This window comes from [Erwinia] mediterraneensis (assembly GCF_900604315.1).
GTDB lineage: Bacteria > Pseudomonadota > Gammaproteobacteria > Enterobacterales > Enterobacteriaceae > Pantoea > Pantoea mediterraneensis_A.
This window is the reverse complement of sequence record NZ_LR026978.1, coordinates 1,777,615-1,892,957: the sequence shown is the minus strand read 5'-3', so window position 1 is coordinate 1,892,957 and position 115,343 is coordinate 1,777,615. Positions and strand designations below refer to the sequence as shown.

The 115,343-nt window shown below is 55.1% G+C and carries 90 protein-coding genes, 2 rRNA genes and 1 riboswitch (1 of these 93 running past the window's edge); of the genes, 35 read left to right on the top strand and 57 right to left on the bottom strand.

The window, feature by feature from the left end; genetic code table 11:
* The 4 genes in view from E0E17_RS08790 to E0E17_RS08775 are tightly spaced (at most 16 nt apart) and all read right to left on the bottom strand, a layout consistent with a single transcriptional unit that may run on beyond the window.
* A protein-coding gene (locus tag E0E17_RS08790) for an EscV/YscV/HrcV family type III secretion system export apparatus protein (protein WP_130833469.1) crosses the window boundary here: on the bottom strand, positions 1-1,427 show its 5' portion. The gene continues 619 nt to the left of window position 1, outside the view; only the first 1,427 of its 2,046 coding nucleotides appear in the window; the start codon lies at positions 1,425-1,427; the stop codon falls past the left edge of the window.
* A gap of 16 nt (positions 1,428-1,443) precedes the next feature.
* Entirely contained in the window at positions 1,444-2,565 is a 1,122-nt protein-coding gene (gene sctW / locus E0E17_RS08785) for a type III secretion system gatekeeper subunit SctW (protein WP_130833467.1), read from the bottom strand.
* Positions 2,556-4,256, bottom strand: a complete 1,701-nt coding sequence (gene sctC, locus E0E17_RS08780) for a type III secretion system outer membrane ring subunit SctC (RefSeq protein WP_130833465.1) — start codon at positions 4,254-4,256, stop codon at positions 2,556-2,558. The genes sctW and sctC overlap by 10 nt, the downstream gene beginning before the upstream one ends.
* Entirely contained in the window at positions 4,253-5,026 is a 774-nt protein-coding gene (locus E0E17_RS08775; protein ID WP_130833463.1) for a helix-turn-helix domain-containing protein, read from the bottom strand. Before E0E17_RS08775 ends, sctC begins: the two co-directional genes overlap by 4 nt.
* A gap of 410 nt (positions 5,027-5,436) precedes the next feature.
* Between E0E17_RS08775 and E0E17_RS08770 the strand changes: the two genes are divergently transcribed.
* The 3 genes from E0E17_RS08770 to E0E17_RS08760 all read left to right on the top strand — a co-directional run bounded on the left by E0E17_RS08770 (position 5,437) and on the right by E0E17_RS08760 (position 7,154).
* Positions 5,437-5,859, top strand: a complete 423-nt coding sequence (locus E0E17_RS08770) for a transglycosylase SLT domain-containing protein (RefSeq protein WP_130833461.1) — start codon at positions 5,437-5,439, stop codon at positions 5,857-5,859.
* Positions 5,860-5,969: 110 nt separating this feature from the next.
* Entirely contained in the window at positions 5,970-6,836 is an 867-nt protein-coding gene (gene yghU, locus E0E17_RS08765; protein WP_130833459.1) for a glutathione-dependent disulfide-bond oxidoreductase, read from the top strand.
* A 27-nt stretch (positions 6,837-6,863) separates the two neighbouring features.
* Positions 6,864-7,154: a DUF1330 domain-containing protein gene (locus tag E0E17_RS08760; protein ID WP_130833457.1), complete on the top strand. Its 291-nt coding sequence runs from the start codon at positions 6,864-6,866 to the stop codon at positions 7,152-7,154.
* A 35-nt stretch (positions 7,155-7,189) separates the two neighbouring features.
* On the opposite strand, the gene E0E17_RS08755 is transcribed toward E0E17_RS08760, so the two are convergent.
* The 6 genes from E0E17_RS08755 to E0E17_RS08730 form a co-directional block, all read right to left on the bottom strand.
* A complete protein-coding gene (locus tag E0E17_RS08755) occupies positions 7,190-8,290 on the bottom strand; it encodes a YncE family protein (RefSeq protein WP_130833455.1) in 1,101 nt (366 codons plus the stop codon).
* 139 nt (positions 8,291-8,429) lie between these two features.
* On the bottom strand, positions 8,430-9,602 hold the full coding sequence (locus tag E0E17_RS08750; protein WP_130833453.1) for a Gfo/Idh/MocA family protein: 1,173 nt from the start codon (positions 9,600-9,602) through the stop codon (positions 8,430-8,432).
* Between the two features lie 10 nt (positions 9,603-9,612).
* Positions 9,613-10,536, bottom strand: coding sequence for a TIM barrel protein (locus E0E17_RS08745; RefSeq protein WP_130833451.1), 924 nt, complete (start codon positions 10,534-10,536; stop codon positions 9,613-9,615).
* A 198-nt stretch (positions 10,537-10,734) separates the two neighbouring features.
* Positions 10,735-11,748, bottom strand: coding sequence for a LacI family DNA-binding transcriptional regulator (locus E0E17_RS08740; protein WP_130833450.1), 1,014 nt, complete (start codon positions 11,746-11,748; stop codon positions 10,735-10,737).
* An 81-nt stretch (positions 11,749-11,829) separates the two neighbouring features.
* Complete coding sequence (locus E0E17_RS08735; protein ID WP_130833448.1) at positions 11,830-12,705, bottom strand: glucosamine kinase nucleotide-binding domain-containing protein; 876 nt, start codon at positions 12,703-12,705, stop codon at positions 11,830-11,832.
* 27 nt (positions 12,706-12,732) lie between these two features.
* Entirely contained in the window at positions 12,733-14,001 is a 1,269-nt protein-coding gene (locus tag E0E17_RS08730; protein ID WP_130833446.1) for an MFS transporter, read from the bottom strand.
* A gap of 1,239 nt (positions 14,002-15,240) precedes the next feature.
* On the opposite strand from E0E17_RS08730, the gene E0E17_RS08725 reads away from it, so the two are divergent.
* Positions 15,241-17,631: a glucose/quinate/shikimate family membrane-bound PQQ-dependent dehydrogenase gene (locus tag E0E17_RS08725; protein ID WP_130835502.1), complete on the top strand. Its 2,391-nt coding sequence runs from the start codon at positions 15,241-15,243 to the stop codon at positions 17,629-17,631.
* 206 nt (positions 17,632-17,837) lie between these two features.
* On the opposite strand, the gene E0E17_RS08720 is transcribed toward E0E17_RS08725, so the two are convergent.
* Positions 17,838-19,250, bottom strand: coding sequence for an MFS transporter (locus E0E17_RS08720; protein WP_130833444.1), 1,413 nt, complete (start codon positions 19,248-19,250; stop codon positions 17,838-17,840).
* 316 nt (positions 19,251-19,566) lie between these two features.
* On the opposite strand from E0E17_RS08720, the gene yjdN reads away from it, so the two are divergent.
* Positions 19,567-20,007: a VOC family metalloprotein YjdN gene (yjdN, locus tag E0E17_RS08715; protein WP_130833442.1), complete on the top strand. Its 441-nt coding sequence runs from the start codon at positions 19,567-19,569 to the stop codon at positions 20,005-20,007.
* A 55-nt stretch (positions 20,008-20,062) separates the two neighbouring features.
* Here yjdN and E0E17_RS08710 read toward each other — a convergent pair whose 3' ends face one another.
* Positions 20,063-20,926 carry a nucleoside-specific channel-forming protein Tsx gene (locus tag E0E17_RS08710; RefSeq protein ID WP_130833440.1) on the bottom strand — a complete coding sequence of 288 codons (864 nt, stop codon included), beginning with the start codon at positions 20,924-20,926 and terminating at the stop codon, positions 20,063-20,065.
* Positions 20,927-21,559: 633 nt separating this feature from the next.
* Between E0E17_RS08710 and E0E17_RS08705 the strand changes: the two genes are divergently transcribed.
* Both E0E17_RS08705 and E0E17_RS08700 read left to right on the top strand, forming a co-directional pair.
* Complete coding sequence (locus E0E17_RS08705) at positions 21,560-22,342, top strand: ABC transporter substrate-binding protein (RefSeq protein WP_130833438.1); 783 nt, start codon at positions 21,560-21,562, stop codon at positions 22,340-22,342.
* 2 nt (positions 22,343-22,344) lie between these two features.
* Complete coding sequence (locus tag E0E17_RS08700; RefSeq protein WP_439654630.1) at positions 22,345-23,427, top strand: DUF2817 domain-containing protein; 1,083 nt, start codon at positions 22,345-22,347, stop codon at positions 23,425-23,427.
* Here E0E17_RS08700 and E0E17_RS08695 read toward each other — a convergent pair.
* Positions 23,424-24,197, bottom strand: coding sequence for a HalD/BesD family halogenase (locus E0E17_RS08695; protein WP_130833434.1), 774 nt, complete (start codon positions 24,195-24,197; stop codon positions 23,424-23,426). The two genes, E0E17_RS08700 and E0E17_RS08695, sit on opposite strands and share 4 nt — an antisense overlap.
* Before the next feature lie 96 nt (positions 24,198-24,293).
* On the opposite strand from E0E17_RS08695, the gene E0E17_RS08690 reads away from it, so the two are divergent.
* Complete coding sequence (locus E0E17_RS08690) at positions 24,294-25,205, top strand: LysR substrate-binding domain-containing protein (RefSeq protein WP_130833432.1); 912 nt, start codon at positions 24,294-24,296, stop codon at positions 25,203-25,205.
* Between the two features lie 133 nt (positions 25,206-25,338).
* Here E0E17_RS08690 and E0E17_RS08685 read toward each other — a convergent pair whose 3' ends face one another.
* Genes E0E17_RS08685 through E0E17_RS08675 form a run of 3 tightly spaced genes read right to left on the bottom strand, consistent with a single transcriptional unit; the run spans position 25,339 to position 29,200 of the window.
* The gene (locus E0E17_RS08685) at positions 25,339-26,661 is read right to left on the bottom strand and encodes a c-type cytochrome (RefSeq protein ID WP_130833429.1); all 1,323 of its coding nucleotides are present in this window, start codon (positions 26,659-26,661) and stop codon (positions 25,339-25,341) included.
* Positions 26,662-26,672: 11 nt separating this feature from the next.
* Positions 26,673-28,457 carry a GMC family oxidoreductase gene (locus E0E17_RS08680; RefSeq protein WP_130833426.1) on the bottom strand — a complete coding sequence of 595 codons (1,785 nt, stop codon included), beginning with the start codon at positions 28,455-28,457 and terminating at the stop codon, positions 26,673-26,675.
* 2 nt (positions 28,458-28,459) lie between these two features.
* Entirely contained in the window at positions 28,460-29,200 is a 741-nt protein-coding gene (locus E0E17_RS08675; protein WP_130833424.1) for a gluconate 2-dehydrogenase subunit 3 family protein, read from the bottom strand.
* A 300-nt stretch (positions 29,201-29,500) separates the two neighbouring features.
* Between E0E17_RS08675 and sbmA the strand changes: the two genes are divergently transcribed.
* Complete coding sequence (gene sbmA / locus E0E17_RS08670) at positions 29,501-30,736, top strand: peptide antibiotic transporter SbmA (RefSeq protein ID WP_130833422.1); 1,236 nt, start codon at positions 29,501-29,503, stop codon at positions 30,734-30,736.
* A gap of 40 nt (positions 30,737-30,776) precedes the next feature.
* Here sbmA and E0E17_RS08665 read toward each other — a convergent pair whose 3' ends face one another.
* From E0E17_RS08665 to gltP, 5 genes are all read right to left on the bottom strand, one after another.
* A complete protein-coding gene (locus E0E17_RS08665; RefSeq protein WP_130833420.1) occupies positions 30,777-32,420 on the bottom strand; it encodes a dihydroxyacetone kinase subunit DhaK in 1,644 nt (547 codons plus the stop codon).
* Positions 32,421-32,553: 133 nt separating this feature from the next.
* On the bottom strand, positions 32,554-33,606 hold the full coding sequence (gene yncE / locus E0E17_RS08660) for a 7-bladed beta-propeller protein YncE (RefSeq protein ID WP_130833418.1): 1,053 nt from the start codon (positions 33,604-33,606) through the stop codon (positions 32,554-32,556).
* A gap of 240 nt (positions 33,607-33,846) precedes the next feature.
* Complete coding sequence (locus tag E0E17_RS08655; protein WP_130833416.1) at positions 33,847-35,391, bottom strand: methyl-accepting chemotaxis protein; 1,545 nt, start codon at positions 35,389-35,391, stop codon at positions 33,847-33,849.
* 156 nt (positions 35,392-35,547) lie between these two features.
* Complete coding sequence (murQ, locus tag E0E17_RS08650; protein WP_272940791.1) at positions 35,548-36,480, bottom strand: N-acetylmuramic acid 6-phosphate etherase; 933 nt, start codon at positions 36,478-36,480, stop codon at positions 35,548-35,550.
* 129 nt (positions 36,481-36,609) lie between these two features.
* The gene (gltP, locus tag E0E17_RS08645) at positions 36,610-37,911 is read right to left on the bottom strand and encodes a glutamate/aspartate:proton symporter GltP (RefSeq protein WP_130833412.1); all 1,302 of its coding nucleotides are present in this window, start codon (positions 37,909-37,911) and stop codon (positions 36,610-36,612) included.
* A 577-nt stretch (positions 37,912-38,488) separates the two neighbouring features.
* On the opposite strand from gltP, the gene acs reads away from it, so the two are divergent.
* The 3 genes from acs (at position 38,489) to E0E17_RS08630 (ending at position 42,656) form a co-directional block, all read left to right on the top strand.
* Entirely contained in the window at positions 38,489-40,444 is a 1,956-nt protein-coding gene (gene acs / locus E0E17_RS08640; protein WP_130833410.1) for an acetate--CoA ligase, read from the top strand.
* 227 nt (positions 40,445-40,671) lie between these two features.
* Positions 40,672-41,001, top strand: a complete 330-nt coding sequence (locus E0E17_RS08635; protein ID WP_130833408.1) for a DUF485 domain-containing protein — start codon at positions 40,672-40,674, stop codon at positions 40,999-41,001.
* Positions 41,001-42,656 (top strand): cation acetate symporter, encoded by a 1,656-nt coding sequence (locus E0E17_RS08630; RefSeq protein WP_130835501.1) that lies wholly within the window; start codon positions 41,001-41,003, stop codon positions 42,654-42,656. Before E0E17_RS08635 ends, E0E17_RS08630 begins: the two co-directional genes overlap by 1 nt.
* Before the next feature lie 31 nt (positions 42,657-42,687).
* Here E0E17_RS08630 and E0E17_RS08625 read toward each other — a convergent pair whose 3' ends face one another.
* The 4 genes from E0E17_RS08625 to E0E17_RS08610 form a co-directional block, all read right to left on the bottom strand.
* Complete coding sequence (locus tag E0E17_RS08625) at positions 42,688-46,896, bottom strand: SET domain-containing protein-lysine N-methyltransferase (protein ID WP_130833406.1); 4,209 nt, start codon at positions 46,894-46,896, stop codon at positions 42,688-42,690.
* 231 nt (positions 46,897-47,127) lie between these two features.
* Positions 47,128-47,673, bottom strand: coding sequence for a YfaZ family outer membrane protein (locus tag E0E17_RS08620; protein WP_130833404.1), 546 nt, complete (start codon positions 47,671-47,673; stop codon positions 47,128-47,130).
* A 130-nt stretch (positions 47,674-47,803) separates the two neighbouring features.
* Positions 47,804-48,502, bottom strand: coding sequence for an LrgB family protein (locus E0E17_RS08615; RefSeq protein ID WP_130833402.1), 699 nt, complete (start codon positions 48,500-48,502; stop codon positions 47,804-47,806).
* Positions 48,495-48,920, bottom strand: a complete 426-nt coding sequence (locus E0E17_RS08610; RefSeq protein ID WP_130833400.1) for a CidA/LrgA family protein — start codon at positions 48,918-48,920, stop codon at positions 48,495-48,497. The genes E0E17_RS08615 and E0E17_RS08610 overlap by 8 nt, the downstream gene beginning before the upstream one ends.
* A 103-nt stretch (positions 48,921-49,023) precedes the next feature.
* On the opposite strand from E0E17_RS08610, the gene E0E17_RS08605 reads away from it, so the two are divergent.
* Together E0E17_RS08605 and E0E17_RS08600 are read left to right on the top strand one after the other, a co-directional pair.
* Complete coding sequence (locus tag E0E17_RS08605) at positions 49,024-49,926, top strand: LysR family transcriptional regulator (RefSeq protein WP_130833398.1); 903 nt, start codon at positions 49,024-49,026, stop codon at positions 49,924-49,926.
* A gap of 303 nt (positions 49,927-50,229) precedes the next feature.
* The gene (locus tag E0E17_RS08600) at positions 50,230-51,681 is read left to right on the top strand and encodes an alpha/beta hydrolase (RefSeq protein WP_165446217.1); all 1,452 of its coding nucleotides are present in this window, start codon (positions 50,230-50,232) and stop codon (positions 51,679-51,681) included.
* Between the two features lie 37 nt (positions 51,682-51,718).
* On the opposite strand, the gene E0E17_RS08595 is transcribed toward E0E17_RS08600, so the two are convergent.
* The 4 genes from E0E17_RS08595 to soxR form a co-directional block, all read right to left on the bottom strand.
* A complete protein-coding gene (locus E0E17_RS08595; protein WP_130833394.1) occupies positions 51,719-53,368 on the bottom strand; it encodes a Na+/H+ antiporter in 1,650 nt (549 codons plus the stop codon).
* A 216-nt stretch (positions 53,369-53,584) separates the two neighbouring features.
* Complete coding sequence (locus E0E17_RS08590) at positions 53,585-54,934, bottom strand: NCS2 family permease (RefSeq protein WP_130833391.1); 1,350 nt, start codon at positions 54,932-54,934, stop codon at positions 53,585-53,587.
* A gap of 428 nt (positions 54,935-55,362) precedes the next feature.
* On the bottom strand, positions 55,363-56,028 hold the full coding sequence (locus E0E17_RS08585; RefSeq protein ID WP_130833389.1) for a glutathione S-transferase family protein: 666 nt from the start codon (positions 56,026-56,028) through the stop codon (positions 55,363-55,365).
* A gap of 64 nt (positions 56,029-56,092) precedes the next feature.
* The gene (soxR, locus tag E0E17_RS08580; protein ID WP_130833387.1) at positions 56,093-56,578 is read right to left on the bottom strand and encodes a redox-sensitive transcriptional activator SoxR; all 486 of its coding nucleotides are present in this window, start codon (positions 56,576-56,578) and stop codon (positions 56,093-56,095) included.
* A gap of 102 nt (positions 56,579-56,680) precedes the next feature.
* On the opposite strand from soxR, the gene soxS reads away from it, so the two are divergent.
* Positions 56,681-57,106 carry a superoxide response transcriptional regulator SoxS gene (soxS, locus tag E0E17_RS08575; RefSeq protein WP_130833385.1) on the top strand — a complete coding sequence of 142 codons (426 nt, stop codon included), beginning with the start codon at positions 56,681-56,683 and terminating at the stop codon, positions 57,104-57,106.
* Positions 57,107-57,354: 248 nt separating this feature from the next.
* On the top strand, positions 57,355-57,636 hold the full coding sequence (locus E0E17_RS08570) for a YjcB family protein (protein ID WP_130833383.1): 282 nt from the start codon (positions 57,355-57,357) through the stop codon (positions 57,634-57,636).
* 54 nt (positions 57,637-57,690) lie between these two features.
* On the opposite strand, the gene E0E17_RS08565 is transcribed toward E0E17_RS08570, so the two are convergent.
* Together E0E17_RS08565 and E0E17_RS08560 are read right to left on the bottom strand one after the other, a co-directional pair.
* A complete protein-coding gene (locus tag E0E17_RS08565; protein ID WP_130833381.1) occupies positions 57,691-58,641 on the bottom strand; it encodes an ATP-grasp fold amidoligase family protein in 951 nt (316 codons plus the stop codon).
* Between the two features lie 8 nt (positions 58,642-58,649).
* A complete protein-coding gene (locus E0E17_RS08560; RefSeq protein WP_130833379.1) occupies positions 58,650-59,906 on the bottom strand; it encodes an MATE family efflux transporter in 1,257 nt (418 codons plus the stop codon).
* 527 nt (positions 59,907-60,433) lie between these two features.
* On the opposite strand from E0E17_RS08560, the gene E0E17_RS08555 reads away from it, so the two are divergent.
* Positions 60,434-60,829 (top strand): transposase, encoded by a 396-nt coding sequence (locus E0E17_RS08555; RefSeq protein ID WP_130833377.1) that lies wholly within the window; start codon positions 60,434-60,436, stop codon positions 60,827-60,829.
* A gap of 939 nt (positions 60,830-61,768) precedes the next feature.
* Here E0E17_RS08555 and E0E17_RS08550 read toward each other — a convergent pair.
* The 3 genes from E0E17_RS08550 to ssb1 form a co-directional block, all read right to left on the bottom strand.
* Entirely contained in the window at positions 61,769-62,728 is a 960-nt protein-coding gene (locus E0E17_RS08550; protein WP_130833375.1) for a DMT family transporter, read from the bottom strand.
* Positions 62,729-62,757: 29 nt separating this feature from the next.
* Positions 62,758-63,624, bottom strand: coding sequence for an AraC family transcriptional regulator (locus tag E0E17_RS08545; protein WP_130833373.1), 867 nt, complete (start codon positions 63,622-63,624; stop codon positions 62,758-62,760).
* A 239-nt stretch (positions 63,625-63,863) separates the two neighbouring features.
* Positions 63,864-64,406, bottom strand: a complete 543-nt coding sequence (gene ssb1, locus E0E17_RS08540; protein ID WP_130833371.1) for a single-stranded DNA-binding protein SSB1 — start codon at positions 64,404-64,406, stop codon at positions 63,864-63,866.
* 226 nt (positions 64,407-64,632) lie between these two features.
* Here ssb1 and uvrA point away from each other — a divergent pair, with 226 nt between their 5' ends.
* Both uvrA and E0E17_RS08530 read left to right on the top strand, forming a co-directional pair.
* Positions 64,633-67,461 (top strand): excinuclease ABC subunit UvrA, encoded by a 2,829-nt coding sequence (gene uvrA / locus E0E17_RS08535; protein ID WP_130833370.1) that lies wholly within the window; start codon positions 64,633-64,635, stop codon positions 67,459-67,461.
* Between the two features lie 261 nt (positions 67,462-67,722).
* Positions 67,723-68,787: an NAD(P)-dependent alcohol dehydrogenase gene (locus tag E0E17_RS08530; RefSeq protein WP_130833369.1), complete on the top strand. Its 1,065-nt coding sequence runs from the start codon at positions 67,723-67,725 to the stop codon at positions 68,785-68,787.
* Positions 68,788-68,854: 67 nt separating this feature from the next.
* Here E0E17_RS08530 and E0E17_RS08525 read toward each other — a convergent pair whose 3' ends face one another.
* The 4 genes from E0E17_RS08525 to E0E17_RS08510 all read right to left on the bottom strand — a co-directional run bounded on the left by E0E17_RS08525 (position 68,855) and on the right by E0E17_RS08510 (position 71,604).
* The gene (locus E0E17_RS08525) at positions 68,855-69,196 is read right to left on the bottom strand and encodes an MmcQ/YjbR family DNA-binding protein (RefSeq protein WP_130833367.1); all 342 of its coding nucleotides are present in this window, start codon (positions 69,194-69,196) and stop codon (positions 68,855-68,857) included.
* A 2-nt stretch (positions 69,197-69,198) separates the two neighbouring features.
* Complete coding sequence (locus E0E17_RS08520) at positions 69,199-69,615, bottom strand: secondary thiamine-phosphate synthase enzyme YjbQ (RefSeq protein WP_130833365.1); 417 nt, start codon at positions 69,613-69,615, stop codon at positions 69,199-69,201.
* 138 nt (positions 69,616-69,753) lie between these two features.
* Positions 69,754-70,947 (bottom strand): amino acid aminotransferase, encoded by a 1,194-nt coding sequence (locus tag E0E17_RS08515; RefSeq protein WP_130833363.1) that lies wholly within the window; start codon positions 70,945-70,947, stop codon positions 69,754-69,756.
* Between the two features lie 42 nt (positions 70,948-70,989).
* Positions 70,990-71,604: a YitT family protein gene (locus E0E17_RS08510; RefSeq protein ID WP_130833360.1), complete on the bottom strand. Its 615-nt coding sequence runs from the start codon at positions 71,602-71,604 to the stop codon at positions 70,990-70,992.
* A gap of 11 nt (positions 71,605-71,615) precedes the next feature.
* Here E0E17_RS08510 and E0E17_RS20190 point away from each other — a divergent pair, with 11 nt between their 5' ends.
* Entirely contained in the window at positions 71,616-71,771 is a 156-nt protein-coding gene (locus tag E0E17_RS20190; RefSeq protein ID WP_165446216.1) for a hypothetical protein, read from the top strand.
* 73 nt (positions 71,772-71,844) lie between these two features.
* On the opposite strand, the gene E0E17_RS08505 is transcribed toward E0E17_RS20190, so the two are convergent.
* Together E0E17_RS08505 and dnaB are read right to left on the bottom strand one after the other, a co-directional pair.
* Positions 71,845-72,324 (bottom strand): Lrp/AsnC family transcriptional regulator, encoded by a 480-nt coding sequence (locus tag E0E17_RS08505; protein ID WP_130833357.1) that lies wholly within the window; start codon positions 72,322-72,324, stop codon positions 71,845-71,847.
* 144 nt (positions 72,325-72,468) lie between these two features.
* The gene (gene dnaB, locus E0E17_RS08500; RefSeq protein WP_130833355.1) at positions 72,469-73,875 is read right to left on the bottom strand and encodes a replicative DNA helicase; all 1,407 of its coding nucleotides are present in this window, start codon (positions 73,873-73,875) and stop codon (positions 72,469-72,471) included.
* Positions 73,876-73,971: 96 nt separating this feature from the next.
* On the opposite strand from dnaB, the gene E0E17_RS08495 reads away from it, so the two are divergent.
* Positions 73,972-74,955, top strand: coding sequence for a quinone oxidoreductase (locus tag E0E17_RS08495; RefSeq protein WP_130833353.1), 984 nt, complete (start codon positions 73,972-73,974; stop codon positions 74,953-74,955).
* 217 nt (positions 74,956-75,172) lie between these two features.
* Here E0E17_RS08495 and pspG read toward each other — a convergent pair whose 3' ends face one another.
* The 3 genes from pspG to E0E17_RS08480 form a co-directional block, all read right to left on the bottom strand.
* Positions 75,173-75,382 (bottom strand): envelope stress response protein PspG, encoded by a 210-nt coding sequence (gene pspG / locus E0E17_RS08490; RefSeq protein ID WP_337587007.1) that lies wholly within the window; start codon positions 75,380-75,382, stop codon positions 75,173-75,175.
* 215 nt (positions 75,383-75,597) lie between these two features.
* Positions 75,598-76,590 (bottom strand): tRNA dihydrouridine(20/20a) synthase DusA, encoded by a 993-nt coding sequence (gene dusA, locus E0E17_RS08485; protein WP_130833349.1) that lies wholly within the window; start codon positions 76,588-76,590, stop codon positions 75,598-75,600.
* Positions 76,591-76,776: 186 nt separating this feature from the next.
* Positions 76,777-78,027, bottom strand: coding sequence for a conjugal transfer protein TraF (locus tag E0E17_RS08480; protein ID WP_130833347.1), 1,251 nt, complete (start codon positions 78,025-78,027; stop codon positions 76,777-76,779).
* A gap of 456 nt (positions 78,028-78,483) precedes the next feature.
* Between E0E17_RS08480 and zur the strand changes: the two genes are divergently transcribed.
* Complete coding sequence (zur, locus tag E0E17_RS08475; protein WP_130833345.1) at positions 78,484-79,005, top strand: zinc uptake transcriptional repressor Zur; 522 nt, start codon at positions 78,484-78,486, stop codon at positions 79,003-79,005.
* Positions 79,006-79,063: 58 nt separating this feature from the next.
* Here zur and E0E17_RS08470 read toward each other — a convergent pair whose 3' ends face one another.
* From E0E17_RS08470 to E0E17_RS08455, 4 genes are all read right to left on the bottom strand, one after another.
* Complete coding sequence (locus E0E17_RS08470; protein WP_130833343.1) at positions 79,064-79,276, bottom strand: CsbD family protein; 213 nt, start codon at positions 79,274-79,276, stop codon at positions 79,064-79,066.
* A gap of 205 nt (positions 79,277-79,481) precedes the next feature.
* Positions 79,482-80,810, bottom strand: coding sequence for an MATE family efflux transporter DinF (dinF, locus tag E0E17_RS08465; RefSeq protein ID WP_130833341.1), 1,329 nt, complete (start codon positions 80,808-80,810; stop codon positions 79,482-79,484).
* 113 nt (positions 80,811-80,923) lie between these two features.
* Complete coding sequence (gene lexA / locus E0E17_RS08460; RefSeq protein WP_130833339.1) at positions 80,924-81,538, bottom strand: transcriptional repressor LexA; 615 nt, start codon at positions 81,536-81,538, stop codon at positions 80,924-80,926.
* Positions 81,539-81,644: 106 nt separating this feature from the next.
* The gene (locus tag E0E17_RS08455; RefSeq protein ID WP_130833335.1) at positions 81,645-82,013 is read right to left on the bottom strand and encodes a diacylglycerol kinase; all 369 of its coding nucleotides are present in this window, start codon (positions 82,011-82,013) and stop codon (positions 81,645-81,647) included.
* Positions 82,014-82,141: 128 nt separating this feature from the next.
* On the opposite strand from E0E17_RS08455, the gene plsB reads away from it, so the two are divergent.
* On the top strand, positions 82,142-84,565 hold the full coding sequence (plsB, locus tag E0E17_RS08450) for a glycerol-3-phosphate 1-O-acyltransferase PlsB (RefSeq protein ID WP_130835500.1): 2,424 nt from the start codon (positions 82,142-82,144) through the stop codon (positions 84,563-84,565).
* A gap of 55 nt (positions 84,566-84,620) precedes the next feature.
* On the opposite strand, the gene ubiA is transcribed toward plsB, so the two are convergent.
* From ubiA to E0E17_RS08430, 4 genes are all read right to left on the bottom strand, one after another.
* Positions 84,621-85,514: a 4-hydroxybenzoate octaprenyltransferase gene (gene ubiA / locus E0E17_RS08445; protein WP_207302048.1), complete on the bottom strand. Its 894-nt coding sequence runs from the start codon at positions 85,512-85,514 to the stop codon at positions 84,621-84,623.
* A 4-nt stretch (positions 85,515-85,518) separates the two neighbouring features.
* Entirely contained in the window at positions 85,519-86,031 is a 513-nt protein-coding gene (ubiC, locus tag E0E17_RS08440; protein WP_130833331.1) for a chorismate lyase, read from the bottom strand.
* A gap of 92 nt (positions 86,032-86,123) precedes the next feature.
* On the bottom strand, positions 86,124-86,534 hold the full coding sequence (psiE, locus tag E0E17_RS08435) for a phosphate-starvation-inducible protein PsiE (RefSeq protein ID WP_130833329.1): 411 nt from the start codon (positions 86,532-86,534) through the stop codon (positions 86,124-86,126).
* Between the two features lie 69 nt (positions 86,535-86,603).
* The gene (locus E0E17_RS08430) at positions 86,604-87,251 is read right to left on the bottom strand and encodes a UTRA domain-containing protein (protein ID WP_237680824.1); all 648 of its coding nucleotides are present in this window, start codon (positions 87,249-87,251) and stop codon (positions 86,604-86,606) included.
* A 284-nt stretch (positions 87,252-87,535) separates the two neighbouring features.
* Between E0E17_RS08430 and E0E17_RS08425 the strand changes: the two genes are divergently transcribed.
* The 7 genes from E0E17_RS08425 (at position 87,536) to E0E17_RS08395 (ending at position 97,634) form a co-directional block, all read left to right on the top strand.
* Positions 87,536-88,597: an ABC transporter substrate-binding protein gene (locus E0E17_RS08425; protein ID WP_130833323.1), complete on the top strand. Its 1,062-nt coding sequence runs from the start codon at positions 87,536-87,538 to the stop codon at positions 88,595-88,597.
* 10 nt (positions 88,598-88,607) lie between these two features.
* The gene (locus E0E17_RS08420) at positions 88,608-89,420 is read left to right on the top strand and encodes an alkaline phosphatase family protein (RefSeq protein WP_130833321.1); all 813 of its coding nucleotides are present in this window, start codon (positions 88,608-88,610) and stop codon (positions 89,418-89,420) included.
* The gene (locus tag E0E17_RS08415) at positions 89,420-90,265 is read left to right on the top strand and encodes an ABC transporter permease (protein ID WP_130835499.1); all 846 of its coding nucleotides are present in this window, start codon (positions 89,420-89,422) and stop codon (positions 90,263-90,265) included. Before E0E17_RS08420 ends, E0E17_RS08415 begins: the two co-directional genes overlap by 1 nt.
* Before the next feature lie 12 nt (positions 90,266-90,277).
* On the top strand, positions 90,278-91,063 hold the full coding sequence (locus tag E0E17_RS08410) for an ABC transporter permease (RefSeq protein ID WP_130833319.1): 786 nt from the start codon (positions 90,278-90,280) through the stop codon (positions 91,061-91,063).
* Positions 91,064-91,065: 2 nt separating this feature from the next.
* Complete coding sequence (locus tag E0E17_RS08405; protein ID WP_130833317.1) at positions 91,066-92,058, top strand: ABC transporter ATP-binding protein; 993 nt, start codon at positions 91,066-91,068, stop codon at positions 92,056-92,058.
* Positions 92,059-92,203: 145 nt separating this feature from the next.
* On the top strand, positions 92,204-93,829 hold the full coding sequence (locus tag E0E17_RS08400; protein ID WP_130833315.1) for a Na/Pi cotransporter family protein: 1,626 nt from the start codon (positions 92,204-92,206) through the stop codon (positions 93,827-93,829).
* 550 nt (positions 93,830-94,379) lie between these two features.
* Complete coding sequence (locus tag E0E17_RS08395; RefSeq protein ID WP_165446215.1) at positions 94,380-97,634, top strand: autotransporter outer membrane beta-barrel domain-containing protein; 3,255 nt, start codon at positions 94,380-94,382, stop codon at positions 97,632-97,634.
* 39 nt (positions 97,635-97,673) lie between these two features.
* On the opposite strand, the gene panS is transcribed toward E0E17_RS08395, so the two are convergent.
* Positions 97,674-98,600, bottom strand: a complete 927-nt coding sequence (gene panS / locus E0E17_RS08390) for a ketopantoate/pantoate/pantothenate transporter PanS (RefSeq protein WP_130833311.1) — start codon at positions 98,598-98,600, stop codon at positions 97,674-97,676.
* A gap of 305 nt (positions 98,601-98,905) precedes the next feature.
* A complete protein-coding gene (lysC, locus tag E0E17_RS08385; RefSeq protein WP_130833309.1) occupies positions 98,906-100,258 on the bottom strand; it encodes a lysine-sensitive aspartokinase 3 in 1,353 nt (450 codons plus the stop codon).
* 118 nt (positions 100,259-100,376) lie between these two features.
* Positions 100,377-100,570: riboswitch (Lysine riboswitch) on the bottom strand.
* 440 nt (positions 100,571-101,010) lie between these two features.
* Here lysC and pgi point away from each other — a divergent pair.
* The 5 genes from pgi (at position 101,011) to E0E17_RS08360 (ending at position 107,092) form a co-directional block, all read left to right on the top strand.
* Positions 101,011-102,657 (top strand): glucose-6-phosphate isomerase, encoded by a 1,647-nt coding sequence (pgi, locus tag E0E17_RS08380; RefSeq protein ID WP_130833307.1) that lies wholly within the window; start codon positions 101,011-101,013, stop codon positions 102,655-102,657.
* Positions 102,658-103,291: 634 nt separating this feature from the next.
* On the top strand, positions 103,292-103,540 hold the full coding sequence (gene yjbE, locus E0E17_RS08375; protein WP_130833305.1) for an exopolysaccharide production protein YjbE: 249 nt from the start codon (positions 103,292-103,294) through the stop codon (positions 103,538-103,540).
* A gap of 74 nt (positions 103,541-103,614) precedes the next feature.
* Positions 103,615-104,262, top strand: a complete 648-nt coding sequence (locus E0E17_RS08370) for a YjbF family lipoprotein (RefSeq protein WP_130833303.1) — start codon at positions 103,615-103,617, stop codon at positions 104,260-104,262.
* Positions 104,259-105,002 (top strand): capsule biosynthesis GfcC D2 domain-containing protein, encoded by a 744-nt coding sequence (locus tag E0E17_RS08365; RefSeq protein WP_130833301.1) that lies wholly within the window; start codon positions 104,259-104,261, stop codon positions 105,000-105,002. Before E0E17_RS08370 ends, E0E17_RS08365 begins: the two co-directional genes overlap by 4 nt.
* Entirely contained in the window at positions 105,002-107,092 is a 2,091-nt protein-coding gene (locus E0E17_RS08360) for a YjbH domain-containing protein (protein ID WP_130833299.1), read from the top strand. Before E0E17_RS08365 ends, E0E17_RS08360 begins: the two co-directional genes overlap by 1 nt.
* Positions 107,093-107,122: 30 nt before the next feature.
* Here the strand turns inward: E0E17_RS08360 and metH are convergent, their stop codons facing one another.
* The 4 genes from metH to E0E17_RS08340 all read right to left on the bottom strand — a co-directional run bounded on the left by metH (position 107,123) and on the right by E0E17_RS08340 (position 115,300).
* A complete protein-coding gene (gene metH, locus E0E17_RS08355) occupies positions 107,123-110,854 on the bottom strand; it encodes a methionine synthase (protein ID WP_130833298.1) in 3,732 nt (1,243 codons plus the stop codon).
* Positions 110,855-110,901: 47 nt separating this feature from the next.
* Positions 110,902-111,831: a homoserine O-acetyltransferase MetA gene (metA, locus tag E0E17_RS08350; RefSeq protein WP_130833296.1), complete on the bottom strand. Its 930-nt coding sequence runs from the start codon at positions 111,829-111,831 to the stop codon at positions 110,902-110,904.
* Positions 111,832-112,189: 358 nt separating this feature from the next.
* A 5S ribosomal RNA gene (rrf, locus tag E0E17_RS08345) occupies positions 112,190-112,305 on the bottom strand.
* 93 nt (positions 112,306-112,398) lie between these two features.
* Positions 112,399-115,300 (bottom strand): 23S ribosomal RNA (locus tag E0E17_RS08340).
* Between the last annotated feature and the right edge of the window lie 43 nt (positions 115,301-115,343).

Below are 115,343 nucleotides of genomic sequence, written 5' to 3'. Positions count from 1 at the left end.
TCATCAATTGCCGGACGCAGCTGAAATCCCAGTTGCGTTAACGTGGCCGCATTGTCCTTCGCTACCCAGTAACCATTTTCCCGCGAAACTGGCCGGATGCCGATATTATCCAGCTCCTCTGAACTGTTAATGACGCGCAGGGCATCAATAAATAGCGTAAAGCTCCCGGCCTGGATTTCATTAATGAGTAAAATCACTTCCCCGGGCTTGAGATTTGCCTGGGCTTTCAGGACAAATTCAGGCAGTTGCAGACCATAATCAATAAAGAACTGACTACGGTAGCGCTCTGCCGCCTGTGCTTTTTCCAGCGTCGGCAGGATCTTTTCATCCACCAGCAAAATCAGCGGCACCGCCTCTGCTGGCGTGGCATCGAGATTACTGATTAATCCCAGCTCACTTTCTCCCTTATCGCCCGCGCCAGGCGCATGGCTGCCGTCATGCAGCGCTTTCCCCTTTTGTACCGGTGTTGCTTCGCGCCATTTCAGGTAGAACAGAAACGCCAGTACCAGCGCCAGACCCATGAATACCGGTAACGGGAAGCCCGGCAGGCTGCCGATCCCCAGAGCAATAAATGCTGCAACCAGCAGTACCAGGCGGTTATTCAGCAGCTGGCCCATCATGGTTTGTCCCATGTTGTTGCCTTCACCGCTGACACGCGTCACGATAAAACCGGCACTGATGGCAATCAGTAATGAGGGGATCTGTGCCACCAGGCCATCACCAATGGTGAGCATGGTATAGGTGTGCATAGCCGTCGACATATCCATGCCGTGCTGACTTACGCCCACGCTGATACCGCCAATCAGGTTAATAAAAATGACAATGATGCCGGCGATCGCATCACCTTTGATAAACTTCATCGCCCCGTCGAAAGATCCATACAGCTGGCTCTCTTTCTCCAGTACGCTGCGGCGCTGTTTCGCTTCATCGCTGTCGATAGCGCCATTTTTCAGATCCGCATCGATACTCATTTGTTTGCCCGGCATGCCATCAAGGGAGAAACGCGCCGCCACTTCCGCTACACGCTCCGCCCCTTTGGTCACCACCATAAACTGCACGATGGTGACAATGGCAAAAATCACAAAGCCCACAATCAGGTTATCGCCAATAACAAACTCGCCAAAGGTGGCGATAATTTCCCCGGCGTCTGCATTGGTTAAGATCAGACGGGTAGAGCTGATGGATAACGCCAGGCGAAACAGTGTTGTAATCAGCAGTACCGCAGGAAATGAGGAGAAGCTGAGTATGCGGTCAATATAAAAGGATGACAGAAACACCAACGCGGCAATGATAATATTCATCGCGATGAAGAAATCCATCAGGAAAGTAGGGATCGGGATCACCAGCATGGCGATAATGACAATCATTAAAGCCAGAATCCATAGCTCTGGTTGCTTTTTAATATTATTCAGGCTTTTACTAATCATACCGCTATTCATCTTTTTATCCGTCTCGACGCTTACCGTTTCGGTTTTCGTTCTTTTCTGTCAGCTCAAATTTGCGGGCCTGGCCCGCCAGCGCTTTAAACCGTTCCTCCAGCGCATCCCACTCTTTTTCATCATAAAAAATATGGCGCGGCAGTTTTTTACAGGCAAAATAGAGGCAGTTCAGCAACATCGACAACTGCGCTGCAGTCAGGCTTTTCAGTTTTTTTCCCAGAATGTCGCGTAAATATTGCCCCAGCAAGCTGCCGTTCTTCAGCATGCAAAACATAAAGTAAAGCCAGTCATTTTCACTAATCGCCAGGTCACGAGCGATTTGATTATTCATCAGCGTATTAATAAAGATCTGATCGCTGGAACGAATAATTTTAATCATGCCCAGCTTGCCCAGCAAATTGCCAAACTCAATATTTGAGCAGCTGGGATCTGCTGCTTCCATATCGGTCAGTAATGCCCCTTCCATAAACTCCACCACCTGGTGGCGCACTTTCGGGCCATATTGCTCAATCCAGCTCTGATACACATCAATTTCGTGATAGTTATCGGTTAAAAAATCGCGATAACTGTTGCGTAATAACGCCGGAGAAAAATTCAGATGACGCCCGAATAACCGCGCTTTCAGCGCAATATTAATCCCGGCCTTCAGCCGCCGCGGGTCGGCCTGTTTTTCTACCAGCTCCAGCAGCTTTTGCAGCCGTTTTTTAACCACTTCGTCCAGCGCGCGGTTATAGAGCAGTTCGCGCAGCACTAATACCAGATCGCTGTCGTCAGGAAACAGCGAGCGCAACTGCTGCAGCAGCAACTCAATCTCCGCTTCGTGGCTGCCCTGTACCGCCTTGATCAGCATCTGCATCCGGGGCTGGAGTTCTTCCTCCAGCACCCGATCCAGAACGCTCTCGCCGGAGTTGCCGCTTTTCTTTTCCAGCTCCCGCCGGTTACGCAGCGTACCGACAAAGACGGATATCTCATCCAGGGCATCTTCAAAGTGCTCAGCCTGGGAATCAGCCGCCGTGGCTTCAGTATCTGCAGTCTCTGCTGGAGGTTCACTGCTGCTCTCCTGGCTGCGCTGCGCGCTTTTTACCGCTTCGACCGGCGGAATAAAGGGGCGAGCGGTTATCTCCATTTCCGGCTATCCAGGTAGTTTTGCATCCAGTCCTGTAAACCTTCGTCGCTCAGCCGGGTCTTCATGGTTTTAACCAGCTCGCTGGCGTCCGGTTTCAAAGGCTCAACAATTTCCCGCGGCTGAATCAAAAATACCCGCACCATGTTTGATTCATTGGTCTTCTGGTAACGGAAGAGTTTGCCAACCCAGGGAATATCGCCCAGCAACGGAATTTTCGCTTCGCGGCCCGCGCTCTCGTTACGGGTATAGCCGCCAATCAGCAGACTTTTTCCACGGGGTACACGCGCTATGGTGCTGATATTGGTACGTCCCACCTCTGGCAGCTCTTTAACCAACACTTTGTTGTCGCTCAATGTGCTGCCATCTTCCACGGTGAGCATCATTTCAATTTCATCACTGTCCGTGAAGCGCGGTAATACGTTGACGGAGGTGCCATAGGTGACATGCTGTAGTTCAACGCTGCGTTCACCAATCAATTTGGTATAAAAAGTGCGGCTGTTATCAAAGATGGCGGGAATATTCTCCTGGGTCAGGATCATCGGTCGGGCAACAATATTGGCGCGGTTTTTCTGATGCAGCGCCAGTACTGCCGCCATAAAACTGGCCCCATCGACAGTGCTGGAGGCACCGCCATTCAGGGAGACGCCCAGCTGCGACCCCATATTGATATTGCCTTTCCACTCCACCCCCATCTGATTCAGGGCATCTTTCTGCAGATCCACAATCCAGACAGAGAGTTCAATATGACGTTTTTGCACATCCAGACTGCTGACCAGCGTCTGCACATATTCCACCTGTTCGGCGCTGCCCTTCACCAGCAGACTGTTATTGCCCGGATTGGCGATGATTCTCAGCGTACTGACGCCTGGCCGGTTGGCTAGCGCATGACTCAGTGGCGTATCAGGCAAACGAACCGGCGGCGCAGCCTGACTGGCATTAAAATCGGGCATTGCCGCTGGCAGCGTTTTCTCGCCCGCACCGGCGGTTTTCAAATCACGGGTAGAAATAACCTCAACCGGCATATCGCTGGAGCTCAGCAGATCACGAATAATATTTGCTACCCCGGGGATACGGATGGTTTCGCCGCGATAGCTGTATTGCCTGTCCTCAACAAAGGTATTAGACAGCGGGATCATCGTGACTTTTGTCTCTACGCTGTTGATAAAGGTTTTTTTCTCATCCAGATAACGGGCAATATTGGTCACCAGGTCGATATAGACAGGCGGCCCGGAGAAATAAATGGTTCCGCTACCATTATCGGCATGCAGGGCATAACGCTTATCATATAGCTTTGACTTAATCAGATAGTTGTTCAGTACACTGAAAGGAATATTATGCAAAACGATAACCGCATTGCGCATTTCGCTGGCATCGTAAATGTAGATGGCCTGACCATCGTGATACCAGATCAATCCCAGCTGCTCGGAAAGCTTTTCCAGTAACAGCTGCGGCTCGCTGAAATCAAAATCACCACTGACTTTTTTGCGTAATGCCGTTTTGCTTAACAGTACCGGCTTGCCGATTTGTGAAGAGAGCGCATCAAATACGCCCTTAATCGATTCATTACGGGCAACGTAGCCAGCCGGACTGACGGAGGCGTTTTCTGCAAAGGCATTAATTTGTGGTAATGAAAAAATCAATACTGCAACAAAAAGCTGCGCTGTTGTAAATTTATTTAATCTTTTCTTCATTTGATAGCATCGTTATTTATAGAGTTTTTCAATTTCCGTGGCGAAGCACCAAATAAACTTTTTACCTCACCGGAGAAATGAGAAAGTGATGCGTAGCCATATTCGATCGCCGTGTCTGTTAAGCGCTGTTTTTTTTCTGTGCCGATGGAAGCCAGCAACGCTCTGATGACCCGCCAGTTCCTTAATTCAGTTTTCGTATTATTTCCTAATGCATAACGGGTCAGACGCCGGAAATGGGAAGAAGAGAGCCCGTAACGGGCACTGATCTCCCGTAACGGTCTGTTTTTCTCCGATTCATCCAGCAGAAAACGGATCAACCGGTAACTCTCGCTACAGCGGAAAAAATCGGCGATGGCACAGGCTTCCCCCGACTGCTGCAGAGAGTACTCAAGAAACCAGATATCAAGCTTATCGTTCAGTGTCTGAAAAGATAGCCCCTCTTCCAGCGGGACATAACCCCAGGGTGTGGGGCGATCCGGGACAATATTTCTTTTCTGTGAGGCATCAATAAATGCCTGTAATTTACACAGCGAAGCAAAATCCAGTTCGCTATACGTTAAGCTGCCCTGAAGGATATCCAGTTTCAGTGGGCTCAGCGCAATGATGCCGCATTCGCCAGCCGGAATTTTTTTTATCTGCTGTTTTTGTTTCCGCCAGCTGAAAAGCAGTTCAACGCCTTCAACGGGATCCGCTATCAGATAGCCGATATTCTCTTTACGGGTCGTCAGAGACTCGCCTGCCGCCAGTGATAGTTCCTGCTTCGTTTTCATCGTCACCTTCCATTATGCAAATGGCACTTTACGGCAACATGCTGTTATAGCGATGATAAGCGTCATCGACTTGCAAAAAATGATGAAATCAAAACATAAAACCAAACAAAATGATCAATCAGCAATCCTTAAGATGGAAGAACGATGATTTTTACGTCGGAGATAATGTTATTCAATGCGGTGAATTTTTTTCCGGCAGAAACGGTATTTTTAAATAATTAGTCTGTCCTTATAAAAAGATTAATGCATACTTTATTTCATCTCCTGTCATAATCTCCGTTTCGCATTATTTTTGCATCATGTTTACCAGAGCAAAGTCCTGATAATAAGCCGCATTAATCACAGGGATATTAACAATAGCATTGCAGAAAATCATGCAACTTTACAAGTTCAACCGAAAATGCGTCTGGATGGCGTTATTATTTCCGTTGTGGTTTAGTGCTGATCTACAGGCGAACTGCTGGAGCTATGCTTCGCAAAAATTTGGCATTGATAGAAATCTGCTTATTGCTATCGCCCAGGTTGAGTCCGGAATGAATCCGGCTGCGGTAAACAGAAATAATAATGGCAGCTATGATATCGGCCTGATGCAAATCAACAGTAGCCATATGCCCAAATTAAAACAGCTCGGTTTAAGCGAGGAGCATCTGAAACGGGATCCCTGCGCTTCCATTCTGGTAGGCGCATCGATGCTGGCCGATATGATGAAAATTTATGGTTATTCCTGGGAAGCCGTAGGCGCCTATAATGCCGGAACAGGCAAAGGGCGTCATGAAATCAGGATGCGCTACGCCCGGAAAGTCTGGGAACGTTACCGGCAAGCATTACCCTGATGCCGGTCCACCGCCAGCACGGTTAAACTGCTTTCCCCCCGCCTGCTACACTGCTGAGTGTCTACCGATATTGTCGGTCTCTACACACTCACAAACAGGCGAATCCTCCCATGTCAGAAAAACAGTATCAGCCAGCACGCGTCTGGCGCTGGGATCAGGAAGGTACAGGCACCTGGTCTAAAATCAACCGTCCTGCTGCTGGTCCTACTCATGAGAAAGCCCTGCCCGTGGGCAAGCATCCGTTGCAGCTTTACTCGATGGGTACGCCGAACGGCCAGAAAGTGACTATTATGCTGGAAGAACTGCTGGCGCTGGGCGTACAGGAGGCGGAATATGATGCGCACCTGATCCGCATCAGCGAAGGCGATCAATTCTCCAGCGGTTTTGTTGAGGTGAACCCGAACTCCAAAATCCCTGCCCTGCTGGATCGCTCTGTGACGCCGCCGGTGCGGGTGTTTGAATCGGGTGCGATTCTGCTCTATCTGGCGGACAAATATGGCTACTTTTTGCCGCAGGATATCGCCGCGCGTACTGAAGCGCTGAACTGGCTGTTCTGGCTGCAGGGTTCTGCGCCTTATCTGGGTGGCGGCTTTGGTCACTTCTATCACTACGCGCCGGAGAAAATCGAATACGCCATTGACCGCTTTACGATGGAAGCTAAACGGCAGCTGGATGTGCTGGATCGTCAGCTGGCTGACCATCCTTATATTGCGGGCGAAGAGTACACCATTGCCGATATGGCTATCTGGCCATGGTATGGCAATCTGGTGCGTAATAATCAGTACGAAGCGGGGGAATTCCTCGACGTGCAGTCTTACAAGAATGTGCAGCGCTGGGCAGAAGAGATAGAAAACCGTCCGGCGGTGAAACGTGGCCGCATGGTTAACCGTACCTGGGGAGAGCCGTCTGAGCAGCTACACGAACGCCACGACGCCTCTGATTTTGAACTGAATACCGCCGATAAACATCAGTCCTGATGTAGCCGGCTTAACAGGAGAAGCACTTTGACCGCATACGCTATTTTTATTCGTGATAACACGATCGATCAGCAGGAAATGGATACCTACAGCGAAATGGCTGGCAAGGCGCGGGGCGATCATCCGCTGACTGCGCTGGTGGCTTATGGCGATATCGAGGTCCTGGAAGGCCAGGATGCGGAAGGGGTCGTGCTGCTGCAGTTCCCGAATATGGAAGCAGCGCGCGCCTGGTATCACAGCCCGGCCTATCAGGAGGCAAAAACGCATCGCCTGAAAGGGGCCAACTACCGCGTAATGCTGGTAGAAGGCCTCGAATAATGCAAAAGCACCCGACCGGGTGCTTTTTTATAGCCTCAGTTCAGGCTGATGCGTACCACGCTGTCCACCCCTTTGCTGGAATGATCTTTGTTGAAGCCCTGTTTCAGCGTCACAAACAGCGTCTGACTATCCGCAGAGAGCAGCAGGCTGTTGGGATGCGTCGGGAAAGACCAGCTGTTTTTCACGGCATAGCTGGTAGCATCCAGCTGCAGCACTTTGCCTGACTCGCGCTGACTGATATAGATTTCGTTCCGTTTCGCGTTGAACTTAATGCCCAGCGAATCCCCTACCCCGAGACGTTTGATCACTTTGCCGCTGCGCTCATCGATTACCAGCGTAGTTTTGGCCCGGGAGCTGTCGGTCACGAACAGACGACCGCTGGCCGGATCTTCCGCCAGGTTCAGCAGCAGCGCGGGCTGTTCTCCCTCCGGCTTCCAGCGGGCTTCGATCCTGTTGCTGTGCGGATTGATCACCAGGATCTCTCCCCCGCCATTGGCGGCATACAGACGATCGTTAAAGGAAGACCAGAGCAGCCCGGTGACCCATTTACCCGCATTTTTAATGCGCGTCTTCAGCTTCATGGTTTGCGCATCGACCACCCAGATTACTCCGGGTTCGCCCACGCCGCCGATATAGAGCTTGCCGTCATGCCAGATGATTTCACGGGTGCCAAAGGGATAGCCTTGTGCGTTCTTCTCTTTAAACAGCAGGCGCGAAACCACTTTACCGCTCTGTGCATCGACTTTAGAGATGCCACCATCCAGTGAGTTGGTGATATAGAGAAACTCGCCTGCAGGATCGCTGGTCATACCGAAATTTTTCAGGTCGCTATGGATAACACTCCGGGTTTGCAGCGTTGCAGCATCAAGGCGGTAAATCGCGCCGCCAATGTCGCGTTTAAAATCGAGCGCGCTGGCCACCCAGAGCGCCCGGGTTGCCCGGCTGTAGACCATTTCATACAACCCCTCCGCCAGTTCACGCTGCTGAACCTGCTGTTTATCGGGTTGAGAGGCTGCTACAGTGGGCTGCGCAGGAGTCTGAGCCTGTTTGCCGGGGGCCTGGCAGGCACTCAGGCTCAGCGCAGCAACAACTGCCAGTGCGCTCCCTGCTTTACGCAAGCTGAATTGTGATTTCATTCTTTACTCCATTAATGGCTGCCCCTTCCCGTAATGCAAGCGAACCGGCGGGAAGACGATAAAAAGAATGATAATCATACTCATTGGCGTTAATGAAGTAAATGAAACCAGCTATCCATCGCCGGGCGCTGCTGATGGCTCAGTGAAAGTCTACCCAGACCGCTCCCTGATCCGCAGACCGCACACAGTGTTCCACCCATTTGATGCCCGTCAGCCCGGCATGAACATCCGGATACCAGAAGCTTGCCAGCAGCGCGCTGTCACCGCGGTCGGTGGCGTCCATCGCTACGGCAAAGCGACGATAAAGATTTGACCAGGCTTCAAACAGTCCTTCCGGATGACCTGCCCCGATGCGATCCTCCGCCAGCGCCCGGGGAGTCAGGTAGTCCATCCCGCGTTCCAGAATGCGCACCGGCTCGCCCTGGATTTCGTAGCGCAGTTGGTTTGGCTGTTCATCCCACCATTCAAGGCTCGCCTTTTCGCCAGTGATACGCAATTTCTGTCCGTGCATGGAACCGGCATTTACCGCTGAGCACCACATGGAACCCACCGCGCCATTGTCATACTCCATCAGCACAAAGGCGTTATCTTCCAGCGGCGTGCGGGACTTCACAAAACTCTGGCGGGAACACATTAACCGTCGGATGCGCAGATGGGGCACCATGGTTTCAGCGATAAAGAGTGGATGAGTACCGAGATCGCCCAGCACATAGCTGGGGCCAACGAAGCGTGGATCAACGCGCCAGCGGGTGCTGGGATTTTGCGCTTCAATTGCCCGGGAGTGAAAACCATGGGAAAACTGCATATTAATGATACGGATCTCCCCCAGCAGCCCCTGCCGGATCATCTCACGCGCCTGCTGGATCAGTTGATGCCCGGCATAACCATAGGTAACGCCAACAATCTTCTGCTGTTTGTGGCTGAGCTCTTGCAGAATGCGTGCCTCCTCGCTGGTGAAGCAGAGCGGTTTTTCACAGACCACATGCAGACCCGCTTCCAGTGCAGCGCGGCAGATGGCGAAGTGAGTATTGTTGGGGGTGGCGATGGAGACCGCCTCGATGCCGTCGGGGCGCGCCGCCTCTTCACGGAACAGGGTCTGATAGTCGGGATAGCAGCGTCCGGCCGCCACGCCAAGACTGACGCCAAACTCACAGCCACGCGCCGCATCAATATCGAACGCGCCGGCCAGCAGACTGAAAACATTATCTCGCTGCGCCGCAGAACGGTGAATATAACCAATCTGGCTGGTGGCACCGCCGCCAACCATACCCCAGCGCAGTGAACGTGCTAAAGGTTGCGTGCCGTTGATCATCGCTGACTCCTTAAAATCCGACCTGATGCAGATAACGTAAGCTGGCGGTGACGTCGCGCAGGCTGGTCGCCACATGACGCGGATCCCGCTCCTGTTCAATGGTGATCCAGCCCTGATAGCGCCGCTCAGCAAGCAGGGCTCTGATGGCCGAATAATCGATCGCCCCGCTGCCGAGGGGGCACATCACCCCTTCGCCACAGGCGGTAAAAAAATCGAGCCCGCGCGCCAGCACATCGCGGAATACCGGTTCATTGACATCTTTGAAGTGCAGATAGTCGATACGGGTAAAGCACTTATCCAGCCAGGTACAGGGGTCCATCCCGGCATAGTAAAGATGGCCGGTGTCCAGGCAGAGTCCCGCCACCTCATGGGGAATTGCCGCCATCAGCTTTTCCAGCTCATCGGCGAATTCAATGCAGCCACCGGCATGAGGATGAATCACCGGGCGCACCCGGTACTCCTCCCAGGCGATGCGGCTGAGGGTGGTGATATGCTGCATCATGCGCTGCCAGTCCGCTTCCGGCAGGCGGGGGGCCAGCGCGCTCTGACCGGCATAACATGCGCGCGCCGGGTGCCCAAAATCGATGATGACCAGATAAGGTGGCGGAGGGTTGTCGTTATGAAGTTTGCTGGCAGAGGGGGCCGCCGTCAGGTTACGGCACAGTTGATGAGTCAGGGTGATTATCGCCGGAAAGTTGGCCTCACTTACCAGATCGTCAAAGATCGTCGCCGCCACCAGTGAAAGTTGATAGTGATCCAGCAACGCACAGAGAGCTTGCGGATCGGTGGGCAGATAGCCCCAGGGGCCAAGTTCAATACTGCGGTAGCCCGCCTGCGATGCCTCCTGCAACACTTTTTCGCAAGGCGGCAGCCAGGGATTTGCGGGATCGTCTACGCCCCAGCTACAGGGCGCATTAGCAATATGTATCGTCATCTTTCTCTCCGCAGCAAAAGCGTTCACTGATGTCTGCAGGCAGTATCAAACGAATATTTCATTTCCATCAATGATAGAAATTTCATTTATTGATGGTGATCATATTATTTTTGATAGAAATTATGATGGATTTCATATCAAAAAGAGGCAAGCACGCTTCCGCCCTGCTGACGGACAGGGAAGCGTCAGAGAAAAGGATCAATGATTTTCAGGGGTAATAAGGGCAAAAGGGAGAATGACGGGCTGGTAGCCGGGCTGATGCTCGTTGCAGGCGGTGACCAGCGTTGTAAGTATGCGCCCGGCTAACGCCTCCAGAGGGTGTGCCAGCATCAAATCTACGGTGCCATCACGTAATGCCTGGCTGGATTCGGCGAAGGGCCCATGACAGATCAGTCCCACCTCATGCTGCCGCTCGCTGTCCCGCAGCGCCGCTACCACGCCTTCCAGCGCACCACATGGGGCATAAATTACGGCCAAATCGGAATGCTGTTGCAAAAGCTGTTGTGTGACGTCAAAAGCGCACGCGATATTTTCATTGTTCTTTACCGGCTCCAGCACCTGGTGAGCAGTTTGTCGCTCGCGCAGCCAGGAGCGAAAACTGATTTCACAGGTTTCCTGACAGAGAAAGCCATTATCGCCGACGATGATGCCCGTTTTACCGCCGTTCGGAAAAAGGCGTGCTGCCGCCCAGGCCGCAGTCCGCCCTGCCTGACGGTTATCCAGACCAATATAGCCATGCTGACCGCAGGGAGAGAGATCGGAAAGCAGCGTAAAAATTTTCACGCCGCGCTGGCTGGCGCGCTCTACCGCCTGACGAATCAGTGGGTTGTCCAGGGCGATCAGGCCAATCGCATCGACATGTTGAGCCAGCGTTTCAATCACACTGGCGGTTTCTTCTACGGCACCAATAGCGTGGAAATGCAGCATTAGCTGGTGGTCAGGCTGCGCCAGTAGCTTCAGATGCTGTGCCAGCTGCTGATAAAAAGAGTAATTATCCGGCAGCAGAATCAATCCCAGCGTCAGCGCTCGCGACGCCCTGCGCGTATCCGGCATCAGCGTCGCATCCAGCGGATAGCCCAGCTGATACGCGGCCTGCAACACTTTCTGAGCTGTGGCTTCGCGTACCGGCGCACGCCGGTTAACGACCCGATCCACGGTGGCCACCCCGACACCGGCCAGCTGAGCGATATCCTGTAAAGTACTTTTTTTCATCTTATACTCATTGGCTGTCAGCAATGACAGAAACCTATCATAACCCCCGCAACAGTGCGATAAGCGCTGGCGGACCGCGTTTCAGATGCTCTCCGCTTGCTGGCGGGCCAGGCGTAACGCGCCCTCCAGCGCATCGCCCCGCGGCGCTGACAGCATCGCCTGCACATCAGGGGCGAGCCAGGGTTGAATCGGCACGGCCAGCCCGCCCATCAGTGCCAGCCTGCCCGCACTGCGCGCCGTCAGCCGCCGCACCATTAATGCGATATCGTCAGCCGTCTGCTGTACCAGCGTGCGTCCGTGCGCATCGCCTGCGCTGGCGGCCGCGAAGACTTCCGGTACCACGCGCCCCCAGTCAGCAGGCGTCGCCTGTTGTGACCAGAGCAGCATGGTTTCAGGGCTGTGATTAAAGCGCGCCATGATGCTGTGCGTTAATGGGGAATGCAGCACCACCTCTTCATGCGCCAGCAGCGCAAGCCGCAAAGCACGCCGCCCCAGCTCAGCGCCCGATCCTGAATCGGAGAGGGCGAATCCCCAGCCACCCAGCAGCGCAAAGCGCTGTCCATCCCAGGCGGCTCCCTGGCTGCCGGTGCCGATGATAAAAACGGCGCCAGGTTCTCCGCCGTGAGCGCCTGTACAGGCAATTTCCACGTCGGTCAGGACGCTGAGCTGCTGACAGGGAAGTTGCCATTCGGCAAGACGCGCGCTGACCGAAGCCACGTTAGCGCCAGCCAGTCCCGCCACCAGCGATGTTTTTGCCAGCGCCTGCGAAGTCAGCCCCGCCTGCAGCAAGGCTTCGTTTACCAGCTGGCTGACCGTCGCCAGCGCATCATCAAAGCGTGACCAGATATTCGCCGGGCCGCCTGCCACCTCGGCCATCAGCTGTCCCTGCCAGTTCGTTAACCGTGCGCGGCACTGCGTGCCGCCTCCATCAATGCCTAACAGATACTCTGCGCCCATCCTTCTCTCCTGCTGATTAAATCTGTGTTATTCCGCGCTCAGACGCGGCGGGCTCTCTGCGCTTACCGGCTCGTTCTCCAGCTTCTGACGGCGGCGCAGATGGGGAAACAGCACCATCCAGAGGCCGACAACCACCAGCGTGCCGATCCCGCCCAGCACTGCCGCAGGCGCGGCCCCCAGCCAGGCCGCCAGCAATCCCGATTCAAATTCGCCCAGCTGGTTTGAGGTATTAATAAAGATGCCATTGACCGCGTTGACGCGTCCGCGCATATCATCAGGGGTATCCAGCTGCACCAGCGCGCCACGGATCACCATACTGATCATATCGAAGCCGCCCAGCGCGATCAGCGCCAGCAAAGAGAGCCAGAGCTGGGTCGAGAGGGCAAACACCAGCGTCGCCGCCCCGAACCCGGCCACCGACATAAACATGATCATACCGACATGTTTTTCCAGCTTATTGCGGCTCAGCCATATGCCCACCAGCAGAGCTCCCACGGAAGGCGCGCCGCGCAGCAGCCCCAGCCCCCACGGACCGGTGTGCAGAATATCTCTGGCAAAAATCGGCAGCAACGCCGTGGCGCCTCCCAGTAAAACCGCAAACAGGTCGAGAGAGATAACACCCAGCACATCCTTGCGGGCACGAATAAAACTGATGCCGGCGAACAGGTTTGGCAGCGTCATTGGCAGCCGTGGCTGCGCGGGTCGCTCATAGCGCAACAGACCTACCAGCACGATGGCGATCAGATAGAACAACGCCGAGACGCTATACACGACCGCAGGTCCGGCGACATAGAGCAGTCCGCCCAGCGTCGGGCCAACAATCACCGCGGCTTCGCTGCCTGCCGCGTTTGCTGCCGTCGCGCGCGCCAGGATGACTGGCGGCACCAGAGACGGTAACAACGATTGCATTGCCGGCCCTTCCAGCGCTTTGGCAACGGCAAGCATAAAGACCAGCCCCCAGATTGCCGTTTTGTCTGCCCAGTGCGCCAGCGTCAGCGCCACCAGGGCAAGCAGCGCCAGCCATTCAATAAGCTGGCCAGACAGCGCGATGCGCCGTCGATCATACTGATCTGCCAGATGTCCCGCCGGCAGCGCCAGCAATACGGAGGGCAAAAATTGCATCAGGCCGATAATGCCCAGCGCCAGTGCGCTGTTGGTCAGCGCATAAACCTGCCAGCTGACCGCGACGGAGAACATCTGAAAGCCAAAAGAAGAACAGGTGCGCGCCAGCCAGAAAGCGACAAACGCACGGTGTTTCAGCAGCGAGCTGTCTGCCGCCGATGCCAGTAATCCCATATTCTGTTCCATCCCGAAGTCAGTGTGGGCGAGCCTGCCCTGCTGATACGTTGTCAGCCTTAGCGGCAGTCATCTGCGCGTCTGCCGATTCATTTTTTGCGCTGACAGGGTGCGCGATTTTGCCACACCAGGCAACGACGTCGCGTGCTTTAAACGCAACGATTAATTACAGCCATTATCCGCAGGCATGCCGGATATAAGGGTATTTCCTGAGGCGTGCATTTCCCGGGTATTGCGCGGTGACATATCAGCCGCGGTGAATATTTGCGACTTGCAACAGTTCTGCTTACAGACTCCATCAAATGAGATAATTTCATCCGGGGAATAGTTTTCCATTTCCGGTGTGCTTATTAAGCGTAACGTCAGCCATGGGAAAATCACTGGCCGCGACAGATAAGGAATTATTTTGCATGCCGGTCGTGACTACAGGCTTTAATAACGTGCGCGTTGGTGTCGGTTATCTGGCGTACTGAGGCGGTCCCGGCAAAAAGCACACGCCTTATCTCAACGCAGCCCGAAGGAGTTTCCACGCGCAGCGATGTAATTAATAAAAATTTGTAATTCATTGTGCCTCTGCACGGCCAGAAATTACCTGCAGGGAGAATGTCTCCGGCGCGTGCTGGCGCATGTGCCTTGACCACCACCCTAATCTCTATGCTTATTTTTCAATAAATTAACTAATTTTCTTACGCGGCAGTTTTGCTGAATAAATGCTCACGGCACTCACTGGCCCCATCGTTCATCGTTCTCTTTTCAGGACTGCGCTTGACTTAAACATTTTTTTAACAATAGTGATCATATATTCAGCCTGATGCTTTCATAGGCTGTGTTGCAGGAAAAAATTTTCTCCATTATTACGCTTCCTTGTACTTCAATTGCCGGTGAGCTGTTATATCTCTTGTATATCAATAGCTGGCAGCAACAGCCGCTTAATAATGGCGACTTATTCAGCAATTAAGCACAGCGCGAAAATGCTGTCCCGTTGCGTTAATATGAGATTAACCCCAGGCGCAAGCCCTTATCATCCTCATAAAATGTTGTGCTGGATCCCCCCTCAGGTGCATTGCGCTAAAAAAAACAGACTCAATAACGTTTTTTAAGATAAAATTTAACGCAAAGGATATGCCTGCTTAACGGAAGAGCAAAAAAAGAACAACACTTTCCGTCCGTACTTTATAACTGGAAACAACGCAGGCCGTTGTTTCCGTAAATTTTATGGCAAAAAATGAGGTCAATATTATGGGGAAAACTTCCTCATCCTTTGGCGTAATACGTTTCCTGACGGTGCTGTTCGCTGCGCTTGCCGGTGCGTATATGCTAATTGGCGGTATCTGGTTATCCGCCATTGGAGGATCCTGGTACTACATTATCTGCGGTGCAGTCATGCTGATCACCGCTTTTCTTATCTGGCGCCGTAACAGTGCCGCGCTGGTGCTGTATGCCTTGCTGCTGCTGGGCACCATCATCTGGGGCCTGTGGGAAGTCGGTACCGATTTCTGGGCACTGGCGCCGCGTGTTGATGTACTGGTGATCTTCGGTATCTGGCTGCTGTTGCCTTTTGTCTGGCGTGGCTTCCACCACAAAGGCAAAGGCCCGATGGTAGCGATGCTTGTCGCCCTTGCCGTCAACATCCTGGCGCTGGCCTGGTCAGTGTTTAACGATCCGCAGGAAATCAAAGGCACGTTACCTGCCGCCGCTGAAAACGCTGCGCCTGCAACGCCGTTGAGTGATATTCCTGAAGGTGACTGGCCTGCTTATGCCCGCGATCAGCAGGGTACGCGCTACTCGCCGCTGAAGCAGATCAATGAGCAAAACGTAAAAAATCTGCAGGTTGCCTGGAGCTTCCAGACCGGTGATTTGAAAACGGCGAACGATCCGGGTGAAATCACCAATGAAGTGACGCCGATTAAAATTCGCGACACGCTCTATCTCTGTTCAGCTCACCAGATTCTGTTTGCCCTGGATGCAGCCACAGGTAAGCAGAAATGGAAATTTGACCCTGAGCTGAAACAGAACCCGACCTTCCAGCACATCACCTGCCGTGGCGTTTCTTATCATGAAGCGCCTGCCGCCGCTGATGCTGCCAATGGTCAGCCAGCACTGTGTGCACGCCGCATTATCCTGCCGGTGAACGACGGTCGTATGTTTGCGCTGGATGCAGATACCGGCGCCCGTTGCCCGGAATTCGGCAACAATGGCGAACTGGATCTGCAGCATCTGCACCCTGTTACCACCCCAGGTATGTATGAACCGACCTCACCGCCGGTGATTACCAATAACGTGATCATCATGGCTGGTGCCGTGACGGATAACTACTCTACCCGCGAACCTTCTGGTGTGATCCGTGGTTTTGACGTGAACACCGGTAAACTGCTGTGGGTATTCGATCCGGGCGCGAAAGATCCGAACGCGATTCCGGCTGATGAGCATACCTTTACCTTTAACTCGCCTAACTCCTGGGCACCAGCAGCGTATGATCCGAAACTGGATATCGTTTACGTGCCGATGGGCGTTTCTACTCCCGATATCTGGGGCGGCCACCGTACACCAGAACAGGAGCGTTATGCGAACAGCATTCTGGCGCTGAACGCTTCTACCGGTAAGCTGGTATGGGATTATCAGACGGTTCACCACGACCTGTGGGATATGGACCTGCCCTCACAGCCGACCCTGGCGGATATCACCGACAAGAACGGCAATGCCGTACCGGTAATTTATGTTCCGGCGAAAACCGGTAACGTGTTTGTGCTGGATCGCCGTAACGGCGAGCTGGTGGTTCCGGCTCCGGAAACCCCGGTTCCGCAAGGCCCGGCAAAAGGCGATCGCCTGTCACCCACTCAGCCCTACTCTGAGCTGACCTATCGTCCGAAAAAGAATCTGACGGACAAGGATATGTGGGGCGCCACCATGTTCGACCAGCTGGTGTGCCGCGTTATCTTCAAGCGTCTGCGCTATGAAGGTCCGTTCACACCGCCGTCTGAGCAGGGTACGCTGGTATTCCCGGGTAACCTGGGTATGTTCGAATGGGGTGGTATTGCCGTCGATCCAAATCGTCAGATTGCGATTACTAACCCGATGGCGCTGCCGTTCGTCTCTAAACTGATCCCACGTGGTCCGGGTAACCCGATGGAACCCCCTGCTGACAGCAAAGGCGGTTCTGGTACAGAAGTCGGTATTCAGCCTCAGTATGGTGTTCCTTACGGTGTTGAACTGAATCCGTTCCTGTCACCGTTCGGTCTGCCGTGTAAACAGCCGGCCTGGGGTTACATGTCAGCGATTGACCTGAAAACCAACGACATCGTCTGGCAGAAACGTATCGGTACCACCCGCGACAGCGCACCTGTTCCGCTGCCGTTCAAAATGGGTATGCCGATGCTGGGTGGCCCGATCACCACTGCCGGTCACGTTGCCTTTATTGGTGCCACCGCTGATAACTACCTGCGCGCTTTCAGCACCAATACCGGTGAGCAGCTGTGGGAAGGTCGCCTGCCAGCAGGCGGACAGGCAACCCCGATGACCTATGAAGCCAATGGCAAACAGTATGTGGTTATCTCTGCAGGTGGCCACGGTTCCTTTGGTACCAAAATGGGTGATTACATCGTGGCGTACGCCCTGCCCGATGAGAAATAAGTTAGCCCCGCGCTAAAGCATAAGGCGGGCCTGCGGGCCCGCCTTTTTTATTGCCGTTATCGTTATCCCTGACGATAAAAAAACATCCGCGTCTAAAAAAGCTCATCAGTAATACGGGCAAAACGTGCTGTATCTGCCCTGTCTCTGGTTAATATGCGCGCTCATCAACGGAAAAGAGGGCGCTGATCCGGCCATCATGATGACGCTCAGATATTCTCCAGATCGATGCCCCGGGTTTTCGGCCCGTAGATCCCTACCGACAGCATGACCATCAGCATACTTAGCACAATAAAGCTCACCACGCCTGGCGTACCGGCATACTGCAAAATTACGCCGATCAGAATACTGCTGAAGGCTGTCGAGAGGCGGCTAAAGGAGTAACAGAAGCCAACGGCGCGGGCACGGATATGGGTGGGAAAGATCTCGGTTTGATAAGCGTGATAGCTGTAAGTCAGCCACGCATTGGACCAGGTGATTAAAAAGCCACAGGCGATCAACAGCAGCGGCTGGCTCTGGAAGGCGAACAGTGTGCCGAACACCACCGTCATCAGCGAAGAGAGAACGATCTGCCATTTATTCTCCATCTTATCCGCATAGCGACTGCTGATCAGCGAACCGAGCGGATAGGCCAGGGTGATGAAAAAGGCATAAAGCAGGCTGTGGGTGATAGTGGTGCCCTGGCCCGACAGCAGAGCGGGCAGCCAGTTACCGAAGCCGAAAAAGCCGATCGCCTGAAAGAAGTTCATCACCACCAGCATCAGGGTACGCTTGCGGTAAGCGGGTGCCCAAATCTCACGAAAACGTCCTTTGCGCGGCAGCTGTGCAGCAACGTCATCGGACGAAAATGCCGGGCCAGGCGCAGCACCACAGCGTTTCTCCATCGCACTCAGCACCTGATGCGCTTCCTGATGACGCCCCTGCTGCGCCAGCCAGCGCGCCGATTCCGGCAGATTCTTACGGATAAACCAGATCACCAGCGAACAGAGTGCGCCAGCGATCACCACCCAGCGCCAGCCTTCCAGATCGAGAATGGTTTGCGGCACCAGCCACCATGACATTAACGCCACGGTGGGCACGGAAAGAAACTGCACAAAAAACGAGAAGGCGAAGGCTTTACTGCGCAGGCGGGTCGGCACCCATTCAGAAAGATAAGTATCAATGGTCACCAGCTCAACGCCAAGACCGATGCCCACCAGAAAGCGGCAGAGAATGACCCCTTCCGCGCTGTTCTGGAACGCCATCAGCAGCGAGAAAACGCCATACCAGGCCAGGGCGCACATAAAAGTGAAACGACGGCCAAAACGATCGGCGTTCGGAGCCAGCAAGCTGGCACCGACAAACAAGCCAAGAAAAGTGGCGGAGGCAAAGGCTGCCTGATCGGAGATGCCAAATATTCCGGCGCTGCCGCTATGGAAGATATTGGCGGCCAGCAGTCCCGCGCTGATATAGCCGGTTTCAAACAGATCGTAGAGTTCAAAAAATCCGCCCAGCGCCAGCAGCGAGATAAAGCGCCATAAGGCGGCCGATGAGGGCAGCGCATCAATGCGACTGACTAAAGAGGGGGATTGTTCAGGTGTACCGGCCAGCGACGGGCTCCCTGTAGAGCAGGCGATTGTCATTTTATTATCAACCTCGGTGTGACGATGTTTGCAAAACTTACTCACGGGACGTGATTAGAAATTGAAATAAATCACCGTCAGTAAGCGAAGAAAGAGCAGGATAATAGATCCCATTTTCCATGCCGAGAGGCAAAACGGTGAGATTTTAGCAACGTACGTTGCACATTTGAGCAGCATGGTCAGGGCATAACAGAGAGGGAAATTCTGCTGCTGGCTGGCACTGCTATAAATCTGCGTCTGCCCAGCGGCAGCGCACCACAATCGACTACACTTCGAAGGGTGATGAAAATTCAATGCAATCTGCCCGGAGGAAAAGATGCAAGTCAGTCCCTATCTGTTTCTGTATGGCCGCTGTGAAGAGGCGATCGACTTTTACCTGGACGCGACGGACGGTGAGTTGCTGTTTAAAATGACCTTTGGCGATATGCCAGAACAGGGGCCACAAGTAGGTGCCGATCCTGCCGCCTCCTTTCCCCCGGAAAAAATCATGCATGCGCATTTGCGCATCGGTCAGGGCGAGATCATGCTGAGCGATGGCAATACCAATCAGCCAGCGGCTTCGACGCATGCAGGGTATGCGGTGAGCCTGTCCACCATTGATGAGGCGCAGGGGAAAACCTGGTTTGAAAAACTCTCAGCGGGAGGAGAAGTCACGACACCGTGGCAGGAGACCTTCTGGGCGAAGGGATTCGGCATGTTTATTGATAAGTTTGGCGTGCCGTGGCGCATTAACGTGCTGAAACCGCGTCAGGATTAACACCTCTCCCCGGACGGGAGAGGTGTGAGGCGAGAGGCGTTTACGCCTCTCATCATCAGAAGTTGTAACCTGCCACCAGGTAGTAGCCCCAGCCGGTCGATTTCACTTCAAAATTGCCGTTGCCGAAGTTCAGCTCACGGCCATCGGCCCACTGTCCGCCGTTATGGAAGTAACGCGCTACCAGCGAGTAGTGCCAGTGATCGTAACCCAACGAAAGAATGTGGCTGGACGCGATGGAGTTGCTGGTACGTGATGAACCGCCTTTCTCGTTCAGATCAGAGCCCCAGTCAAAGTTGGTGAAGCCCACATAGCCGAGGTTGCCGCCCCACAGGGTAGTGATTGGCACGAAATACTTCACCTTGAAGCGGTAGCCATCCCAGCTGTTTTCGTTCGCTGCGCCGTAGTTTTCCCACTGGTATTTCGCATACACATTCAGTGACAGCCCGATGTCGCTGCCGGTATCAATATCGGTACCCAGCCCCATATACCAGGTGTTCTGACGGTTGGCGCTGTTGCGTCCCATGTCATAGATGTAGTTATTGGCGAAATACCACTCTTTGAACGGGCCAAATGCCAGGCTGGTGCCGGTCAGCTTGTCGATGGAGAAACGCGGTTCAATCTCCATAAACAGCGGCGAGCCGTGATCGAAAATACCGTTAGCATTGCTGTTGCCAGCACCAAAGAAGTTGGTCAGATCGAGGTAGCCATAGAAATCGAACCAGTCTTTATGGGCGAAAGCTTCATACTCAAGATAGACATCGTTATTGAACTGTGGCCCAAACCGGGTGTGGTAGCTGCCCACCACGTTGACGCTCTGATGCCACCAGTCAGACAGGTATTGTGGATCGCTCTCCGCCTGTGCTGCGCCTGTGTAAGACCCTGCCAGTAAGGCACCTGCTATCAATGCTTTATATTTCATTATAAATAACCACATGCTCTCGACCGCATCAGTGAAACATGCAGTCAGGTGAAGTAAATCCCAGTGGATGGGCAGTCATTAACAACCGTGTTAGCGATACCCGGTTTTCAGCCCGCGTAGCGTGCCTGTATCAGCGCGATAGAAAATAGATTTTGATCACGTTTGTCAAAATGTGTTGCATTCCAATTCAACGAATATGTGATATACATCACATAACAACCCTGCTGTCAATGGAACCAGGCAACCGTTTACGTTGTCAGCTTCGTGCAGAAAAGTGCGAGTTCAGCATCCTGCCTGTGTTCCCTGAACAACGATGAAATAGCGTATGCCAGCAGCACAACACCGGCGTCCGTGAAAAATCGTCCCGATGCGCAGAACCGTCGCGCAGAGAAGCGTGACGCGTAACAAAACGCTAAAAAAATCAAAAGCAGATAAATCTGTTAATGTGCGCAAGATAACAGACAAGCACGAATTTTTATGATTTACGCAAAACTTTATATTGTCAGATCGCTCTTTTCTGGCTATCTGTGCCAGCACCTTCCTGCGACTCCTGTTTTACACCTCTCGATCCCTTTTCTCTTCCATGTTATTACGTTTTGTTACTGACCTTTTTAGCCTTTCCGGGAATTTTTCATGAAGAAGATCGTTCTGTCTGCCGTACTGCTGGCCTGCGCTTTCAGCGCCAGCGCGCTGACGCAACCTGAGTTGCGTTTTGGGGTAGATCCCACCTTTCCTCCTTTTGAGTCCAAAGCGGTAGACGGTTCTTTGCAGGGCTTCGATATCGATTTGGGTAATGCCATTTGCGCTCAGGCGAAAGTGAAATGCGTCTGGGTACAGACCGGCTATGACGGGATTATCCCGGCACTTAAGGCGCGTAAATTTGACGCTATTCTCTCCGCGATGTCGATGACCCCGAAACGTCGCGAGCAGGTTGCTTTCAGCGACATGCTGTATAACACGCCAAGCGCGCTGGTAACGAAAAAAGGCAACGCGCTACAGCCTGAAGCCGCTGCGCTGAAAGGAAAGATTGTCGGGGTTGCTCAGGGCACCACCCAGGAAACCTATGCAAAAGAGGTGTGGGCGCGTCAGGGTGTGCAGGTGGTCTCCTACCCGAATCAGGATGAAATCTATCCCGATCTCGCATCCGGTCGTCTGGATGCGACCCTGACCAGCGCCGCCTCGGCGGAAACCGGCTTCCTGAAAAGCCCGCAGGGACAGGACTTCGCCATCAGCGGCGATATGCTTTATGACAAGCAATATTTTGGCGAAGGCATCGGCATCGGTCTGCGTAAAGACGATACAGAGAACCTGACGCTGATTAACAACGCGCTGGCGGAACTGCACAAGAACGGAACTTACGATCAGCTGGCGAAGAAATACTTCAGCTTCAGCGTTTACCATAAGCTGGATCAGTAATCATGTTGCCTGACTATCGCGCCCAACGAGCACGTTTTTTACAGGCGGCGGAACGGGCTGGCGCGCAGTTATCTCACTGGCTGCACCCGCTGACGGGACCGCAGGGAGAAGCGCTCTATACCGATGTCGCCCTGCTCGGTAACCCGGCGGCGGAAAAAATGATGCTGATTGTCTCCGGAGTACACGGAGTAGAAGGCTATTACGGCTCAGATAATCAAATCGCCTGGCTGGAGGCCAGCCAGGGTCAGGAAATGCCGTCAGATTGCGCGCTGCTGCTGGTGCATCTGATCAATCCCTGGGGCACCGCCCACCTGCGCCGCGTCAATGAAAACAATATCGACCTGAACCGTAATTTTATCGATTTTGCCCGCCCTCTCCCCACTACGCCAGCTTATCCGCCAGTGCATGGGTTCTATTGCGGCGATCGTGCCGCAGCGGATACGGCTTATGCCGCGGCGCTGCAGACGCAAGGCTGGCCTGCGATGAAAGCGGTGGTAGAAGCGGGACAATATACACATCCGGACGGTATTTTCTTTGGTGGCGACGCCGCCAGCTGGTCTCGTCTGACCCTTGCGGCAATTACAGAGACGCATCTGCAGCAGGCGAAAACCCTGATCAGTTTTGATCTCCATACCGGCGCGGGCGCTTACGGTCATCCCATGCTGCTGGCGATTGCTGAGCGCCCCTGGCCCGCGCTGCCGCAGGCACGCAATCTGTTTGGTGAATGGCTGACCGTACTGCTGACCGGTGCGGATCGCGACAGCGAAACCGGGGTCACGGCGACGGCGACCGGCTATTTATCGCAGTTTATGCACGATAGTCTGCCGGACTGTACGCTGATGCAGCTGGTGATTGAGTGCGGCACCTTACCCGGAGAAGAGATGCATCGCCGGGTGCGCGACGATCACTGGTTACATCTGACGGGCGATCCTGCCAGCGAGGAAGGCAAACGCATTAAGCAGGCGCTGGTCGCCGGTTTTTATCCGGAAGATGCGGACTGGCGTGCAGTGACGCAGCTGCGCACGCAGCAGATTTTCCGCCGCGCCTGGCAATACCTGACGGGCGGAGCCCGCCAGCAGGGCTAAACGCGACCGTAAAAGGTCATGCGCGCCGTTTCCGAGAGCGAGACGCCCGGTTCAGCGTTATAAGCCAGTACCACCAGCATCCGCGTCACGTCGCCCTCCGTTGGCGTGACGCGGTGCAACGCATTGCGTCCGCGAAACAGCACCAGGTCGCCCGGCATCATTGACAGCCGCTCGGGCTCACGTTTGCCCTCCAGCATCTCTGCCACCCCGGCAAAATTCATCTCTCCGGCATCCGCGTTACGCAACCCTTTGACATACTCAAAGACACCACCGCCCTGAGGCTTCTGGATCAGCAGCGTGATGGCAAATGAGGAGTTATCAAAGTGCCATCCCAGCTCCTGTCCGGTATGGGCATAGTGTATATTGATAGAGGAGAGCCTGTCAGCGTAAGGATAGAGTTGCTGCTCGTTCAACACCTCACACAGAAAATCTTTAAACAGCGTCGCGTTGTAGAGCGTACGCAGCGCTGAATCCGCCGGGATTTCCTCATCAGTAATGCATCCTTTGGAAGAGACCACCGTCCGGTTGCGTGGATGATGATCGTCACAGGACGCATCGGGTTTCAGCAGATAAACGTTATGCTGACTTTGCGCATAGAACGCCTGATGCTGATGGGCTTTCCCCTCCTCCAGCACCGCAGCCAGCGCCTGTGGCGTAAGGAAATTCTCCAGCACCAGTACGCCGTCGCGGTCCAGCTGACGACGGCATTGCTGACGATATTGCGCCTGATGCAGTGGATGTTTAGCAAGTTGAATAATCTGTTCCAGCATGGTCTGATCTCGTGATGGCAACTCACTGACACTGTAGCGCGCCGCGTCGGGTGGCCTGTAGCAATGATTTTTTAACCCCCTCGTAAGGAGATGATAATGTCGCAGACGCAGCCACGGTTACCCAGGCTGAATGCCATTCTGGCATTCAAAACCGCAGCGGAAGCGGGCAGTCTGGCAAAGGCGGCACTGGCGTTGTCATTAACTCCCGCCGCTATCAGTCAGCAGATTCGCCAGCTGGAGTTGCAGCTTTCGACCCAGCTTTTTCTGCGCACGCAGCAGGGGGTGCAGCTCACCGAAGCGGGGAAGGAGTACTTACGCTATGTGAGCGAAGCCTTTGACCTGTTGCAGCTGGCGCAGCAAAGTCTGTATGACGAGGTTACGCCATCCCGCCTGACCATCTGGTCCCTGCCTGCGCTGGCCAGCAAATGGCTGACGCCAGCGATTACCGCCTGGCAGCAGGCACAGCCCGATATTGCGCTGGTGGTGCATGGCACCCACGCCCATATCAATGTTGCCGCCACGCCCGCTGATTTTGTGATCTGTTTTGGCGAGCATCACTATCCGCAACTGGAGAAAGTGGCGCTGTTTCAGGATGAAGTGGTGCCGGTGGCGAGTCCGACACTGGCGGCGCGCTTTCACGATGCGCACGACTTCTGTCAGGCGCCGCTGATCCACCTCGACTGGGGCAACGAGGGGCGTTTTCTGCCCGCCTGGCGTGACTGGTTGCTGGCGCGTGATGTTCCCGCCAGCACCGTGGCGGGCGGTCTGACCTTTAACCTGACCTCGCTGGCCATTGATGCCGCCGTACAGGGCGCGGGATTGCTGTTGGGGCAGCGTCGGTTGATTCAACGGGAACTGGCGCGCGGGGAGCTGGTGGTACTGGACTCGCTCTCGCTGGCGTTGCACAAGCCCTATTTTCTTGCCTGGCCAACGCGCACGCTGCATCAGCCTGGCGCTGACGCTATGCTTCGCTGGCTACAACAACTTGCGCAGCAGCCTCTTTACTGAGGCGGATTTTAAGAGGGGGAGCGGATCTAAGGCGGGTGGGCAGGTTTTCCGCCTGCCCCGTTCAGACGTGCTGGTCATCTTCACGTTGTCGGAAAAGAGAAGCGCCTGCGCGCTTCTCCTGTCGCCAACGCACTTAATGACCTGACGGCAGTTCATTGATACTGGCGCTGCCGAGATTATGCTGCACGGTTTCATCCTTGCGCAGTTCGGCAACCTGCTGCGCCGTCACCGCTTTCGTCGCCTGATTGCCCCAGCTGGTGCGGATAAAGTTCACCACATCCGCCACCTGCTGATCGTTCAGACGCCAGCCAAAGGCAGGCATGGTGATGGGCGTCGGTGCACCTTGTACCCCGGGCAGCGTGCCGCCGGTCAGCACTATATGGATCAGCGACGTCGGATCCTCTTCCAGCACCACCGGGTTACCGCTCAGAGCCGGGAAGAAGCGCTGATAGCCGCTACCGTCCGTTTTATGACAGGCCGCACAGCTGTCCACATAGAGCGAGGCACCGGTTTTGCTGTCATCGCCTTTCCACAGCGCTTTCGCAACGGCATCATCCACGCTGAAAGGCGCCTGGCTGGCATCTTTCGCGCCCAGCGACTTCAGGTAACGGGCGATGGCGGTAATATCTTCATCGCTCAGATACTGCAGGCTGTGCTCTACCACTTCCGTCATGCCGCCAAAGGCTGCCGTATGATCGTTGCGGCCATAGCGCAGGAACTGACTGAGATCGCTTTCGCTCCAGCGTCCAAGGCCGTCACGGTTATCGCCACGCAGATTGCTGGCGGTCCAGCCATCAATGGGCGCGTTGCTGCCAGCGAGGAAATCACTCCCCTCACCGTCGCTCAGCGCTTTTTCCTGCATGGTGATGCTGCGTGGCGTATGGCAGGCGCCGCAGTGGCCCAGTCCCTCAACCAGATAGCGACCGCGCGCCAGCACCGCGTCTTCCTCACTGCCCGGCTGGAAGGCTTTCACATCCGGCGCAAAGAAGGTACGCCAGACCGCCAGCGGCCAGCGCATCGACATCGGCCAGGGAATATCGCTCTCTTTGTTGGCCAGCGCGACCGGCTTAACGCCCTGCATAAAGTAAGCGTAAAGCGCCTTCATATCCTCGTCGCTCACCACCGCATAGGAGGGATAGGGCATCGCCGGATAGAGGGTGTCGCCATTCTTCGCGACCCCATGACGCACCGCTTTCTCAAAGTCGTCATAACTGTAGTCACCAATCCCGGTCGCTTTGTCCGGCGTGATATTGGTGGAGTAAATCGTTCCGATCGGGGTCGCCATCGGCAGGCCGCCAGCAAAAGGTTCGCCCCCTTTGCTGGTGTGGCAGGCGACACAGTCCCCTGCCCGCGCCAGATACTCACCGCGTTGCACCTGATCTGCCGCGCTCTCCTCTGCGGCCAGCGCAGTGAACGTCATCGTGCCCAGCATCAGGGCCAGAATGCCTTTTTTCATTGCCATTATCCTTATGCCTGCACCAGGGGGCCCGGGTTTTTCAGATACTGTTCACGGATCGCTTTGGCTGACCAGTAAGTCAGGGCGGCGACCATGCCGGTGGGGTTATAACCGAGTCCCTGCGGGAACGCCGATGCGCCCGGCACAAAGACGTTCGGCACATCCCAGCTCTGCAGATAGCGGTTCAGGGCGCTGGTGTTGGGATCTTCACCCATAATGGCACCGCCGCTGATATGGGTCGTCTGATAAACGGTGGTGTCGAAATGGCTGTTGGCGTTTTTCGCGGCGCCGGTGATCAGTTTCGGGTTCATCGCTTCGGCGATATTGCGCATCTTGCCGATCATAAACTGCGCCATTTTGATGTCGTTTTCCTGCCAGTCAAAGGTCATACGCAGCAGCGGCTGGCCCCAGGCATCTTTGTAGTTCGGATCGAGGTCGAGATAGTTGCTGCGGTAGGACTGATGCGCACCGTGGGCATCCATCGACAGATGATGGTTGTAGTTATCCGCGACGGCCGCTTTCCACTTGCTGCCCCAGGCAGGCGTACCCGTAGGGGTCGGCAGGCCGGAGATCGGTTTCGTCCCCGCCTGGTTCACCCAGAATGGCGAACCGCCAACGAAGCCGTGAGGTCCATGATCGAAGTTATCGGCGTTGAAATCATCCACACCGACGCCTGCGCCGCCCGCACCAATAAAGGGGTTGGTGGTGGTGTTTTTATCAAAGAACACTTTCAGCGTAGAGAGGTTTTGATAGGCAAAGTTACGGCCCACCACCCCTTCGTTCGTGATCGGGTTGTAAGGCTTGCCGATGCCGGAGAGCAACATCAGATGCACATTGTTGAACTGGAAGGCGGAAAGGATCACCAGATCGGCTGGTTGCACCACTTCGCGTCCCTGCGCATCCACATAGGTCACGCCGGTTGCCCGCTTTTTATCATCGCTCAGATTGACGCGCAGAACATGTGCGTTATTGCGCAGTTCAAACTTCGGCTCCTGACGCAGCGCAGGCAGAATATTCACGTTGGGCGACGCTTTGGAGTACATATAGCAGGCGTAACCGCTGCAGTAGCCGCAAAAGTTGCACGGCCCCATCTGCGCACCGTAGGGGTTGGTGTAAGGCCCGGAGGTGTTAGCTGATGGCAGATCGTAAGGATGATACCCTACCGATTCTGCCGCGCGGGCAAACAGCTGCGCTGAATAGGTACGTTTCTGTGCGGGCAGCGGGAAGTCGCTGGAGCGATCCGGCGCGAACGGGTTACCGCCTTTGTCCTGTCCCACAACCTTGCCTTTGATACTCCAGGCGCTGCCGGAGGTACCAAACACTTTCTCTGCCTTATCGAAGTAGGGTTCCAGCTCGTCATAGGTGACGCCAAAATCCTGAATAGTCATCCCTTCCGGGATAAATTTTTTGCCGTAGCGCTCTTCATAGTGGCTGCGCATACGCAATTCTATGGGATCGACACGGAAATGAACGCCTGACCAGTGCAGCCCGGCACCGCCGGTACCGGTGCCCGGCAGAAAGAACGCCAGCTGACGGTAAGGTACTGCCGTTTGTCCGGCATCGTGACGCACTGTCACCGTGCTTTTCGACAAATCCTGGAACAGTTTCCGGCGGGTGTTGTGCGTCAGTTCATCGATAGACTGCGGATAAGCGCCGTCCGGGTAGGTGTCGCGGTGCGGACCGCGCTCCAGCGCCAGCACATTCAGGCCCGCCTCGGTCAATTCTTTCGCCATGATGGCACCGGCCCAGCCGAAGCCCACAATCACCGCGTCTACTTTTTTCATCTCATTTGCCATGGTTACGCTCTCTCACCGCGAATTGAAACAGGCGGGAACGGATAACGTTCACCACGCTCTACCCAGTCCATAAAGTCAGCACGGGCTCCCGGGAAGCCGATCAGCTTCCAGCCAACCATTCCCTGGTTGCCGCCATGTACCGGGTCGCAGAAGAAACCTTCACGGGTGTTCTGTAACAGAAAGGCAAAAAACACCTTGCTTGACAGCTGGCTGAATTGCGCCTCGCCACTTTCCATCGCCTGCAGCAGCGCGTCCTGCTGCTCGCCGCTCAGCCCGGCAAACACTTTACCGTGCTGCGCTTTGCTCCAGGCATCGGCATCGGCCAGACCCAGACGGTAGACCTGCTGCGGCACCAGCGGCTGCTGATAGCCCAGCTCTTTCGGGACATCAGGATGGAACGGCCCCTGCATATACCAGTTGGCACCGGTGGCGTAAGGGGTGTTCATCTGACGATCGATAAATTCCGGTACGCCCGCTTCCAGCGCGCCCGGGCCGCGTTCGTCACTGGGGATCAAACGCGCCACGGCGGCGGTGATAAAAGCATATTCTTCGCGGGTAAACCAGGTGGGCTGATAATCCCGGGTTTGCGGTGCAGCAGCTGGCGTAGTAGCGTCTGCCGCGTTCGCTGCAGGTGAGAGACTCAGTGCGCCTGTTGCCATACTCCCTGCCGCCACCACCGGTGCCAGGGTGATGGTTTTCAGTAAAAAGTCCCTGCGCGTATGGCCAGTTTTTTGTTGTGACATGACATTGCCTCAGTACCACATACAATGCGGTATGAACGGTTAAACGGTTGCGTTGTAATGATTTTTATTAGCGGTTATAGGGTCACATTGGCGCTGTTACCGGTAACAGCGGCGCGTAGTGTACCACCGTCATCAGCAAAGATTTAGCGTTGCGAAACAAATTCGCACTAATTCCTTAACATTTAACGATCGCTTATTTTGCATACAGGAAAATGTCCGGATGTCATGCCCGGAAACAACCCCATACAGACAGCGCAGCGCTGACGCGTTATAACAGAGGGATATCACTACGGAGAGCTTATGTTTAAGTCTTTTTTCCCCCGGCCAGCCCTGTTTTTCAGTTCGGCGGCCATCTGGAGTCTGCTGGCGATCTTTGCCTGGTTTGGCTTTGCCAGTGATGCGATCCACGCCGTGCCCACGCTGGCTACGGCAGCCAGAGAGCCGCTGCCCGCCACCGCGTTACGCTTTATCGCTGCCAGCCAGCTCTGGTTTTATGCCTATTACTGGCTGACCGTGGCTATTTTCGCCCTGATCTGGCGCGTGATTGATAACCATCCCTGGCAGCGCTGGTCGGTGTGGGGATCGGCGTTGATTATCTTTGTCACCTGGTTTGGGGTGCAGGTAGGCGTGGCGATCAACGCCTGGTATGGCCCGTTTTATGACCTGATTCAAAAGGCGCTGACCAAAGCGGGGTCGGTGCAGATTAGCGAATTTTATTATCAGGTTGGCGCTTTTCTCGGCATTGCGCTGATCGCCGTGGTCATCAGCGTGCTGAACTCGTTCTTTATCAGCCACTGGGTTTTCCGCTGGCGCAGCGCGATGAACAACTACTACATGCATAACTGGCAGCGCCTGCGTAACGTCGAGGGTGCCGCGCAGCGTGTGCAGGAAGATACCATGCGCTTCGCCAGCACGCTGGAGGACTGGGGCGTGAGCTTTATTCAGGCGATTATGACCCTGATCGCCTTCCTGCCGGTACTGGTGGCGCTCTCGCATCATGTCAGGGATATTCCGCTGCTGGGCAATATTCCTTATGCGCTGGTGATCGCCGCCCTGCTCTGGGCGCTGTTTGGCACCGCGCTGCTGGCGCTGGTGGGGATTAAGTTACCGGGACTGGAGTTCCGCAATCAGCGGGTAGAAGCGGCCTACCGTAAGGAACTGGTGTATGGCGAAGATGATCCCAGCCGTGCCAGTCCGCCGACGGTAACCGCATTGTTTAATCAGGTGCGCACTAACTATTTCCGTCTCTACTTTCACTATCTCTACTTCAATATCACGCGCATTCTCTACCTGCAGGTGGATAATGTGTTTGGCCTGTTTTTGCTGTTCCCTTCTATCGTGGCGGGCACCATCACGCTCGGCCTGCTGAACCAGATCACCAACGTGTTTGAGCAGGTGCGATCTTCCTTCCAGTATCTGATCAAATCCTGGTCCACGCTGGTGGAGCTGATGTCGATCTACAAGCGTCTGCGCAGCTTTGAGCAGATTCTGGATGATATTCCCCATCAGGAGATGCTGAAAGAGGCGGCAGAGTAAAGGTGTCGTTCTCCCCCGCAAGCGGGGGAGAACAGTCGTCTTAGCCGGCACTGAGCGCCGCAAAGACCTTTTCAACCGCGTAAGCGCCCGGATCTTTCACCCCGTCCAGACTCTGCTGATTGAGATAAGAGGAGCGCCCCGCACGGGCACTCTGCATCTGCGCGGTGCTCTCCGCGCCACGTTGCGCCTCTGCTGCTGCTGCCTGCAGTGACTGACCTGCCGCCAGCGCCGTCAGCGCGGGTTCCAGCGCATCCACCAGCGTGCGATGGCCCCTCTGCGCGCCGCCATAATGTTTCATACGCTCCAGCCCCTGTACCAGCGCCTGCGCAACGTTGCTGCCCTGCGTCAGCTGCTGACCCGCCGTAGTAAACAGAATCGACATCAGCACGCCACTGGAGCCGCCCATCACCGTGGCCAGTTGCTCTCCCACCCACGCCAGCAGCACCGGCAGTTCCGCCAGCGGCAGCTGCCCCGCCTCCAGCGCCTGTTTAATCTTGCGCGCACCGGCTGCAAAGGTCGATCCGGTATCGCCGTCGCCTACCCGGGCATCCAGCGCATTCAGTTCACTTTCAAGGTCGATCAGCGTCTGGCAGAGGATGCGTACCTGTTGTTCCACCCGGGGATGCGACGAAGGACGCACCTGAAGCTGGCTGGCAACCTTCTGCGCTGCCATCAGTTGCGCCTTGCCAGGGGGCTGGATCGACGGCCAGCCCTGCACTTCCACCGGGGCCTGCAGGGCGGTGATAAATTCCTCGTCCAGCTGCAGGAGCGTCAGCGAAAAGCCTTTCATATCCAGCGCGCTGACCAGCGTCGCCGGGCCTGCCAGATGGCTGATGCGGTCAGCCAGCGGCGTTTTCAGCACTTCGCGCGTCAGCACCGCCAGTTCCAGCATGGAAAAGCCACCGAGATTGTTAATCAGCAGCAGCGCTTTTTTCTCTGCCGGTACGGCTTTTGCCAGCTTTTCTGTCATGATGGCGACAATTTCGCGGCTGTTTTGTGTATCCAGCGTGGTCACGCCCGGCTCGCCATGAATCCCCATGCCCAGCTCGCTTGCTCCCGGCTTCACCCGTTCATCACGCGCCTCGCCCGGCACATGACAGCTGGCAAAGGCGAGCCCGATAGAGGCGGTGGCGTCGATCGCCCGCTGCGCCAGCGCCTGCACCTGCTCCAGCGATGCCCTCTGCTCCGCCGCGTAACCGGCGATTTTATGGATCAGGGGGGTTCCGGCGATGCCCCGCGGCTGGGGATTATCCGGCAGCGCAATATCGTCCTGCACCATCACCAGCGCTACCTTATAGCCCAGGTTTTTCGCTTTCTCGGCGGCCAGCCCAAAGTTAAGCCGGTCGCCGGTATAATTTTTTACGATCAGCAGACAACCAGCGTCACCGGTCACGTTGATAATGGCGCTGAGCACCGCATCCACACTGGGCGAGGCAAAGATATCGCCGCAGACAGCCGCCGTCAGCATCCCCTTCCCTACAAACCCCGCGTGGGCCGGTTCATGGCCAGAGCCGCCGCCTGAGATCAACGCTACTTTGCTTTTATCCCAGTCGTTGCGGACCACCACCCGGATATCGTCGCCGAGATCCAGGCGGCTGAGGTTATGCCAGGGGGTGCTGAGCAGGATGCCCTCCAGCGCCTCATTAACCAGATCGCTTTTTTCATTCATAAAAAACTGGCTCATTCTTTTCTCCCTTGGTGTCCGTGCTGCCTGCCTGCCAGACGGCACGCTATAAAGGTAGTTGATCAGGCGATGAGATTACGAATGACCGGAAAAAAGCGAGCGGCACCGGGCCGCTCGTCAGCAGAGAGGGAAATCAGAGGGCGATACGCATTACGCTGTCAGGCTGTGCAGGCGGATTTTTTGGCGAGCCGGGCTGCTTCACGCTGACAAACAGCGTTTTGCCATCAGCAGAGAGCGTCAGGCTGTTTGGCAGGCCAGGTGCTTTTACCGTGCGTTTCACCTGGTAACTGGCGGCATCGATAATGCTGATCTCTCCCGCTTTACGATGGGTGACATACAGCTCGTTGCGATCGGCATTAAACAGCACCGCCAGCGATTCCGGTACGGCGATGCGCTGAATCACACGCTGATCGCGGCTATCCAGCACCAGCAGCTCTGGTTGTTTGGAGTCGCTGAGGAAAATGCGCTGACCTTTGGTATCCAGCGCGATATTCAGGAAAAAGTGCGCTTTTCCTTCATCGATTTTCTGGCGTTTCTCGATGGCGTTGGTGCGGGTGCTGATGGTGATCAGTTCGCCGTCACTGTTGGTGACATAGAGTTTCTGCGCGGCGGCATCAAGCGCCAGGCCCGTCCCCATTTTACCGGTATTCGGGACAGTGCTGATCAGCTGTAAGGTTTTGCCGTCAACCACCCATACCACGCTCTCTTTGCCGAGACCGGTGATATAAACGCGATCGGTCGTCTCATCCACCACCAGCTCACGCGGCTGCAGCGGACGGCTGCTTTCACTGCGCTTACGGCTATCCAGCACCAGGGTTTTCAGTACTTTGCCGGTATGCGCATCCACGGCAGTTACCGCGCCCTGCACACTGTTACCGAAGTAGAGGGTATTGGTTTGGTTGTTAATGGCGGCACCGAAGGCTTTCAGTTCCGTATCAATGGTCTGCTTCACCGCCAGGTTCTGCGGGTCGAGACGATATACTGTGCCGCCTTTCTCCTGGCTGGTACTTTGCGCACTGGCCAGGAACAGGGCGTTATCCGCACGGCTGTAAGCCATTTCGTAAGCGCCTTTGGAAATGGGCTGATTGAGTTCCTGCGTTTGAGCACTCAGGGTGGCTGAGAACAGCGCAGTGACGAGCAGCAGCGGACGCAGCGCCCACTGACGAGAGGAATTTACCGCTTTCATGACTTCTCCATAGCAAAAACACTGCCCTGTAGCAGTGAAAGAAAAGCCCGACATTGCAACCAGAAGCTAAACAGCCAGCCACGTGAGCTGACTAACCACCTGTCTTTTTTTGAGAATAATAATCATTTATCTCATAAAGCGACAGACTTTTCTGCGCCAGAAACAGAAAGGACGCCCGCAGGCGTCCTCTGTTGTCAGAACAGCGTCGCAGCGCGACGTGCCGGTGACGGGCCAGGCCGATCAGCGAAACACATTGATGGCTTCCACCAGACGGTTCGCCTGGCTCGCCATGCGCCCTGACGCCTCGGCACTTTCCTGCACACGCGCCGCGTTCTGATGGGTAATATCATCCAGATCTTCAACCGCCGTGCTGACCTCGCGCAGAGCAGTGGCCTGCTCTGCGGTGGCGGCGCTGATCTGGGCGATCAGCGCGGTCACATTCTGCACCTGGGACACAATTTCCTGCATGGTACGGCCAGCGGCATCAGCATGATCGCTGCCAGACTGGACGCGCAGCGCGCTGGTTTCCACCAGCGTTTTGATTTCGCTGGCAGCTTTGGCGCTGCGCTGCGCCAGGTTACGCACTTCCCCTGCCACCACGGCGAAGCCTTTGCCCTGCTCACCGGCACGCGCGGCTTCTACCGCTGCGTTCAGCGCCAGGATATTGGTCTGGAAGGCGATGCCGTCAATCACACTGGTAATGCTGGCGATGCGCTTTGAGCTGTCGGCAATTTCCGACATCATGCTGACCATCTCCTGCATCACCTTACCGCCTTTCTGCGCCGCCTCGCTGGTGGTGGCCGACAGAGAATTCACCTCGCCCGCGGTCTCCGTGTTGCTTTGCACCGTGGCGGTCATCTCATTCATGGTCGCCGCGGTCTGCTGCACGTTAGCCGCCGCCTGCTCGGTGCGACGACTGAGCTCATCATTGCTGCGAGCAATAGAGTCGCTGGCGCTCAGCACATTAATCGCCTGACCGCTGACATCGTTGACCAGCCAGCGGAACATCAGGCCCAGTTGCCCGATGGCCCGCAGAGTCATGCCGACTTCATCCATACGATCAATCTCATCCACCTTATAGCTGTTGCCGGTGGCGACGCTCAGCGCCTGACGACAGACATGCTCCAGCGGACGGGAAATCTGCCGTTCCAGCCAGGCGCTGGCCAGCAGCAGCAAAATGGCCATCCCACCGGCAAAGCAGCCCAGCGCGCCCGCGGACATGCCCAGCGCCCAGACGCAGGCGACCGAAAGCGGCAGCAGCGCCATCAGCGTGCTGCGAATGCGCCAGCGCAGGGGCATGGTTTTAAACAGCGAGCCGATTCTGCGCCAGCCGCGCCCAATCAGCAGCCCTTTATGAAAGCGATATTTCTTGCCGTGACCGGCACGGAAATCACTGTAGAGCGCTTCCGCCTGCTTGATCTCTTCTGCGTCGGGACGGGTACGTACCGACATATAGCCCTGCACTTCCCCTCTGCGTACCACCGGGATGGCATTGGCGCGCACCCAGTAATGATCGCCATTTTTACGCCGGTTTTTAACCAGCGCAGACCAGGGTTCGCCCTGTTTTAACGTGGCCCACATATCGGCAAAGGCCTCTACAGGCATATCCGGATGACGCACCATGTTGTGCGGCTGGCCTTTCAACTCTTCCGGCGTAAAGCCGCTGATCTCAATAAAAGTATCGTTGGCGTAGGTGATATTACTGTCGAGATCGGTGGTGGACATCAGCGTGGCATGATCGTCAAAAACGTATTCATGCTGACTGACGGGCTGATTATTACGCATAGCGGAGTCCTTGCTGGGCTACTGCAGGATGCAGAAGGAACGATGGCACTTTGGTATCTTTTCGGCAGACTGGGGCCGGGCTTTAGAGGGAATGGTTAATTTTTGTTTCAAATTAATCCCGTTAGCGACAAAAAATGCCGCTAACCGGGAAAAGTGTCACTCAGCGCCGCTTTGCCCGTTACGCAACGCCTGGCGAATAAAGCCGTGATGCTGCGCCAGTAAAGTACGCGCTTCTTCTGCCGTCAGCCCCGCGAGCACCATCAGAATGGCGGTTTTGCAGTTCCCCTCACTGGCAGCCAGCGCCCGGGTAGCCGTGGCTTCATCACACTCACTGGCCTGCATCACGATATTGATCTGGCGCTGCACCAGTTTCTGATTGGTGGCTTCCACATCCACCATCAGATTCCCGTACACCTTGCCGCTGCGGATCATTGCCCCGGTACTCAACATATTCAGCACCAGCTTTTGCGCCGTGCCCGCTTTCATACGCGACGAGCCGGTAATCACTTCCGGTCCCACCACCGGCGTCAGCGCGATATCCGCCAGCTGCGCCATCGGGCTGTCGGGATTACAGGTCAGGGCGGCGCAGGTGGCCCCCAGTGATTTGGCCCAGGCAAGCGCGCCCAGCACATAAGGCGTACGCCCGCTGGCGGCAATCCCGACCAGCACATCACTGGCGTTGAAACCGATATCGCGCAGGTCCTGCTCGCCCGCGGCGCGGTTATCCTCCGCGTTTTCCACCGCCTGCAGGATCGCTTTGTGACCACCGGCGATCAGCCCGACCACCTGCTCACGCGGTGTGCCAAAGGTTGGCGGGCATTCACTGGCGTCAAGAATGCCCAGCCGGCCGGAGGTACCTGCGCCGCAATAAATCAGACGTCCGCCCTGACGAAAGGCGGCGCTGATGGCATCCACCGCCTGCGCGATCTGCGGCAGAATAGCTTCTACCGCCAGCGCCACCTTTTTATCTTCGTCATTAATGACGCGCAGCATCGCCTCGGTAGAGAGTTCGTCAATATTCTGGCTGGCCTGATTACGGCCCTCGGTAATCATCTGGCTGAGATCGATCTTCATCGCACGCTCCTGCATGAATCATTCACTGGCCTGTATCATAACCAGAGAAAATCTCGCCATGACGATTATTTTTCGCTGTGCTGGCCTCTTTCAGGCAGAAAAAAACCCGCCTGCGGGCGGGTTTGTCAGAAACGACGCCAGCGCTTAACTGGTGGTTTGCGTACGCAGACTCAGCTCATACTGCGCTGCCTGCTGTACATCAAACTGGTTTTCCCAGCGAGCGATAACCAGCACCGCCAGCGCATTGCCAATGACGTTCAGTGCCGTACGCGCCATATCCATAATGCGATCCACACCGGCAATAAACGCCAGCCCTTCCAGCGGAATGCCCACGCTACCCAGCGTAGCCAGTAGTACCACAAAGGAGACGCCCGGTACGCCCGCAATCCCTTTCGAAGTGACCATCAGCGTCAGAACCAGGATAATCTCATCTGTCAGCGAGAGATCGATGCCATACAGCTGGGCGATAAAGATCGCCGCGATGCTCTGATACAGTGTCGAGCCATCGAGGTTGAACGAATAGCCGGTCGGCACAACAAAGCTGGTGATCGCTTTGGGTGCGCCATAAGCCTCCATTTTTTCCATAATCCGCGGCAGCACGGTTTCTGAGCTGGAGGTGGAATAGGCGAGGATTAGCTCATCCTTGAGGATACGCATCAGCGTGGTAATGCGCAGCTTACAGAAGCGCGCCACGCCACCGAGCACCACAAAGGCAAAAAACAGAATCGCCGCATATACCAGCAGCACCAGCTTCGCCAGCGGCCAGAGTGAGGCAAAACCGAAGTTCGCAATGGTGACCGCGATCAGTGCAAACACCCCTACCGGCGCATAGCGCATGATCATATGGGTGACTTTGAACATGGTTTCCGAGACGGAGCGGAATACCGTCACCAGCGGATCGCGATGTTCTGCAGGCAGCGAAGAGAGTCCCAGACCGAACAGCACCGAGAAGAAGATGATCGGCAGCATCTCGCCTTTCACCAGCGAGGCGAAGATGTTCTGCGGGATCAGCGACAGAATGGTGGAGACCAGACTGTGCGCGCCACCCTGCACCTGCTGGGTAGTGGCTTCATACTTAGAGATATCCACCGTTGCCAGCGTTGACATATCAATGCCGCTGCCAGGCTGAAACAGATTGGCCAGGGTAATACCTACCACAATGGCAAGGGTGGTGATCACTTCAAAATAAACGATGGTCTTAACGCCAATGCGTCCCAGCTTTTTCGCATCGCCTACGCCGGCAATACCGACAATCAGCGTAGAAATAACGATAGGCACAACGATCATCTTGATAAGATGAATAAATATGTCGCCCGCCGGGCTTAAAATATTCGTGATTAACCATTCACGTCCTTCCTGCTGATTATGCAGTATGGCACCGACAATGATACCCAGCACCAGAGCAATCAGAATTTGCCAGGCAAGGCTGAACTTAAAACCTTTCATAACGCGTTATTTCCTCAGTCAAACCCCTGGCTATGCACGCAAGGCAGCGGATAAAAGCATCAGGGAAGTGAGCAAAAGCCCGGTAATTTAGAGGGTTATAATAGGCTGCATCCGACACGGACACGTGGTGGCGTTCCATGCCACTGACCTTTGCAACCAGAGTTGATACCTGCTGAACAGGGCGGTGATAAGTACCATTTTCACTACAGTAAATGCAACCCCTGGCGAGTTCGCTTAAAACTTCGCCTACCGAGCAGAATAAAATACTGTTTGGTTATATAAAGCCTAACTTGCTGTTCTAAAAACTAATAATTGTTTGCTGTACGGCATAGTTATGCATTTAGCGCCCAGATCAGGGGTGATTCGTTTGCTGTTTTTTTATCCACTCCCTCTGTCTTTTCCTGCGGTTAGCCTCCCGACGGTTGCGTGTGCCTGCTGCCCAAATGATTCATAAATTCCCCTGTTTCATCTCCGCTTTATTCCCGTGATCCATGGCGCAAAAAGAAACAAAAGCCTCAGCCCACGCTTTAATTAACCTTTCATTGACATATGATTAACAACTTCAAGGAGATCAGCCATGAGCCAAATACATAAGCATCCCGTTCCTGCCCATATTGCGGAAAACACGCTGATTAATGCAGCGCAGTATCAGTCAATGTATCAACAGTCGGTACAGGATCCCGAGGCGTTCTGGGGAGAACAAGGCAAGATCCTTGACTGGATCAAGCCCTTCACCAAAGTAAAAAATACCTCCTTTGCACCGGGTAACATTTCGATTCGCTGGTATGAAGATGGCACGCTGAACCTTGCCGCCAACTGCATCGATCGCCATCTGCATGAGCGTGGCGATCACCCTGCCATTATCTGGGAAGGCGATGATGCCAGTGAAAGCAGGACGCTCACCTTTCGCGATCTGCATCGCGAAGTTTGCCGTTTTGCGAATGTGCTGAAAGATCTTGGCGTAAACAAAGGCGATGTGGTCGCGATCTATATGCCGATGGTGCCTGAAGCGGCGGTGGCGATGCTCGCCTGCGCCCGTATTGGCGCGGTGCATTCCGTGATCTTCGGCGGCTTCTCACCGGAAGCGGTGGCGGGCCGTATTATTGATTCCAGCGCCAGGCTGATTGTCACCGCCGACGAAGGCGTGCGCGCGGGCCGGACGATTCCACTGAAAAAGAACGTGGATGATGCCCTGAAAAACCCTGGCGTGACCAGCGTACAAAACGTGGTGGTGCTGAAACGCACCGGCGGTACCACTGAGTGGCATGAAGGCCGCGATCTCTGGTGGCACGAACTGATGCACAGCGCCAGCGCACACCATCAGCCGGAAGAGATGAATGCGGAAGATCCGCTGTTTATTCTTTATACCTCTGGCTCCACCGGTAAACCCAAGGGAGTGCTGCACACCACCGGCGGTTACCTGGTCTATGCGGCCACCACCTTTAAATATGTCTTCGATTATCATCCCGACGATGTCTACTGGTGTACCGCCGATGTGGGTTGGATCACCGGCCACAGCTATCTGCTGTATGGCCCGCTGGCGTGCGGCGCCACCACGCTGATGTTTGAAGGCGTGCCCAACTGGCCGCAGCCGAGCCGCATGGCGGAAGTGGTAGATAAACATCAGGTGACACTGCTCTATACCGCGCCAACAGCGATTCGCGCCCTGATGGCGGAAGGGGATAAAGCCATTGCCGGGACCCAACGCAGCAGCCTGCGCATTATGGGATCGGTCGGCGAGCCGATTAACCCGGAAGCCTGGGAGTGGTATTACCATAAGATTGGCGACAGCCGCTGTCCGATTGTTGATACCTGGTGGCAAACCGAAACCGGCGGTTTCATGATTACTCCGCTGCCCGGGGCCACCGAACTGAAAGCGGGTTCCGCCACCAAACCCTTCTTCGGCGTCCAGCCCGCGCTGGTTGATAACGAAGGCCAGCCGCAGGAAGGGGCCGCAGAAGGCAACCTGGTGATTGTGGACTCCTGGCCGGGTCAGGCGCGTACCCTGTTCGGCGATCATGCGCGCTTTGAACAGACCTATTTTTCTACCTTCAAAAATATGTATTTCAGCGGTGACGGCGCACGTCGTGATGAAGATGGCGACTACTGGATTACTGGTCGCGTGGATGACGTGCTGAACGTTTCCGGTCATCGTCTCGGCACCGCAGAGATTGAATCGGCGCTGGTTTCGCATCCGAAAATCGCTGAAGCCGCGGTGGTCGGTATCCCGCACAGCATCAAAGGTCAGGCGATTTACGCCTACATTACCCTGAACCATGGCGAAGAGCCGTCACCGGAACTCTATGCCGAGGTTCGTAGCTGGGTACGTAAAGAGATTGGTCCCATCGCCACGCCAGACGTGCTGCACTGGACCGATTCACTGCCCAAAACCCGCTCCGGCAAAATTATGCGGCGTATCCTGCGCAAAATTGCTGCTGGTGATACCGGTAATCTGGGCGATACCTCAACGCTGGCCGATCCGGGCGTTGTGGAGAAACTGCTGGAGGAGAAACAAGCCATCAATATGCCGTAACCGGTTCTTTGTGGGAAGCGTCCGGGCTTGAGCCGTGCCCCGCTTCCCACACCGGCCAGCCAACGCTTTCTGTTTTTCGCTGTCGCTTTAGCTTTTAACCATAACAACACCTTACAGAAGAGGCGTTCTCTCTATGCGTGTTGAAGCACATGCTGCGTACTGCCTGGAGGCAGCGGCGATGGGCTGAGCATACAGAAGCGACCTCAATGTCCTCTGGAGAAACTGTGATGAACAAAGCTCCATCCCAACATGATGCCGCCTGGGCACGCATCGAACAAAATCCGCGCTTTAAGGAACTGGTACACAAGCGTCAGGCTTTCGCCACGCTGTTATCGCTGATTATGCTGGCACTCTACGTCGGCTTTATTCTGCTTATCGCCTTTGCCCCCGGCTGGCTCGGCACGCCGCTTTCTGCCGATACCAACGTGACGCGCGGCATCCCCATCGGCATCGGGCTGATTGTGATCTCCTTTTTACTGACCGGTATCTATGTCTGGCGGGCTAACGGCGAGTTTGATCGTCTGACCAAAGCGATCCTGAAAGAGGTGAAAGTATGATGCGGCGTAACCTGCTGTTGCTGCTGACCATGGCGCTGCCCGGCGTGGCGCTGGCTGCGGATGCCATTACCGGCGCGGTTGAAAAACAGGCGACCAATTATCAGGCGATCATCATGTTCGTGGTGTTTGTCGCCGCGACGCTGGGCATTACCTGGTGGGCGTCAAAACGCACCCGTTCCCGCAGCGATTATTATACGGCGGGCGGCAATATTACCGGCTTTCAGAACGGCCTGGCGATGGCCGGTGACTTTATGTCTGCCGCCTCCTTCCTCGGCATTTCTGCGCTGGTTTACACCTCCGGCTACGATGGCTTGATCTATTCGCTGGGCTTCCTGGTGGGCTGGCCGATGATGCTGTTTCTGATTGCCGAGCGCCTGCGTAACCTGGGTCGCTATACCTTTGCCGATGTCGCCTCTTACCGTCTGGCGCAGAAGCCGATTCGCACCCTCTCCGCCTGCGGCTCGCTGGTGGTGGTGGCGCTCTATCTGATTGCACAGATGGTGGGCGCCGGCAAGCTGATCGAACTGCTGTTCGGGCTCGATTATCATGTTGCCGTGGTGCTGGTGGGGATTCTGATGGTGCTCTACGTGCTGTTTGGCGGCATGCTGGCCACTACCTGGGTACAGATCATCAAAGCGGTACTGCTGCTGTTTGGTGCCTCTTTTATGGCCGTGATGGTCATGAAAGCCGCGGGCTTCAGTTTTAATACCCTGTTTACTGAAGCGATGGCGGTGCACCCGAAAGGCATCGATATTATGCGTCCTGGCGGGCTGGTGCACGATCCGGTTTCCGCGCTGTCGCTCGGCCTGGGACTGATGTTCGGTACTGCCGGGCTTCCTCATATTCTGATGCGTTTCTTTACCGTCTCTGATGCCCGTGAAGCGCGCAAAAGTGTGTTCTGGGCCACCGGCTTTATGGGCTACTTCTACTTCCTGACCTTTATCATCGGCTTTGGTGCCATTCTGCTGGTGGGCGCAAATCCCGCCTTTAAGGACGCCAGCGGTGCCCTGATCGGCGGCTCCAACATGGCGGCGGTTCACCTGGCGAATGCGGTAGGCGGCAGCACTTTCCTCGGCTTTATTTCCGCCGTGGCCTTCGCCACTATCCTCGCAGTGGTGGCTGGCTTAACCCTGGCGGGCGCTTCGGCGGTGTCGCACGATTTGTACGCCAGCGTGATACGTAAAGGCCAGGCGACCGAACGCGAAGAGCTACGCGTCTCCAAAATTACCGTGCTGGTGCTTGGTGTGGTGGCGATTGCGCTGGGGATCCTGTTTGAGAAACAGAACATCGCCTTTATGGTGGGCCTCGCCTTCTCCATTGCAGCCAGCTGTAACTTCCCCATAATCCTGCTGTCGATGTACTGGAAAAAACTCACCACCCGCGGCGCGATGGTGGGCGGCTGGCTGGGTCTGCTGACGGCGGTGATACTGATGATTCTGGGACCGACCATCTGGGTACAGGTACTGGGCAACGCGTCGCCGATCTACCCTTATGAGTATCCGGCGCTCTTCTCAATGCTGGTTGCCTTTATCGGCACCTGGTTCTTCTCGGTGACCGACAACTCTGCTCAGGGTGCGGCGGAGCGGCAGCTTTTCCACGCGCAGTTTGTGCGCTCGCAGACCGGGTTAGGTATTGACCAGGGCCGGGCGCATTAATGCCTCAGGGCGACTTCGGTCGCCCTTTTTATTAATCGGCGCGCTGCGAAGGCCCTGGCTGCGGTGAAAGCGGTTCCTGCTTGATCTCTGTCGCCGCCGGATTGTAGGTCTCGCCATAATCCACCAGCAGCTCCTCACCCGCTTTGATCTCTTCCGCTGCCACATAAAAGGTCAGGCTCTTGCCTGCACGAATCGCCACCACGTTATTGTGCCGCCAGGCTTTACCGCCCGGAAGCTTCGACGTGTTAATCAGACTCAGGATATTTCCCGTGCCGAATCCGCTTACCGTTCTGGCGCCTGCCCGGGTTTCCCATAAATAGGTCAGAACTTTCGCGCGTCCGACGCGCCTCGCCTCCTGATTTAACGACGCCTCGCTCTCATGCAGCTTGCCCGCATAGGGACCGAGCACGGTGAAAGGCGCAATATCCTGGCGGGCAAAGACGCTGAGTCCACGCGCCGGTCCATCATCATCCAGCGGAACCGCGGTGTACATCAGCGCAGTAAACTTGTTGTCCAGATCCCCTTCATGCCTGAGCCAGTCGTGAATCTGCTGATGAATGCTGTTTTTTCTTTCCGCCGTTTCCTTACGCCCCAGCGCCCGGAACAGATGGTGCAAGCTGCTCCAGTGCGTCACTTTCACCGCTTCAGGCGGCCCTTCATGCTGGATCAGCAGACTGATACGCGGATCTTCAGGATCCTGCAGAATCGGCAGATTATTATTGATGCGGTGGACAAATGCGGCATCCTCCATGCTGACTTTCATTTCAGTGATCTCCTGCGACGTCCCCCGCCCTGTGGGCAGGTCAGCCGTCTCGGTCAGTTCAATACGGACGAGATGATGATTGATGCTGACCGTATAATCGGGCGCTGTCTCCAGCTCGTCCCCGACCTCTTTCACGGCTTCCTGCGGCAGGCTTAACCGATCGGCTCGTGCAGCATTGTCGTCCGAAAGCTTTAAAAAAGCTTTGAGTTTCTCGGTTGGGCCGCCATCTACATGAAAGTAGCGGCTAAAGGCATCAGGGGCCAGCGAGTGAGCTGTCGCGTACTGGCGTAGCTTTTCTGGCGTGCGTTCGCCAATATCCTTTGACAGTAATTCCCACAGGGTGGTGCGGTTCACGGAATAAAACATGCGGTTAATCGCCGCTTTCGTTAAACGGCCATTAGCGCGAAAATAACAATGTACCTTTCGGGCATCCAGATTAAAAATAATCGCCAGGCTAATGGCATCCAGCTCGGGACACTGGCGGTTAAGAGTCATTATTCTTCTGGCATCTTCTCTGCTGAATTTATGAAATTCATGGTCGCGCAGCAGCTCCTCCCCCAGTGGTGTTAACTCCCCTCGCTGGCTGATATATTTTTCCAGCCTGGCCCGACTGATGCCATATTGCTCGGCAATCGCGGCGATTTCCCCCGCCGGGAATTTTTTCCTGGACAGCGAAAGCACCTGTGTGATGACACCTGGCGTAATATTGCCAACTTCAGTGACTTTTCGTAATCCCAGCGGCGTTAACTCTCCCTGTTCGTTGATAAACAGCATTAAGCGCTCCGCCGGCACGTGATTCATACGGGCAATTTTATTCAGCCCGCCCGTTAAAGCGATCGCCTGGGGATTATCGCGCAGCAGCATAATCAGAGCCTGAATTTGATTATCCTGCAACTGCAGCAACCAGCGGCTTGCCGCTACCGGGGCGCCTCGTCCGCTCAACCCCTCGGTCAGAAGCAGCTCTATCTTATTCAGGGGCTGCAGGTCACCCTGCCGATCACGCCAGTAGCGGCGTCTGGCCAGATTGCCGCTCTCTGCTTCCTCCAGCACATAAATTTCTCTTCCGTGAAAGGTGGCGACCGGTTTCACTGCTACCGGTGCCTGGTTGTCTGCCAGCCGGCCCGTGAGGAGGGGTGCCGGCGCCCCGGACAACCGGTTTAAGGCCGCCTGTAACGTTTTTGCCAGTTTACTGTCCGCAGGGAGGTCATTTATCTGTTTCAGTACGCTTATCAGGCTACTCAGGGAACGTCTCATTGTCATGCCCAGGGAAATTACCGTTTCAATGCCAGGATCGGCTGCGCGCAATACACTCTTCCCCAGGGATTGCATTTCAGCCACCGTGGGCAGACGGCTGGCAGCGATCACCCGGACCGCCGCTGCGCGCAAGGCCGGACGGGACAATCCTTGCCGTAGCAGCAGGCCGCTGCCCGCCTGCAGTCCGGTTGCCAGCCGCGTTCCAAACTTACCGGCCAGCAACGTGGCCTGTCCGGCTACCGGAATAAAGGCGATAAGATCGAGCAGACAGGCAGGCACCGCCTGAGCAACGTTGTTTTTAACCGTCCCCTCAATGCATTCGTAAAAAGGAATAAAGGCTTTCACCACGCGCCATATTTTTTCCAGCGTCGAGGGATCGTAACCCTGATGATAAAGCGCGTGATACAGATGATCGCGGTGCTGCGCCTGTAAGTAGTCTATGTATTGAATGAGCTGCTGCTGACTGCGCTGCGTTGCAGCGGGAATAGTTTGCGTTTTAATCTCAAGGGTTAAACGCGCCGGGTTAGTGATGAACTCTTTTTCATATTTCTCGTCCATCTCAAAGATGCGATAACGCAGGTACTTTTCCTTTTCCCGGTCGACCCGTATCAGCTGATATCCGCCCTGCGCCTGCGGAGCCAGTAAATAGATCCTTTCTTCGTGGTTGCGGGAAACCAAAAGCAGATCGAGGTTGCGCTGATACCAGCGATCAGTGGGTAACATCTTGCGAAAATTATAGCTGGCTGCCAGAACCGCCTTTACGGGATAAAGGATGGCCTCGTGTGCATGAATAAAAGCGTGTTCTTCCTGCTCCAGGTTTTCCATCGCGCCCTGGATCAGAAGTTTGTCCAGTTCGGCAAAGTGGGCCGCTACCGCATGCGTTTGTTTCTCATATTCAGACGTAATGTCAGGCGCTGTTGCGCAGGGCTTTTCCCAGCCGTTCAGATAGCGTTGTTTTATCCTCTCCTTGTCCGTCGCGTCTGGCGGCGCAGCAGTCAAGGCACTGTTGCCGGATGGCATCTGGTGACAGGCATGAATAAAGGTTTCCGCCAGCTCGCCGCGCGATTGCCAGCTTTGCCTTGCGTCGATGTAGCGCTGCATGCTGGCCCGTAATCGCTCAAGCGTCTCCCAGGCCTGTTGACGCGCCTGCAGACAGACCGTCAGCGCTTCCTCTGTCAACGCGGCGGGTATCTCAGGATGTTGCACGCGTTCCGGCTGGCGCTGCGCCAGGCAGAACAGCGCGGGCAGCGCGAAAAAAGGCAGCAGTGCCGCCTCAACGCCTCCCGCCGCGGTTGCCAGCTCCCACAGTATTTCTCCCAGTTGAGCCACCTCCGCTCTGGTGAGCGTGGTTAGCTCTGTTCCGGCTGCCGCCAGGTAGCGCGCACCGGTGTATAACGCGGCGTATTCCGTGCTGCAGAGTGGCAGCGTCTGTACCTCGGGATGATTGAGCCAGGGCAGTATCTGGTTGAGCGCCTCACGCCAGCAGGGAAAGAGCGACGTCGGCAGCAACGGCCTGAACGCTGCAGGCTGTAGCAGGCGCTGCATATCCGCCACCGTGAGGGTCTGCTCCGCTGTCACGTTGCTGGCCAGCAGACGCGTCAGCGCGATGTCAGGAGAATGACCAAGCAGCGTTGCCACAAGCCAGGGGCCAAGCACTTCATTCTGCATAGCGGCGGTTTCTGCGTAGCGCGCCATGGCAGCGATCAACGTCGCCTTGTCGTCCGGCTCATATTTCTGATGACGCGCCAGAAGGTGCTGCCGTTTGAATTCATGAAACAGCGCCTCGTTGATATCGACTTCAGAAGTGCTGTTGCCCTGTGCGCTGAGCGTGGCGCTGGCAGCTAAGGGCGTAACGAGCCTGACTTCACTACGCCGCAGCTCATCAGCCCGGGGGATTAGCCCATCCGGCCAGCCGGGAACGGTCGTCAGGGTCGATCGTACCTGGCCATCTGCCGCCGCCCCGTTTTGTAGCAGATCAGATACCAACAGGCACCCGGTTACCAGCTTCAGCAGGGTATTGAGCTTCAGCCGGGGAGCTGTCGCCGCGTAAGGCGTTTTTTCCTGGCGGTTAACAATCTCCCTGACCCTTTCTGCATAACAGAGATCAGGATGTGCGCCAGAAGCACCGCGCGCATTATCTGGCCGGAATCCTCCGGTGTTCACTCTGCTGTAGTGATGAAAATGTCCGGTCCTTGCGCGGTAGAGCGCTGCGTCAATTGGCATAATAAATTCCCTTTTATGTGCCCAGAGATGCGGAATTGATACTTTTACGTCACGCCACGATTACAACAAAACCGCCAGTTAAAAACTTCCAGATAACGAAAAACTTAGCCTCACGCAGAAAGGCGCGGCTCAGACGACAAAGGAAGGAAAAGAAGGGCTGGCTTTCGGCTGCGAGGCCGGAAAGCGCATAAAAAAGGCGACTCGCGTCGCCCTGTTTGCACGGGTAGCCGATCAGAAGCGCAGCGATGCGCCCACGTACGGGCCGTCCACCAGCACGTTATCTTTACGGTCACCTTTGTTTTCCAGTTCAATATACTGGTAACCCACACGCAGGTTCAGCAGTGAGATCGGCGTAAAGCTGACCCCGCCTGCGGCTTCCTGATAGCTGTCGAGGTGATCGGAGAAAGATTCTGGTGCATAGTAATACTCACCGTACAGGCTCCACATGGTGTTAAAGTTGTACTGCGCACCGCCACCCACTGCGACGGCAAAACCGTCTTTCCCTGCTTCCGGATGGGTAAACATCGCTTTCGCCGCAGGCGCAATGCGCAGCGAACCAACATCAATGTTATAACCCAGTCCAAGGCCATAAGTGCTGCCATCATGATCGCTGCGCAGCCAGTTACCTTTCAAAAACAGACCCGGCGACGTGGTACCGAGGCCAAGGTTGAGGTTGGTGCTATGCTCACCCACGTCAACACTGCCCTCAATCGCCTGCGCCGCGCCGCTCAGCAGTAGCATTCCTAATGCACTTCCCATTACAGCTTGCTTAAACATAATTCCGCTCCATCAAAAACAATCATTGCGGCGCAAAGGGTAAACAGCCTGCGGCAGCGAAACAACCTGATTCGACAAGCTTTACGTAAAAAGAGATAATATTCACCGCTCTGGCGCCTGCATAGCACGGTCAGGCGACCGCCCACAGCAGATGTCCCATTACCGGAGCCAGTATCACCGTAACTACCCCCGAGAGCATCATGACCAGACTGGCTACCACCCCTTCCTGCGCGCCCAGCTGATAAGCGCGTGCCGTGCCCGCGCCGTGTGAGGCGGCTCCCAGCCCTGCGCCTTTCGCGACTCCCTGCTTAATCGCGAGGCGCAGAAACAGCAGATCCCCGACCGCCATCCCGAATACGCCGGTCACCACCACAAACAACGCCACCAGGTCGGGCTGCCCGTCTATCTGTTTTGCCGCGGCCAGCGCAAAAGGCGTCGTAATGGAGCGTAATGCCAGACTACGCTGGATCGCCTCCGGCAGCGCCAGCAGGCGCGCCAGCCAGACAGAGCTGCAGACCGCCACCAGCGTCGCGGTCACTACGCCGGCACTCAGGGAGAGCCAGTGACGGCGGATAATCACCATGTTTTCATATACCGGCACGGCAAAGGCCAGAGTCGCGGGGCCGAGTAACCAGAGCAGCCAGTGGCTTTCGGCAATGTAATCCTGCCAGGTGACATGGGTAAGCAACAACAACGCCACCAGCACCAGCGGCGTCAGTAGCAGCGGCATCAGCAGCAGCTTACGCCAGCGCCGGTAGAGCTGTTTGTTGAGATAGTAGATCAGCAGCGTAATGGCAAAACAGATCAGGCTGATCGCGAAATCATTCATCCCGCGCCTGCTTACGCGCCGCACGCGCGACTTCGAACTGATACACCCGATCCACCACCAGCGCGGTAGAAGCCAGTACCAGTAACGTACTGATGGCGATCACCAGGCCGATACGCCAGCCTTCCAGACGCAGCAGGTCGCCATAGTTCACCACCGCCACCACCGCCGGGATAAAAAACAGCAGCATTTCTCCCAGCAGCCAGTTTGCGCCGCTACGTACCCATTTCACCGGGACGATACGCGTCATGATTAACAGCAGCAGCAGTACCAGACCCACGATATTGGCAGGCAGCGGTAAATGTAGTTTGCTCACCAGCTGATCTGAAACCAGAAACAGCCCCACGTAAAACAGCAGCTGTAGCGGCAACCAAAGCAGGTGCGACTTGTCTGTGCGCCGTACGCTGAGCGTTAACGCCATTTTCTTTTTCTCCTTCTTAATACAGAGCAGAAGTATAAAACGCAGGCAGAAGGTGAAAGAAATGAATTAAAATTATCTGATTCATGCCATTCAGGAATAGTTTATGGACGTTCGTGCTTTGCGTTATTTTACCGAAGTGGTGCGCCAGCAGAGTTTTACCCGCGCCGCAGAAAAGCTCTACGTTACGCAACCTACCATCAGTAAGATGCTGCGCCAGCTGGAAGAGGAGCTGGGCTGCACCCTGCTGCTGCGTGATGGTCGCAAGCTGCATCTCACCGACAGCGGCGCGGCACTCTACCAGCGCGGCCTTATTATTCTCCAGGAGTTCCATCAGCTCGAAGCGGAGCTGGGCGATATTAATCAGCTGAAAACCGGCGAATTACGGCTGGGGATCCCACCGATGGTGGGCATGCAGATTGCGGGCACCATCTCCGCTTTTCGTCAACGCTATCCCGGCGTCGCCCTGAAAATTGTTGAATCTGGCGGTCTGACGGTGCAACAGGCGGTGCTGGATGGCAGTCTGGATATCGCCTTAACGGCACTGCCGGTCGATCCCGACCTGCCGTTGAATACCCTGCCGCTGATGCAACATCCTCTCTGCGTACTGCTGCCGCGCAGCGCGCCCTGGCTGAACCGGAGCAGCATGACGCTGATGGAGCTGGCAACCCATCCCCTGCTGATTTTCAATGAAGAGTTTTCCCTGAATCGCCAGCTGATCAAGGCATTTCAGCAGTTTAACCTGACACCGGCGATTGCGGTACGCAGCGGCCAGTGGGACTTTCTCGCGGCGATGGTGCAGTCCGGAATGGGGCTGGCGATCCTGCCGGAGCCGATCTGCCAGCGGCTGGATAAACAGTCCTTACTCTGGCTACCGCTGGAGTCGGATCTGATGTGGAATCTGGCTTTAATCTGGCGGGCAGGCAGTTATTTATCACGCAGCGCTCAGGCGTGGATTGCCTGCTGTCGCGAATATTATCCGGGTGAGGTTCCCACACTCAGCCTTTAGCCCGTCGGAAACATGTTAACAACCCGGCAGCAATAATTATCGCCGCCAGAAGGCGCGGTGATAATTTAATAATAATACGGTTATATTTATGGTTACTTCCCGGCATAAGTTAATTAAAAGATAATAATTCGCGCATAAACGGAAATTCTCTTTTTCTGTTTAGTCTGTATAGATTGACAGCACTGGCAGACGCGGAATACTATCCTGCCCGCAAGTGAATGGCTATTTTCATCCTGTAATAACATGACGCTTTTCTGCCTGTTAGCAGAAAAGTGCACTGCTGTTTTTCTGTATCAGGAGATAATGATGAAAAAAAGGGAGTTTATCTCTGCTATCGGCTTACTGTTATTGCTTTCTCCGGCTTATGCAATACCAAACAGAATGAGCAAAATTTATCACTGGAATAGCTGCAGCGCGCCTGAATTCAAGTCACGCTTCAACGACACTCCGGTCAACAGCGCTTTAACCTGTATGCAACTTAAGGTGCCGTTAATTTATGATAACGATAATGTTCGCCCGGCAAAAAATAATAAAGAGAATGTGCATATTTTTGTTTCGCGCCTGCCAGCAACAGAAAAGAAAAAAGGGAGTATTGTTTTTATTGCGGGTGGACCGGGACAGCCGGGCATCAATCCCGCCTACTATACAGAGCGACTGGCGCGTCTGCGCCAGCATTATGACTTAATCTCTTACGATCCGCGCGGCGTGGGCCTTTCTACACCCCGTATTAACTGTCAGCCCGACGAAGCAAACAGCACGGCCACCTTTCTGGAGAATTGCCAGCGGCAGACGGGGGAAAACATTTTGCCCTGGATGGGCACCCATGAAGCGATTAACGATCTGAATCGATTACGTATCGCCCTTGGGGAGGAAAAACTGACCGCCGTCAGTTATTCGTATGGTACAAAAGTCGCCGCCTGGTATGCTGAACGCTTTCCTGAACATGTACGTGCGCTGGTGCTGGACGGGGTTGTTGATACCAGCGAAGATTATTTCAGCCAGCGTATGAAACAAAATCTCAGCTATCAGCAAACATTTGAGCGTTTTGCTGTCTGGTGCGCCATCAATAATACCTGCCCTTTACCGGCGAACCCCCAGAAAGCCACGGCGAAAATGCAAAAGATTTTAGCCGATGTGGATGCCTGGCATTTAACATCATCCAGCGGTGAAATAATCGATGCGGGAAGCCTGATTTCGTTGATGTATGAAAAATTGCTGTGGCCTGAAGAATGGAAAGCGCTGGCAGAAGCCATTACCAAAATAGCCTCACGCACCATCGATAATAGCGTTGAGACACTTTTACGGCCGCAACCTGGTACGGAAGAGGAGGATGCGCTGGTGGCGATAAATTGCCTGGACAGTAATCTGGCGCTGTTCGATGCGCAGAAGTGGCCCTGGCTGTTCTCTTATATGCAGACGCCGGGAAAATTTACGCGTTACCGACCCGGGCTGGACGAGACGGACAGTTGTCAGGGATGGCCGTCCAATGGACTGGATAAAATGCGCCAGCCGCAGGTCAGCGCCGCGCTGCCTCACCTGTTGTTTGTGGCGCAGCGCCACGATCCCACCACACCCTGGCTGAATGCGCTCCGCATGGCGGCGCTGTTTCGCAGCCCGCTGCTTACCCGGGAAGGGGATGGTCATACGCTGGCCTTAGAAGGTGTCGATAGTTGTGTGGATAAAGCGGTGATGGATTATCTGGCCGAGCCTGCCAGTGTGGTCGCGGATATCACCTGTCCGGTGATTGAGGGCTAAAAAAATACCGGTGCCTTGCTGGCACCGGCAGACATTGTTACTCATCTTTTTCAACCAGCAGCGCTTCGAGCAGGTCGAGGTCACGCAGCAACTTCTGCATGGCCTCGTTGGAGATCTGCTGCGTCGCACGCAGATGATAGACCTCAGCACGCTCGGCGCGTAGCGCCGTCAGACGGAAACGACGCTCCAGATTTTCCGCCATCAGCGCCTGTTCCATGTCACTCTTACCGTCCACGCGCCGACGCAGATTACCGATCACGCGAAGGCTGACCTCTTTCAGCAGCTCCGGATCGAGATTTTCTTCGCTGTCTTTCCCCAGCCGTTCTTCCATTTTGTGCAGGCTCTCAATCGCCACGCCCGCCATCGCCGCACGCGCGCTCTGTATCTCACGACGATGGCTGGTTTTATCGATACCATCAATGCCGTGCAACAGGATTGGCAGCAGAATCACCCCCACAAACAGCGAAAAGAGAATAACGCCGGTAGCGAGGAATATCAGTTCATAACGTGCCGGGAAAGGATTGCCATTGGCGAGCAACAGCGGAATCGACAACACACCCGCCAGAGTAATGGCGCCACGCACGCCCGCAAAGGAGGCGATCAGCAGCTCACGCAGCGAGTAGTTGGCAAACTCCAGCGGACGCTTTTTTAAAAAGCGCAGACTGAAGCGCTTCATGATCAGCAACCAGCCAAAACGCACCACCATCAGCGCGCCATAGATCAGCACAACGTCGGTAAACAGCATCCAGAGTTCAACATTGGGATCGGCATTGGCTTCGGCAATCGAGGTTTCCATAATGCCCGGCAGCTGCAGCCCCAGCATCAGGAACACCATGCCGTTAAACACAAACTCCAGCATCTGCCAGACGCTGTTGGCGCGCAGACGCATTGCCAGCGGTGCCTGACGCAGAATACCTGAACGGGTGATGGTCATACCGGCGGCCACCGCAGCCAGAATGCCGGATACGCCAAGGTGTTCCGCGATCAGGTAAGAGGCAAACGGCAGCAGCAACATCAGCACGGTTTGTGTTGCCGGATCGTCGCCGCTCCAGCGGCTGAGCAGACGCAGAGAACGGCCATAGAGCCAGCAGAGGGCGACACCGGCCACCAGACCGCCCAGCGCAACCTTCAGAAACTCTACACTGGCTCCGCCCCAGGTAAAGACCATGGTGCCCAGCGTCACCGCCACGGCAAACTTCAGCGATACCAGACCGGATGCGTCGTTCATCAGCGCTTCGCCCTGAAGGATCGACATGATTTTTTTCGGGATGCGCCCTTCCCCGACGATGCCGGAAAGCGCCACAGCATCGGTGGGTGACAATACCGCCGCCAGTGCAAAGGCCGGCAACAGTGGGATGCCCGGTACCAGCCAGTGGATCAGATATCCAATCCCGACCACGGTGATCAGCACCAGTACCAGCGCCAGCCCGAGGATTTCACGTCCGTGGTGCAGAAACTCACTGATAGGGGTTTTCCAACCGTCCGCAAACAGCAGCGGCGGAATAAACAGCACCAGGAACAACTCCGGATCGAAATCAACATGCAGGCCAAATGTCGGCCAGGCGAGCATGGCCCCGATGGCGATCTGTACCAGGGGAAGCGGGATTTGAAAAGGAAGAATACGTGCAGCGACACCTGAGAGCGACACCACCAGGGTCATTATGAGGATGGTAAAGAAGATTTCCATGCTTTCCTTAGGTGTTTAGGCTATGTCACCTGCAGGTCATGCATACAGCTGGCGGTTCGCGTCAGCATCCTGCCGGGTGACGGGATACAGCCTGGTTATCATTAAGACAAAAATCACAGAGGAAAGTGTAAAGCAAAACGATGAACAGATGCGACCAGATATCGGTCAGGGGGACAAAAAGCAGTTGCCAGGTGAACTGCGCCACCCGGCAAAGGATTAAATGGCCCAGCCACCCGCATAGAAAACGATCAGCGCAATGGCAATCAACACGGTGCCAACGTTCAGCTTGCGCCATTCGCCGGCGAACAGACGGCCAATCACAAGCGCGCCGAAACCCAGCATGATGCCGGTGACGATGTTGCAGGTGAGCACAATAAACACCGCCGTCAACAGCCCCGCCATCGCATCGACAAAGTCGCTGAAGTCGATTTTTGCCACGTTGCTCAGCATCAGCAGCCCCACATACATCAGGGCCGGAGCCGTGGCATAGGCGGGCACCAGATAAGCCAGCGGAGACATAAACAGAATCAGCAGAAACATCAGGCCAACCACGATGGCTGTCAGACCGGTTTTCCCGCCAGCAGCCGTACCCGCCGCTGATTCGATATACACCGCTGCCGGTGCCGCCCCGACCAGACCGGCAAACAGGCTGCTGACAGAGTCGGTGGTTAAAGCGCGCCCGCCATTGATAATCTGATTGTCTTTATCCAACAGATTCGCCTGGCCTGCCACCGCACGGATAGTACCGGTAGCGTCAAACACCGCCGTCATCACCAGCGCCAGCACGCTGGGCAGTACCGCCGGCTTCAGAGCGCCCATAATATCCAGACTGAACAGCTGCGATTGTCCATTGGCATCATGCAGGCTCGGCATAGCAAACAGTCCCTGATAGCGCACCGCAGGGTCAAAAATCAGCCCCAGCACGGAGATAATAATAATGGTCAACAGAATGCCGCCCGGTACGCGTCGTTTTTCCAGGCCAAATATCGCCGCCAGACCCGCCAGCGCCATCATGACCGGAAATGAGGTGAAATCGCCCAGCGCTACCGGCAAGCCCGGCGCCGGATTTTTAACCACCAGATTGATGCCGTCTGCTGCAATCAGCAGTAAAAACAGGCCGATACCGATACCGGTCCCGTGCGCTACGCCCATCGGCAGGTTACGCAGGATCCACGCCCGGATGCCGGTGACGGAAATAAAGGTGAACAGCAGCCCCATCAGGAATACCGCTCCCAGCGCAACCGGCACGCTGATCTGTTGCCCCAGCACCAGGCTGAACGCCGTAAACGCGGTCAGGGAGATGGCGCAACCAATCGCCAGCGGCAGGTTAGCCCACAGTCCCATAATGATGGAGCCAAAGCTGGCCACCAGGCAGGTTGCCACAAACACCGCTGCGGGCGAGAAACCCGCCTTGCTCAGCATGCCGGGCACAACAATCACGGAATAAACCATCGCCAGGAAGGTGGTTAGTCCCGCAATCACTTCCTGGCGCAGGCTGCTGCCGCGTGCCGAGATGTTGAACCAGGCGTCCAGTTTTCCACTGGCCGGGCGAGATTCGTTAGACATAAAAAAGCCTCTGAAAAATTTTTTAGGTTAGTGAGCCACAGGGCGGCTTCAGTCTGCATACGCGTCGGGTGGCGTGCTGTGCGCGCGAAAGTCAGCGCATCCACAGCAGGCAAACGTTTACCTGCGCGCTAAAACGGGCGTATTGTACAGACTCCTCCGGCAAGGCAAACGATTATCTGATTTTCAGCGGCAGATTTTTCGCTGTGGTTTAACGCGCAATCAGGATAAACGCCCCTATCCTGCTGCTCCGTAATGACTTTTCACTGCTGACCACAGCAGGATGCGCGGCACAGCAGGCGGCAGGCGGCAGGCGGCAGGCGGCAGGCGGCAGGCGGCAGGCGGCAGGCGGCAGGCGGCAGGCGGCAGGCGGCAGGCGGCAGGCGGCAGGATAAGTGAAAGAATGCCCTGCGCGCCTTATCTGGGGGACTTTATTCTGCCAGATCGATCGGCCCGCCTTGCGCAATAGCCCGTTGCCAGGCAGCGCGCGCCTGTACTTTTTGTAGCCATTGCTGCGTGGCAGGCATTCTGTCCAGGCCGCCGCGCAGGGTTAATGCCAGCAGCGGGAAACTCATCTGGATATCGGCAATGGAGAAACGCTGCCCGGCAAACCAGGGCTGCGTGGCGAGATGGTTTTCGATCATCTGTTTATGCGGGACCAGTTGCTTGTCGATCCAGGCGCGCTGAATCCCTTTGCCGAGTACTTCCCCTGCAGGCCGCAACAGCCAGGGAACCGGCGATTTGCCCAGGCGGCTGAACACCAGCTTCATCAGCAACAGCGGCATCAGCGAGCCTTCGGCATAGTGCAACCAGTAACGCGACTGCAACCGTGCGACATCATCCGTCAGTTGCAGCCGATGCTGTTCGTCACAGGTCGCTTCCAGATATTCCAGAATCGCCCCCGATTCGGCGATAACGCGATCGCCATCGGTAATAACCGGGGCTTTGCCGAGCGGATGAATACGTTTCAGTGCCTCAGGCGCCATCATGCTCTTTTCCCGCGCGTAACGTTTAATCTGATAGGGCACTTCCAGCTCTTCCAGCAGCCACAGCACCCGGTGTGAGCGGGAGTTTTCAAGATGGTGGACAGTGATCATAGCGGCTCCCTGTGATGGCGCTTACAGCAGTATAGCCAGCACAGCGTCGGCGACTGTGTCTCGCTTAACGATCTTTGTCCGCGGCTTCGTGATGTTCCGGATCCAGCAGTACCGCCCCTGACCCCTGCTGGGCCAGCCGATCGCCGGGGTTGCGTAGCGGGCAATCGCGCATCGACAGACAGCCGCAACCGATGCAACCATCCAGATCGTTGCGCAGCCGCGTCAGGGTCTCAATACGCTTATCCAGTTCTTCACGCCAGTGCTGCGTCAGGGCGTTCCACTCCTGTGCCGACATGCGCTTATTAGCAGGCACATGCATCAGGCTGTCGCTGACTGTGGCCAGCGGGATGCCAATACGCTGGGCGATTTTAATAATGGCAACCCGACGGAGGACATCACGGCTGTAGCGTCGCTGGTTACCGGCATTACGTGTGCTGGAGATCAGGCCTTTCGCTTCATAAAAATGCAGGGCCGATACCGCGACACCGCTACGCTTTGCCACTTCTCCCGGCGTCAGCACCGGTTTCGGGTAGTTGCGATCTTTTTTCATTTGGCTCTTTACCTCAAGTTAACTTGAGGAATTATACTTGCTTCCCATCAAAACCACGAATCCCACCCGACGTAACAGCGTCAATGACAGAAGGATGAGGCTATGATGCACCAGGAAATAATTCATTCTTTAACCCAGTGGATTGACCAGAATCTGGATAAAAGCTTATCGATCGATGAAGTGGCGGCGAAATCGGGTTACTCCAAATGGCACCTGCAACGTATGTTTCGTACCGTGACGAAGCAGACGCTGGGCGGCTACATTCGCGAACGTCGCCTGACGCTGGCTGCCGAAGCGTTACGCCAGACGCAGCGCCCGGTATTCGATATTGCCATGGAGTATGGCTACGATTCACAGCAAACTTTTTCCCGCGTGTTCCGGCGTCAGTACGCGCAAACGCCCACCGCCTGGCGCAATGCCATGCGTCGTCAGGCGATACAGCGTCCGCGCCGGGTCAACTTTGATTGTGGCGAAAACATGACCGGTTTTAGTCCGCGTACCCCGGGCGAGTATTGCCCGGTTCGCTGACCTTCTGCGCGCCCCCCCGGGGCGCTCCCCCTGTTTTCTCCCGCTTTCCCCTTTTCCCCGTCGATAAAAATTTTTCTACCATACCACGATCAAAATTTGTTCAAAGCGCGACGCAGGATGATATAATGTGATCCTTATCACACTATTAATCTGTCAGTTAACACCGTGAAAGGCTTGCTCGCTTTCATGCGTGGGTGACTGCGCCCTGAAAAGTGTCAGGGATGTTTCAGCTTTGAGGTCCGATACCGATGACTACTTTTACTGCCGGTTTTCTCGTTATGCGCTGGGAGTTGCTGAGCGCTGTTATGATGTTTCTCGCCAGTAGCCTGAAAATTAAATGTCGGCAAACTCGCCACCACGTTATGGCTTTCCTGTTCAGCGGCGTGGGTCTGGGAATGTCGTGCTGGTTTGTCACCGGTCTGTTGGGCATCTCGCTGAGCATGGAGCATCTGCATAACTTCATGGAGATAACCAAAAACGTATGTATTGAGGTGCTGAATCAGGCTCCTGCCAGCTGGCCCATGCCCTGATTTTCGGCAATAAAAAACCCCGCATGGCGGGGTTTTTTATATTGCTGTGTATCGTCAAATTTTCTTCAACATAGCCGGAATATTCACATCCTGAACTGTCACACCCGGTCTCTGCGTTCCGCGGCGATCCTGAATCCACATATCTCCCATTAACTGATTAAGCCCGCGATCGAGACCGGTTACCAGGCCCGCGCCAGGGGTAAAGGTCAGTTCGCCGAAATAGATCCGCTCTTCATGGATATACCAGTCAACCCGCACATAGTCGAAGTCGCTGGCCAGCTTTTTGCTGAGCTCCAGCGCGTGCTGCAGTGAGGCCAGCTGCGGAGTGATATCGAGCCCGGTATCACGAATTTTGTGGAAGGCTTCACTCAGGTTATTGACGTAAAAGTTCATCGACAGCGCAGGATTGCTGCGATTGTAGATAACCTGGAGCACGTACTCAAAATTGCCGTCGCGCTTGTTGAACATATGGAACTTGTAGTCCACCGGCGCGCTTTTGCCGTCGCCAATGTACTGCTCCACCAGAATGCGCGGTTTAATATAGCGATAGTGAATTTCCCGCGCTTCGTTAGCGAAATCGGTCTTCAACCAGGTGTAACAGTTGTTGATGATCTGCTGTTTTTTCAGCGCATCCGGCTCTTCCAGCAGAATTTCTACCATGTTGGAGCCGTGATTCGGCTTAATCACCGTATTCTTCCAGGCGGGCAACGTGTTTAACGTCGCGGGATCGGTAGTTTCGTATACCAGCGGGATCAGGTACTCCTCTCCCACTTTGTCCGCAATGTACTCGCGCACCATATATTTGTCGGACAAGCGACCATAGCTCTGGTAATCACCGAACACGAATTTACGATACAGGACTTTTTCATTAAACACTTTCGGCTGACGCAGATTGGGCAGCTTTTTAAACTTGTGAAAGTAGTAGATGCGGTCCTGGTATGACCAGGGCATCTTTTTGATAAAATACTGTACGCTTCTTCTGAGTTCTTCTTTCAACTTAAGCATATCTGACCTCATTTGTAGGTTTTGTAGTTGAGTGAGGAAACCTGAATTTTTTGAATGACGCCGTTTTTGAAGAAGTAGTTCATTACGGTAAGGGATAGCAGCTCTGAGAGAAAAACACTCCATGCAGCACCCATGATGCCGTAGCCCTGGATCAACCACCAGGAGAGCGGCAAACTAATGAGCATCAGGCAAATGATTTTCTTCAGCAGATAGTTAAACCCCCCTTCTTTCACCATGTAGCGATACGCTACGGTACCCATTGCCGAAAAGCAGGTTGCTATCGACAGCAACGTAATGAGACTTCCTGACTGTGTGTACTCCTGGCCGTATAACGCAATGACAAGCTCTTCTCCATAAAACGCAATGAAGAGCAGCATCACTAATGAAACTCCCATGACATAACCATTCAGCCGCGCCGCCAGCTTTATGGCCACTTCGCCACGCTCTCTGAAAATTTCAGTAAAGCAGGAAGTGATGATCGCCACGGGAATAAAAATCCACGAGGCTGCAATAGTATTGGCAGCGGCAAACAGGCCGAGATCGCGCGCTGATCCGACGCCCGCTAAAAACATCTGTGCCGCCTTTACCTGAACCGAGATAAAAATACTGGAGATGGCCAGCGGCAGACCGGCATACATCAGATAACGGAAATAAGCGCTGCGTTTCTCCTGCGGCGGGGCGATATCCTGATTATCACGGTAGAAGTTGTAGCGCTTGATGACATAAGGCACCAGCGTCACGGCCACGATGGAGAGTGTCAGCCACAGCGGATTAAGACGGAACCAGGCGATGGTAAAACTGATCGTAAAACTCAGCACCATGCCGATGGAGTTAGCAATGGTATTCAGACGCGATGCCAGGCGCGCATTGTTGTAAACGCTGAAGGTATCCTGCGTGACGAACACCGAGGCCACAAATGAGGCCAGCGCAAACGCCAGAAAATTTTCCTGCATGTTGAACCAGACCCAGGCCAGCACCGGCGCTGAGGTGAGCAACAGAAGTACCATACGTAAGGTGCGTGCGATCGTCATCAGCCGCAGCCCTTTGGGCGCGTTTTTGCTGATGCGTTTAAACAGAATGGTTTCGGTACCGAAAATCGCAACGGTCTGGACCATTGAGAAGAGTGAGGTGGAAAACGCCATTTGACCAAACACAGTTGGCCCAAAAGATTTCGCCACGTAGGAGGTCACGAAAATGACGCCAAACACTGAGACGATCTTCTCCGACATCATCCAGGCGGCATTGGACATTACGCTAAGTTTCATTGACTCATCCTTTGTATTACTCACTACTACAGCCTGCGGTGCATGTCCCTGTATAGAATTAACAAGTACACAATGGACCTGACGGTAATTAAATACTTCAAACCTGACTGGTCCGAAAAATTGAGAATCAAAGCTGAATTCAGAGATTATTTTCAGGAAAACTCTGATTATATTTGGCGAAAAAAACACCCTCGTGTAAACGATTTTTCTTTTTAAACGAAGCGGCGACGCCTGGCATATCCTGCGAAATTTGCAAGGAGGTTATGCTGAAATCACTATGTGCGTTGAAATTTTCTTCCTTTGGGATGAGACGAATTTATATCAAAAACACCCATTCAGGAAGGTGTGGAAACCGGAAGCGAATAAAATAAGATTTATCCCATGATGATATTTATTCCAAATATCTTAATTTAACCTTCGCAATTCAAATCGCGCACTTTAATACTGTATTAAAACTCCTTTTTGCAGTGCCGGGGATTAATACAGTTATTCTCATCCATTAATTGATTAGAAAGGTAAGAGCATTTATGAGAAAGTCACGATATAGCGAAGAGCAAATCACCAATGCCATTAAAGCTTCTGAATCAGGAGTGAAGGTAAGGGAGATTTGTGAAGAGTTAGGCATCTCTGAAGCGACCTTCTACAGCTGGAAGAAGAAATTCTCCGGGCTATCATCAGAAGAAGGTAGAAGAATCAAAGAGTTGGAGGACAAACTGCAGTTGATGACCCGTGAGCTGCAGATATTAAGCACAGACAAGGAGATGCTACAAAGCGTACTTAAGAACTTCTTCACAACTAACGAAAAGCGTCAGGCGGTGAACTTCCTGCAGAGCACCTTTGATATCGGCACACGCCGCAGCTGCCGCCTGCTGGATATTAGTCGCAGCGTTTATCATTATCCCTCTAACTCTGACAATCGTTAAGGCCCGTAATACCGTTCTTTTTTTGATTAATGGCTCTACCTGGTACTTACCAGAGAAAAGGAAGATCATCCTATAAAGCTTTCAGGGTCTGATTATCCGCACCATTTTTTTTTGATGTTTTCTGCCGAGGAAAAACATCTTTTGTGTGGTAAAAATGATTCACATCAGCAAAAAACTTGCTATTCAATCCAGTTAACAAATGCCCTGCCTCATTTATGCTGAGGCAGGGCATTTGTGCTGCCGTTTTCTTTATTTATAAATCTGGTCCTGTACCAGGACAAATCTCATCAGCACACGTAAACATGACGCTTAATTTTACGTCAGTAATACCTGGATCTAATTGATGGAGTAAAAATATTTATAATCCAACCGGTAGCTGAGCTGGAAAATATTTCCTTCGGAATTATCCCAAAATAAATGTTAATGGTTGCTTAACACTTACCGACTTTCATACCCGTAATCTGTTAAGAGTGTTCATCCATAGTTAGGCAGTGCTAATCATTTGAGGTGACTGACATCTCAGATTATTCGCAACATTTGCATTATCCCCGCAGCAAAATATGGCTTTTCATCACATTTATCGGCGGAAGAAAGGACGCAGAAAAGCGTTACGGCACCCGGGTGCAGCAAAAAAATTGACCAAAAAGCATGTTTCTTGCGCGCTTCGTTGAAAAAGCAAGCTTCACCTCTGTCTGCCCGGCGCTACTTTGCTGCCTTAATAGCAGAGAAAACCCGGGCATTACGGCTGTAAGTCCCTTGCGCAGGTTGCCTTTTTATATCTTAATGGATGAAAAAAAGGGATCAAAAAAAACCTTAGGTTATAAGAAGGCAGTTAAGCATCCCTTCGCCAGCCAAATAAGCAGGGTAAAATACCTGGAGGTAATCTTAAAATAGCTTTCTCTTATCGGGTAATGCGCCTGTTATTCTTTCTCCACCGCGTCAGACTTTCATTTTCTTAATGACTGGCCGGGGCTTAACACGCATTGCATAAAGCACGCCAGCTATCAGGCAAAGAATACCGCCGAGCGTTAACAGTGGCGGCCAGCTTTGGCGCCAGAGAAATGTCCACAACAGGCCAAATAAGGTTTCGAAGACAATCAACGGTCCAATTAAAACCGTGGGAAGCCGCTGACTGGCAGCATTCCAGCACAGCGTTCCCAGCCAGGAGCAAAACAGGCCGATAGCCAGCATTAAGGGAATAAAAATTTCCGGGCGGGGACCGAAAGGCAAGGCAAAGTCAGGCCGCTGCCAGGCGAGTTGCCCGCTGACCAACAGCCAGGCGAGCAGCGCCAGCGGCAGTGTCACTACTCCCTGCGCCGTAGCCCAGGTTGAGGGTTTCACCTCGGGATGCGCACGCAGCCAGCGCGCATTACGCAGCGGATACCAGGTCCAGCACGCAACGGCGCATAATGCCAGCAGGATCCCTGTCAGATAGCCGGGGATATCCGGCGGTGTTTCGGCAGCCTGCCACTCTGCCTGGTTTACACACAGTAATCCCAGCGCGATCAGCATCAGCGCAGGCGACAGACGCCGCCAGGATAGCTTTCCTTCCAGATGTCCGTAACAGAGGTTGGCGGTAACAGAGATAACGACCGGCAGGGTGCCAATAATCATGGTTGAAACCGGTGCGCCGGTACGCTGAATCGCGTTGGCCAGACAGGCGTAGTAGAGCAGATTGCCAATCAGCGACAGTTGCAGGGCTTCTGCCCAGTCGCCTGAGCACAGTTGACGCAGATGATGACGCGCCTGCCAGGCGAGCGGCAGGGCTATCAGGCCAAAGGCGACGTAACGGCCAGCCGACTGTAAGGTGCCGGGATAATCGGGCACGATCAGCGGTCCGACGAAGATCAGCCCCCACATCAGCCCTGCCGCCAGAGCAAAGAGTACGCCTGCAAACATGTTTTTCTTCCTTATAGAATCGGTGCCGCTCAGTTTCCCTGAGTGGGCAGAAAAATTCTTGTAGCAGATTGCGCTGGCATGACCTGTTTCTGGTAACGAACCGGAGTAATACCGTAACGACGAGTGAACGCGCGCGTCAGATGAGCCTGATCGGTCAGGCCCACCATGAAAGCCACCTCTGCCGCCGCACAGCCGCGCGCCAGTAGTTGTTTCGCTTCATAGAGGCGAAACGCCATCAGCATCTGGTGGGGCGTAACGTGATAGTGCTGTTTGAAGGCGCGCAGGAAGTGCCAGGGCGTGAGGGAAACCAGCGCGGCCAGCGTATCAAGCCGGATGGTCTGCGCCAGACTGGCACGCAGATATTCGCGCACGCGGTCAAAGCGATGTGCCTCCTGCTGCTGCGACGGCCGCGCCACGCGGGCAAAAGGTCGCATAAAAGCCAGCAGGTCAACCAGCAAACCCTCCCGTTCGAGCGCGGTTTCCGCCTGCCACAGCGCCGCCAGGGCGTGCGACAACGGCTGGGCTGCGCGGCGATCCACGCGCAGCGCGTCACTGAACCACCATCCCCGCTCACCGGTCAGCATCTCCAGCCTCTCGGGCTGAATATAGACCATGCGATAACGCCAGCCCTCTTCACAAGCGGACTCGCCGGTATGCAGCTCATCCGGATTCATCATCACCAGAGAATGGACAGGCGCTACGTAATGGCTGCCGCGATAGCGAAAGCGCTGAGCGCCTGCAAGGATAGTGCCGATGCCGAACGCCTCATGGGTGTGCGGCTCAAAGGCATAACGCGCAATATGCGCCTGATAGAGTTCCACCCCGGGCAGTTCAGCCAGCTGGCGAAACTGGGCGCGATCTTTTTCACAGGGGAAAACAGCGGGCACTACTGACACAATCTACATCCTCAAGCCATCCGGAAGCCGTCAGCATGCCTCTTTTTCACTGCGAATTGCAAAACAGCCGTTTATGCGATCACCAGAATGCCACAGCCTGACACTTATCCTGCTGACGCAGACGCGCCCTCAGGCGGCCTGTAAAAAAGGCCTGCAGGAAGCGCACAACGCTTTGCAGGCCTTTCAGAGATTAAACGGCGTGATGCATTAAGAGGGCATCATGCCGCCAGGATACGCACTCAGAATGGGATATCGTCGTCAAAATCCATCGGCGGTTCGTTGTTCGCCGGAGCGCTCTGCTGCGGACGCGACTGCGCGCCACCGCTGAACTGATTACCGCCCTGCGGCTGTTGTTGCGGCTGCTGTGGCTGGCCCCAACCGTTGTTGTTGCTCTGACCGCCGCCCATCGGCGCACCTGCACCGGCGCCCTGCTGACGGCCGCCCAGCATCTGCATGGTACCGCCCACGTTGACGACCACTTCCGTGGTGTAACGATCCTGGCCGCCCTGATCCTGCCATTTACGCGTACGCAGCTGGCCTTCAATATAGACCTGCGAACCTTTGCGCAGGTATTCCCCTGCCACTTCAGCCAGCTTGCCAAACAGCACAACGCGGTGCCATTCGGTGATCTCTTTATTCTCGCCGGTCTGTTTATCACGCCAGCTTTCCGACGTGGCCAGTGTAATGTTGGTAACCGCGCCACCATTTGGCATATAGCGGACTTCCGGGTCCTGACCCAGATTCCCGACAAGAATCACTTTGTTAACGCCCCGACTGGCCATGTTGGTGTCTCCCGATAAGTTATTGCATTAAGTCTAAACGGTTAATTCTACCACGTCACAACCTGTGAGTCCTGGTTTCGAGCTGGGTTCCAATTTTGATTCTCCCGTTGCTGCTTTGCAAGAGAGTACTGGATATTTATTCAGGTTATTTTTTATGCCATAATGATGTGTTTCTTCTGGCCGTGTCGGCAAGGCATGGCGAGTGCTGCTAATCCGGGAAATGTGAATGGATAAGATAGAAGTCCGTGGTGCCCGCACCCATAATTTAAAAAACATCAACCTGATCATCCCTCGCGACAAGCTGATCGTGATCACCGGCCTGTCAGGTTCCGGTAAATCTTCGCTGGCGTTTGATACGCTATATGCCGAAGGTCAGCGTCGCTATGTTGAGTCGCTCTCCGCCTATGCCCGCCAGTTTCTTTCCCTGATGGAGAAGCCGGACGTCGATCATATCGAAGGGCTCTCGCCGGCGATTTCAATCGAACAGAAATCGACGTCGCACAACCCGCGTTCCACCGTGGGTACCATTACTGAAATTCACGACTACCTGCGTCTGCTGTTTGCCCGCGTGGGCGAACCGCGCTGCCCGGATCATGATGTGCCGCTGGCGGCGCAAACCGTGAGCCAGATGGTCGATCAGGTGCTGTCACAGCCGGAAGGCCGCCGTCTGATGCTGCTCGCCCCGGTGGTGAAAGATCGTAAAGGCGAACACACCAAAACGCTGGAAAACCTGGCGGCGCAGGGCTATATCCGCGCGCGCATCGATGGCGAAGTGTGTGATCTCTCTGATCCGCCGAAGCTGGAGCTGCAGAAAAAACACACCATTGAAGTGGTGGTCGATCGTTTTAAGGTACGTGAGGATCTGGCGACGCGTCTGGCGGAGTCGTTTGAAACCACGCTGGAGCTCTCCGGCGGCAGCGCCATCGTGGCGGATATGGATGAGGCCGATGCCGAAGAACTGCTGTTCTCGGCCAACTTCGCCTGCCCGATTTGCGGCTACAGCATGCGCGAACTGGAACCGCGCCTGTTCTCCTTTAATAACCCGGCCGGCGCCTGCCCCACCTGTGACGGTCTGGGCGTGCAGCAATATTTCGATCCCGAACGCGTGGTGCAGAACCCTGAACTGTCGCTGGCGGGCGGTGCGATTCGTGGCTGGGATCGCCGTAACTTCTACTATTTCCAGATGCTGCGCTCGCTGGCAGAACATCTCAAGTTTGATGTCGAAGCCCCGTTTAATAGCCTGAGTGACAGAGCGCAACAGGTGATCCTTTACGGCTCTGGCAAAGAGAGCATTGAATTCAAATATATTAACGATCGCGGCGATACCTCGGTGCGTCGTCATCCCTTTGAAGGGGTGCTGCATAATATGGAGCGCCGCTATAAAGAGACTGAATCGACCGCAGTCCGGGAAGAACTGGCGAAATTTATCAGCAACCGCGCCTGTACCACCTGTGACGGCACCCGTCTGCGCCGTGAAGCGCGTCATGTGTTTGTGGAAAACACCAATCTGCCGACCATCTCCGAGATGAGCATCGGTCATGCGATGGATTTTTTCCGTAACCTGAAGCTCAGCGGCCAGCGGGCCAAAATCGCCGAAAAAGTGCTGAAAGAGATTGGCGATCGCCTCAGCTTCCTGGTGAACGTGGGTCTGAACTATCTCTCGATGTCACGATCCGCTGAAACCCTCTCCGGGGGCGAGGCGCAGCGTATCCGCCTGGCCAGCCAGATTGGCGCCGGGCTGGTAGGCGTGATGTATGTGCTGGATGAACCCTCCATTGGCTTACACCAGCGCGATAACGAACGCTTACTCAGCACGCTGGTTCACCTGCGCGATCTCGGCAATACCGTGATTGTGGTTGAGCATGATGAAGATGCCATCCGCGCCGCCGATCACGTGATCGATATCGGCCCGGGCGCCGGCGTTCATGGCGGTCAGATTGTGGCGGAGGGTACCGTTGAGGAGATTATGGCGCGGGAGGAGTCGCTTACCGGCCAGTTCCTCAGCGGGAAACGTGAGATAGCCGTTCCTGCCGAACGCGTCAAAGGCGACCCGACGAAAGTGCTGAAGCTGACGGGAGCGCGCGGCAACAACCTGAAGGATGTGACGCTGACGCTGCCGGTGGGCCTGTTTACCTGTATTACCGGCGTCTCCGGCTCCGGTAAGTCGACCCTGATCAACGATACGCTGTTCCCTATTGCGCAGCGTCAGCTGAACGGCGCCACCAGCGGCGAGATCGCGCCCTATCGTGAGATCAGCGGTCTGGAGCATTTCGACAAGGTGATCGATATCGATCAGAGCCCGATCGGTCGTACACCACGCTCCAACCCGGCGACCTACACCGGCGTCTTTACGCCTGTGCGCGAGCTGTTTGCTGGCGTACCAGAAGCGCGTTCGCGCGGCTACAATCCGGGGCGTTTCAGTTTTAACGTGCGCGGCGGCCGCTGTGAGGCCTGTCAGGGCGACGGCGTGATCAAGGTTGAGATGCACTTTCTGCCCGATATCTATGTCCCCTGCGATCAGTGCAAAGGCAAGCGCTATAACCGCGAAACGCTGGAGATTAAGTACAAAGGCAAAAGCATTCACGAAGTGCTGGAAATGACGATCGAAGAGGCGCGTGATTTCTTCGAGGCGGTGCCTGCGCTGGCGCGTAAGTTGCAGACGCTGATCGACGTGGGGCTCTCTTATATTCGCCTTGGTCAGTCCGCGACCACCCTGTCAGGCGGTGAGGCGCAGCGCGTGAAGCTGGCGCGCGAGCTGTCGAAACGGGGAACCGGTCAGACGCTCTATATCCTTGATGAGCCGACCACCGGTCTGCACTTTGCGGATATTCAACAACTGCTGGCGGTACTGCATCAGCTGCGCGATCAGGGTAATACCATTGTGGTGATTGAGCATAACCTGGACGTGATCAAAACTGCCGACTGGATTGTTGATTTGGGTCCGGAAGGCGGCAGCGGCGGCGGTGAGATTCTGGTGGCCGGTACGCCGGAAACCGTGGCCAACTGTGAAAAATCGCATACGGCACGCTTTCTTAAGCCTTTGCTGAAAAAGTAATTTCTCTGTGAGCCAGCGCCCTGCTGGCTCCGCTTTTCCACTGCCGTTTTCGCCAGACAATTGCAGAAACAGGCAAGATTTAGACATATTCAGGTATATCGTCTGTCCCTTTCCCTGACTATCCTTAACACTGTCCCGCAATAACGGAGATAGCCTGACGCTCTCCCTTTACGTGCCGCTGGCACCACCCAGTCATATGCGGGCAGCTGCCGGTACGCTTCACCGAATTACTTACTCATGACACATTGAAACGGAGACACCATGAATATTACGCATGCCTATGCCGCTCAAAACGCACAAGCTAAACTCGCGCCTTTTGACTATAAGCCGCGCGAGCTGCGCGCTCATGATGTACAGATTGAGGTGCTGTTCTGCGGTGTTTGCCATTCCGACCTGCATCAGGCGCGCAACGAATGGAAAAACACTATCTATCCGGTCGTGCCAGGTCATGAAATTGTTGGCCGCGTCACCGCGGTTGGCGCGCACAGCCAGAAATATAAACCCGGCGATCTGGTAGGCGTGGGTTGTATGGTGGATTCCTGCCGCAGTTGTCCGAGCTGCCAGGAAGGGCTGGAGCAGTATTGCGAAGAAGGCTTTGTAGGCACTTACAACGGCGAAGATCGTGAAACCGGCGCCATTACCTACGGCGGCTATTCAACCAGCGTGGTGGTTCATGAAGACTTCGTGCTGCGTGTACCGGAGAATCTGGAGCTGGCCGGCGTTGCGCCGCTGCTGTGCGCCGGTATCACCACTTACTCTCCGCTGCGTCACTGGAACACCGGGCCGGGCAAAAAAGTAGGTATCGTTGGCCTGGGCGGCCTTGGCCACATGGGTGTGAAGCTGGCGCATGCGATGGGTGCACATGTGGTGCTGTTTACCACCTCACCATCAAAAATCGAGGACGGGAAACGTCTGGGCGCTGATGAAGTGGTGGTATCAAAAGATCCCGACCAGATGGCGCAGCATACCAACAGCTTCGATTTTATTCTGAATACCGTGGCGGCTCAACACGACCTGAACCCCTTTATCGCTCTGCTGAAACGCGATGGCACCATGACGCTGGTAGGCGCACCGGAACACGATCACCCGGCTCCGCAGGTGTTTAACCTGATCATGAAACGTCGCAGCATTGCCGGTTCCCTGATTGGCGGCATCGCCGAAACTCAGGAAATGCTCGATTTCTGCGGCAAACACGGTATCACCTCTGATATTGAAATGATCGCGATGAATCAGATCAACGAAGCTTATGAGCGTATGCTGAAAAGCGATGTGAAATACCGCTTTGTTATCGATATCAATACACTGCGTGAAGAAAGCGCAGCCTGACAGGCTGTTCAGTCCTCTCCCCGACGGGAGAGGACCTCTCTACCCCAGCCAGGCGATATGCCTGAATCTACCCCCCTGCGCCAGAAGCTTTGCTGCCCATAGCCTGCTGAAAAGAGGCATCGACCAGGTAGTAGATTTGCGAATCCTTCAGTGCCCCATCGAGAAACAGCGTACTCCAGTGCGTTTTGTTGAGGTGTTCACTGGGAAACACATCGCTGTGCTCATCCCGCAACAGTTCCGCCAGTGCTGGCGTGGTTTTCAGCGAGAGAGCCGGACGTCCTTTCACTTCATGCACCATGGCAAACAGCACGCCGTCTGTTTTAACCTGGGTGGCTTGCCAGTCGCTGTGCTCACTCTGCTCAGCGCCCGGTTTATTCATGCAGTAGACCAGTAGATCCGAAATGTTCATTGTTATTCTCCTTGTAGCGTAGCGACAATATGTCGCGGACCGCCATGGATACGGTGTTCGCCGAGCCAGATACCCTGCCAGGTGCCTAAAACCAGCCGTCCACGGCTGACCGGCAGCAATAGCGACACCCCCAGCAGCGATGATTTGATATGTGCAGGCATATCGTCTGGTCCTTCATAGTCGTGCTGGTAAGGGGCATTTTCCGGTACGTGACGCATAAAATGTTGCTCCATATCGCTGCGCACGGTGGGGTCGCAATTTTCATTGAGGGTGAGTGAGGCCGAGGTATGCTGCAATAACAAATGCAGTAAACCGGTTTGTACTTCCGCCAGCGGACGAATCTGTCCGACAATCTCCTCAGTGACCAGGTGAAATCCCCGCGTTTTTGCGCTGAGCGTTAACGTTTGTTGATACCACATGCTTTCTCTTCCTGAATGACTCATCCCTCTTAAGTGTGCAGCATGTTGCTAAAAGGTAAACCCTGCGCAAAGAATAGATAAAAAAAGCCGCCAGGCTCAGCGTCTGACGGCTTTTTTATTATCGCAAGACCGGATGGTTTACATGACGGCGGCAAACGCCTCAGCCACCTGATGCACGTTTTTGCTGTTCAGACCGGCAACACACATGCGACCACTGGCGATCAGATAGACGCCAAATTCATCACGCAGGCGATCAACCTGCTGCGCGCTGAGGCCGGTGTAGCTGAACATACCGTTTTGCTTCAGCAGGTAATCGAAATTTTTGCCCGGCAGCGCCTGACGCAGTACCGCTACCAGCGACTGACGCATCTCCAGAATACGCAGACGCATCGCTTCCACTTCCGCCAGCCAGCTCGCCTTAAGCGCCTCATCATTCAGCACGCAGGAGACCAGCTGCGCACCAAAATTGGGTGGGTTGGAGTAGTTGCGACGTACAGTCGCCTTGAGCTGACCCAGCACGCGGCCCGCCTCTTCAGCGCTGTCGCAGACAATGGACAAGCCGCCGACGCGCTCGCCATACAGCGAGAAAATTTTGGAGAAGGAGTTGCTGACCAGCGCAGGCAAACCAGCGGTAGCGATGGCGCGGATGGCATAGGCATCCTCTTCCATACCTGCGCCAAAGCCCTGATAAGCGATATCCAGGAACGGAATCAACTGCTGCGCCTTCAGCACCTCGACGGTTTCATCCCACTGCGCAGTCGTCAGGTCTGCCCCGGTCGGGTTGTGGCAGCAGGGGTGCAGCAACACAATACTCTGTGGTGGCAGGGTTTTCAGCTTAGCCAGGAAGGCGTCAAACTTCACGCCATTGGTTTCCGTGTCGTACCAGGGATAGGTGCTGACCTCGAAACCAGCCCCGGCAAAAATCGCCACATGGTTTTCCCAGGTGGGATCGCTGACCCAGACTTTTGACTGCGGGAAGTAACGTTTCAGGAAATCGGCACCCACTTTCAACGCGCCGGATCCCCCCAGCGTCTGAATTGACGCGATACGCCCTGCGGTCAGCACCGGATGATCGGCACCAAACAACAATGGCGCAATGGCGTGACGGTAGGCTGGCAGGCCTTCAATTGGCAGATAGAGGGTCGCGTCATGGGATACCGCTTTCAGCCGCTCCTCTGCCGCCGCCACCGCCTGAAGCTGGGGAACGATGCCCTGTTCATTGTAATAGAGGCCGATACTCAGATTCACTTTGTGTTCGCGCGGATCCTGTTTAAAGGTTTCCATCAATGAAAGAATCGGATCGCCGGCGTAGGCATCAACGTTTTGAAACACGGTGCACATCTCCTGGTTGAGAAAAAGAGAATCCCGACGTCCTCAGACTCTGTAGCGTCCAGGACGGTGATTCATAGCAATAATCAAATTGAGTATTATCGCGCCCGCCACCGAGGCGAGCAGCATGGGCACAGAAACCACAAACAGCGAGGCGAAAACCACGCAGGTATCTACCGCCATCTGCAGCTTACCGGCGCGTATGCCAAAGCGATCCTGCAGCCAGAGCGCCAGGATATTGATGCCCCCGAGGCTGGCTTTATGACGGAATAACACTATAAACCCAATTCCCATCACGATGTTACCGAACAGTGTCGCATAAAAAGGATTCAGTTCAGAAAAATGAATAAACAGCGGATGCAGATGGGTAAACAGCGATACCAGGCCCACGGCGCAGAAGGTTTTCAGCGTAAATTCCCAGCCCATCCGGCGCACCGCCAGCCAGTAAAACGGCAGGTTGATGAGAAAAAACGCACTGCCGAAAGAGCAGGAAGAGAGATAGCTGATCAGGAAAGCGATACCGGCGGTGCTGCCGGTCAGCGCCCCTGCCTGTTTCAGCATAATCACGCCAAATGAAACCATCAGCGTACCGAGCACCATAGCCAGCGCATCTTCAAGACGAGAATGGGGAACAGTGACGGGTTGAACAACGTTATCCATGGTTTTATCTCATGACAATTGACGCCATTCAAATGCAAAAATTGCACCATAATGGACGTTATCTGCCCTCGCGCCAGGGTGTCATCAGATATCCTTTTGATAATACAGGAACTTTAATGAATATTTTTGTGCGCATTTTAGCGCGTTTTCCGCCAGTTTATGCGTAAAACTCTTTAAAGGCGCGCATTTCGCGCATTTATGTATCCGACAGTGCACCAAATAAGTGCAACGCGCCCTGTTTTAGCGCATTTTTTGCTGCGGGAGCATCATTAAGCCATTCTCTTTCAACCGGTTCAGTACCACAGAGGTTTTGACATGCGCCACGCTCTGATGCCCGGCTACCAACTGGCTAATCAGTGCGCTGAGCGAAGCGAGATCCGCAACCGCCACTTTCAGCAGATAATCGGCATCCCCGGTGGTTTTATAGGCGTCGACAATCGCCGCCTCCTGCTCCACCATCCGATGAAAGCTCTCAACATATTCCGGAGTATGGTTAATCAGACGCACCTCAATCAGCCCCACCATGCCAAGGCCGATGGCGTCCGGCGAGAGACGGGCGTGGTAGCCCAAAATTAAATTCAGCTGTTCGAGATTAATGCGTCGCCGCGAACATTGCGAGGCTGACAGGCCAACCAGATCACTTAATTCCTGATTGGTCAGACGACCATTCGCCTGCAATAAGGTCAGTATTTTTAAATCGTAATTATCAACGTGGTTCATGCTGTTTCCGGCGCGTGTACTGTCGCTTTGGTTACAGATAACCCTGGGGAAGCTGCTGTTGTCCAACACTATTTTCTGATGAGATGCACAAAGTATGCATCTCTCTGCAGAAAGCGTCAGGCAATGTATCGCTGACGCGTGCCGTTATTCGTCGTCGTACTGCGGACCCGCGTAATTATCGAAGCGTGACCACTGACCGTTAAATGTCAGGCGCACCGTACCAATCGGGCCGTTACGTTGCTTACCAATAATGATTTCGGCAATGCCTTTCAGATCGCTGTTCTCGTGATAAACCTCATCACGGTAGATAAACATAATCAGGTCAGCATCCTGTTCAATAGAGCCCGATTCACGCAAGTCGGAGTTCACCGGGCGTTTATCGGCACGCTGCTCCAGCGATCGGTTAAGCTGCGACAACGCCACCACCGGCACATTCAGCTCTTTCGCCAGCGCCTTGAGCGAGCGCGAAATCTCGGCAATTTCCAGCGTACGGTTGTCAGAGAGCGAAGGTACGCGCATCAGCTGCAGGTAATCGATCATGATCATGCTGAGACCATCGTTTTCACGATAGATACGACGCGCACGTGAGCGCACTTCAGTAGGCGTCAGGCCCGATGAATCATCGATAAAAATGTTTTTCTTCTCCAGCAGAATGCCCATGGTGCCGGAGATACGCGCCCAGTCTTCATCGTCCAGCTGGCCGGTACGGATACGTGTCTGATCGACGCGCGACAGCGAAGCCAGCATACGCATCATAATCTGCTCGCTGGGCATTTCGAGGCTGAAAATCAGCACCGGTTTTTCCTGCAGCATCGCCGCGTTTTCGCACAGGTTCATGGCGAAAGTGGTTTTCCCCATGGAAGGACGCGCCGCGACGATAATCAGGTCGGAACGTTGCAGACCGGCCGTTTTCTTATTGAGATCCTGGTAGCCAGTATCGACGCCGGTTACGCCATCGTGCGGCGTCTGGAACAGCGACTCAATACGCGATACGGTCGCTTCCAGAATCTGTTCAATATTTTTCGGGCCGGTATCTTTATTGGCACGCTGTTCCGCAATTTTAAACACGTTGGATTCAGCGAAATCGAGCAGATCTTCACTGCTGCGCCCTTGCGGATCGTAACCGGCGTCGGCGATCTGATTGGCGACGGCGATCATCTCACGTACCACGGCACGTTCGCGCACAATGTCCGCGTAGGCATTGATGTTAGCCGCGCTGGGGGTGTTTTTCGCCAGTTCAGCCAGATAGGCGAAACCGCCTGACATCTCCAGTTCGCCGCGCGTCTCCAGCGATTCGGAAAGGGTGATCAGGTCAATGGGCTGGCCCGCTTCCAGCAGTCGCTGCATCTCAGAAAAGATCAGCCGATGCGGGCGGCTGAAGAAATCTTCTGCCACGACGCGCTCAGAAACGTTATCCCAGCGCTCATTGTCCAGCATCAACCCACCGAGCACCGACTGCTCCGCTTCCAGCGAATGAGGTGGCATCTTGATGCCTTCCAGCTGGCGATCACGGGTTTCGTTCGATTTGTTGGTGGGTTTATTTCCTGCCATAGTGAATGCAATACCGATATTCTGAAGGGACGCGCCAGTATACCTTGTTGTGGCGCTTGTCTCACGTCTCATGATGCATAATCCACAGGAGTAAAAATGGCAAAGCGTATTCAGTTCAACGAACACGGCGGCCCTGAGGTTCTGCAGTGGGTTGACTTTGATATCGCCGATCCCGCTGAGCATGAAGTGCAGGTCGAGAATAAGGCGATTGGCCTGAACTATATCGATACCTATGTGCGTAGCGGGCTCTATCCTGTACCTGAATTGCCGTCCGGTCTGGGCACCGAAGCCGCGGGCGTGGTGAAGAAGGTGGGATCTGCCGTCAGCCATTTTAAACCTGGCGATCGCGTGGTGTATGCGCAGTCGGCGCTGGGCGCTTACAGCGAGTGGCATAACGTGCATGAAGATCGCCTGGCGCACCTGCCGGACGCCATCTCGTTTGATCAGGCAGCCGCCTGTTTTTTAAAAGGGCTCACGGTACAGTATCTGCTGCGTCAGACTTATGAGGTCAAGCCGGATGAGGTTTTCCTGTTCCATGCCGCCGCCGGCGGTGTGGGGCTAATCGCCTGTCAGTGGGCAAAAGCGCTGGGCGCCCATCTGATCGGCACCGTCGGCTCAGCGGAAAAAGCGCAGCTGGCTAAAGAGGCGGGCGCCTGGGCGACCATCAATTATCAGGAAGAGGATATTGCGCAGCGCGTCAGCGAGCTGACTGGCGGGAAAAAAGTGCGCGTGGTGTATGACTCGGTAGGTAAAGATACCTGGGAAGCCTCGCTGGATTGCCTGCATCGTCAGGGACTGCTGGTCAGCTTTGGCAACTCCTCCGGGCCGGTGACCGGTGTTGATCTCGCGGTGCTGAATAAGAAGGGCTCGCTGTTTGTCACCCGCCCTTCTCTGTTTGGCTATATCACGAACCGCGAAGAACTGGATCGGGCAAGCAATGAGCTTTTTTCACTGATCGCCAGTCGGGTAATCAAGGTCAATGTCAGCGAACAACAGCGTTTCCCGTTAAAAGAGGCGGCAAAAGCGCATCAGGCGCTGCAGAGTCGGGCCACACAGGGTTCAAGTTTGCTGATTCCCTGATCGACAGATGCAAACAGGGCTTCCCGAAGGAAGCCCCTTTTTCTTTTTTTATAGTTCGCGCTGGTGTAGGGACAGCGGCGATGAATAGGTTTCGACTCAACGAGTGCTATCCTGACAGAAAACATAAGTAAAAAATATGTTTAAATGTGCTTTTGGGTTAAGGAAAGCGCCAGACTGTGATCTCGCACGCAATTACCACCAGCGCCTTTCGTCTAACTTATTGAATTTTCGGCGAAGGCGCCCCCCCCGCGACACGGTTATCTCTATGAAAAAGCGCACGGTACAGCCAGACGGCAACGACCGCCAGCACCAGCCACGGCAACACTTCTATAACAATCATAAACAGCCCGCCAACCACCATCAGTAGTGTCGCCACTGCCAGCGCAGCGAGAACGCCCAGCAGCGAAACGCCGGTCAGCATCAGCATCAGAAAAAAGCCCAGAACGAATAAAATTTCCACGGTGTGCTCCTCAGTTTTACAGGAAAGCTATTTCAAGAAGCGTGCCAGCTTATACTTATGATGGCCCTGTTGATTTTTAAGCAAAAACTTAAAACGACCGCAGAAAAGCTGGCGAAAATGACGAAAAAATGGCGAGAAAAAAACGCTATGGCGGGAAAACTGAACGCTTTCCCGCGCGGGTATCAGGCTTCCTGCGGAATATTGTCTGCGACGCGCTGCAGTGCCGCCTCCAGAACGCGTACATCGGCCCCCGGCTTATGGGCATTTTCGCTCAGGTAGCGCCGCCACTGTCGTGCGCCCGGGATCCCCTGAAACAGACCGAGCATATGGCGAGTAATATGGCCAAGCCAGGTCCCTTTCGCCAGTTCCCTTTCGATATAAGGATACATGGCACGCACCACCACAACCGGATCGACCGCAGGTGCCGCAGGATCAAACAGCTCAGGGTCAACCTGCGCCAGCAGACCCGGGTTCTGGTACGCTTCGCGCCCCATCATCACGCCGTCCATATGCTGTAAATGCGCTTTTGCCTCCGCCAGCGATTTCACGCCCCCGTTGATAGCCATCGTCAGATGAGGAAAATCACGCTTCAGCTGGTAGACGCGATCGTAGTCCAGCGGCGGAATTTCCCGGTTCTCTTTCGGGCTCAGACCAGAAAGCCAGGCTTTACGCGCGTGAATAATAAAGGTGTCGCAGTCGCCCCGGGTGGAGACGGTCTGCACAAAATCACACAGGAAAGCGTAGCTGTCCTGCTCATCAATGCCGATACGGGTCTTCACCGTAACCGGAATGGACACCACATCACGCATCGCTTTGATGCAGTCCGCGACCAGCGCCGCCTCAGCCATCAGACAGGCACCGAAACGCCCGTTCTGCACACGATCGGAAGGACATCCTACATTAAGGTTGATTTCGTCATAGCCGCGCTGCTCCGCCAGACGCGCACACTGCGCCAGGGCCGCAGGATCGCTGCCGCCCAGCTGTAAAGCAATCGGATGCTCCTCTTCGCTGTAAGCGAGATAGTCGCCTTTACCGTGAATAATGGCGCCTGTTGTCACCATTTCGGTATAGAGCAGCGTGGAGCCGGTCAACTGCCGGTGAAAATAACGGCAGTGGCGATCGGTCCAGTCCAGCATAGGGGCGACAGAAAAACGTTGCGAGGGAAATTTATCCATGAAGCGTAGCAAACCTGGGGTTAATGAATGAGGAAATTTTGCCCAAGGATAACACAGGAAAGGCGGACGGCCCAATGGGCGCCGTGAAGGCGGAAAGGGGCACAGGCCCTGATAGCACGGAAAAGAAAACGGCAACGGCGCGCTGCCGTTGCCGTTTCGGGCACCAGTTCCTCTGGCGCTGATCGATCAGAAATTAAAGCCCAGCTGCGCCATCGCACCCCAGGTATTATCGTTACCCACGGAGCCTGCCAGATCCAGATGAACCCGGTTGCTGAAAGGCGACAGGCCAATACCTGCAGTGAAGACATTTTCATCCACGGACTTCATGTCGGCCCGGTAACCGGCACGCAGCTGCAGCCAGTCCAGAGCGCGATATTCCGCACCGACGCCCGCATACTGGCTCGCTTCCTGGGATTTGAAGCGTTTCGTCTGGGTCAGATCGACATCGGCCGCGGCCGTAAAGGGCCCCTGGCTCCAGGCAATACCGGTGGTGATCAGTGGTCGGATCTGATACGTATCCCGATAACCATTAACCTCTTTAGTGTCCAGATCCCGTGAAATCAGATTCTGGCCGGTCAGGCCCAGGGTCCAGTTTTCCGCAAAAGAGGTTGCCAGTCCGGCATCCAGGTTGAAGCCGGTATCAGAGCTGCGGTAGCGATCGCTGTTAATATCGCTCTTGTCATAGTTATAAATGCTGTCGGTGTAGTTATAGAGCCAGGTTTTCTGCAGCTTTGGCGTGACGCCGACTGAAACCGGATGGCCCGCCACGTTGAACTCATGGGCCACTGATACCCCGTAATCGGTGACCAGCGCCGCCAGGCCATTGGCTGAAGAACGCAACCGATTCTCATCGCCCTGCCTCGGAATTACCGTCCCGTCTGCCACCCCCTGCAGATAATCGATATCACTTTGCACTACGTTGGCGCGTACTTCCGCCGTGCCGTAGGCTTTGGTCACAAAGGCAAAAGGCAACTCTTCATTGGGAATGGTCACGGCCAGCGCCACTGCCGCATTGCCATGGGCCTTGTTGCCACGCAAATCCCGGAGCTTGCCAGCCATATCACCGGCCGCCGCACGCAATTCCGGGTAGCCGCGAAAATAATCCGCCGGCGTCAGATTATCGATGACATTTTCATAGCGATCCACGGTGTCGGAAATATCGTCCACCTTGTCGATCAATTTGTCTTTGTCAGTCACCTGAATCCCCGCGGAGGGAAAGATAATACTGACCTTATCTTCGGGTTGTGCTTTGGTCATCAGCGCCGGGTTAGCCAGCACGGCTGAACCATAGGTTGAAGAAGCAACGCCGGTTCCGCCCATGGCGTCATTACGGGCGTCATACCAGGTGCCCGCTGCCATCGCAGAGGAAGAAAGAAAAAATGCATTAATAACAAAAGAGTAACTAAACGTACGACGCAAGGAGTAGTTTTTCACCATTGGCCTGCAACACCTTAAGGATCAGCTTTCAGATATTTATTGCTGGTAATAAATTGCTGATTATTCATGGAATAAATCAGCGCCTTATTGCTGTGTGTTTAAACGTAAACAGCGAGGGCTGTTTGCAGGATTGGATACTTTTTATATTAAGACGATTGTTATTTTTATCAGCGGCCAGGAGCGATGAAACATAGCGAAAATCCTGGAGGCCAGGGTGAACGATAGACGTTAAGCGACGAGGATGCAATGCAAAATCAGCCCTTTAAGAGCAGTTACCGTTGCGCTGTGACACAGACAAACACGCCACGGCTTTTTGCTGCGAGGCAGTCACACAGCGTTAATAAAATTTATCACTTACATTCAACAAGATAACCGGTGTTCTTCTCTGTGCGCGCCTGTCAGCACAAGAGTAAATTATGTGATAAGATAACATCTCACGCACAGCGGAGAATGCACATGACGACCCTGATTCCCGATCAAATCATGTCCCAGGCAGAAAAACTCTGTCTGCAACGTGGCGTGCGCCTGACTTCACAACGCGCGGAAGTGCTGCGCCTGATGGCAACACAGCAAAGCGCAATCAGTGCTTACGATCTGCTGGATCGTCTGCGCGTCAGCGAGCCGCAAGCGAAACCGCCTACCGTTTACCGTGCGCTGGATTTTCTGCTCGAACAGGGTTTTATCCACCGTGTGGAATCCAATAACAGCTATGTGATCTGTCATCATTTTGAAGAGCCGCCCCATACCTCGGTGATGCTGGTGTGTGATCGTTGCGCAGCGGTGGATGAGAAATATGCAGGTGGCGTGGAAAACAGCATTGCTGACTTAGCGCAACAGGCGGGATTTGCCTTGCGTCATAGCGTGATTGAAGCCCATGGCCTCTGTGTGAACTGTGCCGAAGTGGAAGCGTGCCAGCATCCGGAAAGCTGCCAGCATGACCATCAGAGCGATATGAAGAAAAGAACTAAAAAAGGGTAAGGGCACATCCTGTGCCTGTTGTCCGGGCAGGAGCATCATCCTGAAAAATACAACAAAGTTACCAACGATAATCTTTATTCTCAGTTTCCCAGGTGCTGACTTCTTTTTCTGCCTCGTCCTTAGCGTATCCGTAACGTTCCTGTATTTTGCCAACAAGCTGGTCGCGTTTACCTTCAATGACGGTCATATCATCGTCGGTCAGCTTGCCCCATTTTTCTTTCACTTTACCTTTGAACTGTTTCCAGTTGCCGCTGGTTTCGTCTCTGTTCATAGGTCTCTCCCTTTTATCCATCAGTGAGATTTTCTGTTAGTTCTGTCACGGAAGGAGGCGATATAAAGCACTGCTGTTTGGCCTCTTTATAAGTTAATTATAGTAGCTACTCAGCAATAAGCAGAAATTTTACAGAATTTTCTGGAGGGAGAGACCAGATAAAACCAGATAAAGGCTGGTCTGGGTGACCCACGACTCTGTTCACTTAGTCCGGATGTGCAAACCAGCTGTTTTGCCGCCAGTGCCTGCGCCAGATAGCCCAGAGCGTCACGCCACGCAGCAGCAGAAAAACCATAAGCGCCAGCCACAGAGCGTGGTTGCCGAGCCAGGGTAAGGTTAACAGGGTAGCAGCGTAGCCAAGAGCGGCGATGACCATCCCGTTACGCATCTCACGTCCGCGCGTAGCCCCGATAAACATGCCATCCAGCAGATAACACCAGACGCCCGCCAGCGGCATAATCACCTGCCAGATCAGAAAACGATCCGCCATGTCGCGCAGCGCATCCAGCGACGTCAGCAGCGAAACAATCCACTCCCCGCTCAGAGCGTAGAAGAGCGCAAAGCCCAGTGCGACCAGCCCCGCCTGACGACAGGCAGCGTGCCACACCTGCAACAGCTTTGTTCCATCTTTTGCGCCAAAGGCTTCACCGGAAAAAGCCTCAACGGCATACGCAAAACCATCCAGCGCGTAGGCGGTAAAGGTAATAAACATCAACAGCAGGGCGTTCACCGCCACCACCTGCGGACCGAGGCGTGCGCCAAGGACGGTGAGCGAGGCAAAGCAGAGCTGAAGCAGCAGCGAGCGCAACATTATGTCGCGATTCAGACGCAGCAGACGGCGCACATCCCCGCGCCAGCTCTGCTGTAACAGCGCCAGGCTGATACCGTGCATTTTCAGTACGCGCCGGACCAGCAGCAAACCAATCGCCAGCGTCATATACTCCGCCAGAGCGGTCGCCGCCGCCGCGCCAGCGACGCCCCAGTGCAGCCCCAGCACCAGCCAGAGATCCAGCACGATATTAATCAGGTTACCGGCCACCAGCAGGAGCACCGGCGCACGGGCGTACTGTACGCCAAGCAGCCAGCCGAGAATCACCAGATTCGCCAGGGTCGCAGGGGCACTCAGCCAGCGGATATGAATAAAGCGTTCAGCCTGTTCCAGTACGGCGTTGTCACCGCCCACAATCTGCAGAATGAGCTGACTTAACGGCGCACGCAGCAGGACAAAAAGCAGACCGGCTACCAGCGCGATCAGCAGCGGCTGCGTCAGCGCTCGCGCCAGCGCGATTTTGTCACCGGCACCAAACGCCTGTGCCGTTAAACCGGTGGTGCTCATACGCAGAAACAGCAGCAGCATAAACAGGAAACTGGTGGCGGTGGTGCCCACGGCCACACCGCCAAGATAGATCGGGCTGTCAAGATGGGCGATAACGGCCGTATCGACCAGACCCAGCAAGGGAACGGTGATATTGGAAAGGATCATCGGCAGCGCCAGCCGCCAGAGGCTTTTGTCAGTGGCAGAGAAGAAAGGCATCAGCAAATCCATGCTTCAGGCCGCTGCGCCTGTTTATGAACTTATGACAGCGGCGTAACTGTTAACCGGTGCTGCGTGCGGGTATGACAGCACCGGTAAGCGCGGGTCAGACCTTAAAACCATTCGCCGTTGCGAACGATACCGACGGCCAGACCCTCAATGGTCAGAGACTGCTGACGCGTATCCACGACGATCGGCTGAAAATCGCTGTTTTCCGGCAACAGCTGCACAATAGAGCCCTGCTTTTTCCAGCGTTTCACCGTGACTTCATCATCGATGCGCGCCACCACCACCTGGCCGTTGCGGACATCCTGGGTTTTATGTACGGCAAGCAGATCGCCATCCATAATTCCGATGTCCTTCATTGACATACCGCTGACGCGCAGCAGGAAATCGGCGCTGGGTTTGAACAGGCCAGGATCCACATGGTAGTGACCTTCAATGTGTTCCTGCGCCAGCAAGGGCTCACCGGCGGCAACGCGGCCGATCAGCGGTAAGCCTGGCTGCGCCTCTTCTTCCATCAGAAGGCGGATGCCGCGCGATGCGCCAGAGACAATTTCAATCACGCCTTTGCGTGCCAGCGCTTTGAGATGTTCTTCAGCCGCGTTAGGTGAGCGAAAGCCCAGCTGCGAAGCGATTTCCGCGCGTGTCGGCGGCATGCCCGTCTGGTTAATATGGTCGCGAATCAGGTCATAGACCTGCTGCTGCCTGCTGGTTAATGCTTTCATCCCGCCCCCTGGTTGTTTATACAGTCGCTGTGAGTATATACAGGTATTCACGAAATGGAAACCGAAACAGAGGGAAAAAGCAGCGGTTTTGCCATTTCTGGAAACCCTATCGCAAATGTGCCCAGAGCAGCGCGATCCAGACAAAAAGCGCCAGTAAAATGCTGATTAACACCGCTGCCGAGCCCATATCTTTCGCCCGTCCCGCCAGCGGATGATGCTCCTGACCAATGCGGTCTACCACCGCTTCGATGGCGCTGTTAATAATCTCGACGATGATAACCAGCACCACGGCACCGATCATCAATATACGGGAGATCATATCGAGGTCGAGCCAGCACACAATCACAATGGCCGCGATGGCGGCAAGGGTTTCCTGACGAAAAGCCGCTTCATGCAGCCAGGCAGCACGGAGTCCTTTCCAGGAGTAACCAGCGGCTTTGATGATGCGGGTTAAGCCGGTGACGTTATTTGCCATAATATGGGAACCCTTTGAATAAATTGACGTCAATGTCTGGGCGGCGTGCATATGGCATGCCCACAGATCTTCGCAGCGCTTTCTGGTATGCTTGCAGCGCTTTGCTAACAAGAGGCTTCATGTTGTCTATGTCAGGTTGGCGTAAACTCTATTACAAATTACTTAATTTACCACTCTCGATTTTGGTGAAAAGTAAGGCTATTCCCGCCGATCCCGTTTCCGAACTCGGACTGGATTCGACCCGGCCCATTATGTATGTACTGCCCTACGATTCGAAAGCCGATTTGCTGGCATTACGTGCGCAGTGTCTTAAACATCATCTGCCCGATCCGCTGGAACCGCTGGAGATCGACGGCGCGCTGCTGCCACGTCATGTTTTTATTCATGACGGCCCGCGTCTGTTCCCCTATTTTGTTCCAAACCTGGAATCGGTAAAAATTTTCCACGAATACCTCGATCTGCATCACAACAATCCGCAACTGGATGTTCAGATGTTGCCTGTGTCAGTGATGTTTGGTCGTGCGCCGGGCCGTGAAGTGCAGGGCGAACGGACCCCGCACCTGCGCGTGCTGAACGGCTTGCAAAAGTTTATTGCTGTGCTCTGGCTGGGACGCGACAGCTTTGTCCGTTTCTCCCCTACCGTCTCCCTGCGCCGTATGGCCACGGAACACGGCACCGATAAATCGATTGCCCAGAAACTGGCGCGCGTCGCCCGTATTCACTTTGCCCGCCAGCGTCTGGCCGCCATCGGCCCGCGTCTGCCAGCACGTCAGGATCTGTTCAACAAGCTGCTGCAGTCTAAAGCGATTGAAAAAGCTGTTGAGGATGAAGCGCGCAGTAAAAAAATCTCTCATGAAAAAGCGCAGCAAAATGCGGTTGAGATGATGGAAGAGATTGCCGCTGACTTCTCCTATGAGGCGATTCGTATCACTGACCGCGTGATGGGCTGGCTCTGGAGCCGTCTGTATCAGGGCATTAACGTGAACGGCGGCGAGCGCGTACGCCAGCTGGCGCAGGATGGACATGAGATTGTTTATGTGCCCTGCCACCGCAGCCACATGGATTATCTGCTGCTCTCCTACGTGCTGTATCACCAGGGGCTGGTGCCGCCGCATATCGCCGCCGGTATCAACCTTAACTTCTGGCCGGCCGGACCGATCTTCCGCCGTCTGGGCGCCTTCTTTATTCGCCGTACCTTCAAGGGCAACAAGCTCTATGCCACCGTGTTTCGTGAGTACCTGGGAGAACTCTTTACCCGTGGCTACTCAGTGGAATATTTTGTCGAAGGGGGGCGTTCGCGCACCGGCCGTCTGCTCGACCCCAAAACCGGGACGCTGGCGATGACGCTACAGGCGATGCTGCGTGGTGGCAATCGCCCCATTACGCTGGTGCCCATCTACATTGGCTACGAGCATGTTATGGAAGTGGGCACTTACGCCAAAGAGCTGCGCGGCGCGGCAAAAGAGAAAGAAGGCTTTATGCAGATGGTGCGTGGCCTGCGTAAGCTGCGTAATCTCGGCCAGGGCTATGTTAACTTCGGTGAACCGCTGCCGCTGGTAAACTACCTGAACAAGCAGGTGCCCGAATGGCGTGACGCCATTGACCCCATTGAGCCGCAGCGTCCCAGCTGGCTTACCCCGGCGGTTAACGATATCGCTCAGCAAGTTATGGTGCGTATCAATGAAGCGGGCGCCGCCAATGCCATGAACCTGTGCGTCACCGCTCTGCTCGCTTCACGTCAGCGCTCACTTACTCGCGAGCAGCTGCTGGAGCAGCTGGAATGTTATACCCAGCTGCTGCGCAACGTACCCTACTCGCCGGATTCGACTGTCCCCGATCTGCCAGCGCAGGCGCTGCTTGATCACGCCATGAGCATGAACAAGTTTGAAACCGAGCAGGACAATATCGGAGATATCATTATTCTGCCGCGCGAGCAGGCAGTGCTGATGACCTACTACCGTAACAACATTCACCATATGCTGGTGATGCCGTCGCTGATCGCCGCCATTGTGCAGCAGCACCGTGAAATCGGCGAGACTGAACTGCTGCGCCAGGTCAGCCTGATCTACCCGATGCTGAAAAGCGAGCTGTTCCTGCGCTGGGAGCGGGCAGACCTGCCGTTGTTGCTGGAATCGCTCAGCGCGGAACTGGCACGTCAGGGGCTGCTTGTCCGCCACGAAGGTGTGCTGAAACTGGCCCCTGCACGTTATCGTACTTTGCAGCTGCTGGCTGCAGGCGTGCGTGAAACGCTGCAACGCTATGCCATCACTTTCTCGATTCTCAGCACCCGCCCCACCATCAATCGTGGCACGCTGGAGAAAGAGAGTCGCACCCTGGCTCAGCGTCTGTCGGTGTTGCATGGCATCAATGCACCTGAGTTCTTTGATAAGGCAGTCTTTACCTCGCTGGTATTAACGCTGCGCGATGAGGGCTATATCAGCGATACCGTTGATGCGGATGTGGCGAAAACCCAGGCTACCTGGGAGATGCTGGCTGAGCTGGTGACCAGCGATGTGCGCCTGACCATTGAGAACGCGGTGGCGCATGATTAACAGGCAGGATATGCGGTAATCACAGGGCGACCTTCCAGGGTCGCCCTGTTTGCTTTTATAACATCGCAATAAACGGCTGGGCGTTAAGCGCAATGCCCACAAACAGCACCAGCCCGACATAGTTGTTATTCAGGAAGGCCTGGAAGCAGGCATCGCGATCGCGCTGCGCGATCAGCCGTTGCTGCCAGACAAAAAGCGCGGCCGCCGCCAGCAGAGAGAGATAAAACGCCAGGTTGAGCTGCAGCATTATTCCCACCAGCGCCATCAGGCCCAGCGTTGCCAGCTGCAGCAGGCCAACAATCAACTTATCGAAACGGCCAAACAGAATTGCTGTCGACTTGACGCCCACTTTCAGATCATCATCCCGATCGACCATGGCGTAGAGAGTGTCGTAAGCCACTGTCCAGCACAGGTTGGCAATAAAGACCAGCCAGCACATCAGCGGCAAACTCTCGCTGACCGCCGCCCATGCCATGGGAATCGACCAGCCAAAAGCGGCACCCAGCACCACTTGCGGCAGATGGGTATAACGCTTCATAAAGGGATAGACCCAGGCCAGCGCCAGCCCCACGACCGACAGCAGAATCGTCATACGATTCATGGTCAGTACCAGCAGGAACGCGATTAGCGCCAGTACCACAAACAGCAGCCGGGCCTCTTTTTCACTGACGACACCGCTCGGCAGCGGTCGCCCCCGGGTGCGCTTCACATAACCATCCACTTTACGATCGGCAAAATCATTAATCACGCAGCCAGCCGCGCGCATGATAAACACGCCCAACACAAATACCACCAGTACGGACAAGGGTGGGACCGCCATGCCAGCCAGCCAGAGCGCCCAGAGGGTGGGCCACATCAGCAGTAAGGTGCCGATAGGTTTATCAATGCGCATCAGGCGGCTGTAAGCCTGAAACTTGCTCAGTGGTAAACTGTTTTGCACGTTTTGCATATCCTCAATTTGGGCTGCGATAGAGCGGCGACGCCGGTAAAAAGAGTTCAGTCAGCAGCAGCGGTTTTCCGGACAAACGCAAGCGCGAGCGACGCCCCCAGAGATGGTTAATCTGTCCCGGCTCAATGAAATCGCGGCTCAGGGTAGAAGAAGAGAACAGATAACGGCCCAGTGGACGCGTGCCCAGTTGTTGCAGCATCGCCTCCGGTCCGTTCAATGTGCTTTCCGGCACCAGCGTGCGACCCGCCAGCCAGGGCTCGCCATCACCGTAAAGAATGATTTCCCGTAGCCAGAAGCGCGTGTCAGCAGGCAACAGTGAGGCTTCTTCCGCAATCTCATCTGCGCTAACAAAAGTTTCACGCACAGGCTCCACGGTGACGCGTTGACAGTGGCGCTCAAAACGACGGGTCATGGAATCTTCTTCCATCAGCCAGTCAAGCAACGGCGCGTTCAGCGCAGGCGAGGAAGGTGACAGCCAGTGCAGCTGACGTAACAGGGTGAGCGCGTCTTGCGACATCAGGACTCTCCGGTAAAAACAGGGGCCACAGTGTAACGCAGAGGCGCAGACAGAGCACATGCCAGAACGTGCTCTGCGCCTGCGCTGACATTTTACTCCCGTCGCAGACGGTGACTGTTGGCCAGCCAGAGCGTGACCACCAGGACCAGAATTGCGCCAGAATAACAGAGCGTATCAAACGGGTTTTTGTGATCGACAATGATCAGGCGGATAATCGCAGTGATGCCAATATAAACAAAGTAACGCAGCGGAAAATGGTAGCCAGACTGGAAATATTTCACGATCAGCGCAATAAACTCGAAATAGAGAAAGTAGATCACAATGCCGTCAATCAGCAGATAAGAGGAGGCTTGCTCACCGGTATTAAGCAGCACGTTAGCCAGATGGATAGTCTCTTTGCCCAGAAAGACCACCAGGATTAGCGCCAGAATCAGCAATCCCAGATTCAGCACCCATTGCAGTAGCGTGGCGATATGCTGCCCCGCTGTTGTTTTTGTATTCATGACATGCCCCAGTAAAAAATGCCTGGCACCATCATGCGGGAGTGTGACCTGAATCACAATATTAAGCTGTTATACCTCAACATCGACACAAAGCGCATCGTAGCGCCAGTACTCACAGTCACAGTCAATGACGCGCTGCTGCTGATCGCGGTTGACACGAGTAATCAGTAATCCGGGCGAACCCGCTGCCACTTTCAGCAGCGGCGCAGCAAACGCGGGTAGCGGGCCGGGCAGGATAGTGAAGCGGACGCCGCCGTAGCGGATACCATAACGCTGGTCATAAAGATGGGTCAGCGAGCGGGTAAGATCCTCCTCCAGCAGGCCGGGGAAACAGGCAGGATTAAGGTAGTGCTCCACGTACAGCACCGCGCGACCATCAATGCTGCGTACCCGCTTGATACAGTAAGCAGGCGATCCCTGCGGCAGCATTAAATCGTCAGCCAGACGACCGGCGAGAGTCACTTCATGCGCCGCCAGCACCTCAGTACAGGCGATACGGCCCTGTTCGCTCGCCATGGCATGAAAATGGCTATGGTGCAGAGGGTTATAGATCAGGCGCGGCGGCGCAATAAACCAGCCACGACGCAGCTCACGATAAATGATCCCCTGCGCCTCCAGCTGGCCCAGCGCCTCGCGCAATGTAATGCGCGTGGTGGAAAATTGCTCGCTCAGCGTGCGCTCCGGCGGTAAGCGTCCACCCGCAAATTCACCCGCCATGATGCGCGTCAGCAGCGCTTCACAGATCACATCCACAGTTTTCACAGCAGCAGGCACCACAACATCAGCCTCATTTTGGGGCGAATCTGCACTATTGCAGGTCGCCGGAAACACCATTACCCGTCACACTTTTCGATCGGACTGCAGAAGCATAGCGGTTATACGCCCTGACTTGCCGGATTTAGCGCAGCGGTCACAAAACCTTCACATCAGAATGCTATATTGGCTCGGTTCTTGCTGGTCTAGACCAACACGTCATTCAACTTACACCGGGAGCCTCTGAGATGAAAGCGTTTATCGCCTCTGTATTAGCCAGTGCCGTTATGCTTGCTCTACCCGCTGCACAGGCAGCCGACAGCGACCTCGCTGCGCTGGAAAAAGCTGCACGCCAGGAAGGACAGATAAACAGCGTCGGCATGCCTGACAGTTGGGCTAACTGGAAAGACACCTGGAACGACATCAACAGCAAATATGGACTGCAACACAGCGATACCGATATGTCATCTGCGCAGGAGCTGGCGAAATTCGCTGCAGAAAAAGAGAATGCCAGCGCCGATATTGGTGATGTTGGCGCCGCCTTCGGCCCCATCGCTGCGGCAAAAGATCTGGCTCTGCCTTACAAGACGGCATACTGGGATCAGATTCCCGACTGGGCAAAAGATAAAGAGGGACGCTGGATGCTGGCATATACCGGCACCATCGCTTTCCTGATTGATAAACAGCAGGTCAAGGAGATCCCGCGTAGCTGGGCCGATCTGAAAAAAGGTAAGTATGTAGTCACTATCGGTGATGTCGGCGTGGCCGCTCAGGCAGCGAATGGCGTGCTGGCCGCAAACTACGCCCTTGGTGGCGATGAAAAGAACCTGAAACCGGCGCTGGCCTTCTTTGCCGACCTGGCGAAACAGGGGCGGCTCGGTGTGACCGATCCGGTGATCGCTAACATCGAAAAAGGTGAAGTACAGATGGCAGTGGTCTGGGACTTTAACGGGCTTAACTACCGCGACCAGATCGACAAAGACCGCTATGAAGTGGTGATCCCGTCGGACGGCTCGGTCATCTCCGGTTACACCACCATCATCAACAAATACGCGAAGCATCCCAACGCCGCGAAGCTGACCCGTGAATATATCCTCTCCGACGCCGGTCAAATCAATCTGGCGAAAGGCTATGCGCGCCCCATCCGCGCCGAGCATCTGACGCTGCCCGCAGAAGTGCAGGCTAAACTGTTGCCCGCCTCCGAATATAAGAATGCCCGCCCGGTGAAAGATCAGGCAGCCTGGGACAAGAGTTCGAAAATGCTGCCGCGTCTGTGGCAGGAAAACGTCATCATGAATATGCAGCAGTAAGGAGTCGGCAATGAAAACGATCCTGGTGGTACTGGATGGCCTGAGCAATCAGGTCGCACAACATGCGATGGGTTATCTGCATGCTGAATGCGCACAGGGCAACGGTCATTATTATCAGCTGACCTGCGAGCTGCCATCACTGTCGCGTCCGCTGTATGAATGTATTCTCACCGGCGTCACGCCGGTGCTCAGCGGCGTTATTCATAACGGCGTTAATCGTCTGAGCCGGGAGCGCAGCATCTTTCACTATGCGCGCGCTGCCGGACTGACGACGGCCGCGGCGGCTTACCACTGGGTGAGTGAACTCTACAATCGCACCCCTTTTGTGCCGGAACGCGACCGGCATACGCATGCGCCAGAGCTACCGATCCAGTATGGCCATTTCTATCATGAGGACAGCTATCCCGATTCGCACCTGTTTGAAGATGCGGAGAGCCTGCGCCTGCGCCACGATCCTGACTTCTTGCTGATTCATCCGATGAATATCGATGACGCTGGCCACAGGGAGGGAGTCTCCTCTGCACACTACCGCAACCGCGCGCGTCTGGCCGATGGCTACCTGTCGCACTGGATGCCGTGCTGGCTGGCGGCGGGTTATCAGGTCATCGTCACCGCCGATCACGGTATGAATGACGATCGCTCCCACGGCGGTCTGCTGCCCGAGGAGACCCGGGTGCCGCTGTTTGTCTTCGGCGCTGCCTTCTCGCTGCAGCCCGATCTGCAACCGCGGCAGACCGAACTGTGCGGTACGGTTTGCGCGCTGCTGGGCATCGATCATGACAAACCCATCTGCCACGCGCTGCTGGCGGAGACGCGCCTGTGATGAGAGGAAAAGGCGTTGCGCTGTTGTGTCTGCTGCCATTTGCCCTGTTCTGGATCGCTTTTCAGCTGGCTCCTCTGCTGTGGATTGCCATTAACAGCTTCTGGAGCGAGATGAATGAGGCCTGGGGATGGGATAACTATCGCGATATCCTGACCTCGCCCTTCTACCTGCAGGCGTTTCGCTTTTCCCTGGATATCTCTTTCTGGTCAAGCCTGTATGGCCTGCTGATCGCCCTGGTGGCGGGCTATTCGCTTAACCAGATCGGCAGCGGTCGGCTGCAGCGTTTCCTGACCGCTTTTACCAATATGACCAGCAACTTTGCTGGCGTACCGCTGGCGTTCGCGTTTGTCATTCTGCTCGGCCTGAACGGCTGTCTGACGCTGCTGTTGCGGGAGAACGGCTTTGCCCAGAGCTTTAAGCTGTTCTCCCGTGACGGCATGGTGCTGGTTTACACCTGGTTTCAGATCCCGCTCGGTATCCTGCTGCTCTTTCCCGCTTTCGATGGACTGAAAAAAGAGTGGCAGGAGTCGGCTGCGCTGCTGGGCGCCAGCCGCTGGCGTTACTGGTGGCATATTGGGCTGCCGATTCTGTTTCCGGCGCTGCTCGGCACCTTCGTGATTCTGCTCGCCAACGCGCTGGGCGCTTATGCCACCATTTATGCCCTTACTACCGGCAACTTTAACGTGGTGCCAGTGCGTATCGCGGCGCTGGTCTCCGGAGATATTTCCCTGGATCCCAATACCGGTAGCGCGCTGGCGATGTTGCTGGTGCTGTTAATGGTGCTGATTACCGTGGCGCAGCAGTATCTGGTGCGTCGTAGCTACCTCAACGCAAAGCAGCCATAAAGGAGAGATAAGATGTCGCGTGCGGAAAACCTTTATCATCGCCTGATAATCTGGCTGTTGTTCGCTCTGCTGGCGCTGCCGCTGGTGGCGACGTTGCTGTATGCGCTGTCGACCCAGTGGAGCGCGACCATTCTGCCGCGGGGCTATACGCTGAAATGGTTTTTCGCCCTGTGGAGCGATGCGCGCTTCCTGACCGCGCTCGGTCACTCGCTATTAATTTGTCTGGGTGCGCTGTTCTTCTCTTTAATCCTGGTGCTGCCTGCGATGTTTGTAATCGCTTACTACTACCCACGCCTGGATACAGTGATGAATGTGCTGATCCTGATGCCTTTCGCCATCCCACCGGTGGTCTCCTCCGTCGGCCTGTTGCAGCTCTATTCCTCCGCGCCGCTGATGCTCACCGGGACGCCATGGATCCTGATTGGCTGCTACTTCACCATTGCGCTGCCCTTCATCTATCGCGCCATTGCCAATAACATGCAGGCGATCAACCTGAAAGAGCTGATGGATGCGGCGCATCTGCTGGGCGCCAGCACCTGGCAGGCGGCGTTGTTTGTGATCCTGCCGAATTTGCGTAAGGGCGTGTTTATCGCTGTGCTGTTGTCGTTCTCTTTTCTGATCGGTGAGTTTGTGTTTGCTAACCTGCTGGTCGGCAACCGCTATGAAACCTTGCAGGTTTATCTCTACAACATGCGCAACGGCAGCGGCCACTTCACCAGTGCGCTGGTGATCTCCTATTTCTTTGTGGTGTTGCTGGTCACCTGGCTGGCTAACGCTCTGAATCCTGAACGAGGCTGAGCATGGCATATCTCGACGTAAAACAGCTGAACAAAAGTTATGGTGCCGTTTCCATTTTCCAGCAGATCGCCTTCAGTGCGCGTGAAGGCGAGTTTGTCACCCTGCTGGGGCCAAGCGGCTGTGGTAAGTCAACGCTGCTGCGCTGCATTGCCGGACTGACCTCGGTCGACAGCGGGCAGATTCTGCTGCAGGGAGAAGATATCGTACCGCAGCCGCCGCAAAAGCGCGCTATCGGCATGGTGTTTCAAAGCTATGCCCTGTTTCCCAATATGACGGTAGAAAAGAACGTGGCCTTCGGCCTGAAGATGCAAAAGCTGCCCGCGGAGCAAATCCGGCATCGGGTGGGTGAAGTGCTGGAGCTGGTGGAATTGACCGACTTTGCACGCCGTTACCCGCACCAGCTCTCCGGCGGTCAGTGTCAGCGCGTGGCGCTGGCGCGTTCGCTGGTGACGCGTCCGCGTTTGCTGCTGCTGGATGAGCCGCTCTCCGCACTGGACGCGCGTATCCGCCGTCATCTGCGCGATCAAATCCGCCGCATTCAGCAGGAGTTAAACCTGACTACCCTGTTCGTCACCCACGATCAGGAAGAGGCACTGACCCTTTCCGATCGGATTGTGCTGATGAACCGTGGCAAGATCGTCCAGAACGGAGATGCTGAGTCGCTCTATACCCAGCCGGTGGATCTGTTCGCTGCTGGCTTTATCGGTAATTACAATCTGCTGAGCGCAGAACAGGCGACGCGTCTCACCGGGCACATGTTTCAGGGCCAGGTGGCGATCCGGCCCGAATCGATCCGGTTCGATGCCCCGGAAACGGGTATCCGCGCCCGTATCCTCAGCCACAGTCTGTTGGGTAACGTGATCCGCTACCGCGTACTGGCGCAGGACGTTGAATTGTCTGTTGATGTACTGAATCGCTCGGTGGCCGATTTGCGTCCCGTGGGGACTGAGATTGGTCTACAGTTAGACATATCAACTCTGCGCCAGGTGGCTTAAAATAAAGCAAAAACCCGGCGGTAAGGTGCAGGGGAGTCCCCTTCACAGTCTGCTCTCTCCGTCAGGCTGGCATGCTGTGGGTAATGATGGGCCTGTCTGAGGACAGTACATTGCCTCAAGCCTGACGGTTGAGGAGTAGATATACGTGTTGACCCTGCTTAACTTGCTTTCTGCGGTGGCGCTACTGGTATGGGGCACTCACATCGTGCGCACCGGCATTATGCGTGTGTATGGCGCTGATCTGCGGCGCGTACTGAGCCGTAGCGTAGCGCGCAAGCCGATGGCGTTTCTCGCAGGCATTGGCGTGACGACGTTGGTGCAGAGCAGTAACGCCACGACGCTGCTGGTGACCTCCTTTGTTGCCCAGAATTTAGTCAGCCTGGCACCCGCGCTGGTGGTGGTGTTGGGTGCCGATGTCGGTACCGCCATCATGGCGCGTATTCTTACCTTCGATCTCTCCTGGCTCTCGCCGCTGTTGATCTTTTTAGGGGTGATCTTTTTTCTCAGCCGCAAGCAGTCGCGCGTGGGCCAGCTGGGACGCGCCAGTATCGGCCTGGGGCTGATATTGCTGGCGCTGGAGCTGATCGTCACCACCGCCCGTCCGATTACCCAGGCGTCGGGCGTCCAGGTGCTGTTTTCCACCCTGACCGGCGATATCATGCTGGACGCCCTGATCGGCGCCATTTTTGCCATCATCAGCTATTCCAGCCTTGCGGCAGTGCTGATTACCGCGACCCTGACCGCCACCGGCGTGATCGCCTTTAAGGTGGCCCTCTGCCTGGTGATTGGTGCTAACCTCGGCAGCGGATTGCTGGCGATGCTGAACGCCAGCGGCTCCAATGCTGCAGGTAAACGCGTGGCGCTGGGCAGTCTGCTGTTTAAGCTGACTGGCTGTGTGGCAATTTTGCCTTTTGTCAATCTGCTGGCCGTCTGGCTCGATCGTTTGCCGGTCAACGATGAAGAGATGGTGATTTTCTTCCACGTCTTTTACAACCTGATCCGCTGCCTGGTGATGGTACCTTTCGCCGATATGATGTCCAGACTCTGCCAACGCCTGATCAGCGACGACGTGGAAAACGATCTGCGCCTGAGGCCAAAACATCTGGATCGCAGCGCTCTCGACACGCCAGCCCTGGCGTTGGCCAATGCGGTACGGGAAACGTTGCGTATTGGTGATGTGGTCGAGCAGATGCTGGAGACGTTTAATAAAGTCATCCACGGCGAGCCACGGGAAGATCGTACCGTACGTCGGCTCGACGATGATGTGGATGTACTCTATACCGCGATTAAGCTCTATCTGGCGCGCATGCCGAAAGAGGATCTGTCAGATGAGGATTCCCGCCGCTGGGCGGAAACCATTGAGATGGCGCTGAATCTGGAGCAGGCGGGCGATATCATTGAACGCATGAGTGGCGATGTGGCCGATAAGTCGCTCGCCGCAGGCCGCGCCTTCTCGGCGGAAGGGTTAAAGGAACTGGAAACGTTACAGGAACAGCTATTAAACAACCTGCGCCTGAGCCTTTCAGTGTTTTTATCGCGCGACATCAACAGCGCCCGCCGCCTGCGCCGCGCCAAGCATCGCTTCCGTATTCTTAACCGCCGTTTTGCTCATGCCCATGTGGATCGTCTGCATCAAAAGAATGTCCAGAGCATCGAAACCAGTTCGCTGCATCTGGGATTACTGGGCGACATGAAACGTCTGGACTCCCTGTTTTGCGCTATCGCCTACAGCGTACTGGAATTGCCGGATGATGAACCAGGCGAGAACTGACGCGCCGGGTGGTTGCCCGGGTTTCCCTATCCCGGCGCTCTTTGCCGGGATGAGAGAAGCAGGAAAATTCACCTGAGGTGGCTTATCTTTTCTTTGCCCGCTTCACAGGCCATAAAAAATCGCTAAAAAAGATAAAATATATTTATTGATAATCCGCTTTTTTATCGAGTTAATTGAATTATTAAGAAAAAAATAAATTAAATGAAAATAGTTGGAATTACATCAATTAATCATTGAATCTGTGGTGATCCGCATTATTCACTCGCCCCCCATCTCAACTGGCTAATTGGAATTAACTTTATTTCGCCAGCAGCGTTTATCATAAAAATATTTCCACGCTTAATATTATGCAGATTCCTGCAGGCATTAACGCAGAATAATTCACCGGTAAAATTAGTGGTTTTTCTATCATTAAAAAATTCACTCAAGGCGTTTACGTAAAAAAATAATCTTTTTTTTGTGTTCTAAACTGTTCTGGCAAATTGCCTGTCGTGCTCTCTCTTTGACAAGTGCAATTTCTGCATAACAAACTCAGTTAATGGACGATGCTATGAACGGAAGATTCACGAATAACCTGTTTCGCTTTAATGCTGTTATGCTTTCCTGTTTTCCCGCCGCCGTCATGGCGGAATCCCCGTGGAGAGTCACTGATGGCTCCACACTGAACGTCACCAGCAGTTATTCCACGGATATTCAGGATGATTACCCACTCTTCGCTTCAGGCAACGGAAGTCATCTGCTGGTGAACCCTAATTTAAGTTTTAGCAGCAAACGCGACAATCTGGATGTGTTGCAAGTTAAAGATGGCGCACTGGCAGAATTAGATAGCACAACAATCATTGCAAATAATAATAATTCAAACGGCGTGTTTTTATCCGGCGGGCAGTTAACCATGAGCGAGGGTTATCTGATAACCCTGGGAGAAAACAGTTCCGCCATTAAAGCGGAACAAGGTTCACGGGTTACATTAAATAACGTTGAGATTAATACCAATACCCCGGCACTGACGAATTCGCTGATGATCGACAACAGCCAGCTGGAGATTAGTAATAGTCTGGTACGTACGGCCGGGTCCGGGACGGGGCTGTATATCACCGGCGACAGTAATGTCACGCTGGATAATGTGGAGCTGAGTATGACCGCGCTGGACTCTACGGCAGCACTGATTGTCGAACAGGGCACAGTAAACAGCAATAAGTTAAGCGTGTATGCCAGCGGTAATTACGGTATTCAGGTGAAGGGTCAGGATGAGGCCAGGGCACCGCTGATGGCTATTCAACAGGGGCTGATCCGGGTGACTAACGGTGTGGGGATGGACGTCACTCAAGGGCATGTGACGCTTGATACCGCCCAGGTAGAAACGATCGGCACCGCTGGCGGTTCCCACGGCATCAACGTAAATCATCATGCGCAGGTCGATATTCACCACGGGCAATATGTGACGAAAGGAACCGACTCACACGCCATCAATCTTGTTGATAACACTTCGGTGGTTAACGTTAACGGCGCGCTGCTGGCGGCCTATGGGGAAAACGCTTACGCCTTTCATATCGCACAGGGCACAGGCAGCCTGACAGACAGCCGCATCAAAACCTGGGGGCAAAATGGCCACGCTATCGTAAGCCATTATGCGGATGTGGAGGCCACCCGTAGCACAGTGAATACCACCGGTGACGGTGCCATTGCTGCGCTGGCCCAAAGTGGCGGAGCTATGCATCTTGAGGGCAGCAGCCTGAATACGCAGGGTATCGACGCTTACGGCCTGGCGGTAGACAACGGCTCTGGCATCAGCGCAAACGATATTGCTGTCGGGACAGCAGGAAATGCGGCGCACGCGCTCTATCTGGCGGGCGGCGCGCTCGATCTGACCAACAGCGCGATCACGGCAGAGGGCCAGGGCGCTTCTGCCGTTTACGTTAATGGTGATAGCAACACAGAACGCAGTCAGGTCACGCTGGATAATACGGTGTTGAGTACCGCAGACGCCACGGGCATTGTTGCCAACGGCGCCGAGCTGGATGTGACGCTACAAAATGGCACTCAGCTGAACGCCGGCAATGGCCTGCTGGCGCTGAGTCGCGGCCAAAATAGCCGTGCGGAGAGTCACGGGGCCATACAGCTGATGGCTGACGATCATGTCATGCTGAACGGGGATATCCGGGCGGAGCCAGGCAGCACGCTGGATCTTAGCCTGCGCAATCAATCCAGCTGGCATGGCGCAGCCTTTAACGCCACGGATGTTGCTGTGGATCACTCCAGCAGCTGGCATATCAGCGACAACTCCGACGTAGCGAATCTGTATAACGCCGGCCAGGTCGTTTTCACCCCCAAAGAGCAGGCACAGACGCGCTTAACGGTCCGCGGCAACTACGTGGGCCAGGGCGGTACTCTGGTGTTCAATACTGTGCTGGGTAATGAAAATTCCGTCACCAATAAAATGCAGGTGGAAGGCGACACTTCCGGAAGCAGTTACGTGGTCGTCAATAACCTGGGCGGGAAAGGCGATTACACCGAAGGCGACGGCATTGAACTTATCCGGGTAGCCGGTCATTCCGACGGTGAATTTATTCAGCAGGGACGTATTGTGGCTGGCGCCTGGGATTACACCCTGACACGTGGCGCAGGTGCCAATGCGGCCAACTGGTATCTGAGCAATCAAAGACCAGAGGCGCCGGATGAGGATCAGGAGCCAGAGACGCCCGCGCCGGGGGGATCGGGGGAGATCGTGCAAGATGAGGAGGAGCTGACAGAAGATGTCACTGTTAAGCCATCGCAGCCCGCCACGCAGCCTGAAGCCCGGGTGCCCGACAGACGCCGACTGGCCCTGCGCCCGGAACCGGGTATTTATCTGGCGAACTTCGCTGCGGCGAACAATCTGTTTGTCACCCGCCTGCATGACCGTCTCGGTGAAACCCAGTTTACCGATAATCTGAGCGCTAAGGAACACGCCACCAGCCTGTGGCTGCGCCAGGAAGGCGGTCGCAACAGCAGCTATAACAGCGACGGCCAGCTCAAAATGACCGCTAACCGCTATGTGGCCCAGTTGGGCGGAGATCTGGTCTCCTGGAGTCAGGATCAGCGGGATCGCTGGCATCTCGGGCTGATGGCCGGTTATGCCCACAGCCACAACCAGAGCCGCGCATCCGCCTGGGGTTATCGTGCCAGGGGTGAAGTCAGCGGCTACAGTGCCGGTCTTTACTCCACCTGGTATGCCAACGAGCAGGATAAAACCGGCAGCTATGTCGACAGCTGGGCGCTCTATAACTGGTTTAAAAACAGCGTTAAGGGTGAAGACCTGCCGGAAGAAAATTACCACGCCAGAGGAGTGATTGCGTCGCTGGAGGCGGGCTATACCGAAAAGCTGGCAGAAGTTCAGGGCAGCCTGGGCAGCGTCAGTCAGTGGTTTATTCAGCCCAAAGCGCAGGTAGTCTGGCAGGGCGTCAAAGCGAACGATCATCAGGAAGCCAACGGTACGCGCGTTCAGTCAGGCAGCAATGACAACATCATGACCAGCCTTGGCGTTCGCACCTTTCTTCAGGGAAGTCATCGTCAGGATGCTGACAGTGCTCGTCAGTTTGAGCCATTTGTCGAACTGAACTGGATCCATAACAGCAAAACGCCGGAGGTGCGCATGGACAATGCGCTGATACAGCAGGCGGGCGCGCGCAATCTGGGCGAAGTGAAACTGGGGGTTGAGGCCCGGCTGGACAACCATTTCAAAGGCTGGACCAACGTGGCCCAGCGGATGGGCGATGCGGGATATGCTGACAGCCAGTTTATGCTGGGCATTAACTACCATTTCTGAGTGTCAGCAGATAACGGGGCCAGTCGCGGCCCCGTTTTTTTATTTTGCTTTGCGTTTTGCGATCGGCTTACCTGACCAGTAACCGGCCAGCAACGAGCCGGAGAGGTTGTGCCAGACCGAGAAGAGCGCCCCCGGCAGAGCTGCCAGCGGAGAAAAGTAGAGTTTGCCCAGCGTGGCTGCCAGTCCGGAGTTCTGCATCCCCACTTCCAGCGCCAGCGTACGGCAGGTGGATTCGTCAAACCCAAACAGTTTGCCGCCCCAGTAACCGCCGAGCAGACCAATCGCGTTATGCAGGATCACCGCCACAATCACTACCAGTCCTACTGAGCCGATAAAACCCTGACTGCCCGCCACCACGGCGCTGATGATCAGTAGAATACAGACCATAGAGAATGCGGGCAGATAAGGCTCGACCCGTTTCACCAGCGAGTTCAGCGAATGGTGAATAATCAGGCCAAGGCTGATCGGGATCACCACAATTTTCACAATGCTGAGCAGCATGCCAACTACATCGACCTGAATATGCGTATCCACATAAAAACGCGTCAGCAGCGGCGTGGCGAAGACGCCCACCAGCGCAGAGACGGAAGAGATAGTCACCGAAAGCGCCACATCCCCTTTCGCCAGATAAATCATGACGTTGGAGGCTGTGCCGCTTGCGACGCTGCCCACCAGAATCATCCCGGCGGAGAGATCGGGCGGCATGTTAAACAATTTCGCCAGCGCCCAGGCGGCCAGCGGCATCACCAGATAGTGCAGAAAGGTGCCGGCAATCACCGGTGCCGGACGTACCAGTACCCGTTTAAAATCATCAATATTCAGCGTTACGCCCATGCCAAACATAATCAGCATCAGCAGCCAGCTCACCCAGGGACCGATAGCGAGAAAGGTAGAGGGTGAATAGTAGGCTGCGACCGACAGCAGTACGGCCCACAGCGGGAAAAGGCGAGTAATTTTGGCAAGCATAGCCAGACGTCCTTATAAGAATGTTGTGTTTTTACATAGATTTGCCACAGAAAAGTACGCTGCGCAGGGAACAACTGCGCTGGCGAAGGCGGGATCATAACATTTCGTTATAGCTGCGTAAGGCGTGGATAAAGGATGAGAAGAAAATGCGCAGTGACTGCTGCCGATCCGCTGAAGTATGTCGGATTACACTGCTCAACCCGGTCAATAATGGTTGATTGCACCGTATTACCCACCTGTTTTGCCTGCGAATAGCCAGTAAAAAGCCGGACATTGTCCGGCTTTAAGCGTGAAAACGCGCGTTGTTACTCAAACAGGTTCTGGTGCAGCGTACGTACCACGCTTTCTGCATCGCTGCCTGGCACCAGGAAACAGAGGTTGTAGCTGCTGGCACCGTAACAAATCAGACGCAGATTAAAGGGCTCCAGCACTCCAAACACTTCTTTACCCACGCCGCAGGCTTTCGACAGATTGTTGCCAATCAGCGCCACCAGCGCCAGATCCTCTTCCACCTCAACACGGCACAGCGAAGAGAGCTCGGTCAGCAGCGCCTGGGTCAGCAGACTGTCGCCGGTGGAGGTAGAGCCAGTGGTATCCAGCGTCAGTGCCACGCTCACTTCGGAGGTGGTAATCAGGTCGACGGAGATATTATGGCGCGCCAGAATGTTAAACACCTCAGCCAGGAAGCCACGAGCATGCAACATGTTCAGGCTGTGCAGCGTCAGCAGCGTCTGCTTGCGGCGCAGCGCCAGCGCGCGGAACAGCGGCGGATTCCGGGTTTCGTTGCAGACGCGCGTTCCCCCGGCGGCAGGATCCTTGCTGGAGCCGACAAACACCGGAATGCTGCTGCGCACGGCGGGCAGTAATGTCGCAGGATGCAGCACTTTGGCGCCAAAAGTCGCCATCTCCGCTGCTTCCTCAAAGGTAATTTCGTCGATGCGCTGCGCAGCAGGTACGATGCGCGGATCGGTGGTGTAGATGCCCGGCACATCGGTCCAGATATCGATACGCGCGGCTTTTAACGCCTCACCCAGCAGCGCGGCGGTATAGTCGCTGCCGCCGCGGCCCAGCGTGGTGGTGCGCCCTTTGCTCTCGCTGCCGATAAAGCCCTGAGTGATCACCAGCGACTGCTCAATGCGGGGCTGCAGCAACGCGCTCGCCTGCTCCGCCAGAACCTCAATATCCGGCTCGGCACGGCCAAAACGATCGTTGGTGCGGATTACCTTGCGCGCATCAAACCATTCAGCATTGACCTGACGTTCACGCAGAATTTCCACAAACAGCAGCGTCGACATCAGCTCGCCATGACTGACCAGCTCGTCGGTCAGCGCATTTGAAGTCGCCAGTGCGGCCGCTTCGGAAAGCATGGTGATGTTTTCCAGCATCCGATCGATTTCATCACGGATAACGCCGGGCTGCTGCAGGCGATCGATAATCGCATATTGAATACGACGGATTTCATCCAGCAGCCAGGCACGCTGTGCCGGCTCCTGGCCTTCAGAGAGCGCCACCAGCAGATTGGTTACGCCGGCGGAAGCAGACAGCACCACCAGACGCGTAGCGGGATCGGCCAGCACCACATCGGCGCTGCGGTTCATTGCATCAAAATCAGCAACACTGGTGCCGCCAAATTTGGCCACGATAAGAGATTGAGACATGTACTACCTCGTGTCAGGTTATATCGCTCCCTTCGGTTGCAGACCACGAACGGGAGTCATTCCATCAGCCTTGGCACAAGGAAAGAGCAGAAACGGGCAGACCAGATCAAAAGACGAGTCACCCAGAAGCGCCCCACCTTGCGAAACGTCCGACTGCGGACGCTTCTGGTGACAACCCAGGGGATTCAGCCCCTGTAGCCGACATACAGCACACCGCATGCTGTATTGCCTCGGCGTCGCACCCCCTGATGTGTTTTCCCCGGATACGGTTCCTCCAACACACTGCCTGGGCGACGCGCCTCTTCTGGCTTGCGCACGGTCGCGCAAGTAGCGGATTACAAATATCGGGTAATGTGCTCGCTGTCAACGACTGAGGCATAATTTTCCTGTAACAGCCAGGACGATGCCGAAAATCAGTGCCAGTAAAATCTGGCGTTGCCGTGATCAGCGGGCGGGCCTGCGGGGCATCAGCAGCGACCACCGCAGATTAAGCTGTCGCCGCAACCTTGTGCATGTCATAAAATTTTTTCCTTTCAATGATAAGAATGGTCATACTGAAACGCGAAGTGGCCTGCAGGCCGCGCCTGGATAATCGCCCTTTCCGGGAGACAGGCAGAAAAGTTGCGCTCTTCACGGCCACCGTGACGCAGAGCGCACATCTGAGCAGGGCCGTCAGCTGCAATGATCAGGTCGCCGCCAGCCAGATGACACCCGGATGGGATTAGGGTTTTTAAATCAACAAGAGTGTTGCCATGAAAAATATCAATCCGACACAAACCGCAGCCTGGAAAGCGCTGCAGCAGCATTTTGAACAGATGAAAACGGTGAAAATCGCCGACCTGTTCGCTCAGGATGCCGATCGTTTTGCGAAATTCTCCGCCACCTTTGATGATCAGATGCTGGTGGATTACTCCAAAAACCGTATTACGCAGGAAACCCTCGACAAACTGCAGGCGCTGGCGCAAGAGACCGATCTTGCCGGCGCCATTAAATCGATGTTCTCGGGTGAGAAGATCAACCGCACCGAAGAGCGCGCTGTTCTGCATGTTGCTCTGCGCAACCGCAGCAATACACCGATTCTGGTGGATGGCAAAGATGTGATGCCGGAAGTGAATGCGGTACTGGCGAAGATGAAAGAGTTTTCCCAGCGCATTATCAGCGGTGAGTGGAAAGGCTACACCGGGAAAGCGATCACGGATGTGGTCAACATCGGTATCGGCGGTTCTGATCTCGGTCCCTTTATGGTGACAGAAGCGCTGCGTCCTTATAAAAATCACCTGACCATGCATTTTGTCTCCAACGTGGACGGCACGCATATCGCCGAAACCCTGAAGAAGGTGGACCCGGAAACCACGCTGTTCCTCGTGGCCTCGAAAACCTTTACCACCCAGGAAACCATGACCAATGCCCACAGCGCGCGTGACTGGTTCCTGAAAGCGGCAGGCGATGAGCAGCATGTGGCGAAACACTTTGCAGCCCTCTCCACCAACGCCAAAGCGGTGGGTGACTTCGGCATCGATACCGCTAACATGTTTGAATTCTGGGACTGGGTAGGCGGACGTTATTCACTCTGGTCAGCTATTGGTCTCTCCATCATTCTTTCCATCGGCTTCGATAACTTTGAGCAACTGCTGAGTGGCGCGCACGCCATGGATCAGCACTTCGCCACGACCCCGGCGGAACAGAACCTGCCGGTGCTGCTGGCGCTGATCGGCATCTGGTACAACAACTTCTTTGGTGCGGAAACCGAGGCGATCCTGCCTTACGATCAATATATGCATCGCTTTGCCGCCTATTTCCAGCAGGGCAATATGGAGTCAAACGGCAAATATGTTGACCGCGACGGCAACCCGGTGGACTACCAGACAGGTCCGATCATCTGGGGCGAGCCGGGGACAAATGGCCAGCACGCCTTTTATCAGCTGATTCACCAGGGCACCAAACTGGTTCCCTGTGACTTTATCGCACCGGCGATTACCCATAACGCGCTGTCCGATCACCATCCGAAACTGCTCTCCAACTTCTTTGCCCAGACCGAAGCCCTGGCGTTTGGCAAGTCCCGTGAAGTGGTAGAGAAAGAGTTTGCCGATGCCGGTAAAAGCGCAGAGTCGGTCGCCCATATCGTGCCGTTCAAGGTGTTTGAAGGCAACCGCCCGACTAACTCCATTCTGCTGCGTGAAATTACCCCTTACAGCCTGGGTGCGCTGATTGCTCTGTATGAGCATAAAATCTTCACTCAGGGGGCGATCCTGAATATCTATACCTTCGATCAGTGGGGCGTAGAATTAGGGAAACAGCTGGCGAACCGTATTTTACCGGAGCTGGAAAACGACAGTAATATCGAAAGTCATGACAGCTCGACAAATGGTTTAATTAACCGTTATAAAGCCTGGCGTTAATTGCCACCGGCGGGATTGATGCAAATGCCAGTCACTCAGGTGACTGGCATTTTTTTATGCGCTTTTTATTTTCCCGCTTTTCCTGGACGCAGGTCACCGTCGCGACCGGATTAAGTCCAGCGCTCATCAGAGATGATCGCTAACCCCGACAAGGGCAGTGCGTTCTATCCGTTAAAAGACCTTATATTTCCTCTGATTATAACCTGATCCGTACCATCGCCATGGATAATTCTTAAAATAGCCGGATCTAAATGCGGAAAACCTGAAATTAATCTGAAACCACTCTGACTATTTGTGGCCCTGATTGTCAGGTAACGTAAAACTTAGCCCCTGATTAATAAAGAAATAGATTTTCATAATGCTGAGGTAAATCCGAAATAGCTGTTTTTATTGTGTTTTTTCTTTAAAAAGCATCTTATTCCAGGCTTAATGATATTCGCAAATTAAATTACGAAATTAAGCCGACGCACCCAGGCATAAACTCCACCTATAAAGCATCTCACCCTATTTTTGCCAGGATAGAATCCATTTTCTGCCCTCTTCCACTCACGCTGAACTCTGATAATTTGTTGCCCTATACTGACCGCGCCCGAACGGGTAAATCCTCCATTCCTTTAATGCAGGACATGTTGTTATGAAAAAAGTGATAGCTGCAGGTGCAGCGCTTATTTACCTGGCCTTCTCTTCTACGGCATTTGCTGCGCCGGAAGAAGCAGGGGTAGCCGCAGGAGCGCAGGCGGAAGCCGTTTCCGCAGGCGCCTCTACGACGCTGGGTATCGGCGCCCTGGGGGCGTTGGCGGGTATCGGTCTTGCCACTGCAGGTGGCGGCGACGGATCTAATACCGGCACCACCACGACCACCACCACAAGCACTCTGCATTAACGCAGGGCTTTAAACATAACCACACGTTCGTGTGGTTATTTTCCGGGTTTGTTCGATTTTATCAGGGATACGCTGTGCGCCAACTTTCTCTGTTGCTGTTTTGCCTGCTGCTGCAGGCCTGCACACAAACGCAAAAAGGGTTAATAGAGACCGCCAGACTGGCGGTTAACGGGCCGGATGACGTCACGGTCAGCGATGAGCAGGTGCGGGCACTGCCTTACGCCAGCATGTATGCCCATATTAACCAGGGACCGCGAATTTTTATCGTACTCGGCTACAACGAAAACGGGCAGCAAAAATGGATCACCCAGGACAGAGCAATGCTGGTGACCCAACATGGTCGCCTGGTGAAAACGCTCGGGCTGACAGATAACCTGCAACAGGTCAGCAATCTCAGCCAGGATCCCCTCGCCGACGCGCTGCATCTGCAACAGGATACGCAATGGACACGCATCATGCGCTGGAGCGAGCAAGGCAATACGCGCGCCGGTACGGCAGTATCACGCTTTCGTCGTGGCGATGATGAGGTGCTGACCCTGGCCGGCAATTCTGTCCCCTGTCGCGTCTGGCATGAAGCGGTGAGTATCGCTGCCAGCGGCGCTGAGTGGGAAAACACCTTCTGGATCGATAACCGTAGCGGCGAAGTGGTGCAGGCGCGACAGATGCTGGGCGCCGCGACCTTCCCGATTGATACCACCATTCTCAAGCCGGCGAAATCATGAAAAATATAATGTCTCTGCTGGCCGGTCTGGCCTTTTGCGGCTCTGCCGTGGCGCTGGCGGACAGCCAGGTCACTGTTCATTATCCGGGTAATAGTGCCACCGTCCAGGTAGACCATGCGCAGGATCTGGCAACCCTGTTAGCCAGTCCGGCGCTGGCGGGTCGCAGCTGGTGGCCCGGCACACTGATTGCGGAACATGGCGCTACCGCCATTGCACAGCAGCACTATCAACAGACGCTGGCCGCACTACGCGCCTGGCAGGCGCAGACCGATGGCGAACGCGCCGCAGCGATTGGCCAGGTGATTCAGCAGCTGAGCCGCTTACGGGTAACCGGACGGCAGTTTACCCCGCTCGACCCTGACTGGGTGCGTATCCGGCCAGAAGCCAACCGCCGCCTGAAAGGGCGTTACGATGTCTATACGCTGGATCAGCCTGACAGCGTGCTGCTGGTGGGCGCGATCGCCGATGCCGGTGCGGTCAGCTGGCAGCCGGGACGTGACGTCCGGGATTACCTTGAAGGGCACGCGCGTCTCGCCGGCGCGGAAAAAAGCGTCGTGACCGTGATTACGCCCGCCGGTGCTACCCTCCAGGTTCCTGTGGCGTACTTTAATCACCGCTATGCCGAGGTTGAGCCAGGCAGCACGCTGTTTGTGGGCTTCTCTGACGGGAGCCTGCCACACGCCTTTGCCGATCTGAACAGCCGCATTCTTACCGTTCTGACTCACCGGATCCCGGACTGATGAAAAAACATAATCTTCTCAGCCTGCTGGCTGTTTCCGTCGCCGCCGCTTTTCCGGCGCAGGCCACCCTCTGGTCCGAACCGCCCGGCCCTTCACAATCCGATTTTGGCGGCGTCGGTCTGCTGCAGACGCCCACGGCGCGAATGGCGCGCGAGGGTGAATTCAGCCTGAACTTTCGTGATAACGATCAGTACCGCTACTATTCTGCGTCGATCCAGCTGTTTCCCTGGCTGGAGACAACCGTGCGTTATACCGACGTCCGCACCCGCCGTTACAGCGCGGTAGACAACTTCAGCGGCACGCAGAGCTATAAAGATAAAGCCTTTGACCTCAAGCTGCGGCTGTGGGAAGAGAGCTACTGGCTGCCGCAGGTGGCCGCAGGAACGCGTGACCTTGGCGGCACCGGCCTGTTTGACAGCGAATATCTGGTGGCCAGCAAAGCCTGGGGACCGCTGGATTTCACCTTCGGCATCGCCTGGGGCTATCTCGGCAACAGCGGTTCGATCACCAACCCGTTCTGCTCTTACAGCGACAGTTTCTGTAACCGCTCCGGCAATGGGACTGCCGGCTCCATCGACGGTTCACAGATGTTCCACGGCCCGGCGGCGCTGTTTGGCGGCGTTGAGTATCAGACGCCGTGGCAGCCGTTGCGCCTGAAACTGGAATATGAAGGCAATGATTACCAGAGTGATTTTGCCGGCCGCCTGGAGCAACGCAGTAAGGTCAACGTCGGGGCGGTCTACCGCCTGACCGACTGGGCTGACATTAACGCCAGCTATGAGCGCGGCAACACCTTTATGTTCGGCATTACCGTGCGCACTAACTTTAACGATTTGCGCCAGTCGCATCTTGATGCTGCCCGCCCGGCGTATGATCCGCACCCGCAGGAGAAGCTGCTGCAGCCCACGGTGGTGGCAGACCAGCTCACCGCGCTGAAATATAACGCCGGGCTCAACGGACCGCGGATTCAGACCAAAGGCAACACGCTTTATGTGACGGGCGAGCAGTCTAAATATCGCGATACGCGTGAAGGGGTCGATCGCGCCAATCGTATTATGATGAACCATCTGCCTGCAGGCATCGATACGCTACGCGTCACCGAAACGCGCTTTAATATGCCGCAGGTGACGACCGAAACGGATGTGGCCAGCCTGCATCAGGCGCTGAGCGGTTACCCGCTGGGACATGAGCAGACGCTGCAGCAGAAGCGCATAAATCCCGTCGATCCCGGTGAAACAGAGCAGGGCTTCTTTATCCGTAAAGATCGCTTTAACTTCAGTGTGTCGCCGGTTCTCAATCAGTCGGTGGGCGGACCGGAAAGTTTTTACATGTACCAGGCGGGCGTGATGGGCAACGCCGAATTCTGGCTGACAAAACATCTGCTGCTGAGCGGCAGCCTGTTTGGCAACATCGCCAACAATTACGATAAGTTCAACTACAACGGCGCCCCTGCCGACTCTTCATTACCGCGCGTGCGCACCCATATCCGCGACTACGTAGCAAATAACGTCTACGTCAACGATCTGCAGGCCAACTATATGGGTTACCTCGGGGGCAACGTCTATGGCCAGCTCTATGGCGGCTATCTGGAAACCATGTATGGCGGCGCAGGCGCTGAACTGTTGTGGCGGCCGGTAGACAGCAACTGGGCGCTGGGGCTGGATGTCAACTACGTGAAGCAGCGTGACTGGGACAACATGATGCAGTTCACCGACTATAAAGCCGCCACCGGCAACCTTACCGCGTACTGGCGTCCCTGGTTTATGCAGGATCTGGTAGTGAAAGCCAGCGTGGGCCAGTATCTGGCGAAAGACAAAGGCGCAACGCTGGATGTGTCGAAGCGCTTTGACAGCGGCGTTATGGTGGGCGTTTATGCCACACGCACCAATGTCTCAGCGGAAGAGTATGGCGAAGGCGATTTTACCAAGGGCTTCTATATTTCGGTGCCGATGGATCTCTTTACCGTAACGCCGAGCCGTGGCCGTGCGCAGATCAACTGGGTGCCGTTGACCCGCGACGGTGGCCAGATCCTGGGCCGCAAATATCAGCTCTATGATTTAACGTCAGATCGTGACGCGCGTTTTAACTGACAGCAGGGCGGCAGCGATGCTGCCCTTTTTTTACTCTGCGTCATAGCCGAGATTCGGTGCCAGCCAGCGCTCTACCTCACTTACCGCCATCCCTTTACGCGCTGCATAATCTTCTACCTGATCGCGCTGTATCTGCGCCACGGCAAAATATTTGCTTTCCGGATGACTGAAGTACCAGCCAGAGACGGAAGCGCCCGGCCACATCGCAAAGGACTCGGTCAGCTGCATACCGGTGTGTTTTTCCACATCCAGTAACTGCCAGATAATCGCTTTCTCGGTATGCTCCGGACAGGCGGGATAGCCTGGTGCCGGACGAATGCCCTGATAATTTTCCCGTACCAGCTCTTCGTTGCTCAGGTTTTCATGCGCGGCATAGCCCCAGATCACCTTACGTACCCGCTCATGCAGGTACTCAGCAAAGGCTTCTGCCAGGCGGTCTGCAATGGCCTTCACCATGATTTTATTGTAATCATCATGCTGACGCTCATAGGCCTCCGCCAGCGCATCCTCTTCCAGCCCGCCCGTAACGGCAAAGGCACCGAGGTAATCCGCTTTGCCGCTCGCTTTCGGTGCCACGAAATCCGCCAGGCAGTAGTTCGCAAAGCCGTTTTTCTCCGTCTGCTGACGTAAGTGGTGACTCACACACAACACCTGCTGCCGACTCTCATCAGTGTAGATTTCAATATCGTCGCCTGTACGGTTGGCCGGGAAAATGCCGACCACGCCGCGTGGCTTTAAGGTGCCCTGCGCGCTGAGCTTATCAAGTAGCGCGTTGGCATCGGCAAACAGACGCTGCGCTTCCTCACCCACCACCTCATCTTCCAGGATGCGCGGATATTTCCCTGCCAGTGACCAGGTTAAAAAGAACGGCGTCCAGTCGATATAGTTACGCAGCGTATCGATGCTGGCTTCCACCGCGCTGACGCCCAAACGGTGCGCTACCGGCGGCGTATAGTTTTCCCAATCGAACTGCTGAGCATTTTCCCGCGCCGCCTGCAAGGTCACCGGTGGCGTGCGTGGTTTTTTCCGCGCATGTTGCGTACGTACCGTCTCGTACTCTTTACGCGTACGCGTGACAAAATCCGCTTTTAACGTGTCGGACAGCAGCGACGAGACCACTCCGACCGTACGTGAAGCATTTTGCACATAAACTGTCGGGCCGCTGTAGTTCTGCTCGATTTTCACCGCCGTGTGCGCTTTTGAGGTTGTCGCGCCGCCAATCAGCAGCGGCAGGGTGAAGCCCTGACGCTCCATCTCTTTCGCCACGTTGACCATCTCATCCAGCGACGGTGTGATCAGACCGGAGAGGCCGATAATATCGGCGTTCACGTCACGCGCGGTTTTCAGGATCTTCTCGGCGGGCACCATCACACCGAGGTCAATAATCTCGTAGTTGTTGCATTGCAGCACCACGCCAACGATATTCTTGCCGATATCGTGGACATCGCCTTTTACCGTTGCCAGCACGATTTTGCCATTGCTTTTACCGACCTCTTTGCTGGCTTCAATAAAGGGCTCCAGCCAGGCCACCGCCTGCTTCATGACGCGCGCCGACTTCACCACCTGCGGAAGGAACATTTTCCCTTCGCCGAAAAGATCGCCAACCACGTTCATGCCCGCCATCAACGGCCCTTCGATCACTTCAATCGGACGGGCAAAAAGATGGCGTGCTTCTTCCGTATCCTGCTCGATAAATTCGGTGATGCCTTTTACCAGTGCGTACTCCAGCCGCTTCACCACATCCCAGCTACGCCATTCGGCCTGCTGCTTATCTTCCGCCCCCTGATCTTTGCTGCTGCGATATTTTTCCGCCAGCGCCAGTAAACGCTCGGTGCCATCAGGCCGACGGTTGAGAATGACATCTTCTACGGCATCACGCAGTTCGCCAGGCAGATCGTCATAAATTGCCAGCTGCCCGGCATTAACGATCCCCATATCCATGCCGTTGCGGATGGCATAATAAAGAAATACCGCATGGATCGCTTCGCGCACCGGGTCGTTACCCCGGAAAGAGAAGGAGACGTTAGAAACGCCGCCGGAGATCAGCGCATGGGGCAGTTCGCGTTTGATATCTTCGCAGGCACCGATGAAATCCATCGCATAGTTATTATGTTCATCGATACCGGTGGCGACCGCGAAAATATTCGGGTCAAAAATGATGTCTTCTGGTGGGAAGCCGACCTGCTCAGTCAGAATCCGATAAGCACGGCGACAGATCTCAATTTTACGTGCGCGTGTATCAGCCTGTCCCTCTTCATCAAAGGCCATCACCACCATGGCCGCGCCATAGCGGCGCACCTGACGTGCATGTTGAATAAAGGCCTCTTCGCCCTCTTTCATCGAAATGGAGTTAACGATGCCCTTGCCCTGAATACATTGCAGCCCCTTTTCAATCACCTCCCACTTCGAGGAGTCGATCATGATCGGTACACGGGCAATATCGGGTTCACCGGCGATCAGGTTAAGGAAACGCACCATCGCCGCTTCGGCGTCGAGCATGCCCTCATCCATGTTAATGTCGATGATCTGCGCGCCGCTCTCCACCTGCTGACGCGCCACTTCCAGCGCTTCGTGATACTTCTCTTCTTTGATCAGGCGTTTGAACTTAGCCGAACCGGTAACGTTAGTACGCTCACCCACGTTGACGAACAGCGAGTCGGCGCCAATATTCAGCGGCTCAAGGCCAGAGAGGCGACAAGCCACCGGCAGTTCCGGCAGCTGACGGGGTTTCTGGTTCGCGACCGCATCTGCAATCGCGGCAATGTGCGCCGGGGTGGTGCCACAGCAGCCGCCCACAATATTCAGGAAGCCAGCCTGCGCCCATTCGCCTATCTGCTGCGCCATCACGCTGGCATCAAGATCGTATTCACCAAAGGCGTTCGGCAAACCGGCGTTCGGGTGGGCGCTGACATAGCACTCAGCGATGCGCGACAGTTCCGCAACATACTGACGCAGTTCATCTGGACCCAGCGCGCAGTTCAGACCAAAGGCGAGCGGCTCGGCGTGGCGCAGCGAGTTATAAAACGCTTCTGTCGTCTGGCCTGTCAGCGTACGTCCTGAGGCATCCGTGATGGTGCCAGAGATCATCAGCGGCAGTTCGACACCCAGCGCTTCCATTTCACTCTGTACGGCATAGATCGCCGCTTTGGCGTTCAGCGTATCGAACACCGTTTCAATCATAATCAGGTCGACACCGCCTTCGATCAGCGCGCGCGTTGATTCCCGGTATGCCGCCGCCAGCTGGTTAAAGGTGATATTACGGAATGCGGGATCGTTGACGTCAGGTGAGATGGAGCAGGTACGGTTAGTGGGACCCAGTACTCCGGCAACATAACGCGGACGTTCCGGCGTTTTTGCGCTCCACTCGTCGGCGCAGGCACGCGCCAGTTTTGCCGCTGCATAGTTAATCTCTGCCGACAGCGCCTCCATCTGGTAATCCGCCATGGCGATAGAAGTGGCATTAAAGGTGTTGGTTTCCAGAATGTCAGCACCTGCAGCGAGGTAAGCGTGATGGATTTCACTGATGACCTCCGGCTTACTCAGCACCAGCAAGTCGTTATTGCCTTTAAGATCGCAGGGCCAGTCGGCAAAACGTGTGCCGCGAAAATCTTGCTCATCCAGTCGGTAACTCTGGATCATGGTGCCCATACCGCCATCCAGCACCATAATGCGTCGGGCGAGCTGCTGGTGCAGCGCTTCGGTTCTGTTACTCACTCTTGCCTCATTCACGTCAATCGCCTGGCTGAAATGCCAGCCTGACATACTGGCACATCTTCCAGGCGGGTAAAAGCGACCTTACTTTTACGGTATTAGTCGAGGGTAGGATTCATATGGCGCAGATCGAATGGCGTGATCTGATAGACGTAGTAGTTCAGCCAGTTGGAAAACAGCAGGTTGCCATGGCTGCGCCAGGTGGCTCGCGGCGGCAGCGCCGGGTTGTCCTGCGGAAAGTAATTCCACGGCACTTCCGGCTGCAGACCCGCCTCGCTATCGCGTTGATATTCGCCAGACAGCGTGAGCGCATCATATTCCGGATGGCCGGTAACAAATACCAGACGCTTATCTTTGCTCGCCAGCAGATAGGCTCCGGTTTCCTCCGACTCGGCAAAGAGTTCCAGATCGGTGTAATCACGGATCAGCTGCGACGGGAAATCAGCGTAACGTGAATGCGGCGCGAGGAAGCTATCATCAAAGCCGCGTGTCAGCAGTGCATGTGGATGCAGAATCTGATGTTCGTATACACCTGACAGCTTGCGTTTCCGGGTCTGCTTGGGGATGCCGTAGAGGATGTTCAGCGCAGCCTGTACCGCCCAGCAGACAAACAGCGTAGAGGTGACATGCTCTTTTGCCCAGTGTAACACCCGCTGGATTTGCGGCCACCAGGCCACATCATTGAAATCGATCAACCCCAGCGGCGCGCCGGTGACGATCAGGCCATCAAAGTTGTCATGCTGGATATCCTCAAAGTTACAGTAAAAGTTATTGAGGTGTTCCATCGGCGTATTACGCGATTCCCGGCTGTCGATACGCAGCAGCTGAATATCGATCTGCAACGGCGAATTGGATAACAGGCGCAGGAACTGATTTTCCGTCTCAATCTTCTTCGGCATCAGATTGAGTATCAACACTTTTAACGGACGGATCTCCTGAACACTGGCGCGTGATGAGGTCATCACAAAGACATTCTCATTGCGCAAAAAGTTAACTGCCGGTAATTCGTCGGGGATCCTGATGGGCATAACCTGCTTACCTCTTTACAACCGTATAAACGTTTAGACATCCAGATGCCCAACATTAGCCTGGCGTTCCTCCAATGTCGAGCCTTCATGCAGAATATGAAAATGTTTCAGCTTATCGTGGCAAAAGGCTGCCAGAGAAGAGAGTAATGAGCTGGTGAACAGCATAAATGGGCCGGAACAGCAAGGTATGTCGCTCAGAAGACAGTCGGAATAGCGCTGTTGAGGGTAATAAGAAGAAAATGATGAAGTTATTCAGAAAGATCGTGCTGCGGGGCGGGCGAAGCTGCAGGCAGTAAGCCGTCCTGTGTGCAGACGAAAAAGCCCCGTACTTGCGTACGGGGCTCTGTCGTGTATGGATGCCTGGCAGTTCCCTACTCTCGCATGGGGAGACCCCACACTACCATCGGCGCTACGGCGTTTCACTTCTGAGTTCGGCATGGGTTCAGGTGGGACCACCGCGCTCTGGCCGCCAGGCAAATTCTGTTGTCGCGCCGCCCGCAGGCCGCACAACGTATCCGGGTAACAAACTGAAAATCGCGTCTCTCACCAAAACGCCTCTGGCGTTGTAAGGTTAAGCCTCACGGGTCATTAGTACCGGTCAGCTCAATGCATCGCTGCACTTACACATCCGGCCTATCAACGTCGTCGTCTTCAACGTCCCTTCAGGACCCTTAAAGGGTCAGGGAGAACTCATCTCGGGGCAAGTTTCGTGCTTAGATGCTTTCAGCACTTATCTCTTCCGCACTTAGCTACCGGGCAATGCCACTGGCGTGACAACCCGGACACCAGCGGTGCGTCCACTCCGGTCCTCTCGTACTAGGAGCAGCCCCCCTCAGTTCTCCAGCGCCCACGGCAGATAGGGACCGAACTGTCTCACGACGTTCTAAACCCAGCTCGCGTACCACTTTAAATGGCGAACAGCCATACCCTTGGGACCTACTTCAGCCCCAGGATGTGATGAGCCGACATCGAGGTGCCAAACACCGCCGTCGATATGAACTCTTGGGCGGTATCAGCCTGTTATCCCCGGAGTACCTTTTATCCGTTGAGCGATGGCCCTTCCATACAGAACCACCGGATCACTAAGACCTGCTTTCGCACCTGCTCGCGCCGTCACGCTCGCAGTCAAGCGGGCTTATGCCTTTGCACTAACCTCACGATGTCCGACCGTGATTAGCCCACCTTCGTGCTCCTCCGTTACGCTTTGGGAGGAGACCGCCCCAGTCAAACTACCCACCAGACACTGTCCCCACGCCGGATCACGGCGCCAGGTTAGAACATCAAACATTAAAGGGTGGTATTTCAAGGATGGCTCCACGCAGACTGGCGTCCGCGCTTCAAAGCCTCCCACCTATCCTGCACATCAAGGCTCAATGTTCAGTGTCAAGCTGTAGTAAAGGTTCACGGGGTCTTTCCGTCTTGCCGCGGGTACACTGCATCTTCACAGCGAGTTCAATTTCACTGAGTCCCGGGTGGAGACAGCCTGGCCATCATTACGCCATTCGTGCAGGTCGGAACTTACCCGACAAGGAATTTCGCTACCTTAGGACCGTTATAGTTACGGCCGCCGTTTACCGGGGCTTCGATCAGGAGCTTCGCCTTGCGGCTGACCCCATCAATTAACCTTCCGGCACCGGGCAGGCGTCACACCGTATACGTCCACTTTCGTGTTTGCACAGTGCTGTGTTTTTAATAAACAGTTGCAGCCAGCTGGTATCTTCGACTGGCTTCGGCTCCGGGAGCAAGTCCCCTCACCTACATGCCAGCGTGCCTTCTCCCGAAGTTACGGCACCATTTTGCCTAGTTCCTTCACCCGGGTTCTCTCAAGCGCCTTGGTATTCTCTACCTGACCACCTGTGTCGGTTTGGGGTACGATTTCGTGTTACCTGGAGCTTAGAGGCTTTTCCTGGAAGCAGGGTATCAGTTACTTCAGCACCGTAGTGCCTCGTCATCACGCCTCAGCCTTGATTTTCCGGATTTGCCTGGAAAACCAGCCTACACGCTTAAACCGGGACAACCGTCGCCCGGCTAACCTGACCTTCTCCGTCCCCCCTTCGCAGTAACACCAAGTACAGGAATATTAACCTGTTTCCCATCGACTACGCCTTTCGGCCTCGCCTTAGGGGTCGACTCACCCTGCCCCGATTAACGTTGGACAGGAACCCTTGGTCTTCCGGCGAGCGGGCTTTTCACCCGCTTTATCGTTACTTATGTCAGCATTCGCACTTCTGATACCTCCAGCATGCCTCACAGCACACCTTCAGCGGCTTACAGAACGCTCCCCTACCCAGCAACACACAGTGTCACTGCCGCAGCTTCGGTGCATGGTTTAGCCCCGTTACATCTTCCGCGCAGGCCGACTCGACCAGTGAGCTATTACGCTTTCTTTAAATGATGGCTGCTTCTAAGCCAACATCCTGGCTGTCTGGGCCTTCCCACATCGTTTCCCACTTAACCATGACTTTGGGACCTTAGCTGGCGGTCTGGGTTGTTTCCCTCTTCACGACGGACGTTAGCACCCGCCGTGTGTCTCCCGTGATAACATTCTCCGGTATTCGCAGTTTGCATCGGGTTGGTAAGCCGGGATGGCCCCCTAGCCGAAACAGTGCTCTACCCCCGGAGATGAATTCACGAGGCGCTACCTAAATAGCTTTCGGGGAGAACCAGCTATCTCCCGGTTTGATTGGCCTTTCACCCCCAGCCACAGGTCATCCGCTAATTTTTCAACATTAGTCGGTTCGGTCCTCCAGTTAGTGTTACCCAACCTTCAACCTGCCCATGGCTAGATCACCGGGTTTCGGGTCTATACCCTGCAACTTAACGCCCGGTTAAGACTCGGTTTCCCTGCGGCTCCCCTATACGGTTAACCTTGCTACAGAATATAAGTCGCTGACCCATTATACAAAAGGTACGCAGTCACCCCATAAAGAGGCTCCCACTGCTTGTACGTACACGGTTTCAGGTTCTGTTTCACTCCCCTCGCCGGGGTTCTTTTCGCCTTTCCCTCACGGTACTGGTTCACTATCGGTCAGTCAGGAGTATTTAGCCTTGGAGGATGGTCCCCCCATCTTCAGACAGGATATCACGTGTCCCGCCCTACTCATCGAGCTCACAGCATCTGTGCCTTCGTGTACGGGACTGTCACCCTGTACCGTGCGCCTTTCCAGACGCTTCCACTGACACACATGCTGATTCAGGCTCTGGGCTGCTCCCCGTTCGCTCGCCGCTACTGGGGGAATCTCGGTTGATTTCTTTTCCTCGGGGTACTTAGATGTTTCAGTTCCCCCGGTTCGCCTCGCAACACTATGTATTCATGTTGCGATGATGCACTGAGTGCACCGGGTTTCCCCATTCGGACATCGCCGGGTCAAAGGTTCATATCACCTCGCCGGCGCTTTTCGCAGATTAGCACGTCCTTCATCGCCTCTGACTGCCAGGGCATCCACCGTGTACGCTTGTTCGCTTAACCTCACAACCCACAGACGTTTCGCTGTCGCGACCCGTGTTGCGGA

Excerpts from the sequence above, each read along its gene's own strand:
- pspG (WP_337587007.1), bottom strand. The coding sequence starts at position 75,382 with ATGCTGATGCTGACCGGCGTTTCGCTGCTGGGCGTTCTCGCTGCGCTG.
- E0E17_RS08525 (WP_130833367.1), bottom strand. The coding sequence starts at position 69,196 with ATGAACATTTCGGATCTACTGGTCTACTGCATGAATAAACCGGGCGCT.
- E0E17_RS08585 (WP_130833389.1), bottom strand. The coding sequence starts at position 56,028 with ATGATCACTGTCCACCATCTTGAAAACTCCCGCTCACACCGGGTGCTG.
- E0E17_RS08430 (WP_237680824.1), bottom strand. The coding sequence starts at position 87,251 with ATGGCGGGTGAATTTGCGGGTGGACGCTTACCGCCGGAGCGCACGCTG.
- E0E17_RS08530 (WP_130833369.1), top strand. The coding sequence starts at position 67,723 with ATGAATATTACGCATGCCTATGCCGCTCAAAACGCACAAGCTAAACTC.
- soxR (WP_130833387.1), bottom strand. The coding sequence starts at position 56,578 with ATGAAAAAAGATCGCAACTACCCGAAACCGGTGCTGACGCCGGGAGAA.
- E0E17_RS08740 (WP_130833450.1), bottom strand. The coding sequence starts at position 11,748 with ATGAAAAAAAGTACTTTACAGGATATCGCTCAGCTGGCCGGTGTCGGG.
- E0E17_RS08755 (WP_130833455.1), bottom strand. The coding sequence starts at position 8,290 with ATGAAATCACAATTCAGCTTGCGTAAAGCAGGGAGCGCACTGGCAGTT.
- uvrA (WP_130833370.1), top strand. The coding sequence starts at position 64,633 with ATGGATAAGATAGAAGTCCGTGGTGCCCGCACCCATAATTTAAAAAAC.
- E0E17_RS08360 (WP_130833299.1), top strand. The coding sequence starts at position 105,002 with ATGAAAAAACATAATCTTCTCAGCCTGCTGGCTGTTTCCGTCGCCGCC.
- E0E17_RS08555 (WP_130833377.1), top strand. The coding sequence starts at position 60,434 with ATGAGAAAGTCACGATATAGCGAAGAGCAAATCACCAATGCCATTAAA.
- lexA (WP_130833339.1), bottom strand. The coding sequence starts at position 81,538 with ATGAAAGCATTAACCAGCAGGCAGCAGCAGGTCTATGACCTGATTCGC.
- E0E17_RS08605 (WP_130833398.1), top strand. The coding sequence starts at position 49,024 with ATGGACGTTCGTGCTTTGCGTTATTTTACCGAAGTGGTGCGCCAGCAG.
- E0E17_RS08705 (WP_130833438.1), top strand. The coding sequence starts at position 21,560 with ATGAAGAAGATCGTTCTGTCTGCCGTACTGCTGGCCTGCGCTTTCAGC.
- E0E17_RS08655 (WP_130833416.1), bottom strand. The coding sequence starts at position 35,391 with ATGCGTAATAATCAGCCCGTCAGTCAGCATGAATACGTTTTTGACGAT.
- E0E17_RS08770 (WP_130833461.1), top strand. The coding sequence starts at position 5,437 with ATGGCGTTATTATTTCCGTTGTGGTTTAGTGCTGATCTACAGGCGAAC.
- E0E17_RS08395 (WP_165446215.1), top strand. The coding sequence starts at position 94,380 with ATGAACGGAAGATTCACGAATAACCTGTTTCGCTTTAATGCTGTTATG.
- yjbE (WP_130833305.1), top strand. The coding sequence starts at position 103,292 with ATGAAAAAAGTGATAGCTGCAGGTGCAGCGCTTATTTACCTGGCCTTC.
- E0E17_RS08680 (WP_130833426.1), bottom strand. The coding sequence starts at position 28,457 with ATGGCAAATGAGATGAAAAAAGTAGACGCGGTGATTGTGGGCTTCGGC.
- E0E17_RS08565 (WP_130833381.1), bottom strand. The coding sequence starts at position 58,641 with ATGCTTAAGTTGAAAGAAGAACTCAGAAGAAGCGTACAGTATTTTATC.
- dnaB (WP_130833355.1), bottom strand. The coding sequence starts at position 73,875 with ATGGCAGGAAATAAACCCACCAACAAATCGAACGAAACCCGTGATCGC.
- E0E17_RS08635 (WP_130833408.1), top strand. The coding sequence starts at position 40,672 with ATGAACAAAGCTCCATCCCAACATGATGCCGCCTGGGCACGCATCGAA.
- psiE (WP_130833329.1), bottom strand. The coding sequence starts at position 86,534 with ATGAATACAAAAACAACAGCGGGGCAGCATATCGCCACGCTACTGCAA.
- E0E17_RS08480 (WP_130833347.1), bottom strand. The coding sequence starts at position 78,027 with ATGGTGAAAAACTACTCCTTGCGTCGTACGTTTAGTTACTCTTTTGTT.
- yncE (WP_130833418.1), bottom strand. The coding sequence starts at position 33,606 with ATGAAAGCGGTAAATTCCTCTCGTCAGTGGGCGCTGCGTCCGCTGCTG.
- E0E17_RS08560 (WP_130833379.1), bottom strand. The coding sequence starts at position 59,906 with ATGAAACTTAGCGTAATGTCCAATGCCGCCTGGATGATGTCGGAGAAG.
- dusA (WP_130833349.1), bottom strand. The coding sequence starts at position 76,590 with ATGGATAAATTTCCCTCGCAACGTTTTTCTGTCGCCCCTATGCTGGAC.
- E0E17_RS08505 (WP_130833357.1), bottom strand. The coding sequence starts at position 72,324 with ATGAACCACGTTGATAATTACGATTTAAAAATACTGACCTTATTGCAG.
- E0E17_RS08700 (WP_439654630.1), top strand. The coding sequence starts at position 22,345 with ATGTTGCCTGACTATCGCGCCCAACGAGCACGTTTTTTACAGGCGGCG.
- E0E17_RS08745 (WP_130833451.1), bottom strand. The coding sequence starts at position 10,536 with ATGACGATACATATTGCTAATGCGCCCTGTAGCTGGGGCGTAGACGAT.
- E0E17_RS08690 (WP_130833432.1), top strand. The coding sequence starts at position 24,294 with ATGTCGCAGACGCAGCCACGGTTACCCAGGCTGAATGCCATTCTGGCA.
- E0E17_RS08625 (WP_130833406.1), bottom strand. The coding sequence starts at position 46,896 with ATGCCAATTGACGCAGCGCTCTACCGCGCAAGGACCGGACATTTTCAT.
- ubiA (WP_207302048.1), bottom strand. The coding sequence starts at position 85,514 with ATGCAAAACGTGCAAAACAGTTTACCACTGAGCAAGTTTCAGGCTTAC.
- E0E17_RS08510 (WP_130833360.1), bottom strand. The coding sequence starts at position 71,604 with ATGGATAACGTTGTTCAACCCGTCACTGTTCCCCATTCTCGTCTTGAA.
- sctW (WP_130833467.1), bottom strand. The coding sequence starts at position 2,565 with ATGGAGATAACCGCTCGCCCCTTTATTCCGCCGGTCGAAGCGGTAAAA.
- E0E17_RS08520 (WP_130833365.1), bottom strand. The coding sequence starts at position 69,615 with ATGTGGTATCAACAAACGTTAACGCTCAGCGCAAAAACGCGGGGATTT.
- metH (WP_130833298.1), bottom strand. The coding sequence starts at position 110,854 with ATGTCAGGCTGGCATTTCAGCCAGGCGATTGACGTGAATGAGGCAAGA.
- E0E17_RS08570 (WP_130833383.1), top strand. The coding sequence starts at position 57,355 with ATGACTACTTTTACTGCCGGTTTTCTCGTTATGCGCTGGGAGTTGCTG.
- lysC (WP_130833309.1), bottom strand. The coding sequence starts at position 100,258 with ATGTCTCAATCTCTTATCGTGGCCAAATTTGGCGGCACCAGTGTTGCT.
- E0E17_RS08550 (WP_130833375.1), bottom strand. The coding sequence starts at position 62,728 with ATGTTTGCAGGCGTACTCTTTGCTCTGGCGGCAGGGCTGATGTGGGGG.
- E0E17_RS08610 (WP_130833400.1), bottom strand. The coding sequence starts at position 48,920 with ATGGCGTTAACGCTCAGCGTACGGCGCACAGACAAGTCGCACCTGCTT.
- yghU (WP_130833459.1), top strand. The coding sequence starts at position 5,970 with ATGTCAGAAAAACAGTATCAGCCAGCACGCGTCTGGCGCTGGGATCAG.
- gltP (WP_130833412.1), bottom strand. The coding sequence starts at position 37,911 with ATGAAAGGTTTTAAGTTCAGCCTTGCCTGGCAAATTCTGATTGCTCTG.
- E0E17_RS08470 (WP_130833343.1), bottom strand. The coding sequence starts at position 79,276 with ATGAACAGAGACGAAACCAGCGGCAACTGGAAACAGTTCAAAGGTAAA.
- pgi (WP_130833307.1), top strand. The coding sequence starts at position 101,011 with ATGAAAAATATCAATCCGACACAAACCGCAGCCTGGAAAGCGCTGCAG.
- E0E17_RS08725 (WP_130835502.1), top strand. The coding sequence starts at position 15,241 with ATGGGGAAAACTTCCTCATCCTTTGGCGTAATACGTTTCCTGACGGTG.
- E0E17_RS08600 (WP_165446217.1), top strand. The coding sequence starts at position 50,230 with ATGATGAAAAAAAGGGAGTTTATCTCTGCTATCGGCTTACTGTTATTG.
- E0E17_RS08730 (WP_130833446.1), bottom strand. The coding sequence starts at position 14,001 with ATGGGATTACTGGCATCGGCGGCAGACAGCTCGCTGCTGAAACACCGT.
- ubiC (WP_130833331.1), bottom strand. The coding sequence starts at position 86,031 with ATGTCGCAAGACGCGCTCACCCTGTTACGTCAGCTGCACTGGCTGTCA.
- E0E17_RS08595 (WP_130833394.1), bottom strand. The coding sequence starts at position 53,368 with ATGGAAATCTTCTTTACCATCCTCATAATGACCCTGGTGGTGTCGCTC.
- E0E17_RS08710 (WP_130833440.1), bottom strand. The coding sequence starts at position 20,926 with ATGAAATATAAAGCATTGATAGCAGGTGCCTTACTGGCAGGGTCTTAC.
- dinF (WP_130833341.1), bottom strand. The coding sequence starts at position 80,810 with ATGCCTTTCTTCTCTGCCACTGACAAAAGCCTCTGGCGGCTGGCGCTG.
- plsB (WP_130835500.1), top strand. The coding sequence starts at position 82,142 with ATGTCAGGTTGGCGTAAACTCTATTACAAATTACTTAATTTACCACTC.
- acs (WP_130833410.1), top strand. The coding sequence starts at position 38,489 with ATGAGCCAAATACATAAGCATCCCGTTCCTGCCCATATTGCGGAAAAC.
- E0E17_RS08630 (WP_130835501.1), top strand. The coding sequence starts at position 41,001 with ATGCGGCGTAACCTGCTGTTGCTGCTGACCATGGCGCTGCCCGGCGTG.
- murQ (WP_272940791.1), bottom strand. The coding sequence starts at position 36,480 with ATGCAGGAGCGTGCGATGAAGATCGATCTCAGCCAGATGATTACCGAG.
- E0E17_RS08685 (WP_130833429.1), bottom strand. The coding sequence starts at position 26,661 with ATGAAAAAAGGCATTCTGGCCCTGATGCTGGGCACGATGACGTTCACT.
- E0E17_RS08695 (WP_130833434.1), bottom strand. The coding sequence starts at position 24,197 with ATGCTGGAACAGATTATTCAACTTGCTAAACATCCACTGCATCAGGCG.
- sbmA (WP_130833422.1), top strand. The coding sequence starts at position 29,501 with ATGTTTAAGTCTTTTTTCCCCCGGCCAGCCCTGTTTTTCAGTTCGGCG.
- E0E17_RS08720 (WP_130833444.1), bottom strand. The coding sequence starts at position 19,250 with ATGACAATCGCCTGCTCTACAGGGAGCCCGTCGCTGGCCGGTACACCT.
- E0E17_RS08620 (WP_130833404.1), bottom strand. The coding sequence starts at position 47,673 with ATGTTTAAGCAAGCTGTAATGGGAAGTGCATTAGGAATGCTACTGCTG.
- panS (WP_130833311.1), bottom strand. The coding sequence starts at position 98,600 with ATGCTTGCCAAAATTACTCGCCTTTTCCCGCTGTGGGCCGTACTGCTG.
- sctC (WP_130833465.1), bottom strand. The coding sequence starts at position 4,256 with ATGAAGAAAAGATTAAATAAATTTACAACAGCGCAGCTTTTTGTTGCA.
- soxS (WP_130833385.1), top strand. The coding sequence starts at position 56,681 with ATGATGCACCAGGAAATAATTCATTCTTTAACCCAGTGGATTGACCAG.
- E0E17_RS08365 (WP_130833301.1), top strand. The coding sequence starts at position 104,259 with ATGAAAAATATAATGTCTCTGCTGGCCGGTCTGGCCTTTTGCGGCTCT.
- metA (WP_130833296.1), bottom strand. The coding sequence starts at position 111,831 with ATGCCCATCAGGATCCCCGACGAATTACCGGCAGTTAACTTTTTGCGC.
- zur (WP_130833345.1), top strand. The coding sequence starts at position 78,484 with ATGACGACCCTGATTCCCGATCAAATCATGTCCCAGGCAGAAAAACTC.
- E0E17_RS08495 (WP_130833353.1), top strand. The coding sequence starts at position 73,972 with ATGGCAAAGCGTATTCAGTTCAACGAACACGGCGGCCCTGAGGTTCTG.
- E0E17_RS08590 (WP_130833391.1), bottom strand. The coding sequence starts at position 54,934 with ATGTCTAACGAATCTCGCCCGGCCAGTGGAAAACTGGACGCCTGGTTC.
- E0E17_RS08405 (WP_130833317.1), top strand. The coding sequence starts at position 91,066 with ATGGCATATCTCGACGTAAAACAGCTGAACAAAAGTTATGGTGCCGTT.
- E0E17_RS08425 (WP_130833323.1), top strand. The coding sequence starts at position 87,536 with ATGAAAGCGTTTATCGCCTCTGTATTAGCCAGTGCCGTTATGCTTGCT.
- E0E17_RS08410 (WP_130833319.1), top strand. The coding sequence starts at position 90,278 with ATGTCGCGTGCGGAAAACCTTTATCATCGCCTGATAATCTGGCTGTTG.
- E0E17_RS08775 (WP_130833463.1), bottom strand. The coding sequence starts at position 5,026 with ATGAAAACGAAGCAGGAACTATCACTGGCGGCAGGCGAGTCTCTGACG.
- E0E17_RS08665 (WP_130833420.1), bottom strand. The coding sequence starts at position 32,420 with ATGAGCCAGTTTTTTATGAATGAAAAAAGCGATCTGGTTAATGAGGCG.
- E0E17_RS08455 (WP_130833335.1), bottom strand. The coding sequence starts at position 82,013 with ATGGCAAATAACGTCACCGGCTTAACCCGCATCATCAAAGCCGCTGGT.
- E0E17_RS20190 (WP_165446216.1), top strand. The coding sequence starts at position 71,616 with ATGACAATTGACGCCATTCAAATGCAAAAATTGCACCATAATGGACGT.
- ssb1 (WP_130833371.1), bottom strand. The coding sequence starts at position 64,406 with ATGGCCAGTCGGGGCGTTAACAAAGTGATTCTTGTCGGGAATCTGGGT.
- E0E17_RS08615 (WP_130833402.1), bottom strand. The coding sequence starts at position 48,502 with ATGAATGATTTCGCGATCAGCCTGATCTGTTTTGCCATTACGCTGCTG.
- E0E17_RS08750 (WP_130833453.1), bottom strand. The coding sequence starts at position 9,602 with ATGATCAACGGCACGCAACCTTTAGCACGTTCACTGCGCTGGGGTATG.
- E0E17_RS08735 (WP_130833448.1), bottom strand. The coding sequence starts at position 12,705 with ATGGGCGCAGAGTATCTGTTAGGCATTGATGGAGGCGGCACGCAGTGC.
- E0E17_RS08420 (WP_130833321.1), top strand. The coding sequence starts at position 88,608 with ATGAAAACGATCCTGGTGGTACTGGATGGCCTGAGCAATCAGGTCGCA.
- E0E17_RS08675 (WP_130833424.1), bottom strand. The coding sequence starts at position 29,200 with ATGTCACAACAAAAAACTGGCCATACGCGCAGGGACTTTTTACTGAAA.
- yjdN (WP_130833442.1), top strand. The coding sequence starts at position 19,567 with ATGCAAGTCAGTCCCTATCTGTTTCTGTATGGCCGCTGTGAAGAGGCG.
- E0E17_RS08415 (WP_130835499.1), top strand. The coding sequence starts at position 89,420 with ATGAGAGGAAAAGGCGTTGCGCTGTTGTGTCTGCTGCCATTTGCCCTG.